Source organism: Pseudomonas paraversuta (assembly GCF_904063065.1).
GTDB classification, from domain to species: Bacteria; Pseudomonadota; Gammaproteobacteria; order Pseudomonadales; family Pseudomonadaceae; genus Aquipseudomonas; species Aquipseudomonas paraversuta.
This window is the reverse complement of record NZ_CAJFCL010000005.1, coordinates 1-112,437: the sequence shown is the minus strand read 5'-3', so window position 1 is coordinate 112,437 and position 112,437 is coordinate 1. Positions and strand designations below refer to the sequence as shown.

At 58.5% G+C, this 112,437-nt stretch carries 113 protein-coding genes, 1 rRNA gene and 1 pseudogene (1 of these 115 only partly in view); 47 read left to right on the top strand and 68 right to left on the bottom strand.

All coding sequences use genetic code 11. The annotated features are described in order from the left end of the window. The 15 genes from JQ845_RS11825 to JQ845_RS11755 form a co-directional block, all read right to left on the bottom strand. A protein-coding gene (locus JQ845_RS11825) for a sigma-54 dependent transcriptional regulator (RefSeq protein ID WP_003441828.1) crosses the window boundary here: on the bottom strand, positions 1 to 122 show its 5' portion. The gene continues 1,354 nt to the left of window position 1, outside the view; only the first 122 of its 1,476 coding nucleotides appear in the window; it begins with the start codon at positions 120 to 122; its stop codon lies off the left edge, out of view. A 176-nt stretch (positions 123 to 298) separates the two neighbouring features. Beyond that, positions 299 to 592, bottom strand: a complete 294-nt coding sequence (locus JQ845_RS11820; RefSeq protein WP_003441825.1) for a hypothetical protein — start codon at positions 590 to 592, stop codon at positions 299 to 301. A 24-nt stretch (positions 593 to 616) separates the two neighbouring features. Further along, positions 617 to 1,006 (bottom strand): flagellar export chaperone FliS, encoded by a 390-nt coding sequence (gene fliS, locus JQ845_RS11815; protein ID WP_010656441.1) that lies wholly within the window; start codon positions 1,004 to 1,006, stop codon positions 617 to 619. Positions 1,007 to 1,102: 96 nt separating this feature from the next. Continuing rightward, positions 1,103 to 2,464 carry a flagellar filament capping protein FliD gene (gene fliD / locus JQ845_RS11810; protein WP_203009023.1) on the bottom strand — a complete coding sequence of 454 codons (1,362 nt, stop codon included), beginning with the start codon at positions 2,462 to 2,464 and terminating at the stop codon, positions 1,103 to 1,105. Between the two features lie 110 nt (positions 2,465 to 2,574). Continuing rightward, positions 2,575 to 2,925 carry a flagellar protein FlaG gene (locus JQ845_RS11805; protein ID WP_203009022.1) on the bottom strand — a complete coding sequence of 117 codons (351 nt, stop codon included), beginning with the start codon at positions 2,923 to 2,925 and terminating at the stop codon, positions 2,575 to 2,577. Positions 2,926 to 2,997: 72 nt separating this feature from the next. Next, complete coding sequence (locus JQ845_RS11800) at positions 2,998 to 5,040, bottom strand: flagellin N-terminal helical domain-containing protein (RefSeq protein WP_203009021.1); 2,043 nt, start codon at positions 5,038 to 5,040, stop codon at positions 2,998 to 3,000. Between the two features lie 287 nt (positions 5,041 to 5,327). Continuing rightward, entirely contained in the window at positions 5,328 to 6,257 is a 930-nt protein-coding gene (locus JQ845_RS11795; protein ID WP_003441810.1) for a ketoacyl-ACP synthase III, read from the bottom strand. 354 nt (positions 6,258 to 6,611) lie between these two features. After that, complete coding sequence (locus JQ845_RS11790) at positions 6,612 to 8,201, bottom strand: flagellar hook-associated protein 3 (RefSeq protein WP_161718822.1); 1,590 nt, start codon at positions 8,199 to 8,201, stop codon at positions 6,612 to 6,614. Positions 8,202 to 8,215: 14 nt separating this feature from the next. Continuing rightward, on the bottom strand, positions 8,216 to 10,264 hold the full coding sequence (flgK, locus tag JQ845_RS11785; protein WP_203009020.1) for a flagellar hook-associated protein FlgK: 2,049 nt from the start codon (positions 10,262 to 10,264) through the stop codon (positions 8,216 to 8,218). 10 nt (positions 10,265 to 10,274) lie between these two features. Further along, the gene (flgJ, locus tag JQ845_RS11780) at positions 10,275 to 11,528 is read right to left on the bottom strand and encodes a flagellar assembly peptidoglycan hydrolase FlgJ (protein WP_003441801.1); all 1,254 of its coding nucleotides are present in this window, start codon (positions 11,526 to 11,528) and stop codon (positions 10,275 to 10,277) included. Positions 11,529 to 11,538: 10 nt separating this feature from the next. Further along, positions 11,539 to 12,651 carry a flagellar basal body P-ring protein FlgI gene (locus JQ845_RS11775; RefSeq protein WP_010656445.1) on the bottom strand — a complete coding sequence of 371 codons (1,113 nt, stop codon included), beginning with the start codon at positions 12,649 to 12,651 and terminating at the stop codon, positions 11,539 to 11,541. An 18-nt stretch (positions 12,652 to 12,669) separates the two neighbouring features. After that, complete coding sequence (gene flgH / locus JQ845_RS11770) at positions 12,670 to 13,365, bottom strand: flagellar basal body L-ring protein FlgH (protein WP_003441795.1); 696 nt, start codon at positions 13,363 to 13,365, stop codon at positions 12,670 to 12,672. Positions 13,366 to 13,381: 16 nt separating this feature from the next. After that, positions 13,382 to 14,167 carry a flagellar basal-body rod protein FlgG gene (gene flgG / locus JQ845_RS11765; protein WP_003441792.1) on the bottom strand — a complete coding sequence of 262 codons (786 nt, stop codon included), beginning with the start codon at positions 14,165 to 14,167 and terminating at the stop codon, positions 13,382 to 13,384. A 52-nt stretch (positions 14,168 to 14,219) separates the two neighbouring features. Next, positions 14,220 to 14,960 (bottom strand): flagellar basal body rod protein FlgF, encoded by a 741-nt coding sequence (locus tag JQ845_RS11760; RefSeq protein ID WP_003441790.1) that lies wholly within the window; start codon positions 14,958 to 14,960, stop codon positions 14,220 to 14,222. A 286-nt stretch (positions 14,961 to 15,246) separates the two neighbouring features. Beyond that, positions 15,247 to 16,803, bottom strand: a complete 1,557-nt coding sequence (locus JQ845_RS11755; protein WP_003441784.1) for a sigma-54-dependent phenylalanine hydroxylase transcriptional regulator PhhR — start codon at positions 16,801 to 16,803, stop codon at positions 15,247 to 15,249. Positions 16,804 to 17,108: 305 nt separating this feature from the next. On the opposite strand from JQ845_RS11755, the gene phhA reads away from it, so the two are divergent. From phhA to JQ845_RS11730, 6 genes are all read left to right on the top strand, one after another. After that, a complete protein-coding gene (gene phhA / locus JQ845_RS11750) occupies positions 17,109 to 17,900 on the top strand; it encodes a phenylalanine 4-monooxygenase (protein WP_127196229.1) in 792 nt (263 codons plus the stop codon). 56 nt (positions 17,901 to 17,956) lie between these two features. Next, entirely contained in the window at positions 17,957 to 18,313 is a 357-nt protein-coding gene (locus tag JQ845_RS11745) for a 4a-hydroxytetrahydrobiopterin dehydratase (protein ID WP_003441779.1), read from the top strand. Next, on the top strand, positions 18,313 to 19,509 hold the full coding sequence (locus JQ845_RS11740) for an amino acid aminotransferase (protein ID WP_203009019.1): 1,197 nt from the start codon (positions 18,313 to 18,315) through the stop codon (positions 19,507 to 19,509). Before JQ845_RS11745 ends, JQ845_RS11740 begins: the two co-directional genes overlap by 1 nt. 171 nt (positions 19,510 to 19,680) lie before the next feature. Beyond that, positions 19,681 to 19,812, top strand: a complete 132-nt coding sequence (locus tag JQ845_RS23140; protein WP_268968809.1) for a hypothetical protein — start codon at positions 19,681 to 19,683, stop codon at positions 19,810 to 19,812. Between the two features lie 84 nt (positions 19,813 to 19,896). Then, positions 19,897 to 20,073: a hypothetical protein gene (locus JQ845_RS11735; protein ID WP_203009018.1), complete on the top strand. Its 177-nt coding sequence runs from the start codon at positions 19,897 to 19,899 to the stop codon at positions 20,071 to 20,073. A 40-nt stretch (positions 20,074 to 20,113) separates the two neighbouring features. Next, positions 20,114 to 21,301, top strand: a complete 1,188-nt coding sequence (locus JQ845_RS11730; RefSeq protein ID WP_003441767.1) for an MFS transporter — start codon at positions 20,114 to 20,116, stop codon at positions 21,299 to 21,301. Positions 21,302 to 21,336: 35 nt separating this feature from the next. Here JQ845_RS11730 and arfB read toward each other — a convergent pair whose 3' ends face one another. The 8 genes from arfB to JQ845_RS11690 all read right to left on the bottom strand — a co-directional run bounded on the left by arfB (position 21,337) and on the right by JQ845_RS11690 (position 28,889). Beyond that, entirely contained in the window at positions 21,337 to 21,750 is a 414-nt protein-coding gene (arfB, locus tag JQ845_RS11725; RefSeq protein ID WP_003441766.1) for an alternative ribosome rescue aminoacyl-tRNA hydrolase ArfB, read from the bottom strand. A gap of 87 nt (positions 21,751 to 21,837) precedes the next feature. Then, positions 21,838 to 23,259, bottom strand: coding sequence for an amino acid permease (locus JQ845_RS11720; protein WP_003441764.1), 1,422 nt, complete (start codon positions 23,257 to 23,259; stop codon positions 21,838 to 21,840). A gap of 659 nt (positions 23,260 to 23,918) precedes the next feature. Further along, positions 23,919 to 25,115: a 23S rRNA pseudouridine(2605) synthase RluB gene (rluB, locus tag JQ845_RS11715; RefSeq protein ID WP_003441763.1), complete on the bottom strand. Its 1,197-nt coding sequence runs from the start codon at positions 25,113 to 25,115 to the stop codon at positions 23,919 to 23,921. Positions 25,116 to 25,259: 144 nt separating this feature from the next. Then, on the bottom strand, positions 25,260 to 25,451 hold the full coding sequence (locus JQ845_RS11710; RefSeq protein ID WP_003441761.1) for a DUF1289 domain-containing protein: 192 nt from the start codon (positions 25,449 to 25,451) through the stop codon (positions 25,260 to 25,262). Between the two features lie 99 nt (positions 25,452 to 25,550). Then, entirely contained in the window at positions 25,551 to 26,543 is a 993-nt protein-coding gene (scpB, locus tag JQ845_RS11705; protein WP_203009017.1) for an SMC-Scp complex subunit ScpB, read from the bottom strand. Between the two features lie 12 nt (positions 26,544 to 26,555). Further along, positions 26,556 to 27,254 (bottom strand): segregation and condensation protein A, encoded by a 699-nt coding sequence (locus tag JQ845_RS11700; protein WP_165439780.1) that lies wholly within the window; start codon positions 27,252 to 27,254, stop codon positions 26,556 to 26,558. Between the two features lie 128 nt (positions 27,255 to 27,382). After that, positions 27,383 to 28,012 carry an L-threonylcarbamoyladenylate synthase gene (locus JQ845_RS11695; RefSeq protein ID WP_003441755.1) on the bottom strand — a complete coding sequence of 210 codons (630 nt, stop codon included), beginning with the start codon at positions 28,010 to 28,012 and terminating at the stop codon, positions 27,383 to 27,385. Positions 28,013 to 28,025: 13 nt separating this feature from the next. Further along, positions 28,026 to 28,889 carry a PHP domain-containing protein gene (locus JQ845_RS11690; RefSeq protein WP_003441754.1) on the bottom strand — a complete coding sequence of 288 codons (864 nt, stop codon included), beginning with the start codon at positions 28,887 to 28,889 and terminating at the stop codon, positions 28,026 to 28,028. Between the two features lie 84 nt (positions 28,890 to 28,973). Between JQ845_RS11690 and JQ845_RS11685 the strand changes: the two genes are divergently transcribed. The 5 genes from JQ845_RS11685 to JQ845_RS11665 all read left to right on the top strand — a co-directional run bounded on the left by JQ845_RS11685 (position 28,974) and on the right by JQ845_RS11665 (position 32,645). Then, positions 28,974 to 29,576: a septation protein A gene (locus tag JQ845_RS11685; protein ID WP_003441752.1), complete on the top strand. Its 603-nt coding sequence runs from the start codon at positions 28,974 to 28,976 to the stop codon at positions 29,574 to 29,576. A 1-nt stretch (position 29,577) separates the two neighbouring features. Continuing rightward, a complete protein-coding gene (locus JQ845_RS11680; protein ID WP_003441750.1) occupies positions 29,578 to 29,877 on the top strand; it encodes a YciI family protein in 300 nt (99 codons plus the stop codon). An 81-nt stretch (positions 29,878 to 29,958) separates the two neighbouring features. Further along, a complete protein-coding gene (locus JQ845_RS11675; RefSeq protein WP_003441747.1) occupies positions 29,959 to 30,636 on the top strand; it encodes a response regulator transcription factor in 678 nt (225 codons plus the stop codon). A gap of 167 nt (positions 30,637 to 30,803) precedes the next feature. Next, complete coding sequence (locus JQ845_RS11670; RefSeq protein ID WP_003441736.1) at positions 30,804 to 31,232, top strand: Spy/CpxP family protein refolding chaperone; 429 nt, start codon at positions 30,804 to 30,806, stop codon at positions 31,230 to 31,232. Positions 31,233 to 31,310: 78 nt separating this feature from the next. After that, entirely contained in the window at positions 31,311 to 32,645 is a 1,335-nt protein-coding gene (locus JQ845_RS11665; RefSeq protein ID WP_203009016.1) for a sensor histidine kinase, read from the top strand. A gap of 112 nt (positions 32,646 to 32,757) precedes the next feature. Here JQ845_RS11665 and JQ845_RS11660 read toward each other — a convergent pair whose 3' ends face one another. Then, a complete protein-coding gene (locus JQ845_RS11660; RefSeq protein WP_010656453.1) occupies positions 32,758 to 33,318 on the bottom strand; it encodes a nitroreductase family protein in 561 nt (186 codons plus the stop codon). Positions 33,319 to 33,436: 118 nt separating this feature from the next. Between JQ845_RS11660 and JQ845_RS11655 the strand changes: the two genes are divergently transcribed. The 3 genes from JQ845_RS11655 to JQ845_RS11645 all read left to right on the top strand — a co-directional run bounded on the left by JQ845_RS11655 (position 33,437) and on the right by JQ845_RS11645 (position 36,707). Beyond that, on the top strand, positions 33,437 to 34,891 hold the full coding sequence (locus JQ845_RS11655; protein WP_003441731.1) for a TrkH family potassium uptake protein: 1,455 nt from the start codon (positions 33,437 to 33,439) through the stop codon (positions 34,889 to 34,891). 83 nt (positions 34,892 to 34,974) lie between these two features. Further along, the gene (locus tag JQ845_RS11650) at positions 34,975 to 35,736 is read left to right on the top strand and encodes a helix-turn-helix transcriptional regulator (RefSeq protein WP_127196224.1); all 762 of its coding nucleotides are present in this window, start codon (positions 34,975 to 34,977) and stop codon (positions 35,734 to 35,736) included. 77 nt (positions 35,737 to 35,813) lie between these two features. Then, on the top strand, positions 35,814 to 36,707 hold the full coding sequence (locus tag JQ845_RS11645) for a DMT family transporter (RefSeq protein ID WP_003441727.1): 894 nt from the start codon (positions 35,814 to 35,816) through the stop codon (positions 36,705 to 36,707). Here the strand turns inward: JQ845_RS11645 and JQ845_RS11640 are convergent. Beyond that, positions 36,701 to 36,988, bottom strand: a complete 288-nt coding sequence (locus JQ845_RS11640; RefSeq protein ID WP_010656454.1) for an Rdx family protein — start codon at positions 36,986 to 36,988, stop codon at positions 36,701 to 36,703. The two genes, JQ845_RS11645 and JQ845_RS11640, sit on opposite strands and share 7 nt — an antisense overlap. A 70-nt stretch (positions 36,989 to 37,058) precedes the next feature. Here JQ845_RS11640 and JQ845_RS11635 point away from each other — a divergent pair, with 70 nt between their 5' ends. Further along, positions 37,059 to 39,242: a patatin-like phospholipase family protein gene (locus JQ845_RS11635; protein WP_203009129.1), complete on the top strand. Its 2,184-nt coding sequence runs from the start codon at positions 37,059 to 37,061 to the stop codon at positions 39,240 to 39,242. Between the two features lie 62 nt (positions 39,243 to 39,304). Here JQ845_RS11635 and JQ845_RS11630 read toward each other — a convergent pair whose 3' ends face one another. Together JQ845_RS11630 and recQ are read right to left on the bottom strand one after the other, a co-directional pair. Next, positions 39,305 to 39,739, bottom strand: a complete 435-nt coding sequence (locus JQ845_RS11630) for a MarR family transcriptional regulator (RefSeq protein WP_003441722.1) — start codon at positions 39,737 to 39,739, stop codon at positions 39,305 to 39,307. Between the two features lie 119 nt (positions 39,740 to 39,858). Beyond that, the gene (recQ, locus tag JQ845_RS11625) at positions 39,859 to 41,988 is read right to left on the bottom strand and encodes a DNA helicase RecQ (RefSeq protein ID WP_003441720.1); all 2,130 of its coding nucleotides are present in this window, start codon (positions 41,986 to 41,988) and stop codon (positions 39,859 to 39,861) included. Between the two features lie 272 nt (positions 41,989 to 42,260). On the opposite strand from recQ, the gene JQ845_RS11620 reads away from it, so the two are divergent. Both JQ845_RS11620 and JQ845_RS11615 read left to right on the top strand, forming a co-directional pair. Then, positions 42,261 to 42,851, top strand: a complete 591-nt coding sequence (locus JQ845_RS11620; protein ID WP_003441718.1) for a UPF0149 family protein — start codon at positions 42,261 to 42,263, stop codon at positions 42,849 to 42,851. A gap of 4 nt (positions 42,852 to 42,855) precedes the next feature. Then, positions 42,856 to 43,254, top strand: a complete 399-nt coding sequence (locus JQ845_RS11615) for a YbaN family protein (RefSeq protein WP_177412973.1) — start codon at positions 42,856 to 42,858, stop codon at positions 43,252 to 43,254. 66 nt (positions 43,255 to 43,320) lie between these two features. Here the strand turns inward: JQ845_RS11615 and JQ845_RS11610 are convergent, their stop codons facing one another. Both JQ845_RS11610 and JQ845_RS11605 read right to left on the bottom strand, forming a co-directional pair. Next, a complete protein-coding gene (locus JQ845_RS11610; protein WP_203009015.1) occupies positions 43,321 to 43,929 on the bottom strand; it encodes a tRNA-uridine aminocarboxypropyltransferase in 609 nt (202 codons plus the stop codon). Between the two features lie 16 nt (positions 43,930 to 43,945). After that, positions 43,946 to 44,839 (bottom strand): LysR family transcriptional regulator, encoded by an 894-nt coding sequence (locus tag JQ845_RS11605; RefSeq protein ID WP_003441713.1) that lies wholly within the window; start codon positions 44,837 to 44,839, stop codon positions 43,946 to 43,948. Positions 44,840 to 45,121: 282 nt separating this feature from the next. Between JQ845_RS11605 and speB the strand changes: the two genes are divergently transcribed. From speB to JQ845_RS11585, 4 genes are read left to right on the top strand one after another with little or no spacing between them, the layout of a single operon-like run. After that, positions 45,122 to 46,072: an agmatinase gene (gene speB / locus JQ845_RS11600; RefSeq protein WP_003441711.1), complete on the top strand. Its 951-nt coding sequence runs from the start codon at positions 45,122 to 45,124 to the stop codon at positions 46,070 to 46,072. A 9-nt stretch (positions 46,073 to 46,081) separates the two neighbouring features. Then, complete coding sequence (locus JQ845_RS11595) at positions 46,082 to 46,507, top strand: YybH family protein (RefSeq protein WP_203009014.1); 426 nt, start codon at positions 46,082 to 46,084, stop codon at positions 46,505 to 46,507. Between the two features lie 21 nt (positions 46,508 to 46,528). After that, a complete protein-coding gene (locus tag JQ845_RS11590; RefSeq protein ID WP_010656458.1) occupies positions 46,529 to 48,040 on the top strand; it encodes a purine-cytosine permease family protein in 1,512 nt (503 codons plus the stop codon). A gap of 35 nt (positions 48,041 to 48,075) precedes the next feature. Beyond that, positions 48,076 to 49,455, top strand: a complete 1,380-nt coding sequence (locus JQ845_RS11585) for a sodium:solute symporter family protein (RefSeq protein ID WP_003441705.1) — start codon at positions 48,076 to 48,078, stop codon at positions 49,453 to 49,455. 122 nt (positions 49,456 to 49,577) lie between these two features. Here the strand turns inward: JQ845_RS11585 and JQ845_RS23135 are convergent, their stop codons facing one another. Then, on the bottom strand, positions 49,578 to 49,703 hold the full coding sequence (locus JQ845_RS23135) for a PA1414 family protein (RefSeq protein WP_003441703.1): 126 nt from the start codon (positions 49,701 to 49,703) through the stop codon (positions 49,578 to 49,580). Positions 49,704 to 49,830: 127 nt separating this feature from the next. Further along, positions 49,831 to 50,733: a putrescine utilization regulator PtrR gene (gene ptrR / locus JQ845_RS11580; protein ID WP_003441701.1), complete on the bottom strand. Its 903-nt coding sequence runs from the start codon at positions 50,731 to 50,733 to the stop codon at positions 49,831 to 49,833. 104 nt (positions 50,734 to 50,837) lie between these two features. Here ptrR and JQ845_RS11575 point away from each other — a divergent pair, with 104 nt between their 5' ends. Continuing rightward, positions 50,838 to 52,019, top strand: a complete 1,182-nt coding sequence (locus JQ845_RS11575) for an MFS transporter (RefSeq protein WP_161718802.1) — start codon at positions 50,838 to 50,840, stop codon at positions 52,017 to 52,019. Here the strand turns inward: JQ845_RS11575 and JQ845_RS11570 are convergent. From JQ845_RS11570 to JQ845_RS11560, 3 genes are all read right to left on the bottom strand, one after another. Next, positions 51,967 to 52,896: a DMT family transporter gene (locus JQ845_RS11570; RefSeq protein ID WP_203009013.1), complete on the bottom strand. Its 930-nt coding sequence runs from the start codon at positions 52,894 to 52,896 to the stop codon at positions 51,967 to 51,969. The genes JQ845_RS11575 and JQ845_RS11570 overlap by 53 nt on opposite strands. Positions 52,897 to 52,965: 69 nt before the next feature. Then, the gene (locus JQ845_RS11565; protein ID WP_003441694.1) at positions 52,966 to 53,370 is read right to left on the bottom strand and encodes a DUF2177 family protein; all 405 of its coding nucleotides are present in this window, start codon (positions 53,368 to 53,370) and stop codon (positions 52,966 to 52,968) included. A gap of 21 nt (positions 53,371 to 53,391) precedes the next feature. Then, the gene (locus JQ845_RS11560) at positions 53,392 to 54,228 is read right to left on the bottom strand and encodes a CvfB family protein (RefSeq protein ID WP_003441692.1); all 837 of its coding nucleotides are present in this window, start codon (positions 54,226 to 54,228) and stop codon (positions 53,392 to 53,394) included. A 356-nt stretch (positions 54,229 to 54,584) separates the two neighbouring features. Here JQ845_RS11560 and JQ845_RS11555 point away from each other — a divergent pair, with 356 nt between their 5' ends. Both JQ845_RS11555 and JQ845_RS11550 read left to right on the top strand, forming a co-directional pair. After that, positions 54,585 to 54,764: a hypothetical protein gene (locus JQ845_RS11555; protein ID WP_003441690.1), complete on the top strand. Its 180-nt coding sequence runs from the start codon at positions 54,585 to 54,587 to the stop codon at positions 54,762 to 54,764. 188 nt (positions 54,765 to 54,952) lie between these two features. Continuing rightward, a complete protein-coding gene (locus tag JQ845_RS11550) occupies positions 54,953 to 55,675 on the top strand; it encodes a TorF family putative porin (protein WP_203009012.1) in 723 nt (240 codons plus the stop codon). A gap of 22 nt (positions 55,676 to 55,697) precedes the next feature. Here the strand turns inward: JQ845_RS11550 and JQ845_RS11545 are convergent, their stop codons facing one another. Both JQ845_RS11545 and JQ845_RS11540 read right to left on the bottom strand, forming a co-directional pair. Beyond that, positions 55,698 to 56,090, bottom strand: a complete 393-nt coding sequence (locus tag JQ845_RS11545) for a transcriptional regulator (RefSeq protein ID WP_161718800.1) — start codon at positions 56,088 to 56,090, stop codon at positions 55,698 to 55,700. A gap of 201 nt (positions 56,091 to 56,291) precedes the next feature. Beyond that, positions 56,292 to 57,638 carry a DEAD/DEAH box helicase gene (locus JQ845_RS11540; protein ID WP_003441684.1) on the bottom strand — a complete coding sequence of 449 codons (1,347 nt, stop codon included), beginning with the start codon at positions 57,636 to 57,638 and terminating at the stop codon, positions 56,292 to 56,294. Positions 57,639 to 57,830: 192 nt separating this feature from the next. On the opposite strand from JQ845_RS11540, the gene JQ845_RS11535 reads away from it, so the two are divergent. The 4 genes from JQ845_RS11535 (at position 57,831) to JQ845_RS11520 (ending at position 61,404) form a co-directional block, all read left to right on the top strand. Continuing rightward, positions 57,831 to 59,099, top strand: a complete 1,269-nt coding sequence (locus JQ845_RS11535; RefSeq protein WP_010656461.1) for a mechanosensitive ion channel family protein — start codon at positions 57,831 to 57,833, stop codon at positions 59,097 to 59,099. Between the two features lie 150 nt (positions 59,100 to 59,249). Beyond that, positions 59,250 to 60,083: a winged helix-turn-helix domain-containing protein gene (locus tag JQ845_RS11530; protein WP_127196222.1), complete on the top strand. Its 834-nt coding sequence runs from the start codon at positions 59,250 to 59,252 to the stop codon at positions 60,081 to 60,083. Next, positions 60,047 to 60,538, top strand: a complete 492-nt coding sequence (locus JQ845_RS11525) for a hypothetical protein (RefSeq protein WP_003441679.1) — start codon at positions 60,047 to 60,049, stop codon at positions 60,536 to 60,538. Before JQ845_RS11530 ends, JQ845_RS11525 begins: the two co-directional genes overlap by 37 nt. 569 nt (positions 60,539 to 61,107) lie before the next feature. Beyond that, positions 61,108 to 61,404, top strand: a complete 297-nt coding sequence (locus tag JQ845_RS11520; protein ID WP_127196221.1) for a hypothetical protein — start codon at positions 61,108 to 61,110, stop codon at positions 61,402 to 61,404. Between the two features lie 14 nt (positions 61,405 to 61,418). Here JQ845_RS11520 and JQ845_RS11515 read toward each other — a convergent pair whose 3' ends face one another. From JQ845_RS11515 to JQ845_RS11505, 3 genes are all read right to left on the bottom strand, one after another. Continuing rightward, positions 61,419 to 61,979: an RBBP9/YdeN family alpha/beta hydrolase gene (locus JQ845_RS11515; RefSeq protein ID WP_203009011.1), complete on the bottom strand. Its 561-nt coding sequence runs from the start codon at positions 61,977 to 61,979 to the stop codon at positions 61,419 to 61,421. Between the two features lie 37 nt (positions 61,980 to 62,016). Continuing rightward, entirely contained in the window at positions 62,017 to 62,877 is an 861-nt protein-coding gene (locus JQ845_RS11510) for a carboxylate/amino acid/amine transporter (protein ID WP_003441675.1), read from the bottom strand. A 251-nt stretch (positions 62,878 to 63,128) separates the two neighbouring features. Further along, positions 63,129 to 63,728 (bottom strand): FMN-dependent NADH-azoreductase, encoded by a 600-nt coding sequence (locus JQ845_RS11505; RefSeq protein WP_010656463.1) that lies wholly within the window; start codon positions 63,726 to 63,728, stop codon positions 63,129 to 63,131. Between the two features lie 178 nt (positions 63,729 to 63,906). Between JQ845_RS11505 and JQ845_RS11500 the strand changes: the two genes are divergently transcribed. The 3 genes from JQ845_RS11500 (at position 63,907) to JQ845_RS11490 (ending at position 67,537) form a co-directional block, all read left to right on the top strand. Beyond that, positions 63,907 to 64,830 carry a LysR family transcriptional regulator gene (locus JQ845_RS11500; protein WP_003441671.1) on the top strand — a complete coding sequence of 308 codons (924 nt, stop codon included), beginning with the start codon at positions 63,907 to 63,909 and terminating at the stop codon, positions 64,828 to 64,830. Between the two features lie 162 nt (positions 64,831 to 64,992). Next, positions 64,993 to 65,562 carry a peptidylprolyl isomerase gene (locus JQ845_RS11495; protein WP_003441669.1) on the top strand — a complete coding sequence of 190 codons (570 nt, stop codon included), beginning with the start codon at positions 64,993 to 64,995 and terminating at the stop codon, positions 65,560 to 65,562. Between the two features lie 142 nt (positions 65,563 to 65,704). Continuing rightward, the gene (locus JQ845_RS11490) at positions 65,705 to 67,537 is read left to right on the top strand and encodes an ABC transporter ATP-binding protein (RefSeq protein ID WP_003441666.1); all 1,833 of its coding nucleotides are present in this window, start codon (positions 65,705 to 65,707) and stop codon (positions 67,535 to 67,537) included. Positions 67,538 to 67,711: 174 nt separating this feature from the next. Here the strand turns inward: JQ845_RS11490 and JQ845_RS11485 are convergent, their stop codons facing one another. Then, on the bottom strand, positions 67,712 to 68,836 hold the full coding sequence (locus JQ845_RS11485; protein ID WP_161718792.1) for a GNAT family N-acetyltransferase: 1,125 nt from the start codon (positions 68,834 to 68,836) through the stop codon (positions 67,712 to 67,714). Positions 68,837 to 69,100: 264 nt separating this feature from the next. Here JQ845_RS11485 and JQ845_RS11480 point away from each other — a divergent pair, with 264 nt between their 5' ends. Then, complete coding sequence (locus JQ845_RS11480; protein ID WP_203009010.1) at positions 69,101 to 70,393, top strand: putative porin; 1,293 nt, start codon at positions 69,101 to 69,103, stop codon at positions 70,391 to 70,393. A 68-nt stretch (positions 70,394 to 70,461) separates the two neighbouring features. On the opposite strand, the gene JQ845_RS11475 is transcribed toward JQ845_RS11480, so the two are convergent. The 4 genes from JQ845_RS11475 to hrpA all read right to left on the bottom strand — a co-directional run bounded on the left by JQ845_RS11475 (position 70,462) and on the right by hrpA (position 76,602). Then, on the bottom strand, positions 70,462 to 70,695 hold the full coding sequence (locus tag JQ845_RS11475; protein WP_010656465.1) for an anti-sigma factor family protein: 234 nt from the start codon (positions 70,693 to 70,695) through the stop codon (positions 70,462 to 70,464). Beyond that, positions 70,689 to 71,297: an RNA polymerase sigma factor gene (locus JQ845_RS11470; protein ID WP_003441656.1), complete on the bottom strand. Its 609-nt coding sequence runs from the start codon at positions 71,295 to 71,297 to the stop codon at positions 70,689 to 70,691. The genes JQ845_RS11475 and JQ845_RS11470 overlap by 7 nt, the downstream gene beginning before the upstream one ends. Before the next feature lie 92 nt (positions 71,298 to 71,389). After that, positions 71,390 to 72,511, bottom strand: a complete 1,122-nt coding sequence (locus tag JQ845_RS11465; RefSeq protein ID WP_003441654.1) for a beta-ketoacyl-ACP synthase III — start codon at positions 72,509 to 72,511, stop codon at positions 71,390 to 71,392. A 176-nt stretch (positions 72,512 to 72,687) separates the two neighbouring features. Then, entirely contained in the window at positions 72,688 to 76,602 is a 3,915-nt protein-coding gene (gene hrpA / locus JQ845_RS11460; protein WP_003441652.1) for an ATP-dependent RNA helicase HrpA, read from the bottom strand. 349 nt (positions 76,603 to 76,951) lie between these two features. On the opposite strand from hrpA, the gene JQ845_RS11455 reads away from it, so the two are divergent. Beyond that, the gene (locus JQ845_RS11455; protein WP_003441650.1) at positions 76,952 to 77,854 is read left to right on the top strand and encodes a DMT family transporter; all 903 of its coding nucleotides are present in this window, start codon (positions 76,952 to 76,954) and stop codon (positions 77,852 to 77,854) included. Positions 77,855 to 77,921: 67 nt separating this feature from the next. Here JQ845_RS11455 and JQ845_RS11450 read toward each other — a convergent pair whose 3' ends face one another. The 3 genes from JQ845_RS11450 to cysK all read right to left on the bottom strand — a co-directional run bounded on the left by JQ845_RS11450 (position 77,922) and on the right by cysK (position 81,298). Beyond that, positions 77,922 to 78,785 (bottom strand): DMT family transporter, encoded by an 864-nt coding sequence (locus JQ845_RS11450; RefSeq protein ID WP_003441648.1) that lies wholly within the window; start codon positions 78,783 to 78,785, stop codon positions 77,922 to 77,924. A gap of 333 nt (positions 78,786 to 79,118) precedes the next feature. Beyond that, positions 79,119 to 80,057 (bottom strand): aspartyl/asparaginyl beta-hydroxylase domain-containing protein, encoded by a 939-nt coding sequence (locus JQ845_RS11445; protein WP_003441646.1) that lies wholly within the window; start codon positions 80,055 to 80,057, stop codon positions 79,119 to 79,121. Positions 80,058 to 80,323: 266 nt separating this feature from the next. Continuing rightward, positions 80,324 to 81,298, bottom strand: coding sequence for a cysteine synthase A (gene cysK / locus JQ845_RS11440; RefSeq protein WP_010656467.1), 975 nt, complete (start codon positions 81,296 to 81,298; stop codon positions 80,324 to 80,326). Between the two features lie 206 nt (positions 81,299 to 81,504). Here cysK and JQ845_RS11435 point away from each other — a divergent pair, with 206 nt between their 5' ends. Beyond that, positions 81,505 to 82,350, top strand: a complete 846-nt coding sequence (locus JQ845_RS11435; protein ID WP_003441642.1) for an AAA family ATPase — start codon at positions 81,505 to 81,507, stop codon at positions 82,348 to 82,350. Between the two features lie 21 nt (positions 82,351 to 82,371). Further along, positions 82,372 to 83,550 carry a vWA domain-containing protein gene (locus JQ845_RS11430; RefSeq protein ID WP_003441640.1) on the top strand — a complete coding sequence of 393 codons (1,179 nt, stop codon included), beginning with the start codon at positions 82,372 to 82,374 and terminating at the stop codon, positions 83,548 to 83,550. Between the two features lie 48 nt (positions 83,551 to 83,598). Here JQ845_RS11430 and JQ845_RS11425 read toward each other — a convergent pair whose 3' ends face one another. The 6 genes from JQ845_RS11425 to JQ845_RS11400 all read right to left on the bottom strand — a co-directional run bounded on the left by JQ845_RS11425 (position 83,599) and on the right by JQ845_RS11400 (position 87,982). After that, entirely contained in the window at positions 83,599 to 84,519 is a 921-nt protein-coding gene (locus tag JQ845_RS11425) for a 5-oxoprolinase subunit C family protein (protein ID WP_203009009.1), read from the bottom strand. Further along, positions 84,516 to 85,220, bottom strand: a complete 705-nt coding sequence (locus JQ845_RS11420) for a 5-oxoprolinase subunit B family protein (protein ID WP_010656468.1) — start codon at positions 85,218 to 85,220, stop codon at positions 84,516 to 84,518. Before JQ845_RS11420 ends, JQ845_RS11425 begins: the two co-directional genes overlap by 4 nt. Beyond that, on the bottom strand, positions 85,217 to 85,969 hold the full coding sequence (locus JQ845_RS11415) for a 5-oxoprolinase subunit PxpA (RefSeq protein WP_003441635.1): 753 nt from the start codon (positions 85,967 to 85,969) through the stop codon (positions 85,217 to 85,219). The genes JQ845_RS11420 and JQ845_RS11415 overlap by 4 nt, the downstream gene beginning before the upstream one ends. A gap of 159 nt (positions 85,970 to 86,128) precedes the next feature. Then, positions 86,129 to 86,662 carry a DUF2937 family protein gene (locus tag JQ845_RS11410; RefSeq protein WP_160628133.1) on the bottom strand — a complete coding sequence of 178 codons (534 nt, stop codon included), beginning with the start codon at positions 86,660 to 86,662 and terminating at the stop codon, positions 86,129 to 86,131. Positions 86,663 to 86,674: 12 nt separating this feature from the next. Next, positions 86,675 to 87,451: a class II glutamine amidotransferase gene (locus JQ845_RS11405; RefSeq protein ID WP_003441631.1), complete on the bottom strand. Its 777-nt coding sequence runs from the start codon at positions 87,449 to 87,451 to the stop codon at positions 86,675 to 86,677. 36 nt (positions 87,452 to 87,487) lie between these two features. Next, the gene (locus JQ845_RS11400; RefSeq protein WP_029612604.1) at positions 87,488 to 87,982 is read right to left on the bottom strand and encodes a hypothetical protein; all 495 of its coding nucleotides are present in this window, start codon (positions 87,980 to 87,982) and stop codon (positions 87,488 to 87,490) included. Positions 87,983 to 88,082: 100 nt separating this feature from the next. Between JQ845_RS11400 and JQ845_RS11395 the strand changes: the two genes are divergently transcribed. Continuing rightward, complete coding sequence (locus tag JQ845_RS11395) at positions 88,083 to 90,128, top strand: S9 family peptidase (protein WP_203009008.1); 2,046 nt, start codon at positions 88,083 to 88,085, stop codon at positions 90,126 to 90,128. 47 nt (positions 90,129 to 90,175) lie between these two features. Here the strand turns inward: JQ845_RS11395 and JQ845_RS11390 are convergent, their stop codons facing one another. After that, on the bottom strand, positions 90,176 to 90,472 hold the full coding sequence (locus JQ845_RS11390; protein ID WP_203009007.1) for a hypothetical protein: 297 nt from the start codon (positions 90,470 to 90,472) through the stop codon (positions 90,176 to 90,178). 82 nt (positions 90,473 to 90,554) lie between these two features. Between JQ845_RS11390 and JQ845_RS11385 the strand changes: the two genes are divergently transcribed. The 3 genes from JQ845_RS11385 to JQ845_RS11375 all read left to right on the top strand — a co-directional run bounded on the left by JQ845_RS11385 (position 90,555) and on the right by JQ845_RS11375 (position 92,304). Continuing rightward, positions 90,555 to 91,241, top strand: coding sequence for a spermidine synthase (locus JQ845_RS11385; protein ID WP_203009006.1), 687 nt, complete (start codon positions 90,555 to 90,557; stop codon positions 91,239 to 91,241). 52 nt (positions 91,242 to 91,293) lie between these two features. After that, positions 91,294 to 91,668, top strand: coding sequence for a YajD family HNH nuclease (locus JQ845_RS11380; RefSeq protein ID WP_003441620.1), 375 nt, complete (start codon positions 91,294 to 91,296; stop codon positions 91,666 to 91,668). 165 nt (positions 91,669 to 91,833) lie between these two features. Next, a complete protein-coding gene (locus JQ845_RS11375; protein WP_003441617.1) occupies positions 91,834 to 92,304 on the top strand; it encodes an RNA methyltransferase in 471 nt (156 codons plus the stop codon). A 1-nt stretch (position 92,305) separates the two neighbouring features. Here the strand turns inward: JQ845_RS11375 and JQ845_RS11370 are convergent, their stop codons facing one another. From JQ845_RS11370 to JQ845_RS11335, 8 genes are all read right to left on the bottom strand, one after another. Continuing rightward, positions 92,306 to 93,355 (bottom strand): AI-2E family transporter, encoded by a 1,050-nt coding sequence (locus tag JQ845_RS11370; RefSeq protein ID WP_003441615.1) that lies wholly within the window; start codon positions 93,353 to 93,355, stop codon positions 92,306 to 92,308. Positions 93,356 to 93,428: 73 nt separating this feature from the next. Further along, positions 93,429 to 94,247 (bottom strand): DUF4892 domain-containing protein, encoded by an 819-nt coding sequence (locus tag JQ845_RS11365; protein WP_003441613.1) that lies wholly within the window; start codon positions 94,245 to 94,247, stop codon positions 93,429 to 93,431. 144 nt (positions 94,248 to 94,391) lie between these two features. After that, a complete protein-coding gene (locus JQ845_RS11360; RefSeq protein ID WP_203009005.1) occupies positions 94,392 to 95,246 on the bottom strand; it encodes an alpha/beta hydrolase in 855 nt (284 codons plus the stop codon). Between the two features lie 66 nt (positions 95,247 to 95,312). Further along, positions 95,313 to 96,116 (bottom strand): alpha/beta fold hydrolase, encoded by an 804-nt coding sequence (locus tag JQ845_RS11355; protein ID WP_127196210.1) that lies wholly within the window; start codon positions 96,114 to 96,116, stop codon positions 95,313 to 95,315. 112 nt (positions 96,117 to 96,228) lie between these two features. Next, positions 96,229 to 96,672 (bottom strand): hotdog fold thioesterase, encoded by a 444-nt coding sequence (locus JQ845_RS11350; protein ID WP_003441605.1) that lies wholly within the window; start codon positions 96,670 to 96,672, stop codon positions 96,229 to 96,231. Positions 96,673 to 96,749: 77 nt separating this feature from the next. Next, positions 96,750 to 97,199, bottom strand: coding sequence for a phosphohistidine phosphatase SixA (gene sixA / locus JQ845_RS11345; RefSeq protein WP_010656471.1), 450 nt, complete (start codon positions 97,197 to 97,199; stop codon positions 96,750 to 96,752). After that, positions 97,196 to 97,528, bottom strand: a complete 333-nt coding sequence (locus JQ845_RS11340; RefSeq protein WP_202210918.1) for a DUF4389 domain-containing protein — start codon at positions 97,526 to 97,528, stop codon at positions 97,196 to 97,198. Before JQ845_RS11340 ends, sixA begins: the two co-directional genes overlap by 4 nt. 18 nt (positions 97,529 to 97,546) lie before the next feature. Beyond that, on the bottom strand, positions 97,547 to 98,572 hold the full coding sequence (locus JQ845_RS11335; RefSeq protein WP_203009004.1) for an NAD(P)H-dependent glycerol-3-phosphate dehydrogenase: 1,026 nt from the start codon (positions 98,570 to 98,572) through the stop codon (positions 97,547 to 97,549). Positions 98,573 to 98,837: 265 nt separating this feature from the next. On the opposite strand from JQ845_RS11335, the gene JQ845_RS11330 reads away from it, so the two are divergent. From JQ845_RS11330 to fabB, 3 genes are all read left to right on the top strand, one after another. Then, a complete protein-coding gene (locus tag JQ845_RS11330) occupies positions 98,838 to 100,736 on the top strand; it encodes a response regulator (protein ID WP_010656472.1) in 1,899 nt (632 codons plus the stop codon). Between the two features lie 358 nt (positions 100,737 to 101,094). Beyond that, positions 101,095 to 101,610: a 3-hydroxyacyl-[acyl-carrier-protein] dehydratase FabA gene (gene fabA, locus JQ845_RS11325; RefSeq protein WP_003441588.1), complete on the top strand. Its 516-nt coding sequence runs from the start codon at positions 101,095 to 101,097 to the stop codon at positions 101,608 to 101,610. An 11-nt stretch (positions 101,611 to 101,621) separates the two neighbouring features. Continuing rightward, positions 101,622 to 102,842 (top strand): beta-ketoacyl-ACP synthase I, encoded by a 1,221-nt coding sequence (fabB, locus tag JQ845_RS11320; RefSeq protein ID WP_003441586.1) that lies wholly within the window; start codon positions 101,622 to 101,624, stop codon positions 102,840 to 102,842. A gap of 116 nt (positions 102,843 to 102,958) precedes the next feature. On the opposite strand, the gene JQ845_RS11315 is transcribed toward fabB, so the two are convergent. Further along, a complete protein-coding gene (locus JQ845_RS11315; protein WP_165439789.1) occupies positions 102,959 to 103,915 on the bottom strand; it encodes an amidohydrolase family protein in 957 nt (318 codons plus the stop codon). Positions 103,916 to 104,100: 185 nt separating this feature from the next. On the opposite strand from JQ845_RS11315, the gene JQ845_RS11310 reads away from it, so the two are divergent. Then, positions 104,101 to 104,517, top strand: a complete 417-nt coding sequence (locus tag JQ845_RS11310; protein WP_003441577.1) for an OsmC family protein — start codon at positions 104,101 to 104,103, stop codon at positions 104,515 to 104,517. Between the two features lie 72 nt (positions 104,518 to 104,589). Beyond that, entirely contained in the window at positions 104,590 to 105,450 is an 861-nt protein-coding gene (locus tag JQ845_RS11305) for a pirin family protein (protein WP_161718780.1), read from the top strand. A gap of 15 nt (positions 105,451 to 105,465) precedes the next feature. Here JQ845_RS11305 and JQ845_RS11300 read toward each other — a convergent pair whose 3' ends face one another. Then, positions 105,466 to 106,785 carry a Na+/H+ antiporter family protein gene (locus tag JQ845_RS11300; RefSeq protein ID WP_003441573.1) on the bottom strand — a complete coding sequence of 440 codons (1,320 nt, stop codon included), beginning with the start codon at positions 106,783 to 106,785 and terminating at the stop codon, positions 105,466 to 105,468. 313 nt (positions 106,786 to 107,098) lie between these two features. On the opposite strand from JQ845_RS11300, the pseudogene JQ845_RS23290 reads away from it, so the two are divergent. Both JQ845_RS23290 and JQ845_RS23285 read left to right on the top strand, forming a co-directional pair. Further along, positions 107,099 to 108,388: pseudogene (locus JQ845_RS23290) on the top strand (methyl-accepting chemotaxis protein); the annotation flags it as partial. A gap of 102 nt (positions 108,389 to 108,490) precedes the next feature. Further along, positions 108,491 to 109,246, top strand: a complete 756-nt coding sequence (locus tag JQ845_RS23285) for a methyl-accepting chemotaxis protein (RefSeq protein ID WP_369826391.1) — start codon at positions 108,491 to 108,493, stop codon at positions 109,244 to 109,246. Between the two features lie 45 nt (positions 109,247 to 109,291). Here JQ845_RS23285 and JQ845_RS11290 read toward each other — a convergent pair whose 3' ends face one another. From JQ845_RS11290 to JQ845_RS11280, 3 genes are read right to left on the bottom strand one after another with little or no spacing between them, the layout of a single operon-like run. Continuing rightward, complete coding sequence (locus JQ845_RS11290; RefSeq protein WP_010656477.1) at positions 109,292 to 110,611, bottom strand: ATP-binding protein; 1,320 nt, start codon at positions 110,609 to 110,611, stop codon at positions 109,292 to 109,294. Beyond that, positions 110,608 to 111,276, bottom strand: a complete 669-nt coding sequence (locus JQ845_RS11285; RefSeq protein ID WP_003441568.1) for a response regulator transcription factor — start codon at positions 111,274 to 111,276, stop codon at positions 110,608 to 110,610. Before JQ845_RS11285 ends, JQ845_RS11290 begins: the two co-directional genes overlap by 4 nt. Then, the gene (locus JQ845_RS11280; protein WP_003441566.1) at positions 111,276 to 111,590 is read right to left on the bottom strand and encodes a PepSY domain-containing protein; all 315 of its coding nucleotides are present in this window, start codon (positions 111,588 to 111,590) and stop codon (positions 111,276 to 111,278) included. Before JQ845_RS11280 ends, JQ845_RS11285 begins: the two co-directional genes overlap by 1 nt. Positions 111,591 to 111,799: 209 nt before the next feature. Between JQ845_RS11280 and queD the strand changes: the two genes are divergently transcribed. Further along, positions 111,800 to 112,156: a 6-carboxytetrahydropterin synthase QueD gene (queD, locus tag JQ845_RS11275; RefSeq protein ID WP_003441563.1), complete on the top strand. Its 357-nt coding sequence runs from the start codon at positions 111,800 to 111,802 to the stop codon at positions 112,154 to 112,156. A 166-nt stretch (positions 112,157 to 112,322) separates the two neighbouring features. On the opposite strand, the gene rrf is transcribed toward queD, so the two are convergent. Continuing rightward, positions 112,323 to 112,437, bottom strand: a 5S ribosomal RNA gene (gene rrf / locus JQ845_RS11270).

Genomic DNA, 112,437 nt, shown 5'->3' with positions numbered 1-112,437 from the left:
TGCTCCCACTCAAGGCTGGAGCTGGCCAAATTTTCTTCACCCAGAAAATTCAGAATCACCGCTAAATCGCGGCGGCGGACGCTATCGTCATCGATCAGCAGAATTTTGGTTTCACGCCACATGCAATAGCAACTTCCCTAGTCAACTCAATGCCCCGAAACGCAGGGCATATTTAGTCGCCCCAACCTGTTGGATATCTAAGACGACTGAAAAAGAATACAGCACTAGTTAAGTCAAAAGACATACATAGTCAAATTTATGGCGCGCATGTGTCAATTAACCACATATTCCTTATGCCTTAACGGAACAGATGGTAAACCTTTGATGCGCTTTTTGCTTGATTGATCTGTGACATTTGCTCGACCAGCAGTTGGCGCTCGTCGGTGGCCGCCTCCAGCAGCATGCGATAGACCACCAGCAACCCTTCCAGATTCTCGCGCAACACCGCCTCATCCACAGGCGCCTCATCCAGCACACTCTCGACACACACCCGGCAGGCTGAATCCAGCTGGCCGATGGCATCCCAGTTGCGTTCAGCCAGGGCATCGATCAGTGCTTCACGGGTTTCTTGAATTCGTTGCAGTTGGCTCATGACGCACTCCTCGGGCCTTCAATTTTATTGTGGTGCAATCTCGTCCCAACCACTTTTGACCGTGATCAGCAAGCGGGCCACTTCGTCGATGATTTCGGGATCGTTCTGCGCATTGGCCTGGGTCAAACGGATGGTCATGTACTCGTACAGGCTGTCCTGGCGCTGGAAGGCGACCTTGTCTTCAGCCTTTGATTCATCCATGCCCTGGCGCAAGCCAGTGATGATGTCGATAGCCTTGGTGATCAACACCACCTTCTGCGGGATATCACCACGGCTCATCGCGCCCTTGGCCTGGGCCATGCGATCCAGACCGCCTTCCATCAGCATTTGAATCAGGCGGTGGGGGCTGGCCTCAGAGATCTGGGCGTGGGAATTGACCTTCTGATACTGACGAAGGGCGCGCATCGGGTTCATGTTGCTACCTCATTACGGTGACAGGCAAAAATGGCCAGGACTTGATCTTTATGTCGACTGTCACGGCTAAAACTTTAGTGATCCGGCTGCGGGAAATCAGCTGGATTTAGGGTTATTCAGCGAGTTCAGAGTGGTCATGATGCTGGAGCTGCTGGCGTTGATTTTCGCGATCAGGGTGTCCATGGCGGTGTACTTGGAGGTCAGGGAAGTTTTCAGGGCTTCCATTCGACGATCCAGATCCGCTTGCTGGGTTGTCAGGTCTGTCAGTTTGGTATTGAGGTCTGTGGCGCGGCTGGCCAACAGGCCCGTAGTGCCGACGTAGCTGCTGGTAGCCTTAGTCATACGGGCCACTAATCCGGTATCGCCGGCGAACACCTTGGCAATCTCGTTAGCACCGTCCTTGGTCGCGACGGCAGCGTTCCACTTGGTGTCATCGAGGTTCAACAGTCCGGTTTTCTCGTCGGTACTGATGCCCATCTGGGACAGGTTACCCACGCTCGATCCGCTGGTGTTTTGCAGCAGTTCGTTGCGAATGCCGCTGACCAATTGACGCATCGATGCATCGCCAGTCAGGGCGCCCGAGGTAGTGGTCGCAGCATCACCTGTCGCCGTTACCTTGGTTTGCGTATTGATACTGGTCATGAGCGCGTTGTAGGCGCTGACAAACGATTGAACCGAAGCTTTCAGCGTGGTGGTGTTGGACGCCACAGTAATGGTGGAGTCCTTGGTGTCCAGTAACTCAAGGCTTACGCCACTGATGGCCGAAGTCACTTTATTGCTCGATGACTCCATGGCAACGCCATCGATGCTGTACTCGGCATTGAGCGGCGGCTTGCCGGCGTCAAAGCCGGTGGACAACTCGGAGTCACCACTGATGGTGATATCGGTGCCCTTGCCGGTGGTTTGCGAACTGATCACCAGACGCGAGCCGTTGGCGTCGCTCAGTACGTTGGCACTGATGCCCTTGGATTGCAGCTGGGAGTTGATTGCGTCACGGGTCTGCTGGATGGTCGCACCCGGCGGAATCGACACGTTGTAGTCGTTATCGGACTGCGAAATGGTCAGGGTAGTGTCCTTGGTACCGGCGTTAACCACCGCCGAGGTCCCGCCCTCAAACACCTTGCTGGTAATTTTTGAAGCCGTGGCCAATTGCGTGACTTTCAGCGCGTATGTACCGCTGGACGCATTGTCATCAATGGTGACCTTGGAAATTTTTTCGTCGGATGAGGTCGCGGCCAGGCCGTTAAAGCTCGAAACCGTGTTGAGCTTGCCAATGGCCGTGCGGTAAGTTTCGAGCGCGACTTTAATCGTGCCCACAGCCGACAGCTGAGTGGTGGTGCTGGTTTGCAGCTTGGTGATCTGACTCTGTTTGGGTGCTTTTTCTGCATCAACCAGGGCTTTAACAATGCCGACCGTATCAAAACCGGATCCGACACCCGTAATGGTTGAACTGGCCATCTGTACTCTCCTTATTCGGTGGCTGCCGCTTGTTAGCTACCGCTGGCTGGCTATCGCTTTATTGACGCACAACGCCAAGAAGGCAGACAGCATCACAATTCATGCCACCTTCAAGCCTCAGCCTGAAAAAGCAGGCTGTTGGGATCAGCCAGATTTTGCGCCAGTTTGAGGGCCACCTCTGAAGGCAGCTGGCGAATGACCTCTCCACTTTCGCTGGCGATGACTTTGACCACCATTACCCCAGTGGTGTCATCAATCGAAAAATCCAGCTTGCGCTGAGTGGACTGCGCGAATTCCTGGATGTCACTAACCGCTTTTTCCAGCTGCGCACGCTCAGGCAGCTTGCTTGATACGGGGGCTGTTACAGCGTCGGTCCGGAACCCGGCAACCGAAGCTGGCATGGGGCTGGATGGGATAGTTGCGGTCGGGTAAAGAGTATTCAGCTTGATGCTCATGTCCATGTCATCACCTCACAACTGAAAAAACGGAAGGGCACGTAAACGCGCCCTTCCGTTGTCAACCGAGCGCTGAAGTTACTGAAGCAGTTTCATGACAGCGGATGGCAGCTGGTTCGCCTGGGACAGGATCGCGGTGGATGCCTGTTGCAGGGTTTGTTGCTTGGTCAGCTCAGCGGCTTCGGAAGCGAAGTCGGTGTCCTGAACGCGACCCAGCGCAGCCGAGGAGTTCTCGGAGATGCTTTGCAGGTTGGACACGGTGCTGGTGAAACGGTTTTGTACTGCACCCAGCGCCGAACGCTGTGTATCGATCTGCGAGATCGCATCGGCCAGAGCCTGGACAGTACGCTGGGAATCAGCGGCAGTCAGGATGCTCAGGTCGGATACCGTGGTTTCTACAGTGGTGGCTTTGGTGGTATCAGTGGCGCCCGTTTTCGGGTTCAGACCCAGGGCATCCAGACCTGTACCGGCACTGCCATCCTTGATAGTGATGTCTTTGTTGGAGAACAACTTCAAAGTGCCATCAGCGTTTTTGCTGGCGGTAACACCGGTGCTGGCGCTGTTGATCGACGAAACGATGGTGTCAGCGCTATCACCTTTCTTGAATTTGACTTCAACGCCATTGAGCTCGATCGAGGTATCAGCGTTCAGTTTGGCCTGGGAAGTACCGGCAGCCAGACCCAACTGCGCCAGCGAGCCACCTGCAGTGTTGGCCAGTTTAATATCCTTGCCGTCTGTGGAAGTAAGCTCCACACGACCTTCAGCATTCAGGGAAGCTGATTTGATACCGTCAACGGCCTTCATCTTGTCCAGAACCTGAGTAACGGTATCAGTCTTGGACCACGAAACAGACGCGCCATTGATGGAGATTTCACCCGCAGTACCCATGGCCGAACCTTCAGCTTTCGGGGTGGTGGTGGTTGCGGCGGTGGTGTTGGCAGAAGTAGCGGTCAGACCGGATTTCGCAGCATCAGCACCACCAACAACGATGGCATCGGTCGAAGTCAGCGACATCTGGCCAGTGATGTTATCAAATTTGGCCGTCACGTTTGCGCCCGCTGCGTTGATAACGCCCTCAAGTGCAGCACCGTCCATGGCATCTGTCACTGCAAGCTTTTTACCGTTGATGGTAATTTCATCTGTAGCCAGCAGGGTTGAAGCCCCGCCGGTTTTCAGAGCAGGAACAGCAGAACCAGTAGTTGCAGCACTAGCTGTTACGTTAGTAGTGGTAGCAGTAAGGCCTGCATTACCAGCATCTGCACCACCGACTGTAATATTGGACGCTGAGGAGAGCGTCATTTCACCGGTCGTGTCATTGAAAGTTGCTGTAACAGTCTTATCTGCGGCAGTAATCGCGGCCGCCAGTGCGGTACCTTTCATGTTGTCCGTGACTGCGACTTTATTACCGTTAATTGTAATTACATCTGCTGCAGACATAGTCGATGCACCACCACCCGACGTTAGTGTCATCTCTGGCGTACCAGTCACCGTAGCTGCATTGACGGTACGTGTAGTGGTAGTAGTGGTAGCAGTTGCCAGCGCGGAACCGGTAGCAGTGGCCGAAAGGTTCTGCATCGCTGCACCACCTACGGTCGCTTCGCTATAAGTACCTTTCAAACCAGTGGCGCTGATATCAGACATGCCGAAGGAGATGGTCTGGTTAGCGTCAGCACCGATCTGGAAAGCCTGGTTGGTGAAAGAACCATCCAGCAGGTTACGACCACCAAAAGTGGTGGTCTGGGCGATACGGGTCAGTTCACCGGTTTTCGCCGTGAATTCTTGTTGCAGGGATGCACGGTCAGCGTCGCTTTTATCACCGTTCGCGGACTGCAGGGCCAGTTCACGCAGACGTTGCAGAATGTTGGTCGATTCTTGCATCGCGCCTTCAGCTGTCTGGGCAATCGACGTGCCGTTGTTGGCGTTGGCGATAGCGACAGTCATGCCTTTGACCTGGGAGGTCAGACGGTTGGCGATCTGCATGCCGGCTGCGTCGTCTTTGGCGCTGTTGATTTTCAGGCCGGAAGACAGACGGGTCATCGAGGTGCTAAGCGCATCGCCGGCTTTGTTCAGGTTCTTCTGAACGGTCTGGGACGTGACGTTAGTGTTTACTGATAAAGCCATGACGAAATCCTCATTGGATGAATACTGCGGCTTCCGGCCCTGGCAACCGCCGGGTGTGGCCTAGAGAACCTTCGTAATAGTTATCGTCGTGAATGCAGGTTGCTTGAGGGGTTTTTTAATTTTTTTTACTGGCAGGGGGCCAGCCCTTGTGTTTCAAGGGGTTACACAGACCCGGAGCTGATCTGTTTGCCTGTGGGAGCTGGCTTGCCAGCTCCTGCAGTGGGGACGCCACAACGCAAAACGCCCATGGCTTCTGGCCATGGGCGTTTTGTGGTTCAAGCCTCAGCTCAAGGGCGATAGATGATCGCCGAGCCCCATGACAGGCCTACGCCGAAGCCGCTCAGGGCCACGCGCTTCCAGTCAGGGGTGTCCATCACGTGCTTTTCCAGCAGCAACGGAATGCTCGAGGACACGGTGTTGCCGGTCTCGACCATGTCCTTGATGAACTTCTCCGGCTCGCCTTCGAAGCGCCGAGCGACCGCATCAACGATCGCCGCGCTGCCCTGGTGGATGCAGAAGGCGTCGATGTCCTGGGAGGTCAGTTGCGACTCGTCCATCAACTCGTGCAAGTGTGCAGGCACTTTAAGCAACGCGAAGTTGAATACCTGGCGGCCATTCATAAAGAACACGCCGTCGCTGACTTTCAAGTGCGGGGCACCCGAACCGTCGGTGCCGAACTTGGCCTTGCCCAGCTGCCAGGGTGCGTCTTCACCCATCCAGGTGGCGGTAGCGGCGTCGCCGAAGAGCATGGTGGTGTTGCGGTCTTCGGGGTCGACGATTTTCGAATACGGGTCGGCGGTGATCAGCAGGCCGTTTTTCAGGCCCGTGGCTTCCATGAAGCCTTTCATCGCGTAGATGCCGTAGACATAGCCCGAGCACCCCAGGGAAATATCAAAGGCGGCCACGTGGGTCGGCAGGCCCAGTTTGTCCTGGACGATGGCAGCGGTGTGGGGCAAACCTTCTGCGTCACCGTTTTGGGTCACGACGATCAGCGCGTCGATGGATTCGCGCTTGAGCTGCGGATTGTTGGCAAACAGTGCGTTGACGGCCTCGACACACAGGTCCGAGGTTTCCTGGTCAGCATCTTTGCGCGGCAGAAACGCCGAGCCAATCTTGCCCAGAATGAAGTCTTCGTCCTTGGAGAACTTCGCGCCCTGGGCATAGTTGTCTACACCGTTTGCAGGCACGTAACTGGCGATGCTTTTAATGCCAATCATTGTGGCTTCCCAATACTAATAGCTGGAGATCACCCGCTCGAACAATCAAGGGGCGCTGACAATAAAAGGGCTTAGTCGCGCAAAAAGCGGCGAATATGGGTGCATGAAAATAGACAAAACAGCCTGGAAAAGGCCCGGCACCCGCCCGTACGTTTCACACGATACAGTGAAGATGCGCGTTATGACTCATAGGTCACTCGATTTGGTGCGGTTTTTTACAAAACGTTTCGGGTAAACCGAGGATCAAGTGGGAGTCGTCTTGCCGGCGATAGCATCACCCTGCCCCTTCAGACAGGCCGGTTTTGCCGGTATCGCTGGCAAGCCAGCTCCCACAGGTATGCTGCAAATTCTGCATTACAGCTGATTGAACAGGCTCAGCTGGGAGATCTTGACGAAGGCCAGTTGCGAGGCTTCAAGCATGGCTTTCTGGAATGCCAGGTCGATCGAAGCACCAGCCATGTCTGTGTTGCCAATGGCGGCAGTGGTGGAATCGTTGGCCAGGCCCATGCTGATGTTTTCGTCGGTCTGGATATCCACCGCCTTCAAGCGCGCACCAATCGAACCCCGGGCACTGTCGACCCCGGCACTGGCGTTTTTCAGATTGCCTATGGCCGAGTTGATGGCGTCTTTCTGGATCTGCTGGGCCGCCGGATCTTTGTCGCTGGGGATCACCAGCGCTTTACGCAGCTGGCTGATGGTGTCCAGCGCACTTTGACTCTGGTGGTTGTTGCTGTTGACCACAAACTGGTCGCCAGCCGCGCGCGCGCCGGTGAAATCGAAGGTAACCCCCATGGCGCTGAGCGTGTCGCCGGTCATGCTGCCGGTGGCAATCGACTTGCTGCTGGCAGTCACTGGCTGGGCGTAGATTTCGTATTCGGTGTCACTGGTGAATTTGATCACCGCACCATTGCCCGGAAAGCTGTCGCTGTAGGCCTTGGCATCCGCCACGCCAGTCCCGGTGATCTGTGCCGTCGAGGTATTGCTCGGGGTACGGGAGGTGTTGAAGGTGTCGGGTTTGGCCTCGAGGGTGAAAGAGTGCCCCGCCACCGCCGCATCCTGATCGGCTGCCGGGATGTCCTTGAGGTTCAGGTTGATGTCGAACGATACGCCGCGCAGGCTGATGCTGTGAGCACCCTCCTTGGTGGAATCGAAGACACCATTGCCTGGCACTTCAGAGGTCACGTCCTTGCCCTGGGCGTCAGTCAGCTTGTACTGGGTGCTGCTGGTGAATTCCAGGGTGTAGGGCTGACCCTCGGCAAAGCCTTTATTGAACACCGGGCTTGAGGTGATCAAACCGGCGGACAGCGAAACCTTGCCATTGTCCGGGATAACCGCACCGGTTGCGTCTACCACCGGCAGTGCAGTGACCTGTGTACGCCCGGTATTGACCGAGTTTTCCATAAAGCTTTTGGCCGTGTCGCTGCCGGCCAGGCTCAGGGTGTCCGAGACCTTGAGATTGAGCTGGGTATCGTCGCCCTGATAGCTGTAAGTGCCATCGTTGTTGCGGGTATAGGGCGGCGTATCGGTCTTGGAGCCCGAGAACATATAGTTGCCCGCGGCATCCTTGCTGTTGAGCAGGCTGAACACCTGGTCTTCGATACTCCCCAGTTCGCTGGCAATCGTCGCGCGATCGGCATCGCTTTTCCCGCTGCCAGCCCCCAGAGCCAGCTCACTGGCCTTTTGCAGGGCGGTGTTGATGCTGTCGAGGATGGTTTCCTGACTGCCCAGCGACGCCTTGATACCGTTCATGTTGGTGGTGTACTGACCCAACATGTCTTTTTGCTGCTGCAATTGCAGCAGGCGCGCGGCACCCACCGGATCATCGCCAGCGGTCTGAATGCGCACGCCGGAGTCGATCTGGCTCTGGGTCTTGATCACCGACGAGAAGTTGTTCTGGTAGGTGGCACTGGTCGACTCAAAAAACTGGGAAGTAGAGATACGCATCGTCGAGGACTCCCTTAAAGACTGTTGATCAGCGTGCTGAAGGTTTCTTGCGCCGCTTTGATGATCTGCGACGATGCGGTGTAGTACTGCTGAAACTTGACCAGGTTGGAGGCCTCTTCATCCAGGTTGACCTGGGACACCGAGCTGCGGGTCTGCGTGGCATACGCCAGCGCGGCGGTGTTGGCCGTGCCGTCGACGGCGGCCTGACTGGCCTGGCCACCGACTTTCGCCACCAACTGGCTGTAGGAAGAACCCATGCTGACGCCGCCGGTGCCGTCCTTGCCGACGCCGACCGTGGCTTTGGTTTGCAGGCCCAGCAACAGGTTGGCGTTGGTGTTGTCCGCCTTGCCGTCCTTGTTGAACTTGATGTCGAAGCTGTCGCCCTTGGCCGGCGACCCGCTGATGGTGGTGTCAAAGCCAATGGTTTTCGGCGTGCCGTCGGCGTTTGTGACCGGCAAGCCCGCAGCGTCCAGCACCGGCAGGTTGATCGTGACCTTGTTGTCCTGGCCCGGCACTAGGGTGCCTTTACCGATTTCCTCGCCTTTTTCGTTCAGCACGCGGTAGCCCTGGGCGCCGTTTGCAGCTTCGTCAAAAGCAATCCGTACCGGCATTGCGCCTTCAATCTGCGACTGCGCCAGGCCGAGGTCCGCACCCGCGTAAATATCCAGCGCCGAGGACAGGATCGGCGTGCTCAAGGCCCCCGTACCGCTGTTGGAGCCGCCCTTGCCTGCCACCAAAGGGCCGGCGAACGCCAATTTACTGGCATCGCTCATCTGTACGCCGATGTTGCTGGCGCCGTTGCGGGTCGGGCTGACCTTGAATTGATCACCTTTGCTCAACGCACCACCGTTAAGGTCCATGGTGAAGCCGTCGATGACCGCAGCCGGCTTTTGATCCAGATTGAAGGCCCCCATGCTGGTGCCGTCCGAGCGTCTGACCGTGTAGTCCTTGTCGCTGGTGAACGTCACCTGATAGTCGTAGGCAGTCAATGCGCCACTGTCGGTGATGCTGACGTTCAGGTTGCCCGAGCCCGGGCTGTTACCGGTCGCGGCAAGGCTGCGCTGGCTGATGGCCTGTGCGCTGTTGATGCTGTTGAACATCGACGAGCCAAACTCGCCATTGGCATCCAGGCCCTGCCCCAACTGCTTGTTGATCGCGTCGGCGACCACAATCGCGGTGCGCCCCAGATCGTTCATGGCCGGTGCCAGCACGTCATCGCGATAGCGCAACAGGCCGCCGATCTTGCCGCCGGAGATGACCGAGGTCACGTCAGAGCTGGACTGCGCGTAGTTGATCTGAATGCTGAACTGGCTTTTATCGACCTTGCCCGGCACCGCCGACAGGGTATTGGAGGTATTGCCCTGCACCAGCGCCTGCCCCGTCCCCAGGGTCACGTCATAGACGTTGTCGTGTTCCTGGACCGTTACTCCGACCAGTTCATTCAGGGTACGCACGGCCTCGTTGCGGGCATCCAGCAAGTTGTTCGGCGTATTGCCGGCGGTGGTGGCCTGGGCGATCTGCTTGTTCAGCGAGGCAATGGTGGCCGTGTGCTGGTTGACCATCGAGGTCAGGGTGTCCAGCTGGCTGTTGATGCCTTCGTTTTGCTGGTTGAGCTGGGTCGAGATCGAGTTGAAGCGGTTGCTCAAGGCTTGTGCATTGGTCAGCAGCAACTGGCGGGCGGACGCGTCGCCGGGGGCGCCGGCCGCCGTTTGCAAGGACGAGAAGAAGCTGTTGAGTACGGCCGAGACACCGGTACTTTTATCTGACAGCAGCTTGTCCACCGAACCTATCTGGTCGAGGTAAGCCTGGGCATCGCCGTTCAATGAAGTGGTGGTTTGCAACTGCGCATCGAGGTAGGAGTTGTACACCCGGCGCACGTCAGCCAGGGTGGTGCCGGTGCCGATAAACACCCCGCCCACTTGCTGCGAGCCGGCACTGCCCTGCACGATCTGCTGGCGCGAGTAGCCCGAGGTGTTGGCGTTGGCAATGTTATTGCCGACCGTGGCCAAAGCCCCCTGGCTGGCGTTCAGCCCCGACATCCCGATGTTGATCAAACTCGCCATGGTTCAAACCTTATAAATGCGTGAAAGAACCCGTCGAGACGTAGCTCTGGTAGGTCTTCATTTGCTTGGCAATCTGCGAAATCTTGCTCGCGTACTCAGGGTCGGTTGCATAACCGGCCTTCTGCAACTCGCGAACAAACTGCTCTGGTTTATCGGCTGCGTTCAGCACTTCTTTATAACGATTGTTGCTTTGCAACAGCGTGACCAAATCGTGGAAGCTGTCCTGATAGGAGTCGTAGGAACGGAAGTCCGCCGTCTCCTTGACCATCTGCCCGCCCTTGAACTCGCTGGTAATTGCCCGAGCCTGCGGCCCCTGCCAACTGCCAGTGGCCTTGATGCCGAACAGGTTGTGACTGCTGCTGCCGTCCTGCTGGCGCATCACCGACTTGCCCCAGCCGGTTTCCAGTGCCGCTTGCGCCACCAGATACAGCGGATCGACACCGATACGGTCGGCGGCCTGCTGCGCCATCGGCAACATGGTGGCCACAAAAGCGTCCGGCGACTCGAATGCCTGTTTGGCCGGAGCCAATGGCGGTTGCGCCACGGCACGCCCGTAAATCTGCATCCGCCCTTGCACACCGCCGGCGCTGAGCATGGGGTGACGGCTGCCTTTGATCACCGCATCCAGCGACGGGCTGGTGCGCCCGGGCACCGTACCGGTATTGAGGGTTGAGCGGGCCGCATCGGCCGAAGGCACGATCCCGGCCAGCAAGCGATCGGTCAGCTTGCTCGGCAAGGCCAGACGACGCTGATTGAGCATCGCCACATCGTTTTTATGGCCGCTTTCCACGGCGCTGGTGGCCACCCGCGAAGCCCACAGCGGACGCTGGCCGCTGGAGCGCACAAACGGGCTGTCGATCGCAGGGGCGACCGGGGCAGGTGTTTTCACCTCAGGGTTCAAGGCAACCGTGGCGGCCTCCCCCGGCACTGCGGACTTGTTCTTCGACATCTGGCGCATCAGCACATCGGCCAGACCGATACCGCCACCCTGACGGGACAAGGTCACCGACAGTTGCTGGTCGTACATCTCCTGATACTGCTTGGCCGCCGGGGTGTTGAGCGGGTTGTCCTTGCCCAGCACTTCGTTCGCCGAGCGCATGGACTTGAGCATCTCGTTGAGGAACAGCGACTCGAATTCCTGCGCCACCTTGCGCATGTTGCTGTCGCTTTCGCGGTCGCCGACCTTCAGCTTGTTCAGACGATTGAGGTCGGTAAAGGCGCCCGAATCGCTGCCACTGACCGCACCGCTCTTACGCATATCCATGATGACGGCCTCAGATCACTATCAGGTCGGCTTGCAGGGCGCCGGCCTGTTTCAACGCTTCGAGAATCGCCATCAAGTCCCCAGGCGCCGCGCCAACCTGATTCACCGCCCGGACAATTTCGTCCAGCGTGGTGCCCGGGCCAAATTTGAACATCGGCTTGGCTTCCTGCTGTGCATTGAGCCGCGAACGCGGCACGACAGCGGTCTGGCCGTTGGACAACGGGCCCGGCTGGCTGACGATCGGGTCTTCGGTGATGGTGACGGTCAGGCTGCCGTGGGTCACGGCCGCAGGCGAAACCTTGACGTTCTGGCCGATCACTATGGTGCCGGTGCGCGAGTTGATGATGACTTTGGCCACTGCCTGCCCCGGGTCGACTTCGAGGTTTTCCAGGATCGACAGGTAGTCGACCCGCTGGCTCGGGTCCAGTGGCGCAGTGACACGCACCGAGCCGCCATCAATCGCCTGGGCGACACCGGGGCCGAGCAAGTCGTTGATCTTGTCGACCACGCGCTTGGCCGTGGTGAAGTCCGAACGATTGAGGTTCAGGGTCAAGCTGTTGCCCTGGTTGAAACCGCTCGGCACCGCACGCTCTACCGAAGCTCCGCCGGGAATGCGCCCGGCCGAAGGCACGTTGACGGTGATTTTCGAACCGTCGCGACCTTCGGCATCAAAACCGCCCACCACCAGGTTGCCCTGGGCGACCGCATAGACATTGCCATCGATACCCTTGAGCGGTGTGAGCAACAGCGTGCCGCCGCGCAGGCTTTTGGAGTTGCCGATGGAGGAAACGGTGATATCGATCACCTGCCCCGGCTTGGCGAACGCCGGTAAATCGGCACTGATGGACACCGCGGCGACGTTTTTCAGCTGCACGTTACCCGAGCCAGGCGGCACCTTGATCCCGAACTGCGAGAGCATATTGTTGAACGTCTGCAGGGTGAACGGGGTTTGTGTGGTCTGGTCGCCCGTACCGTTAAGTCCGACCACCAGGCCATAACCAATCAATTGGTTGGAGCGCACGCCAGAAATGCTGGCGATGTCCTTCAACCGCTCGGCGTGAACGCCCAGGGCGGTCGACATCAGCAGTACGGCTGCCAGCAAGTGCTTGAGATGGGCGGTCATCACTAAATGGACTCTTTATTAGAAAGGAAACAGCGGGCTAAGGAAGAAGCGGTCAAACCAGCCCGGCTGACTGGCATCGGCAAACGAGCCGGTGCCCGAGTAGGTAATGCGCGCATCAGCCACCCGGGTCGAGGACACGGTGTTGTCGGTGCTGATGTCATCGGCGCGGACCAGGCCGGCAATCCGTACCAGTTCGTCACCGGTGTTCAGCGTCATCCACTTCTCGCCACGTACCGCGATGATGCCGTTGGGCAATACATCGGCCACGGTCACGGTGATCGAACCGGTGAGGCTGTTGCCCTGCCCGGCCTTGCTGTCACCCTTGGTCGCGCGGCTGCCGCTGTAGCCGGCATCGAGGCTCAGATCGCCACCGCCCAGCGGGTTGTTGGTGGTCAGGCCGCCGCCAAACAACGAGGTCAGGCCGATGCTGGTATTGCTGTTTTTACCGATCGCCGAGTTGGCGTTTTTGCTCGCCTGAGTTTTCTCGTTCAGGGTGATGGTGATGATGTCACCAATGCGAAACGCCTTGCGGTCGCTGTACAGGTTCTGTTCAAAGCCAGCCTGGTAAATCGAGCCGTTATTGGCCGCTGCCGGCAGCGGTGTACGCGGCAGGACAGGTGCGTAATACGGGTCGTTGGGCCGTGGTGGCGGGCTGACGCAACCCGCCAGAAAGGTGACGCCGGCCAAGGCCAGAACAGAACAAAAAGGTTTCATGACGGCTCCTGCGTACTTACAGATTTTGCGTGACAAACGACAGCATCTGGTCGGCGGTGGAAATCACTTTGGAGTTCATCTCGTAAGCGCGCTGGGTGGTGATCATGTTGACCATTTCTTCCACGGTGCTGACGTTCGAGGTTTCCAGGGTGCTTTGCATCGTGGTGCCAAAACCGTTGAGGCCCGGGGTACCGATCTGCGGTGCGCCGCTGGACGCGGTTTCCAGGAACAGGTTGCCACCCTGGGACTGCAAACCGGCCGGGTTGATGAAGTCGGCGGTCTGCACGTTACCTATCACTTGTGCGGCCGGGTTGCCGGCAATCGTTACTGACACGGTGCCATCCTGCCCGACCGTAAAAGTCTGGGCATCGGCCGGCACCACAATTGCCGGTTCCAGGGCAAAACCGCTGGCGGTGACGATCTGGCCGTTGGAATCCAGGTGAAAGGTACCGTCGCGGCTGTAGGCCGTGGTGCCGTCCGGCTGCATGATCTGGAAAAAGCCGCGGCCATTGATCGCCATGTCCAGCGGCTGGTCGGTGGTTTGCAAGCTGCCGGCCGAGAAGTTCTTTTGTGTGCCGACAATGCGCACCCCGGTGCCGACCTGCAGGCCCGACGGCAGTTCGCTGTCCTGGGTCGACTGGGCGCCGGGCTGGCGTTTGATCTGGTACAGCAAGTCCTGAAACTCGGCACGATCACGCTTGAAACCGGTGGTCGAGACGTTGGCCAGGTTGTTGGAAATGGTGGTCAGGTTGGTGTCTTGTGCAGCCAAACCTGTTTTTGCAACCCACAGTGCCGGAAGCATGGTGCTCTCCTCGCGCGCCGGTCAGGGCGACACGTTTAAGTAATAGGCCGAGTTAGCTCATCGCCAGGACGCGAGTCATGGCCTGGTCGTCTTCTTTGGCGGTGTTCATCATTTTGATATGCAGTTCGAACTGCTTGGACAGCGCCAGCACCGAGGTCATCTCGTCGACGGCATTGACGTTGCTCGCCTCCAGAAACCCCGAGACCACGCGCACGTTGGCGTCGGCCTGGGCCGGCTGGCCGTCGTTGGTGTGGATCATGCCGTCCAGCCCCTTGCTCATGGTTTTCAGGTCCGGCTGAACCAGCTTGATGCGGTCCACTTGCGCCATCACCCGCGGGCCTTCGCCCATGGCGCGGATGGAGATGGTGCCGTCTTCACCGACTTCGATTTTTTGCTCGGGCGGCACGGCAATCGGCCCGCCGTTGCCCATCACCGGCATACCATTGCCAGCACGCAGAATGCCCAGGGCATCCACATTCATGCTCGCGGTACGCACATAGGCTTCACTGCCGTCGGGAGACTGCACGGCCATCCAGCCATCACCGGCCACGGCCACATCCAGATCGCGCCCGGTTTCAATCATGGCCCCGGGGGTGAAGTCAGTGGCCGGGCGCTCGGTCAAGGCAAAGGCACGTGCTGGAAAGCTGTCACCGAACACCGGCATCGAGCGGGCCTGTTCCAGGTCTCGCTGAAAGCCGTTGGTCGAGATGTTCGCCAGATTGTTGGCATGAGCCTTTTGCGCCAGTGCGTTCTGGCTGGCGCCGGTCATTGCCACATAAAGGTACTTGTCCACAGTCTTTCCTCTGTCTGACGGACGCTTGCCGCCCACCGCTGTACTGCAGAGCATCTAGCAATTTGCGCACCAACTTTTTTTTGACGGTGCCAATGGCCGCGCTGCGGGGCCTGAAGACGGGTCGGGGGAGGTGCAAGCACAGGTTGAAGACGTAAAAACGGCGCTATTGTGCCGGTAGCGGCAAGGCATGGCCTGTGCCATCGGACGCGGCAATCAAGAGCTCGCACCTGCAGGGCGAGTGAAATACACACTCACCCTGCGGCAGCCGGCTTGCCGGCGATTGGGCCTAGGCCGGCTTGATAATGTCGTGCTCACGCAGCTTGTTGGCGATGGTGGTGTGGGAAACCCCCAGGCGCTTGCCCAGCAACCTGCTGCTTGGATACTCGGAATACAGCTGCTCCAGCACTGACTTCTCGAAACGTCCGACAATCTGTTCCAGCCCGCCTTCCAGGGAAAACTCCCCCAACGGCTGGCGCACGCCGTAGTCCGGCAGGCGGATATGCTCGGCCTTGACCATGCCGCCATCGCACAACGAAACCGCCTGAAACAGCACGTTTTCCAGCTGCCGGACGTTACCCGGCCAGTGGTAGTGGCTCAACCGCGCCATGGCCGCAGGTGCCAGGCGTGGCAACGGGCAACCGATTTGCCGGCTGGCCTGATCCAGGAAATGCTCGACCAAAGGCTCCAGACCGTCCAGGCAATCACGCAACGGGGGGATATGCAGCGACAACACATTGAGCCGGTGATAAAGGTCCTGGCGGAACTCGCCCCGGGCACACAGCTCGGACAAGTCGACCTGGGTGGCGCACATCACCCGCACATCGAGGTACACCTCTTCATCACTGCCGACACGCCGAAAGCAGCCATCCTGCAAGAAACGCAGTAATTTGACCTGCAGGCGCGGGCTCATTTCCCCTACGCCATCGAGAAACAACGTACCGCCCGAGGTCAGTTCCAGCAGACCGAGCTTGCCTTCCGCCCGCGCGCCCTCGAAGGCCCCGGGGCCGTAACCGAACAATTCGGTTTCGGCCATCGATTCGGGCAGACCGGCACAGTTGAGTGCCATCAGCGGCGACTGTCCCCGCGGGCTGGCCAGGTGACAGGCACGGGCCAGCAGCTCCTTGCCGGTGCCGGTTTCACCTTCTATTAATAGAGGAGCGTCGAGGGGTGCCATGCGCCGGGCCTCGCGGACTACTGCAGCCATGACTTTCGAGCTTTGGAAGATGCTGTCGAAGCCACGCAGCTCCTGTTTGCGCACGTTGTAGATCTGCTCGCCCACCCGGTCCGCGCGATGCAGGGTCAGAACCGCCCCGGCCATGGCCTCGCTTTCATCGTGCTCCAGTTGCAACGGGGCGATGTCGGCCAGAAACACGTCGCCCTTGATCTTGACCCGCAGGCCGTTGATCCGCGACTTGTTGGCGCGTACCAGTTCGGGCAAGTCAAAGTCTTCGGCATAGCGCGACAGGGCAATCCCCGGAACTTCATCCACCCGGACCCCGAGCAACTGCGCGGCGGCACGGTTGGCCGCCACAATGCAGCCCCCCATGTCGATGGACAGCACCGGAAACTCCAGGGCCCCGAGCAAGGCGTTGAGTTCCATGTGCCGGCGCTCGCTGGGCATCAAACCCACCCGCTTGACCCCAAAGACCCCGGCAATGGTTTCAAACTTAGGACGCAGGGCCTGGAACTGCAGATTGATCAAGTTCGGACAGTACAAATAGATCGCGTTGCCCTGATCGCCACCGACCTCCCCGCGCTTGACGTTAATGCCGTAGGCAACCAGCAGGTTAAGAATGTCGCGAAGGATGCCAATCCGGTTTTGGCAGTGGACTTTGATACGCATGGGGCAGGCTCGGGAAAAATAGCGTGGCTGGGGCAATAAACAAGGGTGGGAGCCGATAACCCGGCTGCCACAGGTGCAGAAATTTGAAAATCGGGCATTTCAGCGTCACGATTATTTGACAGTTTAGCCGTCACACACTCAAGAGTGACGGCCCAACCATACAAGCGTAACGAAAACTTTACGAATAAGCCGCATCATCCCAGTAATACTGGCTCAAGGCTAGGGGCATGACGCACTCAATTGGGGTATCACTAAGGCATCGCAACAACCCGAATAATAAAAACGATTTCATTGCGGAGAGCCCCATGAAGCAAACGAAATACGTCGCCCGCGAGCCGGATGCCAACGGCTTTATCGACTACACACCCGAAGAACACGGGGTGTGGAATACCTTGATTACCCGCCAGCTGAAACTGCTGGAAGGCCGCGCCTGCCCCGAATACATGGAAGGCATCGAAAAACTCGGCCTGCCCCACGATCGCATCCCGCAATTAAGCGAAATCAATCAGGTATTGGGCGCCACCACTGGCTGGCAAGTTGCCCGCGTTCCCGCGCTGATTCCGTTCCAGACCTTCTTTGAATTGCTCGCCAACAAGCAATTCCCGGTAGCGACCTTTATTCGCACCCCAGAAGAGCTGGATTACCTGCAAGAACCCGATATTTTCCACGAGATTTTTGGTCACTGCCCGCTGCTGACCAACCCCTGGTTCGCCGAATTCACCCACACCTACGGCAAACTCGGCCTGCAGGCATCCAAGGAGCAGCGCGTGTATCTGGCCCGCCTGTACTGGATGACCATCGAGTTCGGGCTGGTCGACACCCCACAAGGCAAGCGCATTTACGGCGGCGGGATTCTCTCGTCACCCAAAGAAACGGTTTACAGCCTGTCGGCAGAGCCTGAACATCAGGCCTTCGACCCGCTGGAAGCCATGCGCACGCCGTATCGCATCGACATTCTGCAGCCGCTGTATTTTGTCCTGCCGGACTTGAAGCGGCTGTTTGATCTGGCCCACGAGGACATCATGGGCATGGTCGAAAAAGGCATGACCATGGGCCTGCACGCGCCCAAGTTCGCGCCCAAGCCGAAAGCGGCTTGACCGGTTTTTTTGAACATTTTTTCCACAAGAAGAACAACTGACTTCAGGAATACACCATGAACACACTGAACCAAGCCCACTGCGAAGCCTGCCGCGCCGATGCTCCACAGGTCAGCGATGAAGAGTTGCCGATCCTGATCAAACAGATCCCGGACTGGAACATCGAAGTTCGCGACGGCGTCATGCAACTGGAAAAGGTTTTCCTGTTCAAAAATTTCAAATTCGCCCTGGCCTTTACCAATGCCGTCGGCGAAATCTCCGAAGCTGAAGGCCATCACCCGGGCCTGCTCACCGAGTGGGGCAAAGTGACCGTGACCTGGTGGAGCCACTCGATCAAAGGCCTGCACCGCAACGACTTCATCATGGCCGCACGCACCGACGAAGTGGCGAAAACCGCTGAGGGTCGCAAGTAATGCACTTCGCAGCCATTGGACGGGTCCCTGGCGACCCGATTCTCGGGTTGATGGACGCTTACAACCAGGACCCCAACCCGAACAAGTTCGACCTGGGTGTGGGGGTCTATAAAGACGCCAATGGCCTGACGCCGATCTTGCAGTCGGTGAAGAAGGCGGAACAGCGCCTGGTGGATCAGCAGCAGACCAAAACCTATATCGGCGGCCACGGTGACAGCCGTTTTGGCCAATTGATCAGTGAGCTGGTGCTGGGTGCCGACTCCTCCTTGCTGGCAGCCAGCCGTGCCGGTGCAACCCAGACCCCGGGTGGCACCGGTGCCCTGCGCCTGAGCGCAGACTTTATCGCGCAGTGCCTGCCGGGCCGCGGAATCTGGCTGAGCGATCCGACCTGGCCGATTCACGAAACCATCTTCGCCGCCGCGGGCCTGAAAATCAGCCACTACCCCTATGTGGGCAGTGACAACACACTCGATGTTGGCGCCATGCTTGCCGCTCTTGAGCAGGCGCCCAAGGGCGACGTGGTGCTGCTGCACGCCTGCTGCCACAACCCGACCGGTTTTGACCTGTCCCGGGCTGACTGGCTGCAAGTGCTGGAGGTCGTGCGCCGCCGCGAACTGCTGCCACTGATCGACTTTGCCTATCAGGGCTTCGGCGACGGACTGGAAGAGGATGCATGGTCCACCCGCCTGTTCGCCCGGGAGCTGCCGGAAGTGCTGATCACCAGCTCCTGCTCGAAGAACTTCGGCCTCTATCGCGAACGGGTGGGTGCCTTGATCGTATGCGCCAACGACGCCGAAAAGCTGACTGACATCCGCAGCCAGCTGGCTTACCTGGCGCGTAATCTTTGGTCCAACCCGCCGGATCATGGCGCGGCCGTAGTCGCGACCATTCTCGGTGATTCCCAGCTCAAACAAGAGTGGGCCGCGGAAGTTGAGGCCATGCGCAGCCGTATCGCGCAGTTGCGCAGCGGGCTGGTTGAGGCGTTGACACCGTTCGGGCTGGCCGAGCACTTTGCCCATATCAACCAGCAACGCGGGATGTTCTCTTACACCGGCCTGACTGCCGGGCAAGTGCAGTTGCTGCGTGAAAAGCACAGCGTGTACATGGTCGGCTCCGGGCGGGCCAATATGGCCGGGGTCGATGGCACACGCCTGAGCCTGCTGGCCAAGGCCATCGCGCAGGTGTGTACCCGCTAGTCCCACCACAACCTGCAGGAGCAAGCTCGCTCCTGCAGGCTCTGGTTGCGACAACGAAAACATGAAAAGTTCGACATAATCCCCGCCAGACCCAAGAAAAAGACAAATTGTCACACTCCCTCCTGTATCCTTAGCAAGCTACTTAAAACACACCTTGCGAGGAGCGCGACGATGCACGAAATCCCAAACCTCCCCTTCCCAAGCCTGCAAGAAGCTCATCAGCCAATCCCGGAACACACCAGTGGCGAAAACCCCGCACTGGAAGAGGCCCCTGAAAGCCTCATGGCCGACAGCGAAGACTGACGGCTTCATCAGGCGGTGTGAAAAAGCATTGGTTTTTTCACAGCGCCTGACACAATCGCTTCACCCCCCTCCCAGGATTACAGCGTGACCGATACCTTCAGCGAAACCCAAGCCAGCGTTTTGATCGGCACCGCCGAGAAAATCATCGTCCTTTGGGAGCGCCTCACACCAGAGAAGCAAGCCACCTTGCTCAAACGTTTTGGCACCAAGGAAAACGCCCTGGCCGCCCTGATCGCGACACAACTGGTTGCGCCGCTATAATCAATCTGCACCCAACCGCACCCCGCAGGACCCCTACCCCATGCCTGAAACACAGCGTCCAATGGCGATCACGCTACAAGTGGTTTCCATCGTTCTGTTTACCTTTATCGGCTATATGAATATCGGCATTCCGCTGGCTGTATTGCCCGGATACGTACACAACCACCTGGGCTACGGCACAGTCATCGCCGGACTGGTGATCAGCGTGCAATATCTGGCCACGCTGCTGAGCCGTCCTTATGCCAGCCGCATCATCGATAATCGCGGCAGTAAACGCGCCGTCATGTATGGCCTGGCCGGCTGCGGCCTGAGCGGTGTATTGATGCTGGCGTCCACGTGGACGGCGGCCATGCCGGCCCTGAGCCTGACCTGCCTGCTGATCGGCCGGCTGGTGCTGGGCAGTGCTGAAAGCCTGGTCGGCTCAGGGGCCATCGGCTGGGGCATTGGCCGGGTCGGCGCACAAAACACGGCCAAGGTGATTTCCTGGAATGGCATCGCCAGTTATGGCGCCATTGCCATAGGTGCACCGCTGGGCGTGCTGATGGTCAGCCATTGGGGTATGTGGAGCATGGGCGCGAGCATTATTGCCCTGGCCATAGTTGGCCTGCTGCTGGCCTGGCCGAAACGCGCCGCGCCCATTGTCAGCGGCGTGCGCCTGCCGTTCCTGCATGTCCTGGGCCGGGTACTGCCCCACGGCGCAGGCCTGGCGCTGGGTTCGATAGGATTCGGCACCATCGCCACCTTTATCACCCTGTACTACGCCACCAACCAGTGGGACAACGCCGTACTGTGCCTGAGTCTGTTCGGGGCCAGCTTTATCGGCGCCCGACTGCTGTTCGGCAACCTGATCAACCGTATCGGCGGCTTTCGGGTGGCAATTGCCTGCTTGAGCGTCGAAACCCTGGGCCTATTGCTGCTGTGGCTGGCACCCAGCCCCGAGCTGGCACTGGCCGGCGCGGCACTCAGCGGTTTCGGCTTCTCGCTGGTATTCCCGGCACTGGGGGTTGAAGCCGTGAATCTGGTGCCAGCCTCCAGCCGCGGGGCGGCGGTGGGTGCTTACTCACTGTTTATTGACCTGTCACTGGGCATTACCGGGCCACTGGTCGGCGCTGTAGCCGCAGGCTTTGGCTTTGCCTCGATCTTTCTGTTCGCGGCAATGGCGGCGTTTGGCGGGCTGTTACTGAGTGTTTACTTGTACCGTCAGGCCAAGCGCTTAAGGCCTGCGTAAAGGTTGCAGCAGCTCACGAGATAGAAGTGACAGGTTCAGAAATCCACCTTGCCCCGCCCGGCCTTGATGCTGCCACGCTTGGTCTTGGACTCCAGCCGCCGCTTTTTCGAGCCTAAGGTCGGCTTGGTCGGGCGGCGTTTTTTCTCGACCTTGGTGGCGCTGATGATCAATTCTGCCAAGCGCTCCAGGGCATCCGCCCGGTTCTGTTCCTGAGTGCGATATTGCTGTGCCTTGAGGATTAGCACGCCATCGCTGGTAATGCGGCTGTCACGCAGCGCCAGCAGCCGTTCTTTATAAAACGGCGGCAAGGACGAGTTGGCTATGTCGAAGCGCAAGTGCATCGCGCTTGAGACTTTATTGACGTTCTGCCCGCCTGCGCCTTGAGCACGAATGGCTGTCAGCTCGATCTCGTTATCGGGAATATGAACGTTGTTGGAAATCACCAGCATCAAAAATGGGTCCGTCTTCAGGGCTTGCAGGATACCCCACAAACCAAAAACCCGGCGCAATGGCCGGGTTTGGGTTTATCGCTCAGCTTACTTGGCAGCCGGGCTGCAAGCTGCTGCCGATGCCTGCAGCGCGCGCTTGTTCTTGATCAGGTAACACAGCCACATGAAGGCTACCCACACCGGAATCGCATACACCGATACGCGAATGCCGGGGATCAGCAACATGATCACCAGAATGAACGCCACGAATGCCAGGCAGATGTAGTTGCCGTATGGATACCACAGCGCCTTGAACAGCGGCGTTTGCGCGGTATTGTCCATGTGCTGGCGGAACTTGAAGTGCGAGAAGCTGATCATCGCCCAGTTGATCACCAGCGTGGCCACTACCAGCGACATCAGCAGTTCCAGCGCATCGTGGGGCATCAGGTAGTTGAGCAGAACCGCAATTACCGTCACCGCTGCCGAAGCCAGAATCGAGTTGACCGGCACGCCGCGCTTGTCGATTTTTGACAGCACTTTAGGTGCATCACCCTGCTGCGCCATACCCAGCAACATCCGGCTGTTGCAGTAGGTGCCGCTGTTGTACACCGACAATGCAGCGGTCAGGACCACGAAGTTGAGGATGTGTGCAGCGGTGTTGCTGCCCAGCATCGAGAACACCTGCACGAACGGGCTGCTGCTGTAGCTGTCGCCACCGGCATTCAGGGTTTCCAGCAACGAATCCCACGGGGTCAGGGACAACAGAACCACCAGAGCACCGATGTAGAAAATCAGGATGCGGTAGATCACCTGATTGATCGCCTTGGGGATTACGGTACGCGGTTTGTCGGCTTCTGCTGCGGTAAAGCCGAGCATTTCCAGGCCGCCGAAGGAGAACATGATAAAGGCCATGGCCATTACCAGACCGGTGATGCCATGGGGGAAGAACCCGCCGTGCTCCCACAGGTTGTTCACCGATGCCTGGGGGCCACCGCTGCCGCTGACCAGCAAATAGCTGCCCAGGGCGATCATGCCGACAATGGCCACCACCTTGATGATTGCGAACCAGAACTCGGCCTCGCCAAATACTTTGACGTTGGTCAGGTTGATCGCGTTGATCAGGACAAAGAAGGCTGCTGCCGAAGCCCAGGTCGGGATCTCGGGCCACCAGTAGTGCACGTATTTACCGACAGCTGTCAGCTCCGACATGCCCACCAGGATATACAGCACCCAGCAGTTCCAGCCCGACATGAAGCCGGCAAAGCCGCCCCAGTATTTATGGGCAAAGTGGCTGAAAGAGCCGGCTACCGGTTCTTCGACGATCATTTCGCCCAGCTGGCGCATGATCATAAAGGCAATGAAGCCGCAGATCGCATAACCCAGAATCATTGACGGGCCGGCCGATTTCAGTACCCCGGCAGAACCGAGAAACAGGCCGGTACCAATCGCGCCACCAAGGGCAATCAGCTGGATATGACGATTTTTCAGGCCGCGTTTAAGCTCGCCCGAATGCGAGGTTTGTCCACTCATTGAAAGGGTCCCACACAAGGTTTGATGTGATTCAGTGCGTTGTAACTTGAGCACCAGAGGCAGTGATCGAAAGGTCTACAACACAAATCAAACCCCAGCGCAGACGCCAGGAATCCAAGGTTGTTTCACGAGTCATGCGTCACCTGTTTGTTTTTATCTGTGACGGAATCGAACCCGCAACGCTTGTGGCATTGCGGAGTTAACAAGGCGGGTTAGCCTCGAAGTTTTGGCCCATCGGCATATCGTCGATGTGGCGCAAAATGCGCGGGTACGCAATTGGGTCACAGTTAAAACGCGGCGCATTGTACACCCGCACGTAGGCAAGATCCCATCACACCGCTGTTGGCAACACTAAACAAGCCGGGTTTTTACCGAAAATGCGGCGAACGGTGCTTTTTACGGAAAATTTTCGTTACACCAAGCCATTTTCAGAAGTAATTCGCCCATAAGCCATTGATTTCGTAGCATTCACTTTACGACCCGTAACGAAATCTTTCCATCTTAAAACCATTATCTGCAGGAGCATCCTGCCTCGCGATTGCAAAATCAAAAGATTGCGAGACAAGCTCGCTGCTGCTGCATCCGCGGTTTATTGCAGGCATAAAAAAACGCCAACCCCGAAGGATTGGCGTTTTTTGTACCGCGTTACAGGTTAACGCTTATTGCGGCTTGCGACGACCGAAGCCCGGGCGCTGACCCGAACCTGCCGGTGCGCCACGGCGCTTGCCCGACGGTGCATCGTCGACCAGCTTGGGGCCCGAACGGGTTGGCTTGGGCGAACGCTTGTTCACTTCGCTCGGACGCTCTGCAACCGGCGCGCCGCGACCCGCAGGTACACGATCGGTACGACCGGCCGGCTTACGGGCCGGACGGGCTGCTTCATCACGGGCCGGACGCGCCGGGCGCTCGCCTTCGATGTGCGGCTGGCGTGCTGGACGCGGAGCCAGTGGCGCACCTTCGGCCGGACGCAGGGTACGGGCAACGCGATCGGTACGGGCCACAGGGCGCGACGATTTACGCTGCATACGCTCAAGCTTGTCTTTGCTCTTGGCGTTCATCTGCGGCATGGCAACCGGCGTGAGGCCGACTTCAGCACTGAGGATATCAACCTCGAACTGGCTCATTTCGCGCCAGCGACCCATCGGCAGGTCGGAGTTGAGGAACACCGGACCGAAACGCACGCGCTTCAGGCGGCTGACCACCAGACCCTGGGATTCCCACAGACGACGCACTTCACGGTTACGACCTTCCATCACTACGCAGTGGTACCAATGGTTGAAGCCTTCGCCGCCCGGAGCCTGCTTGATGTCGGTGAAACGCGCCGGGCCGTCTTCCAGCACAACGCCGGCCTTGAGGCGCTCGATCATCTCGTCATCCACTTCGCCACGTACACGTACCGCGTATTCACGGTCCATCTCGTAGGAAGGGTGCATCAGGCGGTTAGCCAGCTCACCGTCGGTGGTGAACATCAGCAAGCCGGTGGTGTTGATGTCCAGTCGACCGATGTTGATCCAGCGGCCTTCTTTTGGACGCGGCAGTTTGTCAAACACGGTCGGACGGCCTTCAGGGTCGTCACGGGTGCAGATTTCGCCGTCGGGTTTGTTGTACATGATCACGCGGCGAACCGATTCGGCTGCCTCTTCACGCTTGATCACTTTGCCATCAATGGAAATGGCGTCATGCAGGTCTACGCGCAGACCCAGGGTTGCATCCTTGCCATTGACCTTGATCCGGCCCTGGCTGATCCAACTCTCTACGTCGCGACGCGAACCCACGCCAATACGGGCGAGAACTTTTTGCAGTTTTTCGCCTGCTGGGCCAATTTCCTGGCTGTCTTTAGGGTCTAGATCACTCATCTGGGCACCTCCCGGTGTGTCAACTCAGGCAATAGCTGAGGTGTTGAAAATGGGGTCTCTCAGCTCGAGCGAGCGTTTGAGGGTCGCGAATCATACGCTGATGTGGCGCATAACGCATCAAAGCCTAGTCATGAACTGCAAGACTTACTTCTTTTTCCGCCGACCGGTGGCGTCCAGGGCCAGCAATCGCAAGGCCGACTCGGCCAGCACGATGCGCTTGTCTTCCTTGTCGAGCTTCTTCCAGGCCCGGATTTCACGCTTGGTGCGACCGCAGCCGATACAGATATCGTCGTTGAACTTACAAATATCGATGCAGGGGTCTTTGGTTGAACTCATGCAAAGTCCTCGTGATTGGCCCTGCAAGAGCGAGCTTGCCTCGCGATCTTTTAAAAGCTCGAAAGATCGCGAGGCAAGTTCGCTCCTGCAGCGGGGGCGTCAGTCTTCCTGTTCGCGGCGTTCTTGTTCGATGGCTTCGGCCAAGGCCCGGGCCTCGAGCTCTTCCTCGCTCAGGGTTGACCGCGCTTCCAGTGCCGCCACGGCAGCGCGCAACCGTTCACGCGCCAACTCGGCGGCGCTAAGTCTTGGCTCTGGCTCTGGCTCTGGCTCTGGCTCCGGCTCCGGCTCCGGCTCCGGCTCCGGCTCCGGCTCCGGCTCCGGCTCCGGACTTGATTCAAGCACTTCAACTGCAACCAGGGCTTCTTCGACAGGAGCGCCATCGCGAAGCAGGTCATCAAAGTCGGTTTTAAGACCCTCCTCCATGGTGTCCAGTTCCACCAGCAAGGTACGGAAGCTGGTCTCATCCTTGGGCTCTTCGGGCTCGGCACTTTCATCGGCCAGGGCCTGCAGGTGGGCCGGCACCGGGGCGTCATCGAAGTCGAGGATCGGGTCCGGTTCCAGCTCGCGCAACTCGGCCAGGGGCGGCAAGTCGTCGAGGTTGCGCAGGTTAAAGTGATCGAGAAAGCCTTTGGTGGTGGCGAACATGGCAGGTTTACCCGGCACGTCCCGGTAGCCCACTACACGGATCCATTCACGCTCAAGCAAGGTTTTGACGATATGGCTGTTAACCGCCACGCCACGCACATCTTCGATTTCGCCGCGGGTGATCGGCTGACGATAGGCAATCAGCGCCATGGTTTCGAGCATGGCCCGCGAATAGCGCTGCGGACGCTCTTCCCACAGGCGCCCGACCCAGGGTGAAAACTTCTCGCGTATCTGCAGGCGGTAGCCCGACGCTACTTCCTTGAGTTCAAAAGCCCGTCCGTCGCAGGACTTGCGCAACAATTCCAGGGCTTTTTTGAACACGGGCGGCTCGGGACGCTCACCCTCTTCAAACAGTTCAAACAACCGCTCAAGGCTTTGCGGCTTTCCCGAGGCCAACAAAAAGGCCTCGAGCAAGGGCGCCAGCTCGCGGGGTTCAGTCAAATTCATGGTTTCAGCTCTTTATTCGGCTCTCGCCCGCACATGGATTGCCGCAAAGGGTTCATTCTGTACCAACTCGACCAGCGACTCTTTGACCAGTTCAAGAATGGCCATAAAGGTTACAACCACACCCAGACGGCCCTCTTCGGCGGTGAAGAGTTCGACAAAGGGTACAAAGCCGCCGCCTTTGAGGCGTTCCAGCACATCGCTCATCCGCTCCCGGGTCGACAGGGCTTCGCGGCTGACCTGGTGATTTTCAAACATGTCAGTACGGCGCAAGACTTCGGCCATCGACATCAGCAACTCTTCCAGCGCTACATCGGGCACCAGCTTGCGCGCCCGGGCTTCGGGCGCATCGAGCTTGGGCACAATCACATCGCGCCCTACCCGGCTCAACCCATCCAGCCCCTCAGCCGCCGCCTTGAACCGCTCGTACTGCTGCAAACGACGGATCAATTCGGCCCGGGGATCGCCCTCGTCCTCCTCGATCTCGGCCGAGCGCGGCAGGAGCATGCGCGACTTGATCTCGGCCAGCATGGCAGCCATGACCAGGTATTCGGCAGCCAGCTCCAGGCGCACGGTTTTCATCAGCTCGACATAGCCCATGTACTGACGGGTAATTTCCGCCACCGGGATATCGAGAATGTTGATGTTCTGCTTGCGGATCAGGTACAGCAGCAAGTCGAGAGGGCCTTCAAAGGCGTCGAGAAACACCTCCAGGGCATCCGGCGGAATGTACAGGTCCAGCGGCATTTCGATGACCGCCTGGCCATATACCATGGCAAACGGCAATTCCTGCTGGGCACCGGCCTGGGCATCAACGCCTTCTATGGTTTCGACGTCAGACATCAGGCCTCGACCATAAACGGCGTCGGATCGCCGCAACCCACGCGTACCACTTCAGGTTCGAGGTCGATCAGGCTGATCACGGTCGAGGCTTTATTGCCGCCGAATCCGCCATCGATGATCAGGTCGACCTGTTTCTCCAGGGCATCGCGAATTTCGTACGGATCTTCCATCGGCTCTTTTTCACCCGGCAGGATCAGGGTCACGCTCATTAGCGGCTCCCGCAGCTCCTCAAGCAGCGCCAGGGCAATCGGATGACTGGGCACCCGCACGCCAATAGTCCGGCGCTTGGGGTGCAGCAGCAGCCGCGGAACGTCACGGGTGGCGTTCAGAATAAAGGTGTAGGGCCCCGGTGTATGGGCCTTGAGCAGCCGAAACACACCGGTTTCAACCTTGGCAAACAAACCCAGTTGCGACAAATCGCAGCACATCAGGGTGAAGTTGTGTTTGTCGTCCAGATTACGCAGGCGCTTTATGCGCTCGATGGCGTGCTTGTCGCCCATCTGACAGCCCAGGGCATAGGATGAATCGGTGGGATAAATCACCACCCCGCCCTTTTTGATAATCTCGACGGCCTGTTTGATCAGCCGCGGTTGCGGGTTTTCCGGATGAATCTGGAAAAATTGGCTCACAGAGTTTCCCTGTTCAGACGTTGGCAGCGGGCTGGTCATATTTGAATCGACGCCAAAGTGGCGGCAAATCTTCGGGGATCGGGCGATATTCGCCGATCTCGGACCAACCACCAGGGCCATGAAAATCACTGCCGGCACTGACCAGCAGACCGAACTCACGCGCCAGGATCGCCAGGCTGCCGACCTGCTCGGCCGGCTGATGCCCGTTGACCACTTCAATCGCGTGACCCCCGGCTTGAATATAGTCGCCAATCAGCCGGCGGCGCTTGCTGCGGGTGAAATCGTAATGCGAAGGATGCGCCAGGCTGACCCAGGCCCCGGCGGCGCGCAAGGTGGCGACCGTGTCTTCAAGGGTCGGCCAGTGCAGTTTGACGTCACCCAGCTTGCCGGCCCCCAGCCATTTGCGAAACGCCTCGGCGCGATCCTTGACGAAGCCGGCCTGAACCAGGAAATCGGCAAAGTGCGGGCGGGCCGGAGCATTGCCGCTGTCGCCCAGGGTCTGCTGTATGGCTCGCGCACCTTCAAGCGCTCCGGGCATGCCTTTGAGCTCAAGCTTGCGGCTGATCTCCTGCGCCCGAAGCCAGCGCCCATCGTGGAGCCTGGCTATGGCCTCAACCAGCGCCGGAGCATTGACATCGAAGCCGTAGCCCAGCACATGAATCGTCGCTCCACCCCAGGTGCACGACAATTCAACGCCATTGATCAACGTCATGTTCAACGCCAGCGCCGCTTCGCGGGCTTCGTCGAGGCCTTCAAGTGTATCGTGATCGGTCAGGGCCAGGACTCGCACACCTTTCTCGAACGCACGCGCAACCAGTACCGCCGGCGCCAGGGCGCCATCAGAAGCTGTGCTATGGCAATGCAAGTCAATTTCCACGGGAATTTAATAACCTCTAGCTGACGCTTTCGCTGTCATTGATGTTTGTTATTATGCCGCCACATCCTGCTTCTGGCTGCCACTGTGAAACAATTCATCGACTTCATCCCGCTGTTACTGTTTTTCATCGTCTATAAAATCGAACCTCGCATCGTCGAAATCGCCGGGCACAGCTTGTCTGTGGGCGGTATCTACAGCGCTACGGCAATGCTGATCATCAGTTCACTGGTGGTTTACGGCATTTTGTTCATCAAGCAGCGCAAGCTCGAAAAGAGCCAATGGCTGACCCTGATTGCCTGCCTGGTGTTCGGTAGCCTGACCCTGGCTTTCCACAGCGAAACCTTCCTCAAGTGGAAAGCGCCAGTCGTAAACTGGCTGTTTGCACTGGCATTTGCCGGTAGCCACTTTATCGGCGACAAACTGTTGATCAAACGCATCATGGGCCATGCACTGACCCTCCCCGATGCGGTGTGGACCCGCCTGAACCTGGCCTGGATCGTGTTCTTCCTGTTCTGTGGCGCTGCCAACCTGTTCGTTGCCTTCACCTATCAAAGCATCTGGGTCGACTTCAAGGTGTTCGGCAGCCTGGGCATGACCGTGCTGTTCCTGATAGCCCAGGGTGTTTATCTGTCGCGTCACCTGCATGACACCGAACCTGCACCGACCAACTCAAAAACCGAGGACTGACATGCTCTACGCAATTATTGCTACCGACGTCGCCAACTCGCTCGATGCCCGCCTGGCTGCACGCCCGGCCCACCTTGAACGCCTGAATCAACTCAAGGATGCAGGCCGCATCGTGCTGGCAGGTCCGCACCCGGCCATCGACAACAATGACCCTGGCGCAGCCGGCTTCAGCGGCAGCCTGGTCGTGGCCCAGTTCGACTCCCTGAGCGCTGCCCAGGCCTGGGCCGACGCGGATCCTTACGTCGCAGCCGGCGTATATGCCAATGTGATCGTCAAGCCGTTCAAGCAAGTACTGCCGTAACCCCTACGGCACAGTGTGATTGCAGTATCTTTGCCAGTGACCGACCTGTACCCCGTCGGCACTGGCTAAATCGAGTAAGCCATGAGCGACCTGTTACTGATAGATGATGACCAGGAGCTGTGCGAGCTTCTGAGCAGCTGGTTGAGCCAGGAAGGCTTTCAGGTACGCGCTTGCCACGACGGTCAGAGTGCCCGCAAGGCGTTGAGCGAATCCAGCCCCGATGCCGTGGTGCTGGATGTGATGCTGCCTGACGGCAGCGGTCTGGAACTGCTCAAGCAACTACGCCAGGATCACCCCGAATTGCCGGTGCTGATGCTGTCAGCCCGCGGCGAACCCCTGGACCGTATTCTCGGGCTCGAACTGGGCGCCGATGACTATCTGGCCAAACCCTGCGACCCCCGCGAACTGACCGCCCGTCTGCGGGCTGTATTGCGCCGCAGCCACCCGACCGCGGTATCCAGCCAGATAGAACTGGGAGACCTGTGCTTTAGCCCGATGCGCGGCGTGGCCACTATCGACCAGCACGACATCACCCTGACCGTTTCCGAAAGCCGTCTGCTCGAGGCCTTGCTGCGCCAGCCGGGAGAGCCGCTGGACAAGCAGGAGCTGGCACAGATCGCCCTGGGCCGCAAATTGACCCTGTACGACCGCAGCCTGGACATGCATGTCAGTAACCTGCGCAGAAAGATTGGCCCCCACCCCGATGGCCGCCCGCGCATCGTCGCATTGCGCAGCCGGGGTTACTTCTATAGCGCCTGAAGCACCACGTTTCTCTGTGGGAGCCGGCTCCCACATAAGCCTGTTATGTAAATCCGCAGCAATACCCTCTTTACCCAAGCTTTACCCTCGGCTGACAGCGGTTGACCTTGATCTCCCTACACTGAGCACATCCGGATTCACCGGAACTGTCATGAAGGAGACACACCATGCGTAAGACTCTAATTGCTTTGATGTTTGCTGCTGCCCTGCCAACCGTCGCAATGGCCATGCCTGGTGGCGACGGCCCAATGGGTCCACGACACGGCGGTGAGCACGGTCGCGGCGACGCCCCTTACAGCCAACTGGACCTGAGCCGCGAACAGCGCCAGCAAATCGGCAAATTGATGGGCCAGCAAATGCATGATCGCAAGCAACTGGTCGAAAAATATCTGGAAAAACTGCCGGCTGCCGACCAGCAAGCCTTGAAAGACGAGATCAAGGCCAAGCAGGACAAAACCCAAAGCGAGATCCGGGCCGTGCTCAAGCCTGATCAGCAGAAGACCTTCGACGAGATGCAAAAGAAACGTGCCGAGCGTCAGGCAGAGTGGAAACAGTTCAAAGAGTGGAAAGCACAACAGGCTCCAAAAGCGCAATAATTCGCGCAACCCTCAAGCCCAACGACCCCTGGCCGTTGGGCTTTACGCGTTCTGATCAATTAACTGCGAGGAATTACCGTGCGATCACTGTTTTGGCGCATTCTCGCCAGCTTCTGGCTGGCGATTGCCCTGGTCGCAGGGCTGTCGCTCCTGCTGGGGCACATGCTCAATCAGGACGCCTGGATCCTCAGCCGGCATCCCGGTATCGCCAATCTGGCGCAGCAGTGGACTGAACGCTACGAAACCCAGGGCGCCGATGCCGCGCAAGAATTCCTCGAGAAGCGTAAACGCCGTTATCACATTGACGTACAGGTCCTTAACGAAAGTGGCGACCCTGTGGTACGCGGTACGTTTCCACGTCGGGCTGCCGCATGGGAGGCACGCCAGCATCCCGGTGAAGAACAACTGCCGTGGCGCCGCCTGACCGTCGAGTACACCAGCCCGAAAACCGCTGAAACCTATTTGCTGATTTATCGCATCCCGCACCCGGAACTGGATGCCTGGCATCGCCAAAGCCTGATCTGGCCGCTCAGCGCGCTGGGAATTGCACTGGTGGTGCTGACCCTGTTCAGCTTGCTGGTCACCCTGTCGATCACCCGCCCGCTGAGTCGCCTGCGCGTAGCTGTACATGACCTGGGCCAAACCACCTACCAGCAAAACAGCCTGGCGCGACTGGCTTCACGGCGCGATGAGTTCGGGGTGCTGGCCACCGACTTCAACCGCATGGGCGCACGCCTGCAAAGCCTGATTGGCAGCCAGCGCCAATTGCTGCGTGATGTGTCCCATGAACTGCGCTCGCCACTGGCCCGGCTGCGTATCGCCCTGGCACTGGCAGAACGCGCCGGGCCCGAAGAGCGCGAGAAACTCTGGCCGCGCCTGACCCGCGAGTGCGACCGCCTGGAGTCATTGATCAGCGAAATTCTGGCCCTGGCACGGGTTGATGCCGACCAGGCCAGTGCCGAGCCCATCGAGCTCAACGGTCTGCTCCAGGCGGTACAAAAAGATGCCTCGCTGGCGGCTCCCGAGCAATCGGTACAACTCACTGCAGAACCTGGCTTGAGCCTTAGCGGGTGGCCGACAATGATCGAGCGCGCGGTGGATAATCTGCTGCGCAATGCGCAACGTTTCAGCCCGCCCGGACGCCCGATTGAATTAAAGGCCTGCCGTGAAGGCGAGCGCATCAGCATCAGCGTGCGGGATTACGGGCCCGGAGTGCCCGGGGAATATCTGGCGCAATTGGGCGAGCCGTTCTTCCGTGCGCCCGGCCAGACGGCGGCCGGACATGGCCTGGGTCTGGCCATAGCCCGTCGCGCGGCAGAACGCCATGGCGGCAGACTGGTGCTGAACAATCATCCGGACGGAGGATTTGTTGCCACGCTGGAGTTGCCACTGGAGCCGAACGGCACTCTTTAGACCCGCGAATCAATAAACCCTTGAAGCGTGCTTGCTCGCGATTGCATCACCTTGGTGTCTCAGAAAAACCGAAGTGCCTGCAGCGCGAGACAAGCTCACTCCTGCAAGGAATTCACGCCGACCACTGCTGCACAAACTCAGCCGTATCCACCTTCGGCGCGGCACGCAGTTCATTCTGCGCAGTTCCCAGGTACAGAAACGCAACCACCTGCTCGCCCTCTGTCAGCCCCAGCCCTTTGGCCACTTGCGGTGCATATGACAGCTCACCCGTGCGCCATACCGCACCAATGCCCTGGGCGTAGGCCGCCAGTTCAATGGCGTGAGCCGCGCAACCTGCGGTGATCAACTGCTCGGCCCTGGGCACTTTGAAGTGGTCCTGCAGGCGGGCCACCACCACAACCACCAATGGCGCGCGCAACGGCATGGCCCGGGCTTTGTCCAATGCTGCCGGGGTCACCTCTCCACCCTGGGCCTGTACGGCTCCGGCGAGGATTTCACCCAGCTGATGCCGCGCATCGCCTTCCACCGTCAAAAACCGGTAAGGGCGCAACTGGCCGTGGTCCGGCGCACGCAAAGCAGCCGCAAACAGTACTTCACGTTGCTCAGCCGTTGGCGCCGGATCGAGCAGGCGCGGGGCAGAAACACGGTTGAGCAAAGCGTCGAGAGCCTCCATTGGCCACCTCCTGAAGAAAATGTGCGGCTATTCTAACGGTATCTAGCCAAGGGCTGGCGGTTTACATACCCCGCCCCACAGGTAGAATGGCGCCCCTCTTTCATCCCGAGCTGACTTCATGGCGTTGCCGACCTTACGCATCATCGGTTTCATTATCGGCATCTTCCTGATTACGCTCGCGATCAGCATGGCCGTACCTATGCTGACACTGGTGATTTTTGACCACATGGGCGATCTGCCGTCCTTTCTGTGGGCCAGCCTGATCACCTTTCTGGCCGGATTGGCACTGGTCATTCCCGGACGCCCCGAGCAAGTACACCTGCGCCCCCGAGACATGTATCTGCTGACCGTCTCCAGCTGGGTAGTGGTGTGTGTATTTGCCGCCCTGCCGTTTTTGCTGACACAGCACATCAGCTACACCGACTCGTTTTTCGAAAGCATGTCCGGCATCACCGCTACCGGCTCAACGGTACTCAGCGGTCTGGACACCATGTCGCCCGGCATATTGATGTGGCGCTCGATGCTGCACTGGCTCGGCGGTATCGGCTTTATCGGCATGGCGGTAGCGATTTTGCCGCTGTTGCGAATCGGCGGCATGCGCCTGTTCCAGACCGAGTCGTCAGACCGTTCCGAAAAAGTCATGCCGCGCTCGCATATGGTGGCCCGCCTGATTGTGGCCACTTATGTCGGCATCACCATTCTTGGCAGCCTGGCCTTCTGGTGGGCCGGAATGAGCGTGTTTGATGCGATCAACCATGCCATGTCGGCAATTTCCACCGGCGGCTTTTCAACCTCGGACAAGTCCCTGGCCAAGTGGTCACAGCCTGCGGTGCACTGGGTCGCTATCGTAGTCATGATCATGGGCAGCCTGCCCTTTACCCTGTACGTCGCCACCCTGCGCGGCCATCGCAAGGCGCTGATCAAGGATCAGCAGGTACAAGGCTTGCTCGGCCTGTTGCTGGTCACCTGGCTGGTGCTCAGCGCCTGGCTCTGGTGGACCACCAACATGCCGTGGGGGGACGCCTTTCGCCATGTGGCGCTGAACGTAACTTCAGTGGTGACGACGACAGGCTTTGCACTGGGCGACTACAGCTTGTGGGGCAATTTCTCGCTGATGCTGTTTTTCTACCTCGGTTTTATTGGTGGCTGCTCGGGCTCCACCGCAGGCGGGATCAAGATTTTCCGCTTTCAGGTTGCCTACATTCTGCTCAAGGCCAACCTCAACCAACTGATTCACCCGCGGGCAGTGATCAAGCAGAAGTACAATGGCCACCGCCTCGACGAAGAAATCGTGCGCTCGATCCTGACCTTTTCGTTCTTCTTTGCCATCACCATTTGCGTGATTGCCCTGGCCCTGTCGTTGTTGGGGCTGGACTGGATGACCGCCCTCACCGGCGCTGCCAGCACGGTGTCCGGTGTAGGCCCCGGGCTGGGCGAAACCATCGGGCCTTCCGGCAACTTCGCCAGCCTGCCGGACGCGGCCAAGTGGATCCTGTCACTGGGCATGTTGCTCGGGCGCCTGGAGATCATTACCGTGTTTGTACTGTGCATCCCGGCGTTCTGGCGGCACTAAAAGCTGAATCGGCATACCCTGCAGGAGCGAGCTGTTCTGATAAAGGCTCGCTCCTGCAGACCACTTACAGAGACCAGATCACCATGGGCCAGATCCTGTCACTGCGTAATTACCGCCAAGAGGTGATCGCCCATAGCCATGAGCACCCGCAGGTGGTGATCAGCCTCTCAGGCAAGCTCGATTTCGAGGTGGATGGCCGCGCCAGCAGACTGCATCGGCAACATCTGATGGTGGTTCCGGCAGGCGCCCATCACACCTGTGAAAGCGAACAAGGCAGCCAATGCCTGGTACTCGATGTACCCGGCGAAGAAGACTGGCTAGGCCAATCGCTGGGCCAGCACGCCGACGCCAGCCGCCGGTTGCTCGACAGCGCCGCACAGCTGTCTCTGGACCCCATGCAGCATCAATTGGTCAACTGGCTGGCCAGCAGTGCGGTCAGCGACCCGCTGATCTCCCGTCAGGGGGCAATCCTGTTGCTGGCCAGTTTAAACACGCTCGCCCCTGACTCGCCGCCCCCCAAACGCCTGCCCCTGGCAGCTCTGGATGCCTATATCGACCAAAACGCCGCCTACCCGCTGCAGGTGGCTGATCTGGCACGTATCGCAGGGTTATCCAGCACGCGCCTGCACAGCCGCTTTATCAGTGAATGCGGGCAAACGCCGATGGATTACATTCGCCAACGCCGCCTGCACAGTGCCCTAAGCCTGCTGCGCCGTAGCATGCTGCCCATAGGGGAAGTCGCCTGCCGCGTCGGCTATACCTCGCAAAGCGCCTTTGCTGCCGCCATGCTCCGCGAGTTCGGGGCCTCGCCTTCGGCACTGCGGCGCGAGTCTGGCGACAACTGACGCGAGTCTGGCGACAGACGGGCCTGCCCCCCGCACCTTAGACTGCAGGCCTTGCCCGTATTGATTCAAGGACTGCAATGACTCCGCGTACTGCCCTGGGCGCCCTGCATATTGGCGCATTGATGTTCGGCCTGACCGGCGTGTTCGGCAAACTGGCCGCCGCATCGGCCTCGATTATCGTGTTCGGCCGGGCAGGTTTTGCAGTGCTTGCCCTCGCCTGCTTTGCCGGGCTGGCCAGACACACGGTGTGGTGCAAGCCGACATTGCGCGACGTGCGCGGTCTGCTGCTCAGCGGCTTGCTGCTGGCCGGGCACTGGGTGAGTTTTTTCATCTCGGTAAAGATTGCCGGGGTGGCCATTGCAACCCTGGGCTTTGCCAGCTTTCCGGCGTTTACCGTGATCCTTGAAGGGCTGATTTTTCGCGAACGGATCCGGCTCAACGAAATCATCCTGGTGATACTGGTCAGCGTCGGGCTGATCCTGGTCACCCCGACCTTTGATCTGGCCAGCCAGGCCACCGAAGGCTTGCTCTGGGCGATTGCCTCGGGCCTGCTGTTTTCGTTGCTGTCCCTCAATAACCGGGCCTGCTCGGGACGGCTGCCTGCGGTGCAGGCGGCGATGTGGCAGAACGCCGTGGTTGCCCTGTGCCTGCTACCCTTCGCCGCGCCTGGCCTGGGTCAAGTGCGGCCATTGGACTGGCTGTGGATCGGCCTGTTGGGGGTGTTCTGCACGGGCGTGGCCCATAGTTTGTTTGTCGCCAGCCTGGCGGTGATCAAAGCCCGCACCGCCGCCGTAGTCTTCGCCCTGGAGCCGGTGTACGGCATCACCCTGGCCTGGCTGTTGTTTCACGAGACGCCGACCTTGCCCATGCTGCTGGGCGGGGTGCTGATCATCGTCGCGATTGTCGTGTCGAGCCGCATGGCCAGCGGACCTGCACCGGGCAAGCCCGTATTGGCGACCAACCCTCACTGAACCCGGTCGTTGTGCCCCAGATCACGTTGCGGATCAATTTGGTCGCGCACCCGTTGCTTGAGCACTTTAGCTTCGGGAAAGCCGCCATCCGCCTTGCGCTCCCAGATCTGCACGCCATCGCAGGTAATACGAAACACCCCGCCGGTGCCCGGCTGCAACGCCACCTGCGCCAGGTCATCGGAAAATGTGCTGAGCAACTCCTGGGCCAGCCATGCCGCACGGAGTAACCACTGACACTGCGTGCAATAGGTGATAACAATTTCCGGTTTGCTGACTGCCATGTTTCTCGGGCTCCTGAAGTGAAAGGCGCCGCTATAATAGCCACCTTTGTCGCTTGCCCAGAGATTCATGATGCGCCGCCTGCTGATTTGCCTGCTTTTGTGTTTATCCCCGCTGGTACTGTTTGCCGCCGAAAATCCACACCCCAAGATCGGCCTGGTGCTTTCCGGTGGCGCGGCCCGTGGCCTGGCCCACGTCGGCGTGCTCAAGGCACTTGAAGAACAGGGCATTCACGTCGATGCCATCGCCGGCACCAGCATGGGCGCAGTGATCGGCGGCCTGTATGCCTCGGGCTACAAGATCGACGAACTGGAAAAGCTCGCACTGGGGATCGACTGGCAAGAAGCCCTGTCCGATGCTCCGGCCCGGGCAGACATCCCGTTCAGGCGCAAGCAGGATGACCGCGACTTCCTGGTCAAACAGAAACTCAGCTTTCGCGACGATGGCAGCCTTGGGCTGCCATTGGGAGTGATTCAGGGGCAAAACCTGTCGCTGCTGCTCGAGAGCTTGCTGGCCCACAGCAGCGACATCCGTGATTTCGACAAACTGCCGATCCCCTTCCGGGCTGTGGCTACCGACATCGTCAATGGCGAGAAAGTGGTATTTCGCAAAGGCCACTTGCCTCAGGTGATCCGCGCCAGCATGTCGATTCCGGCGGTGTTTGCCCCCGTAGAAATCAACGGTCAACTGCTGGTCGACGGCGGCATGGTCGACAACATCCCGGTGGACGTAGCCCGCGAAATGGGGGTGGACCTGGTCATTGTGGTGGATATCGGCACGCCGTTGCGCGGGCGCAAACAGCTCAACACCGTGTTCGACATCCTCAACCAGTCCATCACATTGATGACCCGCAGCAACTCCGAGGTGCAGCTTGCGTCCCTGAAGCCGGAAGACATACTGATCCAGCCTGCGCTGGCCAGTTTTGGAGTCACCGATTTTGGTCGTTCGCAAGACATTATCAACGCTGGCTATCGCGCCACCCAGGCCCTTGAAAAACGCCTGGTCAGCCTGCGCCAGCCCGGGGACAAGCAACTCGATGCCGCCCGCTCACCTGAGGAGCGCACCCCGGTAATCACCGCGGTCAAGATCGAGAATGATTCGAAAATAGACGACTCGGTGATCCGCTATTACATTCGCCAGCCGGTGGGTGAACCGCTGGACCTGGGCCGTCTGCATCGGGATATGGGCACGCTGTACGGGCTGGACTATTTCGAACAGGTGCAATACCGCGTGGTGCACAAAGGTCAGGACCGCACCCTGGTGATCAGCGCCCGGGGCAAGCGCAGCGGCACTGACTACCTGCGGCTGGGGCTCAACCTTTCAGACGATATGCGCGGCGACAGTGCGTTCAACATCGGTGCCAGCTATCGGGTCAACGGCATCAACCGGCTGGGTGCCGAGTGGCTGACGCGGGTACAAATCGGCGATCAGCAAGAGTTGTACAGCGAGTTCTATCAGCCACTGGATGCCGGCTCGCGGTATTTTGTTGCGCCCTATATCAACGCCCATTCGCAGAACGTGGAGTCGATCCTCGATAACGATCCAATCGCCGAATACCGCCTGGAACGCTATGGTTTTGGCTTGAATTTTGGTCGTCAGATCGGCAACAGCGGTGAAATCCGCCTTGGCGTTGGCGAGGCCTGGGGCGAAGCCAATGTGCGAATTGGCGAACGCGACTTGCCGAGCACCAGCTTCAATGAAGGCTTTTATGACCTGAAATACTCGTTCGATTCGCTGGATAACGTGTACTTCCCCCATGAGGGTGAGGACATCAGCCTGAGCGTGCGCCAATTTGAGCCGGGAATTGGCTCTGATGAGCGTTATCGCCAGTGGGAGTTTCATCTGGACAAGGCGTTGAGTTACGGGCCGAACACCTGGATTCTGGGCGGGCGCTACGGGCGCACGCTGGACAAGGCCAACGTGGTGACATCGAGCTTCTTGCTGGGTGGTGCACGACAGTTGTCGGGCTTCAGGGAAGATGCGATTTCCGGGCAAAACGTCAGTTTGATGCGCGCGGTTTACTACCGCCGCCTCACTCCACGCTCGTACTTGCCGTTTGATTTCCCGCTGTATGCCGGCGCGTCACTGGAGCGCGGGCGGGCCTGGAACAACGACAATGAATTCGACAGCGGCTACATCAATGCCGCGAGTATTTTCATCGGCTTCGACACACCGCTGGGCCCGCTCAACTTCAGCTATGGCTTTAACGATGATGATCAAACAGCGCTGTACCTGAATCTGGGCCAGACGTTCTAAGGAGTACTAACCCTGCAGGAGCGAACTTGCTCGCGAGCAAGCTTGCTCCTGCAGGGTTGTGATCAGTGTTTTTCGAGGTTATCCAGGATGCGCTGGTGAACACGCATGCAGATGCGCTGCTCTTCTTCGTCTACGCCCACAAACAGTTCCTGGCGCAACGCAGTGGCAATGGCTTCGATCTGGGCGATCAATGGCCGGGCGGTATCGCTCAATACAATTTTCTTGGCGCGCCGGTCTTCGGCCACAGCATGACGCTGCACCAGCCCCTGAGCTTCAAGACTGTCAAGCAAGCGGGCCAGGGTCGGCCCTTCAACCCCGACACTCTGGGCCAGTTCGCGCTGGGTAGGCACATTTTCAAAACGTGCCAGGTGCAACAGCACCAGCCAACGTGCTTGCGACAAACCAAGACCAGCAAGACGACGATCCAGCTCGGCACGCCAGCCACGGGACATTTGGGCCAACTGCATGCCAAAGCGGTGTTGATCGGTTAAAGGCATAAAAAACTCAATGGTTAGACTGAAAAAGAGTGAACCTAATTGTTAGCCAGCTAAGCATGGAGCTTGCACATAGGCAAGACCTATAAGTCAATCAATTCGTTACATATCAATAACCAGCACTACATTTCGAACTCGGCCTGCAGTGCCGCACGCACGCAATACAGCACGCCTTCAGGTACCCGGCCTTTGAACTGCTCGGCAATGCTGGCCACACTTGGCAGCTCGCCCTCACCATCCAGGAACGCGTCCTGCACTTCGCCCATCAGCTCCTCGGGCAAGTCCAAAGCCTGCTCAAGGGACAATTCCTGACGGCCGATTGCTTCAGCCAGCATCGTATAAACGTTCTTTTCAGAACATTGCAGCTGCCCGGAAATCTGCAATGGCGTCATGCCGGCGCGGGCCAGGCTGATCAGCTCGTGACGGATGTCGGCCACCACTTTCGGGGTTTCGGCCTGCCCGCCCAGAACCTCGAGGAAGGCCTCGCCGTAGCGCTCCAGCTTGCGTGCACCTACGCCGCTGACTGCAGCCATCTCGGACAACGAGGTGGGCTGGCTGCGCAACATTTCCAGCAGGGTCGAGTCGGGGAAGATGACGTAAGGCGGCACCCCGTGCTCTTCGGCCAGTTTGCGCCGCAAGGCCCGCAGGGCCTCCCACTGCTCGCGCTCTTCGCCACGCACCAGTTGGCTGGCCGGGCTGGCGGAACTACTCTTGACCGTCGTTTGCGGCTTGAGCTCGCGGCGCAGTTCCAAAGTCACTTCGCCGCGCAACAACGGCCGGCAGCTGTCGCTTAATCGCAAACCGCCGTAGCCTTCGATATCAATATCGGCCAGACCACGGGCCACCAATTGACGGAACAGTGTGCGCCACTCGCCTTCAGCACGGGCTTTGCCCACACCGAATACCGACAAATGCTGATGACCCATGCTGCGGATTTTTTCGTTTTCGCGGCCCAGCAACACATCGATCAAATGACCTGTGCCATAGCGCTGACCCGTGCGATAAATCGCCGACAGCGCCTGGCGCGCAGGCTCGGTGGCATCCCAGGTTTGCACGCCATCCACACAGTTGTCGCAGTGCCCACAGGGTTGCGGCATGTCTTCGTCGAAATAGGCGAGCAAGGTCTGCCGGCGGCAGCGGGTTTCTTCACACAAAGACAGCATGGCATCGAGCTTGTGATGCTCCAGACGCTTGTGCCGCTCATCTCCCTCGGAGTTTTGCAGCATTTGCTTGAGCATCACCACGTCTTGCAGGCCGTAGGCCATCCAGGCGTCGGCGGGCAAGCCATCGCGCCCGGCCCGGCCGGTTTCCTGGTAATACGCCTCAAGGGACTTGGGCAAATCCAGATGCGCGACAAAGCGCACGTTGGATTTGTCGATCCCCATACCGAACGCAATGGTCGCCACCATGATCAGCCCCTCCTCATTGAGAAAGCGCTTCTGGTTGGCTGCACGCGTCTCGCTGGGCAGGCCGGCGTGATACGGCAGTGCCGGGAAACCCTGATCACACAGGAACTGCGCCACTTCATCGACTTTTTTGCGCGACAGGCAATAGACGATGCCCGCATCGCTGCGGCGTTCGGAAAGGAAGGCCAGCAACTGCTTGCGCGGCTGCTCTTTAGGCACGATGCGGTAAAAAATGTTGGGGCGGTCGAAACTCGACAAAAACCGCTCGGCGTTCTGCAAGTGCAGACGGGTAACGATTTCTTCGCGGGTGCGCTTGTCCGCCGTGGCAGTCAGGGCAATCCGCGGCACATTGGGAAACACTTCGGCCAGCTGGCCCAGCTGCAGGTATTCGGGACGGAAGTCGTGGCCCCACTGGGACACGCAATGCGCTTCGTCGATGGCAAACAGGGCGATGTCCAGGCTCTGCAAAAACGCCATCATGCGCGGCTGTACCAGGCGTTCAGGTGCCAGGTAGAGCATTTTTATTTCACCGCGCTTGATCCGGTTCGCCAGGTCACGCTGTTGCTCGGCATTCAGCGTCGAGTTCAAGGCCGCTGCCGCCACCCCGAGCTCTTCAAGGGTTGCCACCTGATCGTCCATCAATGCGATCAATGGCGACACCACCACCGCCAGGCCATCGCGCAGGAGCGCCGGAACCTGGAAACACAAGGATTTGCCACCGCCGGTAGGCATCAGCACCAAAGCGTCGCCACCACTGGCCACGCGCTCAATAATGTCACCCTGACGGCCACGGAAACTGTCGTAGCCGAAGATGTCCTTGAGTACGCGTTGAGCCTGTTCGAGCATAAAAACTCCAGAAATCGCCGAAACACCCCTGCACAAGCGGCATCCGACGCGGCCTCAAGCTGATTCGACAGCTCGGGCGCAGGGCGCGGGATCCGCTGCATTCACTGCAGGGCATCACAAAACGCGGCAGTATACCCGAGCACTCCCCCCCGCAGGGCGCTGTGATTGCACTACCGATCACCGGGAAGTGAGGCCAAATGTGCCCTGCGACTGGCCTGTACGCTCAAGAAAGCCTAGAATTCGTTATTGTTTATTTTCTAGGTAGTCCTTCAATGTCCTTCGCTGAGCAACTAACCCGCCTGCAAGTCTTCCTCGACGCCGACGAGCTGCATGACGAGGCGCTGGACTACGTGGCCACCCACGGTTTTCTGACAGCCCTTTCCATCTGCTCCGAAGCAGTACCTGAGCGCGAATGGATTGACGCCATCTTCTCTGAAGAAGCGCCGCACTACAAAGACGACGCCCAGCGTGCCGAGATCGAAGCCACCCTGATTCAACTCAAGGCCCACATCGCGCGCCAGCTGGCTTCCGACGAAGAATTCGAACTGCCTTGCGATCTGGATCTGGGCGACGAGCCTGATGATTCCGACCTGCGCGGCTGGTGCATCGGCTTTATGGAAGGCGTGTTTACCCGTGAAGCGGCCTGGTTCGAAACCGCCGAAGAAGAAGTCAGCGAAATGCTGCTGCCAATCATGGTGGGTTCCGGCCTGTTCGATGATCAGCCGGAGTTTGCAGACATCGCCCAGGATGCCAACCTGATGGACGACATGATCGTGCAGATTCCCGAAGCGCTGACTGCTTTGTACCTGCTGTGCAATGCACCAGACGAAAAACCGGCGATCCTCAAGCCTCGCCACCACTGATTCAGTGATTCAGCCCCCTGTCGGCAACCGTTCGCGGTTGCTGCGCTACGCACTGTTTGCCATCGGCTGGCTGAGCGTAGCGCTGGGGGTTATCGGTATCTTCCTGCCGGTATTACCCACCACCCCCTTCCTGCTGTTGGCTGCTGCCTGTTTCGCCCGCAGTTCGCCGCGCTTTTATCAATGGCTGGTCGAGCACCCACGGCTCGGGCCATGGATCCGCGACTATCTTGATGGCAACGGCATCCCCCTCAAGGGCAAGGTCTACGCCATTGGCCTGATGTGGCTGAGTATTGGCTTGTCCTGCTATCTGGTGCCTTTACCCTGGGCCCGGGGCTTTATGCTGACCAGTGCCGTGCTGGTGAGCATTTACATCCTGCGCCAGAAAACCCTCGAAAAACCCTGATGCACATCCAACACCTGTAGGAGCGAGCTATTGCCGTTTTGACAGAACAGATCGCGCCTACGGTTTTTATACGGTTTTATCGCCATGGTTACGCTGATAGGTGTCCGCGCCCATCGCCTCGATCTGGCCCTCGATCAGCGCTTCAAACGGGCGTAATAAAGGCGCAAACGAGGTTGGCGTCTCCAGGATCTCCAGCGCCTGCACTATCGCTTCCAGGGTCGACAATGCCCCCGGCCCGGGAGCCTTGCGCAACCGGTAGCGCGATACCGCGCCTTCAGGCAGCGTGACCCTGGGCAGTTGCGCCAGCAACGGGTTCAGATGCAGTAGTTTGCGCGCCTTGCGCCACGTACCGTCCGGAACCACCAGCAGCCATGGCAGGCTTGCATCAGACGGCCTGGCAGTGCCGATCAGTTGCGCATCCTCTCCCGGGAACAACAACCGCGCCTGATATCCCGGAGGATTGAGCAAAGTGGCCAGATCCTCAAAGACCTCCCCTACCCGCAGCTCAGCGTTAAGCAGACCAAGATCCGCCAAGCGCGCCGTATTGAGCGCATGGCCGACCTCGCTCGGATGCTGTAACAGCAACACCCGGGTACGGCTGTCCAGCTGCGGGATCAAGGCGCACAGGCAATGGGTTTGCGGGCGCAAGCAGCGAGGGCATTGGGCTCGGGACATGACAATAAAATCTCGTTCAGGGTTGATTAAGCTGCGCTTTGAGCAGGTCGCGGAATGTTTGAATCAACGGCTCGCGGCTGCGACCACGGCGCACGATCATCGAAAACGGAGCCTGATAACCAAAGGTCGCCGGCAACAACACACGCAAATCCCCCTTCTCCACCCAGGGCTCGGCGTAGTGTTCCGGCAAATAGCCGATATAGGCGCCCGACAACACCAGAATCAGCTGCGCTTCCATGCTGTCGACTGTCGCCGCGCTGTGCTTGAAGCCGTGGCGCGCCAACTCGGCCTGACTCCAGTAACCGCGACCGACCATGCGTTGCTGAGTAATGACCGGCTCAGGAATACGTCGCTCAGCGAACAAAGGATGCCGCGTGCTGCAATACAGCCAGTGCTGCTCGCGATACAACGGCTGATAGACCAGACCGCTCATGCGCGTCGAGAACGCCCCGATGGCCAGATCCAGGCGGTTGTCCTGTACCCCGAGCTGTAATTCATACGGGCTCATCACTGACAGGTGCAGGTGCACCGCCGGGTGCTCCTGGCTGTAGTCGCCAATGGCCTGGGCAAAAGGCAGCGCTTTATCGCTGACCGTGGAGTCGATCACCCCCAGATTCAGGGTGCCGCGCAACTCACCCTTGAGCGCTGCGGCATATTGCTCAAACCCCTCCAGCTCGCCCAGCAGGCGCAATGTTTCCTGATGGAACAACTCGCCCTTGCTGGTGAGGCTGAACCCGCCGCGGCCGCGATGACACAGCACCAGCCCCAGATTGGATTCGAGCTGGCTCATGTAGGTACTGATGGCCGAGGTAGACAGGTTGAGTGCCTGCTGGGCATTGGCAAACCCCTGGTGTCTGACCACGCTGGTAAAGATTCGCAATAGTTTTAGATCAGGTAAAGCGTTGGCCATGAAAAACTCACATGATTAGGCGGAACAAAAATCGCACTCAACCTGCAACAACCGGCTTGCCGGCGACAGCATTACCTCACACCTCTAAAAACCGGTTGTCTGCATCGCCGGCAAGCCGGCTCCCACATCAGTCCCCCATGTTTGACGAAGCAAATTCTACCCCGAGCCCCGGCATTAGTTTAGAAAAACATGAACTAAGTATTTGCCCATAGGGATTCTTCCCACATGCCTCCTTTCGCAGAATCCCTCGCCATACCCATAACAAACAACGAGGCCTCTGCCGTGGACAAAATTCTTCATCAACCATTGGGCGGCAACGACATGCCGCGCTTTGGCGGCATAGCCACCATGTTGCGCCTGCCCCACCTGCAATCGGCCAAAGGCCTGGACGTCGCATTTATCGGCGTCCCCCTGGACATCGGTACCTCGCTGCGCCCCGGCACCCGTTTCGGACCTCGCGAAATCCGTGCCGAATCGGTGATGATCCGCCCTTACAACATGGCCACCGGCGCCGCACCGTTCGACTCGCTATCGGTGGCCGATATCGGTGACGTGGCAATCAACACCTTCAATCTGCTGGATTCGGTGCGCATCATCGAAGAAGCCTACGACGAGATTCTTGAACACGACGTCATCCCGCTGACCATGGGCGGAGATCACACCATCACCCTGCCCATTCTGCGGGCGATTCATAAAAAGCACGGCAAGGTCGGACTGGTCCACATCGATGCCCACGCCGATGTTAACGACCACATGTTCGGCGAGAAAATCGCCCACGGCACCACCTTCCGCCGCGCCGTGGAAGAAGGCCTGCTGGACTGTGACCGTGTGGTGCAGATCGGTCTGCGCGCCCAGGGTTACACCGCAGAAGACTTCAACTGGTGCCGCACCCAGGGCTTTCGTGTAGTACAGGCCGAAGAGTGCTGGCACAAATCCCTGGCACCACTGATGGCCGAAGTCCGCGAAAAAGTCGGCAACGGTCCGGTCTACCTGAGCTTTGACATCGACGGTATCGATCCTGCCTGGGCACCCGGCACCGGCACCCCGGAAATCGGCGGCCTGACCACCATTCAGGCGATGGAGATCATTCGTGGTTGCCAGGGTCTCGACCTGGTGGGCGGAGATCTGGTAGAAGTCTCGCCGCCTTACGATACAACCGGTAATACCTCATTGCTGGGGGCTAACCTGCTCTACGAAATGCTCTGCGTAATGCCCGGCGTCGTGCACCGCTGAGGGTTGACCATGAGCCAACGCGATGAGGTTTTGCGTGCCGCAGCCGACCTGGTTTCGGCTTTTGCGCGCAATGATCGCGAAGCCTATTTCGGCGCGTTCAGCGCCGATGCCAGCTTCGTTTTTTATACCCTGGCCCAACCACTTCTGAGTCGCGATGCCTATCAGGCGTTGTGGGACAGCTGGCGCCTGGAGGAAGGATTCGAGGTGCTTTCATGCATCTCGAGCAATGCCTTTGTCAGCCTGCAAGGTGACGTGGCGGTCTTTGTGCATGACGTGGCCACCGAGCTGCGCATGCAAGGGGAGCAATTTTTTAGCCAGGAACGCGAGACCATTGTCTTCAAGAGGCAAGCATCCCGCACACAAGAACAACAAGGCCTGTGGCTGGCCTGTCACGAACATTTATCCGCTATGCCGGAAGGGCTGCCGCCCCCTTAGCCAATGTGACCGGAGCTGATCATGAATAATAAAAACAAGCAAAATAATGTGCGTCAAATAGAAACCCACGGCGTCGAGCAGATTCCGGACCATGAACGCAGCGCCAGACCCGGCGATTTGTTTCGCCTGATCTTCGGCGGCGCCAACACCTTTGCCACCGCCGTACTGGGCAGTTTTCCCGTACTGTTCGGCTTGTCGTTTCAGGCCGGGGCCTGGGCGATTGTGCTCGGCGTGTTGCTGGGCTCGCTGATTCTGGCCCCCATGGGCTTGTTCGGCCCGCTCAATGGCACCAGCAACGCCGTGTCTTCCGGTGCACATTTCGGTGTGCACGGGCGGATTGTCGGCTCGTTCCTGTCGCTGCTGACCGCCATCGCCTTCTTCTCATTGTCAGTCTGGAGCTCCGGCGATGCGTTGATCGGCGGCGCCAAGCGCATGATCGGGGTTCCGGAAACCGACCTCAGCCTGGGCCTGGCCTACGGCGTGTTCGCGATTCTGGTGCTGACGGTTTGCATCTACGGCTTCCGCTTCATGTTGTGGGTCAACCGCATTGCAGTGTGGGCCGCCAGCCTGTTGTTCCTGCTGGGGATCTTCGCTTTTGCCCCGGCATTCGACAGCCAGTTCGCCGGCAGCGTCGCACTCGGTCAGACCGGGTTCTGGGCGGCCTTTATCGGCGCTGCGCTGGTGGCAATGAGCAATCCGATTTCCTTTGGCGCATTCCTCGGCGACTGGTCGCGCTACATCCCCCGCGCCACCCCCAAACGCCGGATCATGCTGGCGGTGATTGCCGCTCAGATTGCAACCCTGATCCCGTTTCTGTTCGGCCTGGCCACTGCAACCATAGTGGCGAGCAAAGCACCGGACTATATCGCGGCCAACAACTATGTCGGCGGCCTGCTGGCCGTTTCCCCGAGCTGGTTTTTCCTGCCGGTGTGCCTGATTGCGCTGATCGGCGGCATGTCCACCGGGACTACTTCGCTGTATGGCACCGGCCTGGACCTGTCCAGCGTGTTCCCACGCGTGTTGTCACGGGTAAAGGCGACATTGCTGATAGGGGTCATGTCGATCGCCTTCATCTTTATCGGACGTTTCGCGGCAAATCTGGTGCAAAGCGTCTCGACCTTCGCCGTCCTCATCATCACCTGCACCACCCCGTGGATGGTGATCATGATCATTGGCCTGATCAAACGTCGCGGTTTCTATTGCCCGGATGACTTGCAAGTGTTCACCCGTGGCGAAAGCGGCGGCCGCTACTGGTTCACCCGCGGCTGGAACTGGCGCGGTCTGGGTGCCTGGATTCCCAGTGCGCTGGTGGGCTTGTGCTTCGTCAACCTGCCGGGCCAGTTCGTGGGACCGCTGGGCAATCTTGCCGAAGGCATTGATATCAGCCTGCCGGTCACCCTGGGACTTGCGTCGCTGGTGTATCTGGCCCTGCTCAGCCTGTTCCCGGAGCCGGCTTCAGTGTTCGGCCCCCTCGACCCACGCAGCAAGCCCAAGACCGCAGCCGTTAACACCGCATTACCTCAAACCGCCTGACCGCCCCATAAAAAAATAATTGGAGACTCGCCATCATGGCTTTAGATCTACTGGTCGTCCTGATCTACGCAGCAGCAATGCTGGTGCTGGGTTACTACGGCATGCGCAAGGCAAAAACCCACGAAGATTACCTGGTGGCCGGCCGTAACCTGGGCCCGACCCTGTATATGGGCACCATGGCTGCAACCGTACTCGGCGGTGCCTCCACCGTCGGCACCGTGCGCCTGGGCTATGTACACGGCATTTCCGGTTTCTGGCTGTGCGCCGCACTGGGCTGCGGGATCATCGCGCTCAACCTGTTCCTGGCCAAGCCGCTGCTCAAGCTGAAAATCTTCACCGTGACCCAGGTGCTGGAAAAGCGTTACAACCCCATGGCCCGCCAGGCCAGCGCAGTGATCATGCTGGCCTACGCGCTCATGATTGGTGTGACCTCGATTCTGGCCATAGGCACCGTTCTTGAAGTGCTGTTCGACCTGCCGTTCTGGATTTCAGTGCTGCTGGGCGGTGGCGTGGTGGTGGTGTACTCCACCATTGGCGGCATGTGGTCGTTGACCCTGACCGATATCGTGCAATTTGTGATCAAGACCGTCGGCCTGATGTTCGTCCTGCTACCGATCTGCCTGTACCGTGTCGGCGGCTGGGATGAACTGGTGAGCAAATTGCCTGCCTCGAACTTCAGCTTTACCAGCATCGGCTGGGACACGATCATCACTTACTTCATGATTTACTTTTTCGGCATCCTGATCGGCCAGGACATCTGGCAACGGGTTTTTACCGCCAAAACCGCCAAGGTGGCCAAGTATGCCGGTACGTTCGCGGGCTTCTATTGCATCCTTTACGGCCTGACTTGCGCCCTGATCGGCATGGCCGCCCATGTACTGATCCCGGACCTGGACAACGTCAACAACGCTTTCGCGGCCATCGTTAAGGTTTCGCTGCCGGACGGCATTCGCGGACTGGTGATTGCAGCGGCACTGGCGGCCATGATGTCGACCGCCAGCGCGGGCCTGCTGGCCGCCTCGACCGTACTGACCGAGGACCTGCTGCCCAAACTGCGCGGTGGCAAGCAATCGAGCCTCAACATCAATCGTCTGTTCACTCTGTTGACCGGGTTTGCGGTGCTGGCCATCGCCCTGGTGGTAAACGATGTGATCAGCGCCCTGACCCTTGCCTACAACCTGCTGGTTGGCGGCATGCTGGTGCCATTGATCGGGGCAATTTTCTGGAAACGCGCCACCACTGCCGGGGCAATCTCCAGCATGAGCCTGGGTTTTGTCACCGCACTGGTGTTTATGTTCAAGGATGGTCTGGAAGCCAACACGCCGATTTACTACAGTCTGGCTGTAGCCCTGGTCAGCTTTGTGCTGGTAAGCCTGCTGGATAGACGCCCTGCCACATTGGCCAGCGCTATCTGATTGAGGTTTTATTGAAGGGGGTACGCGGGTCGTACCCCTTTTTTCGCAACAGCACCCTGGCCGCCTTGCAGCCAAGGATCAGTACAACGCATGAACGCCTGCGCAAACGCGTAATCGCAGCCTTAGCGACGACGCTGTGGCCGGCGACGCGGATCCTCGACAGGGATCGGTACGGGTTGCAGTGGCGGCTCGATCAGACCCAGCGCAACACCGACGTCATGAAGCCATGTTTGCAGTTTGTCTTTCATATATCCCCCTTGGGGTCACTCTGGCGACTGGAATTCTGTTGTCGCTTCATACAGATAATAGTCCTAACTCCTACAAGATGCTTGCTTAAGACCCATGAACTTTAGGCTAATCGAGCACATTTCTGATTTAAGCCGACGCCTTTAACTTCGTCGAAATAACATCGTTCGGCGGCCTCTGTGCCTGTTGCAGCGCGATCCACGCATTCAGGTTGGCGCCGGTCATGCCTTTTCGCCACATCAACCATGTTGTGGTACTGGCAAAAGGTTGTTTCAAGGGGTGTACGCCGACATTTTCATGCCCCGGCAAGCTAGCCAGCATCGATGCCGGCATCAAGGCCACACCCGAGCCCGCCACTACGCACGCCAACATCCCCTGATAGGATTCGATTTCCATCACTCGCCCCATGGCCGCACGGTCGCTTGCGTACCAGGCCTCAAGCCGGGCCCGATAAGAACAACCCTGGCGAAAGGTAAAGACTTCGCGCCCCTGTACATCCCGGGCTCGGGTAACAGGCGGATGATCCAGATCGCTGATCAACACCAGACTCTCATCGCAAAATTCGATACCGTCCAGCCCGGCCAGCTCAAGCGGGCCGTCCACCAGCGCTGCATCCAGACGCCCGGTCAATAACCCTTCCAGCAATTCGCCACTGGGAGCCGACTGCACGTGCAGGTTCACTGCCGGGTAGGTACGGTGATAATGCGCCAGCATGCGCGGCAAATGAGTTGCCGCCGTGCTGTACATCGTCCCCAGGGTAAATTTGCCGCAGGGCACCCCGCCCTGTACCGCACTCAAGGCTTCATCATGCAGGGCAAACAGGCGCGCAGCGTAATCGAGCAGCACCTTGCCCGCCGGGGACAACTGCAGGCGCTGGCGCTCGCGCATAAACAATTCGACACCCATCTGCTCTTCCAGTTGCTTGAGTCGCGTCGACAGATTGGAGGGCACACGGTGCAGACGCTCAGCCGCACGGGTGATGGAACCTTCTTCGGCCACGGCCTGAAAAATCCGTAATTGACTGAACTCCACGCCATTCTCCAAAACAGAACAAGTAGGTCACTATTATTCATTTTTAAGGAAAGTCAATCTCCTCTAGCCTGACGGTCAATGCCTTCTCTTGAGGAAACAGCTGCATGTCGCCCTTCATTCGCCTGCTCGCCAGCTTTATCGCGCTCATCATGGCCATGGGTATTGGCCGCTTTTCCCTGACCCCACAACTGCCGCACCTGATCAGCGAGGGCCAGATTGACCTGACCGGCGCCGGCCTGATCGCGGCCGCCAACTATCTGGGGTATTTGCTCGGGGCACTGGACGCCATCCGCGCCAAACGTCCGGACCAGGTGCAGGGCCGCCTGCATGCCGGGCTATGGCTGTGCGTAGTGCTGACCCTGATTTCAGTTCTGGCCCAGGGCTTCTGGCCGCATCTGCTGTTGCGCTTCGGCACAGGGATTGCCAGCGCCTGGGTCATGGTGATGATCACATCCCTCAGCCAGCACCTGGCCGTGACCGCCAATCGCCCACGCCTGGGGGCACTGGTCTTTGCTGGCCCCGGGGTGGGTGTCCTGCTCACAGGCTTGCTGGCTCTGGTTGCAAATCTTTGGGGACAAAATTCGGCCACGCTCTGGCTGATTTACGCCGCTGCGGCACTGATCATGGTGCTGGCGATCCTGCCGATACTGCCGCAACCGGCCACCCTGCCGGCTGCAACGCACATCTCGCAGCCAGACACCCGCCAGCCCGGGATTGGCCGCCTGGGAGCGATTTATGGGCTGTATGGCCTGGGCTATATCATCCCGGCGACATTCCTGTCACAGATGGCCAGTGCCCAATTTCACGGGCAATGGCAAGCAGACTTGTTCTGGCCCGCCTTTGGATTGTGCGCAGCCATTGGTGTCGTGCTGATCAGTTTGCGCCGCCCCACACCCGGTACCACGGGCTACTGGTTGATGGGCGGGCTATGGATACAAGCACTGGGGGTGCTGGCGTGCCTGCTGCCGAGCAGTACCGGCCTGGCGCTGGGGGTAATCCTGTGCGGGACGCCGTTTTTAGCCTGCATGCCGCTGGTCATGCAACGCTCCAGGGAGCTCGCCCCGCACGCAACGCAGCGTAATGCAGCCTTGCTGACGGCCTGCTTTGCCGTGGGACAACTAGCCGGGCCATTGCTGGCCGCGCTCAGCAGCCATTTCAGTGGAACCCTGCACCCCGCGCTACTCATCGCTGCCAGCGGACTGATGCTGGCCGCAATGCTGGCCTGGCGCTCGGTCAGTGCCCCAGCAGTACCCGCAGCCTGCGACGCATCCACTGCTCCGCGCTGACAAAGGTGATGCCGAGCAGCACCAGCACTGCGCCCACCACGAAGTTGAAGCTCAAGGGCTCGCCCAGAATCAGCACCCCGAACGTGACTCCGAACAAGGGCGTCATAAACGAGAACACAGCCAGATTGGAGGCCATGTAGCGCTTGAGCAGCCAGAACCACACCAGGTAGCTGAAGAACGACACCACCAGCCCCTGGAACAGAACGCTGGCCACCGCCACGCCGGTAAGGCTGACATGGCTGATCTGTCCGCTGGCGGCGGCAATCACCAGCAGCCCCACAAAGCCGACAATCAGCTGGTAGAACAGGGTCAGCGTGACCGGCGCCTCGGATAACCGGGAGCCACGCACCACTACCGTGGTCGCGCCCCAGGCCATGCCCGCCAAAATACCGTAGGCGTCGCCCAGCAACATGTTGCGATCCATGTCGGCAAATGAAATCCCGCCGGCAAAGGAAAAAGCGATGCCCAGAAACGCGAGGAAAATACCCAGCCACTGCAGCGGCCGCAAACGCTCGCTTGGCAATAACCAGTTAATTCCCAGCGCAGTGAAGATGGGCGCGGTATAGAGAAACACCGACATATGTGCGGCGCTGGTCAGTTGCAGGCCTTCGGCAATAAAGAAGAACTCGAGCCCGAACAGGCTGCCCGCCAATAGTCCGCCGCGCCAGGTGGATGGAACCTGGTCCCACCCGCCCTTCCAGCAGATCAGCAGGCCCACCAGCAGCGCCGCAATGCCGGAACGTGCCGCGGCCTGCATCACGGGCGCGATGTCAGGTGCTGCCGTTTTGATCACGACCTGTTGTACACCCCAGATTAGGCACAGGCCCAACATGACTTGCAGTGCGAAAGCATCCGTTGCTCGCCGCGTAACACTCATAGCACCACCTGAAAAAACCACGCCCGGGAAAGATCAAAAAACTCATTGCTCAGGTTTTACCGACCAGGCTCAGGTCGCCAGCTTGCGGGCCACCCAATAACCCGACAGCGAAGCAAGACAGGTCAGTAACCCGCCCCATGCCATGTCCATCAAGGCCAGTTGCGCAGACCAGCCCTGCAGGGTCGCCCAGTTGCTCATGTCATAGGTGCCATAAGCCACCAGGCCGAAGAAGGCACCGCTCAGCGCGGCCCTGAGCGCACTGCCCCGGCCCAGGGCCGGCAGCACGACAAAGAACACCAGGCCCGCCACGTACAGCAGGTAGAACGCAACAGCAGGCCCCCACTTCGGCTGCGCCAGCATCAGCGGGCCCAAAAGCTCCTTATAGGTAGAGCTCATGAGCACGCCCAGCCAAAGGCCGTCGAGCACCAGAAAAGCCAATAACGCACCGGCATACGCCCATACAACTCTCCTCATGTCGCGGCCCCTTGTGCTGGATCAGATCAGTTCGATGCGGTCCGGGTGAATCGCAATTTTGCCTTCCTTGTACAACGCGCCAATGGCTTTTTTGAAGTTGCCCTTGCTGACGCCAAACAGGTTGCTGATCGCTTCCGGTGCACTCTTGTCGCTGACCGGCAACACACCGTTGTTATCGCGCAACTTGCTGAGGATCTTCGAGTTAAGGCTGCTGGCAGCTTCTTGCCCGACCGGCTGCAGGCTCAGGCTGATCTTGCCGTCAGCCCGAATTTCCTTGATGTAGCCTTTTTCTTGCTTGCCGGCCCGCATGAACTTGAAGATTTCGTTCTTGTGGATCAAGCCCCAGTGCTTGTTGTTGATCACGGCTTTGAAGCCCATGTCCGTGGCTTCGGCCACCAACAGATCAACTTCCTGCCCCACCTGATAGTTCGGCGGGGTTTTGTCCAGGTAGCGGTCCAGACGCGCAGTGGCAGTGATACGGCGCGTGTGCTTGTCGAGGTAGACGTGTACCACGACGTATTCGCCAGCGGTCATCTGGCGTTTTTCTTCGGAATACGGCAACAGCAAATCTTTCGGCAGACCCCAATCGAGGAAAACACCGATGCTGTTAACTTCAACCACTTTAAGACTGGCAAACTCGCCAACCTGAACTTTTGGTTTTTCCGTGGTGGCAATTAACTTGTCAGCACTGTCCAAATAAACAAAGACGTTGAGCCAGTCTTCGTCTTCACTTGGAATATCTTTGGGAATATAACGGTTGGGCAACAGGATTTCGCCGTCCGCCCCGCCGTCCAGATACAAACCAAAGTTGGTGTGTTTAACCACTTGCAAACTGTTGTAGCGACCGATTAAAGCCATGTTCAATACCCTCATTACGTGGGCGGCATTCTACCCGAGTTTAGGTGTGCGAATTGGAGCGCCGCGGCCCGGCAGGCAAAAAATCTGTGACAGGCATGATTTATCAGGGGTTTTTTCCTCTGCGGGGGTGCCACTCGTCAGCCTGTAGGCGGCTGCCCCGCGCGCGCCCTGCGCCCCGCTCAGTTTCTAAAACCCTGATGTAGTGAATTAAAACAGCGAGTTAGGGAACTATTAGAGCTTCAATCAGATTGATCAATACCATCGCTTATTATTTTAGGAAGATATTTAACAAGCAATTGTCAAGCATTTCAGGTACTATCGCTGGCCAAGTTATTTTCTACAGGTCAATAGCCGCCATGCGTGTAAAAGCATCCGCCAGCAAAGCAAAGCCAGCTCCCGCTGTTGAAACCAGTGATTCAATCAATGCGCAAATTGAAGCATTCTTGAAATCCGGCGGCGAGATTCAGCAAATCAACAAAGGCGTCAGCGGCCAGACTTTTGGCCCGTCCAAGCAAATCACGCTCGGCAAAAAGTAATACCCCTCGCGTCATCTGGTCCTCAGGCGCTTTGCCTTCCAAAGCGCTAGGACTATCGAAGCAACCCCCGCTGCAGCCGCCTGATCCAGAACCCCAGCAAAAATAGACGAACGGCAATCAATCGCCGGCATTCATCCGTATCCTCTAAAGCCTCTAGATCAAGCCTTCCAGCCATCAGGGAGTGAACCATGCTGACACAGGCGTTACTGCTGGCCGGCACATTACTGGCCAGCACCATGGCCAATGCACAGGTATTTTCCCGGGAGCTGGGCGACTTTGACCTCAAGCTGGCCACCCAGCCAAGTCGCACCATGGCCCAGGGCCTGGTCAAGCCCACCAGCTCCGGCTCGACCTTCCATGGCGGCCTGGACCTGAGCCATGACAGCGGCTGGTATGCAGGGCAATGGGCACCGACCATGGGCATCAAGCCTGGCAGCAACCTCGAAGTTGATTCCTACCTGGGCTACAAACATCCTTTCGACCAGACCCTGAGCTACGAGCTGGGGATGATTCACTACAGCTACCCCAAACTCAACGAGCTCGACAGCCAGCAGATTTTTGCCAGCCTCACGATTCTGGGCACCCGTTTTGGCGCAGCGTTCAGTAACGATCCGGACCGCAAGGACAGCACCCTGTTTGCCGACCTCGGCGTCAACCAGCCTTTTGGCATCGGCATCAGCTTGAAATACACCACCCACCAACTGGGCACACCGGTATCCATTGCCGATGGCAGCAGTATCCACGCCTTCAATGACTGGTCAGTGAAGTTCTCGCGCCCCTGGATGGGCATCGACCTGAACCTGATCTATAGCGACTCTAGTCTCGATGGCGGCGAATGCTCGGCATACTCCGGGCAAAACAGCCAGTGCGACGGGTTGCTGACGTTCAAGGCCGAACGGACATTTTACTGATACTGGCTGGCACAACGCCGAATCAAGCAATTTGAACCTTGGCTGCCACGCCATCAAAGGTGTCCGGATCCAGCGCATCTTCTTGCTCGTCCAGTACCTGCAGCGGATGGCTGTTGCCCGGGATACTGCTGTCGATCAGGCTTAGCAGGCTGGCGCCTCGCTGGGTCAGGATGAAGTTCTCGCCATTGCCACCCTCATCTTCCGGACGCGTTTCGATAAAGCCGCGCTTTAGCAGCAAGGCTTCATAATCGGCAGCTTGCATCTTCAGATCATCCAGATTGCCAATCGGTTGCCCGGCGGCAGCTTGAGCAGCCGCGAGCTGTTCGGCATAGGCACGCGGCGCAAAATTTTCACCGGCGCTATTTTGCACTTCATGCAGCAGACGTTCGATCAGTGGCCAGTTGTAGGTAGTCATCAGCTTTTCGCTCCGTACGGTTCGATGAAATGAGCCCTCATCTGTAGTGACCGGCGCAGCGGGTGGACGTTCAGCTTTATGGCCGACCGGTGACCGGGCACTGACGAAACAGCATAAAGATGCCATCGCGAGCAAACCTTGCACCTGCCAGCACAAAAAAACCCGGCCTGGGCCGGGTTTTTTTGAGGTTACGCCTGGGCTTTATTCAGCGGCCGGGGCTTCTGGCTTGCGACGCTTGAGCGGTGCCATACCGTCCTTGCTGACCAGCGACAGGGCGTCGGTCTTGGGGCGGTTAGCGATTTTACGCTTGGTCGGGGCCTTGGCTCCGGTCTTCTTCTTGACGCCCTTGGCGTCGGTCTTTTTCTTCTTCACGCCAACGGCTTTGCCCGAGGCCTTGACGTTTTTCGGTCCGCCGTAGGTGCCTTTGACTTCCTTGATGGTGCGGCGTTCGAAGCTTTGCTTCAGGTAACGCTCAACGCTGGACATCAGGTTCCAGTCGCCGTGGCAGATCAGCGAGATCGCCAGACCATCATTGCCCGCACGGCCGGTACGGCCAATACGGTGGACGTATTCGTCGCCGCTACGTGGCATGTCGAAGTTGATCACCATGTCCAGGCCGTCAACGTCCAGACCACGGGCCGCCACATCGGTGGCCACCAGAATCTTGACTCCGCCCTGCTTCAGGCGATCGATCGCCAGCTTGCGATCCTTCTGGTCTTTCTCACCGTGCAAGACGAACGCCTTGTAATCCTGAGCCACCAGGCGACCGTAGATACGGTCAGCCATGGCACGGGTATTGGTGAAGATAATGGCTTTTTGGTAAGTCTCGTTGGCCAGCAGCCAGTTAACGATTTGTTCTTTGTGCTGGTTGTGATCAGCGGTAATGACTTGCTGACGCGTAGTGGCGTTCAGCTGGCTGACCTGGTTGAGCTGCAAATGCTCGGCATTGTTCAGAACCTTGCCAATCATCTCGCGCAGACCGGAACCACCGGTGGTGGCCGAGAACAGCATGGTTTGCTGACGGTTCGGGCACTCATCCACCAGACGCTGAACGTCTTCGGAGAAGCCCATGTCGAGCATGCGGTCGGCTTCGTCGAGCACCAGCACTTCAACTTCTTTCAAGTCGAGGTTGCCGGCATTCAATTGCTCGAGCAGGCGACCCGGAGTACCGATCAGGATGTCCGGCACCTTGCGCAGCATGGCAGCCTGCACCTTGAAGTCTTCACCACCGGTTATCAGACCGGACTTGATGAACGTGAACTGGGAAAAGCGCTCAACTTCTTTCAGCGTTTGCTGTGCCAGCTCGCGGGTCGGCAGCAAAATCAGCGCTTTGATGCTCACGCGGATTTTCGCTGGACCAATCAGGCGATTAAGGATCGGCAGAACGAAAGCAGCGGTTTTGCCACTCCCGGTTTGAGCTGTAACCCGCAGGTCACGCCCTTCGAGCGCGAGCGGGATAGCCGCTGCTTGCACAGGCGTAGGCTCGACAAATTTAAGCTCGGCCACAGCTTTAAGCAGGCGTTCGTGCAGGGCGAAATCGGAAAACACGGGTGCTACCTCGAAGAAATACAAAAAATCAGCGGCATAGATTAACCGTTTCGAGCGCCAAGGCCGAGTTTCTTTGTACAAACGGCATGAAACAAATGATTTTTTAGGGTCTTTAGTCCAACGAGAGCCCTTAAATCGCTCTGAAGTGCTCTAATCCCAGGGATATTTCTTCTTGGGGTAACGCTTTAACTTATGGAAACTCAAACACTCTGGACCCAAATTCAGGATCTTTACGCCAACCTGGACCAACATCCCTGGGTATCGACCATCCTCGGCCTGATCGTGCTGGTAAGTATCGCCCTGCTGGCCGGGCACGTTGCACGCATCATTATTCTGCGCATCACCAAGATCCTTGGCCGCCAGCCTGCCCTGCACTGGATCAGCGACCTGCGCCAGCACAAGGTGTTCCACCGCGTGGCGCAACTGACGCCCTCGCTGATGGTGCAGTTCGGCCGCAACCTGATACCGGAGATGAGCGAAACCGGTCGCCACTTCCTCGGCAACCTGGCGCTGGCCATCACCATCTTTGTGCTGACCCGTGTCATCAGCGCGCTGCTGGATGCCCTGCTCGATATCTATTCGCGTACCAACTACGCCAAGACCCGCCCGATCAAGGGCTACATCCAGCTGACTAAAATGCTGCTGTATGTGTTTTCCGCCATCATCATTGTCGCAACCCTGATCGACCGTTCGCCGATGCTGCTGCTTTCGGGCCTGGGCGCGATGTCTGCGGTCATCTTGCTGGTCTACAAGGACACCCTGTTGTCTTTCGTGGCCAGTGTGCAATTGACCAGCAACGACTTGCTGCGGGTCGGTGACTGGATCGAAATGCCCCAGGTCGGCGCCGATGGCGACGTGATCGACATCACCCTGCACACCGTCAAAGTGCAGAACTTCGACAAGACCATCGTCTCGATTCCAACCTGGCGCCTGATGTCCGAGTCGTTCAAGAACTGGCGCGGCATGCAGCAGTCCGGCGGACGCCGAATCAAGCGAAGTCTGTTTATCGATGCCGGCAATATCGGTTTTCTGACTGACGAACAGGAACAACGTCTGGAGCAGGTACGCCTGCTGAGCGACTACCTGCATCGCAAGCAGGCCGAACTCAAAAGCTGGAACGAAGCACAGGGCAATGTGGCCGCTCTGTCAGCCAACCGTCGACGCATGACCAATATCGGGACCTTCCGCGCCTATGCGCTGGCTTATCTCAAAAGCCATCCCGAAATCCAGCCAAACATGACCTGCATGGTGCGTCAGTTGCAGCCCACGGCCCAGGGCGTACCGCTGGAGGTGTACTGCTTTACCCGCACGACGGTGTGGAGCGACTATGAACAAATCCAGGGCGATATCTTTGACTATCTGCTGTCAGTCATGCCCGAATTCGGCCTGAGCATCTATCAGCAACCGAGCGGCAATGATCTGCGCAACGGGCTGATGCCCGCCCTGACCAAAGACGCCTGATCAACCGGCGCGGCTCCAGGAGTCGCGCTTCCCTGAAAAAGAATGAATAGTGTCTCGGTGATTAACACTGACGTCTTCAAGTGCACAACGCTAAACCGGCATAATCCAGGTGCACGCGGCCAGGCTTAAGTGACACAAGGAACAAAACAGGTGAAACAAACAGACGCTGAATCAGCGCAACGCGGGATGGAGCCTGCTTGCTTGTATGATCCAGAGTTGATGCAACTCACCAGGGACGAAAAAACCGTACAGTTAGGCAGTAACGAAAGCGACTTTTTGCTCGCACTGATAGATGGCATATCAGACAAGGAATTACTTATCAGCCGGGTGTGGGGCGAGCGCGGTCTCGTGGTCTCGGATGGCAGTTATTACAAGACCCTGCATACATTACGGACGCACTTCTCGGCCATCGGATTGCCCCGCCACGCCATAAAAACCCTGCCCAGAAGAGGGGTGCTTCTGCTGTGCTCTGTCACCCTGAGCAGTCAACGCGAACCCCATGACGACAGTGTGCAGATCGAACCCGTTACTGAAAACACCCCCGTTCAACACCCCGCGCAATCAAGCGCACCGACTTTACTGAAGGCGCCCGAGCCCTCAAACGCTCAGACTCTTGTGATCCCGGCACCCGTTCCACAACCCCGTAACTTCTTCAGAATCATTGCGGGCTATGCCGTCGTGCTTGGCGGGCTGTTGATGCCAGTGGTTTATGCCTGGCTAGTGCTCAGCGGCCCTCCGGAACTTGAAGGCTGGAAAGCCATCTGGAGCGAGAACGGCCATACGCTGTATGTCGAGTCCAGCGAGACAATATCCAGAGATGACATTGCAGAACACATGAAACCTTTTGACCCCGGCCTGCTGTTTTCAGGCACCAGTTATTACATCAGAAAGCCATTGTCACAGTTGGTGATCAGTTGCGAAAAGCCTGAAAGTAAAGGAGAGGCCATATGCACCAATTACCAGAACGTTGGCAAAAAACCCTAGTCGGTGCAGGCCTGTTGTCCCTGCTGGTTTTTGGCTGCCTGAGTGCGCGCCATGCCTGGATTATTTACAAGGACATTCCCAGAGCGCCGTGTTACGCCTCTGTTTATTTCAACAATGTGGAATACAGCACTGGCAGATGGTCCGGCGCAGGCGATATCACCATTTCGCCCAAGGAAGATGCCATCTATGTGTACTACAAAATCAAAAGCCCGGATGACATCACCTACATTTACAACCGGAAATTTGAAGTTTCGACTAAAAAACTCGACACCTCGAGATTCCTCTTTGAAACCACCAATGTGGTGACTTTCGATAACGACACGGCTGGCAAGAACACACCCTTCATGTCCAGGGGAATGCATGGGGGCCTGATGACGTTCAATTATTTTTCCGATAACGAGTACTACTACAACATTAACAATTTTCTGACCGGCGTATGCCATGTACCCCGGTAGATGCCATGCAAGTGTCGGCCGCAAAACACCCGGGCCAGGTCTGCGGGTGTTTTGCCAGTCCTTTGAGGTAGAGCGGTTACCCGCCAAGGTGGGAGGAACAAGATAGAGACAAACGCACAACCGGGTACACACCGACGACCACACTATTATTAATTGCAAAAAACCCGGCATTTCCCGCGCTCAAAGCGGCCGCACCAAACCCGTCAAACTTCAGTCGCCCTCGATTGAACCATTGTGTTTTCTGACTGGAAATCGACCCGCATTATGGTTGCGTAAGGTTAATTAATACTGCGCACAAGCCCCCCCCTTCCCCCCTGCGCTACCGTGCTTCCCTTAAGTCAGCCCCATGAGCTTATCGAATGACACGCCCGCACTTACACCGGTTGCTCCGGCACTGCCAGAGCCTGTGCCTGTTTTGCACAGCCACGTGCCAGAGACATTTTCAGCCCGCCGCTACTCGCCCAGCCACAGACCCGGACGCTGATAAATGAACGCCCCCTGCAACACCCCCTACTCATTGCCACAGCCGTCCAATACAGCACCCGCCCCATAACATGGAGATATATTCCGTGGCCCGCCCTATACGCTGGATAAAACCCACCTGCAAAAGAACACGTCACTTACCCGTCTGGAAGCGTTCATTAGCACTGACAGCGGACGGCACTCTATTTATGGCTGCGGCCATGGGAGGTTCGGAAAAAGAAGTCAGCTTTGCATCATTACACGAGAAAGTACCGAGCCTTATTTGTTTTGATCATGTGTATGTGCCTGCTGACTGGCTGCAACAGAGCTTTGGCGCAGCTAACCCCTGGTGCGATTCATTGATTAAAGCCGCACACCCTCATGTCTTGGATCAGGAGGGTTAATGCGGCTTGTAACATCATTGGGATTTAAATTGCGGATCGCCGGTGAGTTTGAATAAGAGCCCGATACCTTGCGGCCATATACCGTAACCGGTATCACCATTGATATGCCCCGCCTTTTGCAACCACACCAGTTCGCTGCCCCAGGCATCGCTGAAGGCACTTGCCCGGGCGCTGGAGACATAGGGGTCGTCCGTGCTGGCAACGGTAATCGAGGGGAAAGGCAGGCGATTAAGCGGCATGGGGGTAAAACCCGAGGTGCCCGGCGGGTAACTGTCGGCTTCGGTATCGCTGGGCGCTACCAGTAACGCGCCGCGCACACGTTCCGCCGCTTGCGGGTGCTGCTGTGCCCAGCGCGCAATCAGCGTACAGGCCAGGCTATGGCCCACCAGGACTACAGGGCGCTGGCTGCCTGCGACTTTCTCTTGCAGGCGCTGCACCCAATCCGTGCAGGCCGGGGTTTCCCAGTCCTGCTGTTTAACCCGGTGCAGCCCGCTGTAACGCTGCTCCCACTGCGATTGCCAATGCTCTGCCCCTGAATTGAACAGGCCCGGCAAGATCAACACCCTGACTGTCATCTCTGGTCTCCATTAGGTGGATGGGTTGCCGAAAACCTTAGACCGTCGCAGCCCTGCGGTCTAGCCGGCTAAGCCAGACGGCAAACAGAATCACCAGCCCCCCCAGCAACAGCCGGCCCAGAGGCTCGTGCTGGTTCCAGATCAGCAGGTTGAGCAATAAACCCACCGGCACATGCAAGTTGTTCATCACCGCCAGGGTGCCACCGGTGACCAGGCAGGCCCCCTTGTTCCACCAGTACATGCCCAGGGCCGTGGAGACCAGCCCCAGGAACACCAGCACGGCCCATTGCAAAGGCGCGTCGGGTAAAAAGTCGGCTTTGCCGAATGCCAGGAAGGCTGGCAATACCACCGCCAAAGCGCCGAGGTAAAAGAAACCGAAACGCCGGTAATGCGGCAACTCGCTCGGATAACGCGCCACCAGACGCCTGTAAAGCACCTGACCGGCGGCATAGGTGAAGTTGGCCAGTTGTAACAACAGGAAGCCTTTAAAGAAGTCCCCGCTGATGCTGTCAAAGCGAATCACGGCCGCCCCCGATACAGCCACCAGTGCCGCTACCAGTGCCCATGGGTTGAAGCGCCGGTTAAGGGCATCTTCGATCAGGGTCACGTGCAACGGCGTGAGGATGGTGAACAACAGGACTTCGGGCACCGTGAGCACGCGAAAGCTCAGGTACAGACAGACGTAGGTAATGCCGAACTGCAAGGCGCCGATCAGCAGCATGCCGCGCATGAAACCGGGTTCCACCTGGCGCCAGCGGGTCAGCGGAATAAACACCAGCCCGGCCAGTACCACGCGCACCAGTACTGCAAAGTAGCTGTCGACGTGTCCAGCCAGATACTCACCGATCAAGCTGAAGGAAAACGCCTGAATCAGCGTCACAATTAACAGATAACCCATGAATGTCTCGCCCGGAATGTCGTGATTGCCTGACAGCAGATACGGCCGCCGGCTTGTTTCGCAGGGCGCGACATTAGCGGTTTTGCGCCGCTGGCGAAATGCCTGTCAAAAAAAACCCGGTCCAGCGTTAAAGCTGACCGGGTGTGAGCACTCAGGAGAGAAGTGCAAAGGGAGGTTCGATGCGCGAACCGCATGCTTGAAGGAGCAATGAAACGATTTAGCCAGCCGCCGATTATCTGTCGATTAACAGCCTATGCGACTTCAGAAACCCGGGCCTTGGCCTGGTTCAAACCTTTTTCCTGAAAATCACCGCCCAGGTTCATCCCTTCGGCATGGATAAAGGTCAGGTCATGAATGCCGATAAATGCCATCACCTGACGCAGGTAGGGTTCCTGATGGTCCGCCGGGCTGCCGGCATAGATCCCGCCACGCGCCGTCAGCACGTAGGCTTTCTTGCCGGTCAGCAGCCCCTGGGGCCCGGTGTCTGTGTATTTGAAAGTGGTGCCGGCCCGCAGAACATGGTCAAGCCAGGCTTTGAGAGTGCTGGGAATCGCAAAGTTGTACATCGGCGCCGCCATCAACAGCACATCAGCCGCCAGCAGCTCATCGGTGAGCTCGTTGGAGCGCTGCAGAGAGGCTTTCTCGGCTGCAGAACGTTGTTCTTCGGGCTTCATCCAGCCACCCAGCAGGTCAGCGTCCAGGTGCGGTACCGGGTTCAACGCCAGGTCGCGAACGGTGATCTGATCATCAGGATGGAGCGATTGCCATTGACTGATGAACTGCCGGGTCAGCTGGCGGGAAAATGAATCCTGCTGACGGGCACTGCTTTCAATGATCAGAACTCGTGACATGCTGGCTAGACTCCATCGGTAAATGCTGTAAGACGATGGAGGGAAGATTAGAGTGCATAGGTTCGATGAAAAAGCGCAAAAATTTGCTACAACCTATCTATAATCCTGTTTATATAGCGAAAACCTGTAGCCGTTGCTGCAGATCGCAATAACACAGACTCCGGCAAAGGAATTCATCGTGAAGGCGCCCCGTGTAACCCTTGATCAATGGCGCACCCTGCAAGCGGTGGTCGACCACGGCGGCTTCGCTCAAGCCGCCGAAGTTCTGCATCGCTCGCAATCATCGGTCAGCTACACCGTAGCCCGCATGCAGGATCAACTCGGCGTGCCGTTGTTACGGATCGACGGGCGCAAGGCAGTACTCACCGAAGCCGGTGGCGTATTGCTGCGCCGTTCTAGGCAACTGGTCAAACAGGCCAGCCAGCTCGAAGACCTGGCCCACCACATGGAGCAAGGCTGGGAAGCCGAAGTGCGGCTAGTGGTCGATGCGGCCTACCCCAATGCACGGCTGGTACGCGCCCTGACCGCGTTCATGCCGCAAAGCCGCGGTTGCCGTGTGCGCTTGCGCGAAGAAGTGCTGTCGGGCGTTGAAGAAGTGTTGCTGGAAGGCGTGGCTGACCTGGCCATCAGCAGCTTCAACATCCCCGGCTATCTGGGCGCCGAGCTCAGTGCCGTGGAGTTTGTTGCCGTAGCTCACCCTGATCACCCGCTGCATCGCCTGCAGCGCGAGCTGCATTTCCAGGACCTCGAAAGCCAGCTGCAGGTGGTGATCCGCGACTCGGGACGCCAGCAACCGCGCGACATGGGCTGGCTGGGAGCGGAACAGCGCTGGACCGTCGGCAGCCTGGCCACGGCTGCAGCCTTTGTGGGCAGCGGCCTGGGATTTGCCTGGTTGCCGCGACACATGATTGAACGCGAGCTCAAGGAAGGCGTGCTCAAACAGTTGCCTCTGGATCAGGGCGGCAGCCGTCACCCGCTGTTCTTCCTGTACTCCAACAAAGACAAACCCCTGGGCCCGGCCACACAAATACTTGTCGAACTATTGCGCACCTTCGATACCGCGCCCCTGGACGCGCCTTTTGCTGCCCCTCTGCAAGGCTGATCAAGCTTGCTCGGGCATGACAACGGTGGGCAGGAACAATGATCGCGAATATCCTGTCCAAGGTCGGCGGCCAGTCTGAACTCACTGGCGCCTTCATCACCCTATTCCATCGCGCGTGAGTTACCTCGCGCAGTTGCTCTCACTGTCCAGGATCCTGAACCCATGCTGAAAAAAATCGCCCTCGCCGCCGGTGCCCTGCTGTTCGCTGCCAACCTGATGGCGGCCACCACCGCACCGACCAAAGCGCCCCATGTTGTGCTGGACACCAGTTTCGGCCAGATCGAAATTGAACTGGACCCGGTCAAGGCTCCGATCAGCAGCAAAAACTTTCTGGAGTACGTCGACAGCGGCTTCTACAACAACACCATTTTCCACCGTGTGATTCCTGGCTTTATGGTGCAAGGCGGCGGCTTTACCGAACAAATGACCCAAAAGCCGACCCGCGACCCGATCAGGAACGAAGCCAGCAACGGCCTGCACAACGTGCGCGGCACCCTGTCGATGGCCCGTACGTCCAACCCGAACTCCGCCACCAGCCAGTTCTTTATCAACGTGGCTGACAACGCGTTTCTGGATCCGGGCCGTGACGCCGGTTATGCGGTATTCGCCAAGGTGGTGAATGGCATGGACGTGGTTGACCAGATCGTCAACTCGCAGACCACCACCAAGCAAGGCATGCAGAATGTCCCGATCGATCCCGTATTGATCAAGTCCGCCAAGCGCGTTGACTGAGGCAATGGTTCACACAAGGACTTTGACCGAACACTGAACCAGCAAGAGCGAGCTTTCGGGGCAATTTCTGGAAGCTCGCTCCTGCAGGAGGGTGCGGGGTCATACCACTAAAGGAGAGCCCGCACTGCGGGCGTCAGTGCCAATGCTTTATCGCTATTTTGAAAAGCTGATCGATATTTTCCGCGAAGCACCCACGCCTGCTCCACCCAGTACCGTCTGGGCGTTTTATTACTACTACCTGCGTCAGGTGTGGCCGATCTTTGCCGCCCTGCTGGTGGTCGGGCTGATTGCCGCCTTGATCGAGGTCTCACTGTTCAGCTACCTGAGCACACTGATTGACCTGACCCAGGGCACACCCAACACCGACTTCTTCAAGATCCACAGCAACGAACTGATCTGGATGGCAGTCGTCGCACTGATCATCCGCCCGATTTTCTTCGGCCTGCATGACCTGCTGGTGCACCAGACCCTGAGCCCGAGCATGACCAGCATGATCCGCTGGCAAAACCACAGCTACGTGCTCAAGCAAAGCCTCAACTTCTTTCAAAACGACTTCGCCGGCCGGATCGCTCAGCGCATCATGCAAACCGGCAACTCGCTGCGTGACTCGGCGGTGCAGGCGGTCGATGCCCTGTGGCATGTATTGATCTATGCCATCAGCTCGCTGGTGCTGTTTGCCGAGGCTGACTGGCGTCTGATGATCCCGCTGCTGACCTGGATCGCCTGCTATATCGGCGCCCTGTACTACTTCGTGCCCCGGGTCAAAGAACGCTCGGTGGTGTCCTCCGATGCCCGCTCCAAACTGATGGGCCGGATCGTTGACGGCTATACCAATATCACCACCCTCAAACTCTTTGCCCATACCAACTTCGAGCAGCAATACGCCCGCGAAGCAATCATCGAGCAGACCGAAAAAACCCAGCTGGCGAGCCGCGTAGTGACCAGCATGGATGTCACCATCACCACCCTCAACGGCCTGTTGATCGTCACCACCAGCGGTCTGGCATTGTGGCTGTGGAGCCAGTCGCTGATCAGCGTGGGGGCCATTGCCCTGGCCACAGGCCTGGTGATTCGCATCGTCAACATGTCCGGCTGGATCATGTGGGTAGTCAACGGCATCTTTGAAAACATCGGTATGGTCCAGGACGGCTTGCAGACCATTGCCCAGCCTGTGGCCGTGACTGATCGCGAACAGGCTCCGCGCCTGAATGTAGAGCGCGGCGAAGTGCGCTTTGAGCACGTGGACTTCCACTACGGCAAACGCAGCGGCATCATCAGCGACCTCAATCTGGTGATCAAACCCGGAGAGAAAATCGGCTTGATCGGTCCTTCCGGCGCGGGCAAGTCAACGCTGGTCAATCTGCTGTTGCGCCTGTACGACTTGCAAGGCGGAAAAATCCTGATCGACGGTCAGAATATCGCCCAAGTGACCCAGGAAAGCCTGCGCGAACAAATCGGCATGATTACCCAGGACACCTCGCTGCTGCATCGTTCGATCCGCGACAATCTGCTGTACGGCAAACCGGATGCCACCGATGAAGAGCTCTGGGAGGCCGTACGCAAGGCCCGCGCCGACGAGTTCATCCCGAACCTGTCAGATGCCCAGGGCCGTAGCGGCTTCGACGCCCACGTGGGCGAGCGCGGGGTCAAGCTCTCGGGGGGCCAGCGCCAGCGCATCGCCATTGCCCGGGTACTGCTCAAGAACGCGCCAATCCTGATCATGGACGAAGCCACCTCGGCGCTGGACTCCGAAGTTGAAGCAGCCATTCAGGAAAGCCTCGAAACCCTGATGCAAGGCAAAACCGTGATTGCCATCGCTCACCGGCTGTCCACCATCGCCCGCATGGACCGCCTGGTGGTCCTGGAAAAAGGCCATATTGCAGAGTCCGGAACCCATGCCGAACTGCTCGCCCACGGCGGTTTGTACGCTCGCCTGTGGCAGCACCAGACAGGCGGTTTTGTCGGTCTGGACTGAGTTTAAAAAAGCAGCTCTGCAACGCCACTGATACACAGCGCCAGCGCCCGTTTTTTAAGGGCTCTGGGGTTTTTCAGGGCGTTTGCCAATCCTTGGCGCCCTGGTGTATTTCAATAATCCCGGGGCGGGTGTGCGGAATGCTGAAGACGGCGATGTTGATCATCCCGGCGAGGATCAGGCCTGCCGGTAAGGCAGAGCCGACCTCGCCTCTTCGGCATACGCCAGCACCCCCACTCGCTCACGCGCCAGAAAATCACTCACTGCCGCTTTCAATCCCTGATGGCGCAAGTAATGCCAGGAGTGAGTGATGACCGGCTCAAAGCCGCGTATCAGCTTGTGCTCACCCTGGGCACCGGCGTCAAAGCGCTGGATACCGCCTGCGATGGCGTAGTCCATGCCCTGATAGAAACAGGTCTCGAAGTGCAGTCGGTCGAACTCGCCCAGGCACCCCCAATAGCGACCATACAGGCTGTCGCCGCCCACCAGGCTGAAGGCCATTGCCACCGGGCTTGAGCCCTGTCTGGCCAGCACCACACGAATGGACTCGGGCATGCGCTCGGCCAACAGGCTGAAAAATTCACGGGTCAGATACGGGGTTTGTCGACGCACTGCGTAGGTGTTGGCGTAGCAGGCATACACGAAATCCCATTGCGCCTCGCTCACCTGCTGACCTTCGAGCCATTCAAACTCGAATCCCTGCCCCGCCACTTGCTCGCGCTCTTTGCGCATTTGCTTGCGTTTGCGCGAGCTCAAACCATCGAGAAAGTCCTGAAAGTCACGGTACCCGCGATTTTGCCAATGAAACTGGCAGCCCAGCCGCTGCAGCCAGCCGGGCTGCTGTGACAAGGCCGTATCGGCCAGCGCATCGGTGAAATTGATATGGGCGCTGGAGAGCCCTTCTATCTCCAGGTAACCGGGCAATGCAGCCAGCAGTTCAAGCCCGTCGGCGCTACTGGCCGCCAGCAATCGCGGGCCGCTGACCGGGCTGAACGGCACCGCCGTCAGCAGCTTGGGGTAGTACTCGATACCCGCCCGCTCGCAGGCATTGGCCCATTCATGATCGAACACGTATTCGCCGTAGGAGTGCCATTTGCGATAACTGGGAAGCGCTGCCAGCAACTGACCATTTTCATAATGCAGCAGGTGCTCGGGCTGCCAGCCGGAATGGGGGCCCAGGCTGGCACTGTCTTCCAGTGCACTCAGAAAAGCATGGCGCAGGAACGGTTGCGCCACTGGCACCAATGCATCCCATTCGTGGGCCGAGATGGCGGACAGGCTGTCCAGGCGGTGTAACGGCATTGGTTGTCCCCGGAGTGCGACGTAGAGCGGCGATGGTAGCACCTGATGCCCGGTGGGAGCTGTTGGCTGGCGAAACCGCTGTCACAGATTCGATATCACTTTGCCACTTTTCTGTCATGTCCAGCCGCGATACTGGCGCCGCTTCTTAGAACGCAGGGTTATGAGCGGTTTGTTTGCAACAGGCTCAAGCCTCATTAACGCGAGCCCATCAAGGGCCGATTTTTCCTGAGATGGCCAGGGCCATCTCAACACTGGGAGTTTCATATGCGTCTTGTATCTACACGGGTTGCGGCGGGACTGTGTGGCGGACTGGTACTGGCCATGAGCGTCCCGGCCAGTGCCGGAGTCGATGCCAAACTGCTCGAAATGCTTAAAGCCAACGGCTCCATTTCACCGGCCCAATATGCCGAGCTGCAAACCGAACTCACCAGCGAAAAACAGGCCCAACAAGAAGCAGCCGCCAATCAGGTGAAAAAATCGGACCTCAGCGCCTTTGAACAAAAAGTGGCCTGGGCGGCCAAGACCGAATTCAAGGGCGACGTCAGGGTTCGCCAGGAAACGGTCAAGATCGATGGTGAGTCCGATGGTAAAAACAAGGATCGCCAACGAATTCGTGCTCGTCTGGGCGCCTACACCGAAATCAACCCGCAAGTGAATACCGGCATCCGTATCGCCACCGGCGGAGGCGACGATGCCCGCTCCACCAACCAGGATCTGGACAACTACTTCGACAAGAAACAACTGTGGCTCGATCAGGCCTACATCGATTATCACCCGACAGCCGTCAAGGACCTGCACCTGATTGGCGGCAAAATGCCCCAGCCGTGGGTCAGCATGGGCGACGTGATCTGGGATAGCGATATCAACCCGGAAGGTCTGGCCGCCACTTACAAGCACAACCTGGGTAACAGCGGCGTCGAGATGTTCGGTAGCGCCGGCTACTACACCCTCAAAGACAACGTCGACGGCGAAGGCGTGCAGTTTCGCAACGACTTGAGCCTGTATGCCGGTCAACTGGGCGCCCGTTTCGCACCCACCGACAGCCTGAAAGTGACCTTGGGCGGCAGTGTTTACAGTTACAACAATGACAAGGACAGCACCTGCCCTACTACCGGCACCAAGACCACGCCATGTGCGCTGGCAGTCAACGGCAACAGCACTGACGAGTTCCGCCTGTACGAAGGCTTCGGCCAGGTCGATATCGCCAACCTGCCAGTGCCGCTGTCGCTGTACGGTCAATACGTACATAACGCAGCCACCGACAGCGATCAGGACAATGCCTGGCTGGTGGGTTTCAAAAGCAAGCTGAACGCCTTCAGCCTGGACTACAACTACCGCGATATTCAGCGTAACGCGGTGGTGGGGGCATTCACTGACTCTGACTTTGCCAACGGCACTACCGGTTCACGGGGGCACAAGATCAAACTGGGCTACGAGATCGACAAGAACTTTGGTCTGGGCGTGACGTACTTCCTGACCAAGGCTGACTACGCAACCTCCACGCAGAAGGATGCCAATGCCAACACGCTGCAACTGGACGTAGAAGCCAAGTTCTAAGAGCAATCTGTTGAGCGCAGGTCGCGTCGATCCCCTCTTATCCGTCGACGATGCCTGCGCCCAACGCTTTATTGCCCGCCTGACTGCTCGCGCATCATCCGCTTGACCGTCATCTCAAGATCGACCGGTGGTGGTTCCGGCAATGTTTTAAGCGCGGCTCCCATCAACCGCATTTGCCGGGTAAAACGCCTGCAATTGGGGCAAAACAGCACATGGTGGCGCATCTGCAGGCGCTGACGAAATGTCAGCTGACCATCCAGGTAGTCGCTCGATCGGGCAACATATTGTTTGCAGGTCAACATTCCCCGGTTTCCTCGAAATGCTCCACGGTGGCGAAGACTTTAAGTCGGGCACGATGCACCAGCACCCTGGCATTGGAGAGCGATATCTGCAAAAGATTACAAATCTCCTCCAGCTCAAGCCCCTGACGATCGCGCAGTACCAGCACACTGCTTTGCAACTGCGGCAGACTGAGCAGCGTTTGCTCCAGGCATTCGCGCAACTCATGCTCTGTGAGCAGGGCTTCGGGGGTGTCCTGATGCCAGGCCAGGGGCGCCAGCAGCCAGTGCCCGTCCGAAGAGAACCGATCGTCGTCGATCGTACCGTGGGGCGAAGGTAAATCGTCGAGCAGCACTTCCCGACGATTTTGCTTGTAGCGGTTTTTGGCAGCGTTGGCGGTGATGGTTAGCAGCCAGGTTTTAAGGCTTGAACGGGATTCAAAACTGACAAGATTGCGTACCACCGCCAGCCAGGCATCCTGAACCGCTTCGTCGGCATGACGATTGCCCACAATGGCATAAGCCACGGCACGCATGGCCCCCTGATAGGTGCTGACCAGCTCCCGAAAGGCCTGCTGTTCACCGGCCAGCAGACGTTTGAGCAACTCAGTGTCGTCAGCAGCCATTGATACCTCGTCAGTTGTGAATCTGCAGGAGCCAGCTTGCTCGCGAGCGCTTTAAAAGCTCGCGAGCAACCTCGCTCCTGCGGGATCCGGGATCAGCGTTTACGCAGAATTATGCTGCCAATCGAATAGCCCGCACCGAACGAACTGAGCACCGCCAGCGAACCGCCTGGCAGATCGTCCTGATACTTGTGAAAGGCGATTACCGAGCCTGCCGAACTGGTATTGGCGTAGGTGTCGAGAATCACCGGTGCTTCTTCGACCGAGGCTTCGCGACCCAGCAGACGTTTGACGATCAGGTGGTTCATGCTCAGGTTGGCCTGGTGCAGCCAGAAGCGTTTCACATCGGCCACGTCGAGCTGGTTCTCTTGCAGATGCTGGGCAATCAGCTCGGCCACCATCGGGCACACATCGCGGAATACCTTGCGGCCTTCCTGGACGAACAGCTTGTCGGGGCTGTCTGGCGATTCGTCAGAAGCACGATTGAGGAAACCGAAGTTGTTGCGGATGTTGTTGGAGAAGGTGGTCAGCAGTTTGCTGCCGACGATATCGAACTGGTGCCGGGAAGTGGCCAGATCGGCACGCTCGACCAACACCGCAGTCGCCGCATCACCAAAGATGAAGTGACTGTCGCGGTCACGGAAGTTCAGATGGCCGGTGCACACTTCGGGGCTGATCAACAGCACCGCGCGGGCCTGCCCCAGCTGGACGCTGTTGCTGGCGGTCTGAATGCCGAAGGTCGCCGAAGAACAGGCCACGTTCATGTCAAAGCCAAAACCTTGAATGCCCAGCGCCTGTTGCACTTCAATGGCAATGGCCGGGTACGGGCGCTGCAGGTTGGAGCAGGCAACGATGACCCCGTCGATGTCGGCAGCGGTTTTGCCCGCTCGCTCAAGCGCCTGCTTCGCGGCGCCAACGGCCATTTCACAGAGCACCGACATTTCATCGTTGGAGCGTACAGGCAACCGTGGACGCATGCGCTGCGGGTCAAGGATGCCGTCCTTGTCCATCACAAAACGGCTTTTGATGCCTGAGGCCTTTTCGATAAAGGCGGCACTGGACTCGGCCAGAGGCTCGATTTCTCCGGCCTCGATGGCGGCGCTGTTATCCGCATTGAACTGCTGCACATAGGCATTGAAAGACTGCACCAGCTCTTCGTTGGAGATGCTGTTGGCCGGGGTGTACAGGCCGGTGCCGCTAATGACGACGTTATGCACGGTCGTTCCTCTTATTCTGTTCAAACAGAAGATATTGAATTCATTTCAGGCAGTGATAGCAGCGAAGTTTGCCATAAACGCCAACATTTGGCGTTACTTCACGATCGTCCATCTGTGCAGGAGCGAGCTTTCAAGCCGCCAGACAGCTCGCGAGCACGCTCGCTCCTGCAGGGTATTCAGGCGTCCACCTGGCTCCATTGTTTGCTCAGGCGTTTGTCCGAAATCGGCACTTTGGTCCCCAACTGCTGGCCGAACAGCGACACGCGATATTCCTCCAGCCACCAGCGATACAGCTCCAGCTGCGGGTCGCGCTTGCCTTCCTGGGCATGCTTGGTGGCCCGGGCCTGGTACTGCGCCCACAAACCGCTCAGCTCGCCACTCCAGACCCGGTCTTTCTGGACCTGGCCGGGGAGTTTCTCCAGGCGCATTTCAATGGCCTTGAGGTAGCGCGGCAGTTCCTTGAGCCAGACTGCCGGGGTTTCCCGGACAAAACCCGGATACACCAGATTGCCGAGCTGCTGCTTGATGTCATTCAGGGCAACCGCTTGAGCCAGATCGATCTTGCCCTTGAAGCGCTTTTGCAGCCCGTGCCACAGCTTGAGAATATCCAGCGTCAGCCTGGCCAGCTTTTCGGCATGCTCGGTCCAGGCCCCGCGCTTGCGCTCGGCAAGTGCAGCCAGGCCCGCACCATCGCGCGGCAGCACGGCTTCGCCTTCAAGGATGCAGCTGTCGAGGCTGGCCAGCAGAATGTCTTCCACCAGACTCTCGACCCTGCCCAGCTCGCGGTACAACAGGCCCAGTTCGGTCAGCCCCGGCAGCTTGGCGCGCAAGAATTTGGCAGGCTCGGCCAGTTGCTGCATCAACAACCGCTGGAGCGCCCGACGATGCTGATACTCAGCCTCGGCCGGGGTCGAGAAACGTCCTTCCTTGACGCTGTTGCCCTCTTCTACCAATGCCGGATAAACCGTCATCGACAACCCGGCAATCTTCTGCTGGGTTTTTTCAGCCACCGGGGCAAACACCTTGGCCTCTACCGGCTGCTGGTTTTTCGCTGTTTGCGGCACCGCCAACGCGGCCTGACTGGCCTGGGCAAAGCGTGCTGTCAGCTCGGCCAGATCGCGGCCTTCGCCGAGAAACTTGCCCTCGCCATCAACAATTTCGAGATTCATTTTCAGGTGGTTTTCCACCTGCTGCGCAGCTTCGGCCCAGGCTTCGTCACTCACCCGCGCCCCGGTCATGCGCAACAGCTCGCGACCCAGTGCCTGGGGCAACGACCCTTCGCCGTAGGCCATACGCTGCAAGGCGGCCTTGACGAAGTCCGGCACCGGCACAAAGTTTTTCCGTAGTGCCTTGGGCAGGCAGCGCACCAGAGCAATGCACTTGGCCTCGATCATGCCCGGCACCAGCCATTCCAGACGCTCGGGCGGCAACACCGAAAGCAACGGCGCAGGTACTTTGAGCGTCACCCCGTCCCGGGGATGGTTGGGCTCGAAGTGATAACTCAGCTCCAGGGTCAAATCCCCCAGATGCAGGGTGTCCGGGAAATGCTGGGCGGTGATTTCAGTGGCTTCACGGGCCAGCACGTCTTCTTCACGCATGATCAACAGCTGCGGATCTTTCTGGCTGTTGATGCGATACCAGCTGTCGAAGGTGGCAGTCTGATGAATTTCAGCAGGCAGTCGCGCGTCGTAGAACCCGTACAGGGTTTCTTCGTCGGCCAGAATATCGCGGCGCCGGGCCTTGGCCTCCAGCTCGTCAAGTTGCTCCAGCAGTTGGGCATTGGCCGTCAGGCACTTGGCCCGCGACTGGATTTCGCCCCGCACCAGACCTTCGCGGATAAACAGCTCGCGGGACATCACAGGGTCAATCGGCCCGTAATGCACGGCACGCCGACCGACCACGATCAGGCCGAACAAGGTGATCTGCTCAAAGGCCACCACTTGTCCGCGCTTCTTCTCCCAGTGCGGCTCAAAGTAGTTCTTTTTGATCAGGTGCCCGGCCAGCGGCTCGATCCAGTCCGGCTCGATCTTGGCCACCATTCGCGCATAGAGCTTGGTGGTCTCCACCAGTTCGGCGGTCATCAGCCATTGCGGGCGTTTTTTACCCAGGCCGGAAGAAGGATGAATCCAGAACCGGCGCTGACGTGCGCCGAGGTAATCCCCCTCTTCAGTCTTTTGCCCGATCTGGCTGAGCAAGCCGGACAACACCGCCTTGTGCAGCTTGGGGTAGTCGGCCGGTTCTTTATTGACCGTCAACTGCATGTCGCGGCAGATCAGACTCAATTGGCGGTGTGAATCGCGCCATTCGCGCAGCCGCAGGTAATTGAGGAAGTTCTTGCGACACCAGCTGCGCAACGGACTGGCGGTCAAGGCCTGGCGCTGCTCTTCAAAGCCGCGCCAGACATTGATCAGCCCGGCGAAATCGGAGTCCACGTCTTTCCATTGGGCGTGGGCCTGATCCGCCGCTTGCTGGCGCTCGGGCGGACGCTCACGGGGGTCCTGTACCGACATCGCACTGGCAACAATCAACACTTCCTGCAAACTGCCGAGCCTGGCTGCTTCCAGCAGCATGCGACCCATGCGCGGGTCCACCGGCAAGCGCGCCAGTTGACGCCCCAGCGGTGTGAGCTGGTTCTCGCGGTTCACTGCCGACAGTTCTTGCAACAGGTTGAAACCGTCAGTGATGGCCTTGCCATCCGGCGGTTCGATAAACGGGAACGCAGTAATCTCGCCCAGACGCAGATGCAACATCTGCAAGATGACGGCGGCAAGGTTGGTGCGCAGAATTTCCGGATCAGTAAATTCCGGGCGCCCGTTGAAGTCTTCTTCGGCGTACAAACGCACACAGATACCCGGTTCAACCCGACCGCAACGGCCTTTACGCTGATTGGCGCTGGCCTGGGAAATCGCTTCGATGGGCAGGCGCTGAACCTTGGCCCGATAGCTATAGCGGCTGATACGGGCGGTGCCGCTGTCGATCACATAGCGAATGCCCGGCACCGTCAGCGAGGTTTCAGCCACGTTGGTTGCCAGCACCACGCGGCGCCCCGGGTGCGACTGGAAAATGCGCTGCTGCTCGGCAGGTGACAATCGCGCATACAGAGGCAGAATTTCGGTGTGCTTGAGTTGCGCCTTGCGCAGCATCTCGGCGGCGTCGCGAATTTCCCGCTCACCGGGCAAGAACACCAGCACATCGCCGGGGCTTTTGCGTTCACTGCGCTCAAAGGCGGCAATTTCATCAAGGGTGGCAATGATCGCCTGGTCGACGCTCAAATCTTCCTCGACACTGTTGCCCTCTTCATCCTGCTCCGAGGTCAGCGGTCGATACCAGGTCTCGACCGGGAAGGTACGGCCCGATACCTCGACAATCGGCGCATCGTTGAAGTGCTTGGAGAAGCGCTCCAGATCGATGGTGGCCGAAGTGATGATAACTTTCAGGTCTGGACGACGCGGCAGCAGGATTTTCAGGTAGCCCAGCAAAAAATCGATGTTCAGGCTACGTTCGTGGGCTTCGTCGACGATGATCGTGTCGTAGCGTTCCAGATAACGGTCGTGCTGGGTTTCGGCCAGCAGGATACCGTCAGTCATCAGTTTGACCAGGGTGTTGGAATCGCTTTGATCCTCAAACCGCACCTGGTACCCCACCAGCGCGCCCAACGGCGTGGCCAGTTCTTCGGCCACCCGGCTGGCTACGCTGCGCGCCGCAATTCGACGGGGCTGGGTATGGCCGATCAAACCGTGTTGACCGCGACCGATTTCCAGACAGATTTTCGGCAACTGGGTGGTTTTACCCGAGCCGGTTTCACCGGCCAGAATCAGCACCTGATGCTTGAGCAACGCGGCCTTGATCTCATCGCGCTTGGCGGCGATCGGCAGGTTTTCGTCATAACGAATCAGCGGCACACTGGCCGCCCGCGCTTTCACCTGCGCGCACGACGCCTGCACCCGCTCGGCCCACGCGGCCAATTTGGCCACGTCGTCAGGCTTTTTGCGCAGCTCATGCAATTGCCGACGCAGTTTATGGCGGTCGGCAATCATGGCTTGATCAAGGTTTTTCAACAGTTGGTCGATAGCAGGCGATTCGTCAGTCATCAGGCGCGCAAAAGTCTTCGTAAATGCAGGGGGCGGATTGTCGCAGATTTGGCCCCACCCCGTGAACGGGATCTACAGCTGGATATGGCATCCATGCCAAAGGCGCCGTTACTCGGAGGCGGGCAGCTGCCGGCCGGTGGCCTGAGGTTTTCCCGCCACCGCCACCGCCAGTTCCAGAACAGCCAGGGCCACCAGCCCCCAGATAAACCAGGTCTTGCCGGCAGTCACCAGTAGCCAGCCCCCCCGGCCTCGAGCGTTGTCCGTGCACAGGGATATTGCGCCCGGGCAGCCATTGCCTTGCGCGCTGTATCCCCTAAACTGCCCGGCTCAAACCTTGTAAGGAATCACCGTGAGACTTGTCGATATTGCACGGATGCTGTCACTGGCAGGCATTTGGGGCGCCAGCTTTCTGTTTATGCGGATTATTGCGCCGGTGATCGGGACCATTCCTACCGCGTTTTTTCGAGTATCCATAGCCGCTACCGGTCTGGTGGTGATTCTGGCGCTGATGCGCGTGAGCTGGAATTTCGGCGGAAAGCTCAAGGTGATTTTGATCCTGGGGGTAATCAACTCGGGCATTCCGGCCACGTTGTATTCGGTGGCGGCCCAGGTATTGCCTGCTGGTTATTCATCAATATTCAACGCGACCACACCGCTGATGGGCGTGCTGATTGGCGGGTTGTTCTTTAGCGAAAAACTCACTGCGACCAAAATGGCCGGTGTGTTTTTAGGCTTGTTCGGTGTCGGCATCCTGACGCGTGCCGGGCCAGTGGCATTTGATATGGATCTGCTGATGGGCGCCCTCGCCTGTCTGCTGGCCACCACCTGTTATGGCTTTGCCGGTTTCCTGGCGCGCCGCTGGCTGGATCAGCAAGGCGGGCTAGACCCCCGTCTTTCGGCACTGGGCAGCATGCTCGGGGCCACGCTGTTTCTGTTGCCACTGTTTGCCCTGAGCGCCATCAACCAGCCGCCGGCCAGTTGGGGCGGAGCAAGCGTGTGGCTTTCCCTTTTGGGCCTTGGACTGGTCTGTACGGCGTTTGCCTACATTCTGTACTTCCGCCTACTGACCAGCATTGGTCCGGTCAAATCCATGACCGTGACCTTTATGATTCCGCCATTTGGCGTGCTGTGGGGCGCGTTGTTTCTGGATGAGCCGCTGTCAATGGCACATATCTACGGCGGGTTGCTGATCGCTGTAGCGGTATGGCTGGTGCTCAAGCCTGCTGCAGTGGCAAAAGCTGTAAACCCGTGAGACCACGGATCTGCAGGAGCGAGCTGTATCGCGGGACAAGTACAGCTCGCTCCTGCAGGTCAGGGTGTCAGGCCGTTTTACGGAACACGAACACCAGCCCGATGATGATCAGCGCCATGCCCAGCAAGCTCAAAGCCGCCAGTTTGTTGCCGAAAATCAGATAGTCCATCACCGCGGTCACCGCCGGCACCAGATAAAACAGGCTGGTGACGTTGACCAGATTGCCTTTGGCGATCATCCGGTACAGCAGCAAGGTCGCCAGTACTGAAACCACCAGCCCCATCCACAACACCGGCACCACAAACCCGGCACTGTGTTCGAAGTGAAATGGCTGAAACGGTACAAACACCGCACATACCAGCAACCCTGCAAGGTATTGCAGCGGCAGCGTACCCAGCGGGTTTTGGGTGATGCGCTTTTGCATCAAGGTGCCCGCCGTCATGCTGGCCAGTGCCAGCAAGGCATACAGCATGCCGGTCCAGGACAAACCTGCCAGACCGATGCCCTGGTAGACCACCAGGATCAAACCGCCCAGCCCCAGCAGCAACCCCAGAGACCGACTGAAGGAATGCCGCCGCTCCATGATCACGGCGGTCAGGATCGGTTGCACCCCCATCACGGTGGCCATCACCCCCGGGGTTACTTTCAGATCCAGCGCCAGCAGGTAAAAAATCTGATAGGCGCCCAACAGCACTACACCGGTGGCCAGGGCATAGCTGATCCCCTTGACGCCACGGGGCAGTTGAAACTTCATCAACGGGATTATCAGCACCAGCGCCAGCAAGGCGATGGCAAAACGGATCAACAAAAAGGCAAAGGGCGATGCATGGGCCAGCCCCCACTTGGAGAAGATGGCACCACTGCTCCACAGCAGAACGAACAGGCTCGTGGAAACAGCCGCCAGCGCGGACTCTTTAGAAATCGAAAACATGGGTAACACCTGTCATCAGGCAAAAAAGCCAACTCAGCCAAAGCTGAAGTTCAGAGGTTTTTCAGGCGGGTACGGGCAGCTGAAAGATCAGTTCAGCCCGCGACAACAACACCTGGTGGCGACGCCACAGTGCGGCTGACAGGAGGGGGATAGTGACTAATCTGCGCAGGCTGCTGGTTTGCGCACGGCACCACGCCAGCAGAGACTGCTGAAACGACAACGCTGTGGGAGAGGCAAACCGGCATGGGCTGATCTTTTTTGGAGAGAAGATGCGGAGCGCTTGGGCTCATCGAGCGCTGACTATAACCAGCGCCCGATACAAATTGCAATGCTTTAACCGAACAACCAGCGCCATAACAACAGCAGCACGATCACGGCCAATATTGGACGGGCCACGCGGTAAAGTTTGGGGTTACGGCGCTTCCATTGTTTGACCACACCACTGAAACGGTCGCTGAACGTCTTGCTCCAGGCATAGGCCTTGTTGATGCCGCCTACGCGCTCGTCATCGGTGTTCTGTGGAGCGGTGGCTTTGCCCAGCTGAGCACTGACCCAGCGGTTGATGCGCGTCATCAGGGGGCTGGTGAGCGGCCGTTCGATGTCACAAAAGAGGATGACGCGGGTGATGTCGGTTTCATTCTTGACCCAGTGCACGTAGGTCTCGTCGAACATCACGTCCTCGCCGTCGCGCCAGGAATACTCTTCGCCATCAACGAAAATCCGGCAAGCATCCGAGTTGGGTGTCGACAGGCCCAGGTGATAACGCAACGAACCTGCGAACGGGTCACGGTGCGGGTTGAGGTGGCTGCCCCCCGGCAACAGCGCAAACATCGCGCCTTTAACGTTGGGGATGCTGTTCACCAGCTCGACGGTCTTGGGGCACAGCAGTTCGGCTGATGGCAGCGCTTTGTCGTACCACTTGAGGTAAAAACGCTTCCAGCCTTTTTTGAAGAACGATCCAAAACCGGCATCGTTGTTCTTTTCGGCGGCGCGGATATAGCCCTCATCGAACAGGTGCATGGCTTCTTCGCGAATCACTTGCCAGTTGTCTTTAAGAACATCCAGCTCGGGAAACTTGCTGCGGTCCAGGTAGGGCCGGGACGGGACGCCGGAGAACAGATACATCAAGGCGTTATAGGGCGCAAAGAACGCGGAGTGGTTGACGAACTGGCGCAACACCGGCAGGCGCGCCTTGCCGCGCAAATGCACGTAAAGGATGCTGCCGACAAACAGCAGTATCAACCCTGCCTTGATGGCGAAGGATAAGGTCATGCAACAACTCCTCGAAAATAGGCAACCTGCCCCGGTCTGTCATGCAACGTGGCAGCCGGCCATGATAAACACTCCCGGCCCCGGGCAAAACCCGCCTGATCCAACATTCAGCGTTAAGGAAGACGTAATAACGAGTCAATAGTGCATAAGTCGCAGCTCTGAGCGCTTGATTTGGGTCAGTTGCATCCGCCTGGCGGGGGCCGGCTTGCCTGCGACAGCACCACGATGCCTGAATCGCTGGCAAGCCTGCACCCTGGGAAACGGGCTTACTGCTGTAATTCCTGCTCGCTGAACATATCGCTGAACAGGTAGCTCGACAGGTAGCGCTCACCCGAGTCGGGGAGGATCACAACGATAGTCTTGCCCTGCATTTCCGGGGTTTCAGCCAAACGTACTGCCACAGCCATTGCCGCGCCGCATGAGATCCCGCACAAGATGCCTTCTTCGTGCATCAGACGCAGGGCCATGGCCTTGGATTCGTCATCACTGACCAGTTCGACTTTATCGAGAATCGACAAATCGAGGTTTTTCGGTACAAAACCGGCACCGATGCCCTGGATCTTGTGGGGCGAGGGTTTGATCTCTTCACCGGCCAGCGCCTGGGTGATGACCGGCGAGGTGATGGGTTCTACCGCAACCGACAGAATCGGCTTGCCCTGGGTGTGTTTGATATAGCGGGAAATGCCGGTGATGGTGCCACCGGTTCCCACTCCAGCCACCAGCACGTCAATGCCGCCGTCAGTATCGTTCCAGATTTCCGGTCCGGTGGTTTTCTCATGGATTGCCGGGTTGGCCGGGTTTTCGAACTGCTGGGGCATGAAGTACTGCTCAGGATCGCTGTTACAGATCTGCGCAGCCTTGTCGATGGCCCCTTTCATACCCTTGGTCGGCTCGGTCAGTACCAGTTCGGCGCCCAGCGCCTTGAGCACCTTGCGCCGCTCGATACTCATGGAGGACGGCATGGTCAGCATCAATTTGTAACCGCGGGCAGCCGCGACAAAGGCCAGACCGATGCCGGTATTGCCCGACGTCGGTTCAATGATGGTCATGCCGGGTTTGAGCACACCACGGCTTTCGGCGTCCCAGATCATATTGGCGCCGATCCGGCACTTCACCGAATAGCCCGGGTTACGGCCCTCGATCTTGGCCAGAATGGTCACGCCACGGGGCGCAATACTGTTGATTTGTACCAGAGGCGTGTTACCGATGGAGTGCGCGTTATCTACAAAAATGCGGCTCATGGCGGGGTCCTTATTCACCTTTTGGGAAGGCCTCAAGGGTAGGCCTCGTGTTCCCGGGCGTCCAGTCATGGCGTGACGCGCCATTCAGAGACTGAATGGCGCGTCTGCGTTCACCTCGGACGGGCGTCGCGTTATAGTCGGACATACTTTTTTGTTCTCCCGCCCTGCCCCTTGCAGGGCCCGGGTCCTGGTTTGAGGAATTGCAGATGAAGTTTGAAGGCACCCGCGCCTACGTGGCCACCGATGACCTGAAACTGGCGGTCAACGCGGCCATCACCCTGGAGCGCCCGCTGCTGGTCAAAGGTGAACCCGGCACCGGCAAGACCATGCTCGCCGAGCAACTGGCCGAATCCTTCGGTTGCAAGCTGATCACCTGGCACATCAAGTCCACCACCAAGGCCCATCAGGGCCTGTACGAGTACGACGCGGTCAGCCGTCTGCGTGATTCGCAGCTGGGGGTCGATAAAGTCCACGATGTGCGCAATTACCTGAAAAAGGGCAAGTTGTGGGAAGCCTTCGAAGCTGAAGAGCGGGTCATTTTGCTGATCGACGAAATCGACAAGGCCGACATCGAGTTCCCGAACGACCTGCTGCAAGAACTCGACAAGATGGAGTTCTACGTTTACGAGACCGACGAAACCATCAAGGCCAAAGTGCGCCCGATCATCATCATTACCTCCAACAACGAAAAAGAACTGCCGGATGCCTTCCTGCGCCGTTGCTTCTTCCACTACATCAGCTTCCCGGACCGCAGCACCCTGCAAAAGATCGTCGACGTACACTTCCCCGACATCAAGAAAGAACTGGTCAGTGAAGCGCTGGACGTGTTTTTCGACGTACGCAAAGTGCCCGGCCTGAAGAAAAAGCCTTCGACCTCCGAGCTGGTGGACTGGCTGAAACTGCTGATGGCCGACAATATTGGCGAGGCCGTGCTGCGCGAGCGCGATCCGACCAAAGCCATCCCGCCACTGGCCGGCGCTCTGGTGAAGAACGAACAGGACGTGCAATTGCTGGAGCGTCTGGCGTTCATGAGCCGTCGCGCTAATCGCTGATTTTTCCAGAAGGCGATAAGCATGCTGCTTAATCTGTTCAATGAAATGCGGGCGGCCAAGGTGCCGGTTTCTGTGCGCGAGTTGCTGGACTTGATCAACGCGCTGAAGCACCACGTGACCTTCGCCGACATGGACGAATTTTATTATTTGGCGCGCACCATCCTGGTCAAGGACGAGCGTCATTTCGACAAGTTCGATCGCGCATTCGGCGCCTACTTCAATGGCCTGCAGAACCTCAACGAGCACCTTGAGGCCCTGATTCCCGAAGACTGGTTGCGCAAGGAATTCGAGCGCTCGCTGAGCGACGAAGACCGGGCGCAGTTGCAATCGCTGGGGGGCCTGGACAAGCTGATTGAAGCGTTCAAACAGCGTCTTGAAGAGCAAAAGGAACGCCATGCCGGTGGCAACAAATGGATCGGCACCGGTGGCACCAGCCCGTTCGGCTCTGGGGGCTATCACCCTGAAGGCATCCGGGTGGGCGACGCCGGCGCGCGCCAGGGCAAGGCCGCCAAGGTCTGGGAGCAGCGCGAGTACAAGAACCTCGACGATCAGGTCGAACTGGGCACGCGCAATATCAAGGTGGCTCTGCGGCGCCTGCGCAAGTTTGCCCGCCAGGGTGCGGCAGAAGAGCTGGATATCGATGGCACCATCGACCACACCGCCCGCGATGCCGGCCTGCTGAACATTCAGATGCGCCCTGAACGGCGCAACAACATCAAACTGCTGTTGCTGTTTGATATTGGCGGCTCGATGGATTCACACGTGAAGATCTGCGAGGAGTTGTTCTCGGCCTGTAAAACCGAGTTCAAGCATCTGGAGTACTTCTACTTCCATAACTTCATTTATGAGTCGGTATGGAAGAACAACCAGCGTCGTCAGGTCGAACGTATTTCCACCCAGGATCTGCTGAACAAATACGGCGCCGACTACAAGGTGATCTTTATTGGCGACGCGGCCATGGGCCCCTATGAAATCACCCACGCGGGGGGCAGTGTCGAACACTGGAATGAAGAGCCAGGTTACAAGTGGATGCAACGCTTCATGGAGAAATACAAAAAGCTGATCTGGATTAATCCTTACCCGAAAGACACGTGGAACTACACCGCTTCGACCGGGATCGTACGCGACCTTATCGAAGACCGGATGTACCCCTTGACGCCGGACGGTCTGGAACAAGGGATGCGGTTTCTGGCCAAGTAATGATGCCCCCTGCAGGAGCGAACACCCTCGCTCCTGCAGGCTGGGTTGTTATTCGGCAAACCGCTGCATGAACGCCACCTGCTGGCGCTGCGCCGCATCCTGGGTGGTCGGACGCATGTACACCACTTCCCCCGGCAAACACTGGGCCAGACGTGCCAGCGCCAGCGGGGTCAAGGCGCCGAGACGCGGGTAGCCGCCAATGGTCTGACGGTCATTGAGCAATACAATCGGCTGGCCATCCGGCGGGACCTGAATCGCCCCCTGCGGGATACCTTCGGAAATCATCGGCGCGCCCTGATAGACCAGTGCCGGCCCCAGCAGGCGGATGCCCATGCGGTCGGCGCGACTGTCGAGGGTCCATGGATTATTGAAGGCGTCAAAGGTGCTTTGACCACTGAAAGCACCTATTTGGGCACCCAGCACCACATCCAGCAACGGCTTGGGACTGAACTCGGGCAGGTACCGGGACGGCAGTTCACGCAACGGCTGCGCAGCCCCGCCATAACTCAGCTCATCGCCTGCCGCCAGCGCCCGGCCAAAGCCATCGGGGCCGCCGAGCTGCTCACGAACCACAGTGGAGCAACTGCCCAGCACTTGAGGGGCGCCAAAACCTGCCGGTGCGGCCAGATAGGTGCGGGCACCGCTCATCGGCTGAGTGAAGGTCAGGGTCTGGCCTTTTCTCAGAGAGAAACTGCGCCAGGGCTTCAAGGCTTGTCCGTCTACCGTTGCTGCCAGATCTGCGCCGGCCAGAGCCAGCGTGCAATCGTCCCGGGCGATAACAGATAAGCCGCCGAGGGTGATTTCGATGACCGCCGCGTCTGGCGAGTTGCCCAGCAGCCAGTTGGCCCAGGCCATGGACATCCAGTCCGCAGCCCCGCCCTGGGTCACGCCCAGGTGCCGTACGCCGAAACGACCGGCGTCCTGCAGCAGGCAAAACGGATTACTGGCCTGAATCAGTAAACGGCTCATGCCAAGACCTCCTGGGGCGTGTCATCACCGCCTAGACGGATAAACTCAGCACGGCTGACAGGGGCGAATTGCACCCTGTCGCCTGGCTGCATGAGGCTGTAACCCTCGCGCTCGCGATCAAACAATGCGCTCGGGGTACGGCCGATAAGGTTCCAGCCGCCGGGCGACTGCGCGGGATAGGCCGCGGTCTGGCGCTCGGCAATCCCGACGCTGCCGGTGGCGACACGTTTGCGCGGGGTGGCCAGACGCGGTGCGGCCAGGGCTTCTTCGACCAGCCCCATAAAGGCAAAACCCGGGGCAAAGCCCAGGGCGAAGACCTGATATTGATGCTCACTGTGACGACGGATGACTTCGCTCACCGACCAGCCGGTGCGCTTGGCCAGCAAGGCGAGTTCCGGCCCCACACTCAGGTCGTACCACACTGGCAGTACGTGACACTGGCCAAGGTTTTGGGTTTCCGGGCGCAGGTCAGTCAAGGCCTGGGCGATTCGCTCCCGGGCCTGGGCCGGCGTCAGTGCCAGGCCGTCGTAGTGCACCATCAAGGTGGTGTAGGACGGCACCAGATCGGTCAGATACTCGGCGAAGCAAATGCGCAGGCGCTCGCTGGCAGCCAGCATCCACGGCATGTTGGTTTCTGCAATTTCATCGAACAGACGCAGCATCAGGCAGTCGATGGCCACCACTTCAATGCGCGGCTTCATCCCTGCGCCTGCTGGCTCAGGGCCTGGCGAATCCGTTGCACGGCGGCGACCGAGCCGGCGTTGTCGCCATGCACGCACAGCGTGTTGGCGTGCAGGTGCAAGGCACTGCCGTCATTGGCCACCAGAGGCTGGCCAGCCGCAATGGTCAGGGCCTGTTGCACGATAATCTCGGCGTCGTGATGCACCGCCCCCGGCAGTTGCCGCGAAACCAGGCGCCCGGCGCTGTCGTAAGCGCGGTCGGCAAAGGCCTCGAACCACAGAGTCACGCCGAACTCATCACCAATGGCTTGCGCCGCGCTGTTGTCGCGGGTGGCCATCAGCATCAGCGGCAAGCCCGGGTCGTAAGCGGCCACGGCCTGCACCACCGCCCGCAACTGTGCGGGGCTGGCCATCATGTCGTTGTACATGGCGCCGTGGGGTTTGACGTAGCTGACTCGCGTGCCCTGGGCGCGGCAGATGCCGTCCAGAGCGCCGATCTGATAGTGCAGCAGGTCTTGCAGCTCTTGCGCCGAGTAGGCCATGGAGCGTCGACCAAAGCCGGCGAGGTCTTGATACGCGGGGTGGGCGCCGATTTTCACATCATGGGCCAACGCCAGACCTACGGTTTTGCGCATGATGCCCGGGTCGCCTGCGTGAAAACCGCAGGCAATGTTGGCGCAATCAATAAACGGCATGACCTCGGCATCCAGGCCCATGGTCCAGCTGCCAAAACTCTCACCAATATCGCAATTCAATAACAGGCGGCTCACGGCGATGCTCCTGTGGTCTTTTTATAGTTTAGGTGCAGGCATTTTTGGACAGCAGCACGCCGTTCGTCCAACTAATAAAAGCCGGACTCAGGGATAAGAAAAAGTTGATTGCTTAAATTTCTGCCGGGCCAACCGCTGTTCTGCAGGCGCAGGTCAGGATTAGCTGTTGCGTGCTCGGCGGGCAATTCGCTCGCGCTGGCGTTTACCGCCCAGAACGACCCAGTCCACCAGGCGCAGGAAGCCTTCGATGATGAAGGAAAACAACAGGGCTCCGGCCATCGCCCAGCCAATGGCGGTCGGGGACAGCAGCACCTGATAGCTGTAGGTGTCGATGGTTTCCTGACGAATTGCCGGATCGGCCGCGTAGGCCACTTGCAGTGCACGCATGTACCACGGCCCCTGCATGGCCTGGAACTGATCGTCGAGCAGACGCTGGCGGCTGAGCAATGTGCCCAGGCTGTTGGCATCGCTGCGAAATACCGGGTCGTCACTGGCCCGGTAATGCGCAACCAGCGCTTGCAGATCGCCTTTGAAAAACTGGTTGGCGGTGTTCTGGAAACCCGCCAGCCCGGTTTGCGCTTCGATCAGGTGAGCTTCGACGCGGTTGGCGTAATCATTGATAAACCCCGGCACTTGCACGCCGATCAACAGGCCCAACGTAAACAACACCAACCGCAGATAGCTCAGAAACATGCAGGCGCATCCTTATTCGGTTGTGCCCTGGCTGACGCATTCACCGCGTCGCCACAAGCTCCATTGACCCGGTTCGTAACGCGTCCAGGTTTCGTTTTCTGTCAGCGGTTCGGTGGCAATCACGGTGACTACATCGTTCGGGGTTGTTTCTGACTGAAAATCCACAATCACGTCGACATCTTTCAAACGTGCCGGGCCAAAGGGCGCACGACGCGTGATCTGTGCCAGCTTGGTCGAGCAGTAGCAGAACAGCCAGTCACCGTCGCTGAGCAGGCAGTTGAACACCCCTTTGCTGCGAAATTCGGCGCAAGCGGCGACCAGCACCGGCAGGATAGTTTCGACGTCGACCGGTTCGGGGAAGGCCTGGCGAACCCGGTTCAGCACATCGCAGAACGCGGCTTCACTGTCGGTATCACCGATCGGACGGTAAAAGCTGGTACTCGGGGAGAAGTCGGCCAGCTGGCCGTTGTGCGCGAAGCACCAGTTACGGCCCCAGAGTTCACGGACAAACGGGTGGGTATTGGACAGGCAGACTTTGCCGACGTTGGCCTGACGGATATGGCCAATGACCACTTCGCTTTTGATCGGGTAGCGCTGCACCAGCAACGCGACCTCGGAGTCGCAGCTGGCAGCCGGGTCCTGAAACAGACGCAGGCCACGGCCTTCATAGAAGGCAATGCCCCAGCCATCGCGATGCGGGCCGGTACGCCCGCCACGCTGCATCAGGCCGGTAAAGCTGAACACAATATCGGTCGGGACGTTGGCGCTCATGCCCAATAATTCACACACGCTCGCACTCTCGCATTCAAGCTCAACGGAAAAGGATTACAACCGCGGCTCAACCCGCGACGGGCCCGCAGCACGGGGTGCTGCCGGGCGGACAAAACGGTCATCGCCAGCAGGGCCGAAAGGCTGGTCGTCTTCAGGGTCGCTGTGGTGCGCCTGCTGGTTGGCGGCGGCTTGCGCCTGACGCGCCTTGCGGGCACGCTCAATGGGCCAGCGAATCAGCACAAAAACCGCATACAGGCACAGTGCAAAGATGGCGTACATCAACAGGTCCGACACCGCGCGCCAGGCGTTATTGCCCACCTTGAACGCAAGGTCCAGGGCAGTGATGGCCACTGCAGGAGCAAATTTTTCTTTTACCGGGTCGATAATGGTCGGGCTCAACAGCAACACCGCCATTAACACGCGTAAAGGCTCACGCAACCAGCGCCACATAAAGCGGGTCAGGCGCCACCATACGAGCAGGCAGCCCAAAGCGGCAAAGGCATAAAGGCCCCAGGCGATCAGATAGTCGTTCTCGGTCATGGTATCCATGGTCGGCAGGCAATGAGGCGCTATGATAACGGCTTTTAGGCAATGCGGCTGCACCGCCGTCAGCGTCACTTCTTTTCATGCAGGTTTCAGAGAACGCTCAATGACCGAATCAGCCTACGCAAACAGCGCCCCTGTCGCACATAAGGTCCAGGGCTCAGACCCCTATTCGTGGTTACAAAATCGCGACAGCGAAGAAGTTTTAGACTACCTGAAAGCCGAAAACGCCTATCAGGAAGCGCAGCTGGCCGACCAGGCGCAACTGCGTGAGGCACTGTTTCAAGAGATCAAGGGCCGGATTCGCGAGACTGATCTGTCACTCCCCTCCCCCTGGGGTCCGTATCTGTATTACACACGCACCATCGCCGGCGACGAGTACGCCCGCCACTACCGCTGCCCGCGCCCGGCTGACGGCAGCCAGCAGGTTGACGAAAACGCCGAACAGTTACTGCTGGACCCGAACGCCCTCGCCGATGGCGGCTTTATTTCCCTGGGCGCCTTCAGCATCACCCCCGATCAACAGCGTCTGGCCTACAGCCTGGATACCAGCGGCGAAGAAACCTACCGCCTGTTCGTCAAGGAGCTGAGCAGCGGCGCAGTCAGCGAGCTGCCGTTCACCGACTGCGATGGCAGCATGACCTGGGCCAACGACAGCCAGACCCTGTTTTTCGCAGAACTGGACGAGACCCATCGTCCGCACAAACTGTGGCGCCATACCTTGGGCGAAACCGCTGCACATGAAGTGTTTCATGAGCCGGACGGGCGTTTTTTCCTGCATTGCTATCGTTCGAGCTCCGAGCGCCAGCTGATCCTGCTGCTTAACAGCAAAACCACCAGCGAAAGCTGGGTGCTGGATGCCGATCACCCGCAACGGGCTTTCAACTGCCTGGCACCCCGGGTCGAAGGCCACGACTACAGCGTTGACCATGGGCTGTACCAAGGGCAATGGGCCTGGTTTGTGCGTACCAACCAGGACGGGATCAACTTTGCCCTGTATTACGCGTTTGGCGATGTACCAACGCGCAACGAATGGCAATTGCTGATCGCCCATGACGACAGTGTGATGCTGGAAGGCTTGAGCCTGAACGCCCATGCCTTGTGCCTGAGCCTGCGCGAAGGCGGTCTGCCGATCATCGAAGTCCGTCCCGATGGCTTGCCGGCCTATCGCGTGCAATTACCGGACGCGGCCTACAGCCTGTATGTGCAAGACAGCCTGGAATTTGACAGTCAGCATATGCGCCTGCGCTATGAGTCACTGAATCGCCCGGCACAAGTGCGCCAGCTCACCCTGGCCACCGGCGAGCAAAGCGTTCTCAAGGAAACCCCGGTTCTGGGACCGTTCAATGCCGATGACTATGTAAGCCAGCGCTTGTGGGCCACGGCACCGGACGGTACGCAAGTGCCGATCAGCCTGGTGGTCAAACGTAGTGCGCTGGGCAAACCTGTGCCGCTTTATCTATATGGCTATGGCGCCTATGGCGAAAGTCTCGACCCATGGTTTTCCCATGCCCGCCTGAGCTTGCTCGAGCGCGGGGTCGCTTTTGCCATTGCCCACGTGCGCGGCGGCGGGGAACTGGGCGAAGCCTGGTATCGCGCCGGCAAACAGGAATACAAGCACAACACCTTCAGTGACTTTATCGCCTGTGCCGAACACCTGATCGACAAAGGCCTGACCCGCTCGGACCAGTTGGTGATCAGCGGCGGCAGCGCTGGCGGCCTGCTGATTGGCGCAGTGCTCAACCAGCGACCGGAACTGTTCAAGGCAGCCATAGCCGAAGTCCCGTTTGTCGATGTTCTCAACACCATGCTCGACCCTGAACTGCCGTTGACTGTCACTGAGTACGACGAATGGGGAAACCCGCAGGACCCCGAGGTGTATGCCCGTATCAAGGCCTATGCGCCCTATGAAAACGTCGCACCGCAGGCCTACCCGGCGATGCTGGTGATTGCCGGCTACAACGACAGCCGTGTGCAGTACTGGGAAGCGGCCAAATGGGTGGCCAAGCTGCGCGCCACCAGGACCGACGACAATCTGCTGCTGCTCAAGACCGAGCTGGATGCCGGCCATGGCGGCATGAGCGGGCGCTATCAAGGCCTGCGCGACGTGGCACTGGAGTACGCGTTTGTGTTCAAGGTGCTGGGGATTTAACAGACACAGTGAGCGCTGGTTTGCCAGTGCTCACAGGCAATGTTTGATCAGTCGGCCAGGGCTTTGGATTTCGGGTCTTTAGGCTCCAGCCCCGGCAGCGGCTGGTCTTTGGGCGGCGGCTGCGGCAGCTCGATCGGAGGCAGTGCAATCAGGCTGCCACTCCCGCTGACAGGCTTGGGCACGGCACGTGGCGTGATTTGCGGATAGGGCGTTGGCGTAGCGGTACCCGGTGAACCCGGTGCAGGCGTCACTGGCGCACTCGGAACGATGGTCGGTTCAACTGCATGGGCCGCACTTATCGAGAGCGCGCTCCACACAATGACCGTTAGAATAGTGCGTTTCATCAATCACTCCGTTGCCAGACCGGCTTGTCTGCCTTCAGGCTACTCGTAACCAGTTGTTTTTGTCCCCTTCTATGAGACTTCCATGAAACGTTTTGTTCTGCTCGACACCACCCCGATCCCTGAAAACGGCGGTGCCTTGTGCCTGTTCGAGTACGGCGAAGACTTCGTGATCAAAATTCAGGGCGGTGACGGCGGCCAGTTGATGAACACCCGCATGCACGGCTCCGAAGATGCACTGGCCGAAATCCCTTGCCGTAAAGTCGCCGGGCGCCCGCAATCGCGGGTGTTGATCGGTGGCCTGGGCATGGGTTTCACCCTGGCCTCGGCCCTCAAGCATTTGGGCAAGACCGCCGAAGTGGTGGTGGCCGAGCTGGTGCCTGGCGTCGTGGAATGGAACTGCGGCCCCCTGGGCGAGAAATCGGGCAACCCGCTGCAGGACCCGCGCACCGTTATCCGCATGGAAGACGTGGCCAAGGTGCTGCAAGCCGAGCCCAACGGCTTTGATGCGATCATGCTCGACGTCGACAACGGCCCCGAAGGCCTGACCCAAAAAGCCAACAGCTGGCTGTACTCGGCGGGTGGCTTGAGTGCCTGCGCCAAGGCCCTGCGGCCAAAAGGCGTGCTGGCGGTATGGTCAGCCAGTGCTGACAAACAGTTCTCGGACAAGCTGCGCAAAGCCGGCTTCAAAGCCGAAGAAGTCCAGGTATTCGCCCATGGCAACAAGGGCACCCGGCACACGATCTGGATTGCTGAAAAAATCAAAGGCTGATCAACAGCTAAACTTCACGACATAACCGTCATTCGTCCTAAAAGGTGAACCCATGAGTTCGGCCAACCCACCGTCCCACACTGCCAAGCTGGATCGCATCCTGGCCGATGCCCAGCGTGACCGCGAAATGGGCTATCGCGACAAAGCCCTGAAAATGTATCCCCACGTGTGTGGCCGCTGCGCCCGTGAGTTTGCCGGCAAGCGCCTGAGCGAACTGACTGTCCACCACCGCGATCACAACCACGACAACAACCCGCAAGACGGTTCCAACTGGGAGCTGTTGTGCCTGTACTGCCACGACAACGAACACTCGCGTTACACCGATCAACAGTACTTTTCGGAAAGCTCCACCAGCAGCCCGAAAATCGCCAAGGCGACCCACAACCCGTTTGCCGCGCTGGCCGGGCTGATGAAAAAAGACGAGTAGTGCCTGTGCGGGAGCTGGCTTGCCAGCGATGGCTGCGCCCCGGGATGACAGTCAAAACCGAGGGCTTGCAGCACTGGCAAGCCGGCTCCCGCAACAGACCACGTGCCCCCCGATCCACAGACAATGCCGGTATACTCGCGTCTTTTTTCTGAAGGGCAACGGCACGTGGCAAACAAACGGTACAGCTGCATTGGTTTGTATAACCCCAAATCACCGGAAAACGTCGGCTCGGTGATGCGTGCGGCTGGTTGCTACAACGTGGCGTCGGTGTTCTACACCGGAAAACGCTATGAACGCGCCCGCGACTTCGTCACCGACACCAAGAAAATCCATCAGGACATCCCCCTGATCGGTATCGACGACCTGAAAAAGATCATCCCGCTGGGCTGCATTCCCGTCGCTGTCGAAATGGTAGAGGGCGCCCGCTCCTTGCCGGAGTACACCCACCCGGACCGGGCGATCTATATTTTCGGCCCGGAAGACGGGTCGCTGGGTAAAGACGTGCTGGAGTGGTGCGAAGACGTTATTTACATCCCGACCACTGGCTGCATGAACCTTGCAGCCACGGTCAATGTGGTGCTTTACGACCGTTTGGCCAAGGGCAATAACACCCGCTCCGGGCCAAAGTTCGGCTAAGTCAGACCTTGCCCTTGTTCTGCTGGCTGGCACTCCAGTCCAGCAGCAGGCTGTAGGCGATAGCCAGCAAGGTAGGACCGATAAACAGACCGATAAAGCCGAATGCTATCAACCCGCCAAACACCCCGAGCAGGACGATCACCAGCGGCAGGTTGCCGCCCCGGCTGATCAGGTACGGCTTGAGTACGTTATCGACACCACTGATAACCAGCGTGCCCCAGATCCCGAGGAAAATCGCCATCCCGTAGTCACCCTTCCAGGCCAGCCAGGCGGTGGCCGGGATCCAGATCAGCGGTGGCCCCATGGGAATCAGACTGAGCAGAAAGGTTGCCAGGCCCAGCACCAGCGCACCCGGAACCCCGGCGATCAAAAAGCCTATGAGCGCCAGCAGCGCCTGAGCGGCCGCGGTGCCAATCACACCGTTGACTACACGCTGGACCGTGCCCGCCACCAATTCCTGGTAGTAGTCGGCACGGTCGCCGATCAGTCGTTCCAGCAAACGATGCACGAAGCTTGCCAGGCGCGGGCCGTCACGATAGAAAAAGAACACGAACACAATGCTCAATGTCAGTTCCAGGATGCCGCCGCCAATCTGCGCGCTGCGGGCCAATAGCCAGTTACCCACCTGCCCCAGATACGGTTTTACCGCCATGAGCATGGCTGCGCCCTGCTCATCGATGGTGTTCCAGAGCCCCACCAGGCGTTCGCCGACCAGCGGAATGCCGGCGAGCCAGGTCGGGGCCTCCGGCAAGCCTTCGAGCTGAACATCCTTGATCAAGGTGGTAGCGTCGCGCACATGGTCTGCCAGGTTGAACCCCAGCCATACCAGCGGCACTGCCACCAGCAGCATCCAGCCCAGGGTCAGGATGCCCGCAGCCAGCGACTCACGGCCCTTGAGCGCCCGTGTCAGCAGGCGCATCAGGGGCCAGCTGGCAAACGCCAGCACCGCGCCCCAGAACAAGGCCGACCAGAAAGGAGCCATCACCCACAGACTGGCACCGAACAACACCAGAAGCAGAATCTGCACCAGCAGGCGATCGTTATTGAGCATGTGTGTTCCGCAGAGAATTGAGATGAAAAGAGGGACGGCGATTACCTGGAGTGTAACCGCCGCTTACAAATTGTTAACGCAGTAATTCCACATGCAGCCCCTGGGTCTGGCTGTCGCCAAGCTCAATGCGCGCCGCCCGCACCCCGCTCTTGATCAGGGCATCACGCCAGGCCGCGGCCTGGTTTCCGGTCAAACTGACCCGGGAGGTAGTATCGAGATTCAATGCCCGGGATATCAACGTAAGCCACGGTGCATCGGGCTCACCGGTGAGGGTGGGCAAATCCAGCCTGCCGGTGCTTTTGAGCTGGCGCTGCAAGGTGGCCGAAGTGGGCAACAACTCGCCCAGATCGGCACTCGATTCAAGCTGCTCGACATGCAGGTAGGCTTTGCGCGACCCGCGATTGATGCTGTACAGCGCCACAAGCTGGTTCTGATCCGGAGCCGCACGGCGCAGCAACAGATAGGACTGTTGCTCGTCGGAGCCTACCAGCTTGGAGTTGCCAAATACTTCATTGGCCCAAAGGCTGCTTTCACCACAATCGCGCGCCTGACACCAGAACAGCAACTCGGCGCCCTTGGCCTGCAAGGCTTCACGGGCAGCAGTGAAGGCTTCATTGGCCGAGTGTTCAGCGGGCAGCTCATAGGTGATGGCGGTCGTCTGCCCGCGGGCATTGACCTGGCCTTCAAATCGGAGACGGCCACTGATTTTGCGGATCGAACCCAGCGGATAGATGCGCTCGATATCAGGTTGCACGGTGTAATCGACAATTTGCGCATCTGCCAGCCTTGGCACATCTTGCAAATCATGACTGCCGGGCACATCGGCAGCCCACAGTAGCGGGCTCAGGCAGCTCAGGCCCACGGCCAGGAACAAACGATTGGGTAGCTTCATCGGCGTACTTCGCACAGACGCAGGGTGTGGTTCAGCATCCTCACGATAGAGACCGGATGGCCTTTCGGGGTCGCAGCGGTGTAGAGATCTATCATGGTTGTCTCCCTTTCATCCCGCCAAGCCTCGGCAGTTGACCGCCGCAAGTCAAGGAACGGAGAAGAACCGATTGAAACAGTCTGCAACAAGGACTGCCCCCGACTCGTCATTCAGGTGCAAATGATGGCCACCGGGTAACCGTTCCAGGTTGAAAGGTAGTTGATCCAGCAGCCCGGCATGACTGGCCAGCATGCCCTGTTCTGCCACCACCAGGGTCCCAGGACAATTCACCCGCCGGATGAAGGACATGGCTTGTTCATCGGTCAGACGCAATGGCGACGGCAAGGTCAGGCGACTGTCACTACGCCAGCTATAACCACCGGGGACGGGCATCAGACCGCGCTGAGCGAGTAGTTCTGCCGCCTCGCGGCTAACCGCCACCATGCCCTTCATCCGCGCCTCAATGGCTCGTTCGAGCGTCGGATGCACCGACTTGCGCTTGTGCTGCAGATCAAGCTGCGCTTGCAGGGCCTGGCCCATGCGCTCAGCCGTATCCTCTACCGGGCCGTTGCGCAACATGATCCCGTCAATCAAGGCCAGGTGCGTGACGCGCTCAGGAAACGAACCCGCAATCACCACCGAAACTATCGCCCCCAACGAGTGCCCCAACAGGGCGAACCGTTCCCAACCCAGCTGCTCGGCCACGCACAGCACATCAAAGGCGTAATCGGCCAAGCTATAGCCCGCCCCGCGCGGGCGGTGATCTGAATGACCATGGCCGGCAAAGTCCAGTGCCGCGATGCGCAAGCCCGGCAGTTTTGGCGCCAGCCGGGCGAAGCTGTTGGCGTTGTCCAGCCAGCCGTGCAGGGCAATTACCGGCAGACCGTCCGGCGGGCCAGACATGTGCGCAGCCAGTTCAATATGCGGCAGGCTCAGACGTACTTCTTCAACCACAGGACTCATGGGACATGCTCTTCAAAGACTTGAGGTTAAGGGCGATGCGACGCCGTTGCGGCCATGACCCGGACACTACGAAACTGCAACAGCCCCGGGCTCCCAGCGGGCAAAAATCTGTTTGAGCAATACAGCGGTGTCTTGCGGCTGCTCCAGCGGGAACATGTGCCCGCCCGGTACGCTCAGTGACTCACCGTTGGGCATGCGCGCTACGGCCTTGGCATGATGGCTCATGACTACCCGGCTGTCGCGCCCACGCACGACCGTCAGCGGCACTTGCAACTGGAAGGCGCGCCCGGGGCTGGTGTGGGGGACGCCCCGGTAAATATTAATCTCGGTCGCCGGGTCGAAGCTCAGGCGCAAGCGATCGTCGACGGCCTGCAAACCGTGCTCCAGGTACGCTTCGAAGCAGTCAGGATCAAAACTGCGAAACAGCGACTTGCCCGCAAAGTAGGCACGGGCGGTCTCGCGATCGGCGAACTCTTCACGCCGCCCCAAAGTACGTCCAGCCGGAGTCAGGCGATCAATCAAGCCAAAACGCTTGGCGGCGCGAATCACCCACCGGTCGGTAAGCGTCAGCACCGGCGAATCAAGCATGACCACGCCTTTGTATAAATGCGGACAACGGATTGCCGCATGCAGGTGCAACATCCCGCCCAAAGAGTGGCCAACGCCCAGTACCGGTCCGGCTTGCTGCTGCAGGTGGAAGATCAGCTCATCGACCAGGTTGTGCCAGTTGTCATCCACCGGAAAACGCGGGTCATGCCCGTGCTGTGGCAGGCATGCCACGTTGAAGTCCGGGGTCAGAGCATCGAACAACTTGCCATAGGTAGCAGAAGGGAAGCCGTTGGCATGGGCGAAAAAAATCTGCCTAGACATACAAGGCGTCCATAAGTAGAGAGTCCAGCTTATTGTCTGCAGGAAAAATACTCATATCAATGACCGTATGCGCCATGAGTGACGCCACTACGGCCATTATCTGAGCATTTGATCAGCGCACGGGCGGCGCTTCACCCAAGGGCACTACCGCGATGGTCAGGCGGGAGATGCAGCTGAACTTGCCGCTGTCGTCCGTCAGGCGGATATCCCACACATGGGTGGTACGGCCCATATGAACCGGGCGAGCCACCGCAGTCACACGCCCGCTGCGTACACCACGCAAGTGGTTGGCGTTGACCTCAAGACCGACGCAATAAAACTTTGAGGTGTCGACACACAAGAAACTGGCCATTGACCCCACCGTCTCGGCCAGCACTACCGAGGCGCCACCATGCAACAAGCCGAAAGGTTGATGGGTACGGTGATCCACCGCCATGCTGGCCGTGATCGACTCATCGTCGAAGGCGTCGAACGTAATGTCCAGCACGTCGCAAATAGTGTTTTTGCGCAGAGAGTTGAGCTTTGCAAGGTCCGGCGTGGTGGTCCACGAGATCATGGTTCATTCCTTGGGTCAGAGAGCATGGCTGGCCGGCTTGCCACAGCGCAGCCCCATGCAGGTTTTTTGTTTTGTACTCAGGGATGCCACAGGTTGCACAACGTCATGCTGCCCGCCAACGGCCACTCACCCTCAAGTTCCGCCAGGCTGGCCGTGTGCATTGGCTGCGGCTGGCGCATATGGCCATGCATTAACAGGCTGATCAGGTCACCCACAAAAGGCTGATGGGTAACCAGCAGCACATTGCCGCTATCGGGAAGCTGGCTCAGGGCCTGCCGTGGATCACTATCGGGAGTCAGCCACGGCACGCTGATGAGTTGCGGGGCGAAACCCAGGGCATTGCGTACCAGCTCAGCGGTTTGCTGAGCCCGAACGTACGGGCTTGCCAAAATGCTGTCCAGTGGCTGATCAAGCAACCGGGCAGCACTGTGCAAAACCTGTTCACGCCCTTTTACGGTCAGCTCGCGCTCGGCATCACGTCTTGCGTGGGGCTGGGCCTCACCATGGCGCAAGATCCAGATTTTCATGGCTTGGTCTCTGCGCCGCCAGTGGGCGCCACGTACGGAACCTCGCCTTCTGGCGCACGCGGGGCGGGCCAATCGGCAAACGGCCAGGGCTTTTGCTCGGTGTGAAAGCTGCCGAAGCGCCCGATTTGTGCGAGGTAAAGGCTCAGGCTATCGCCAAAGTTCATCAGCCCGGCGTTAGGTGCACCGTAAACCAGACGGTAAATCAGTTGCACCAGCACCAGCGCGCCAAGCACCAGTTGCGCGACCTGCCAGACCAGAAGAAAGACCAGCATCCAGAACACGCGCAACACAATGGACTCGTACTTGGGTGCATTTTTTGTATCGTTCATATGCTGCTCCTGTCGGGCTCAGTTGAAACCACTGGTGGAGATAAAGTCGACATCGGTTTTAGGCTCGGCGCGCATCAGCAGCTCAATTACCTGATTGAGGGTGCGGCCCTCAAACAGGATTGCATGCAAGCCTGCGACCAATGGCATATAAACATTCAACTCCTGCGCCTTGACCTTGAGCACCTTGAGCGTATTCACGCCTTCTGCCACTTCGCCCAGGCGGGTAACGGCCTCTTCCAGACTCAAACCCTGGCCCAGGGCAAACCCGACCTGATAGTTGCGGCTTTTGGGCGATGAGCAAGTGACGATCAAATCACCTACCCCGGCCAGTCCGAGAAAAGTCATGGGGTTGGCGCCCTGACTGACTGCAAAACGGGTCATTTCTGCCAGGGCACGGGTAATCAGCATGCTCTTGGTGTTTTCACCCATTTCCAGTGCCACGGCCATGCCGGCAATGATTGCGTACACGTTTTTCAACGCCCCGCCCAACTCCACGCCGAACCGGTCAGCACTGGCATAGACCCGAAATGTGCGGCCGTGCAAAGCCGCTTGTGCCCGAGCGCAGAGCTCTTCGTCGGCACTGGCGACCACTGTGGCCGTCAATGCATGTTCGGCAACTTCACGGGCCAGATTGGGGCCGGACAGCACGCCGATTCTGGCTTGCGGAGCGATTTCCTCAAGAATCTCGCTCATCAGCTTGAAACTGTGAGCTTCAATGCCTTTGGTCAGGCTGACCAGCATTTTGCCGCTCAGGCGTTCGGCATGCTCTGCCAACACATTGCGCAAGGCGCTGGAGGGCAATGCCACAAAGCACAGTTCACAGGCTTCAAGCGTTGCCTGCAGGTCGGTGACCGGCTCAACCAGGGGGTGAATCTTGATGCCTTTAAGGTAGCGAGGGTTCTCGCGATTCAGGCGAATCGCCTCGGCTTGCTCCGGATCCCGCATCCACTGGCGCACTGGATGACCGTTTTCTGCCAGCAAGTTGGCCACGGCGGTGCCAAAACTCCCGCCTCCCAAGACCGCAATAGCGTGCTGTTCAGTCATATGCAATCCCGTCATCTATATAGCAGTGGCAATACCGGCATTATACGGAGCACATCCCTCAAGGCGAGACCTTGAACGATTGATTGCATGGAAAAGAGTCGGCGGCGACTGGAAAAGCGAAACAGCTCAGTTACCATGCCGCCTTGCGGTTCACACTCCAAGGCAACATTGCAGCGCACAAGAATGGCGACCTCAAGTCAGGGATGGCAGTACACATGGGCTATACCTCCAGTACCAAGGGCAAGACTGATGGAGCACCGCCCCCATGAGCGTTCGCAGTCGCTGGAACATACATACCCGCACGCAAATGATGAGCCTGGGCCCAGCGTTGCTCCTGACGTTGCTGTTAATCAGTCTTTTTACTTTTATTCGTATCCAGGACTTGCGCCAGGAGCTGAATCACACCGGCCAGTTGATTGCCAACCAGCTGGCGCCCGCCTCGGAGTACGGGATTTTATCCGGCAATACCGAGATGCTGAACAGCCAGGCAAAGGCCTCGCTGAACACGCCACATGTGCAATTTGTACAAGTGCAGGACCCTGCCAACAACATGCTGTTTCATGCCGAGCAACCGGCTTCCGGTGCGGACCGGGAATCACATGCCGAGATATTCCAGGCACCGGTTCGCATGCAGGGAAACGGCTCCGGTGATTACCTGGTCACCCGCGACCTCCAGGCAACGCTGCCGAGGGAAGGCTATCCGGGCCGGGTACTGGTCGGCATTTCCAATGAGGCATTCGACAAGCGCCAGCAAGAAATCCTGCTCAAGGCATTGATCCTGGCGCTGTTTGCACTGGGTTTTACCTACCTGCTGGCCCGTCGCCTTGCAACCAACCTGTCCAGACCCATCATCGATATGAGCAATGCCGTCAAAGCCATTCAGCAAGGCGATTACAAAATGCATTTGCCTGTGGTCGACGACAGCGAACTGGGCAGTCTGGCCCGGCATATCAATAACCTTGCCGATGGCCTTGAAAAAGCCAGTCGCGAGCAGGAAGCAACCATCGCGCAACTGATTCAGACACGTGAAGAGGCTGAACGGGCCAACCGCGCAAAAACAGATTTCCTGGCGATGATGAGCCACGAGCTACGCACCCCGATGAATGGCGTACTGGGGATGCTGCAATTACTGGAAACCACTGAGATGACGCCCGAGCAGATCGAGTATGCGGCTCTGGCCTCGGAGTCTACCGAGCACTTGCTCAAGGTGATCAACGACATCCTCGACTTCTCGAGAATTGAGCGCTCGATTCTTGACCTCGAACGCATCCCCTTCAATCTGGCCGAACTGGTCAGCAACTGCGCCCAGGCTTTTCAGCACAATGCCGGACAGCGCGGGTTGCTGTTGCAGCTGTCGATCCCTGATGGCTTGCAGGACTTGCACGTACTCGGCGATCCGACCCGCATCCGGCAGATTCTGGTCAACTTGATTGGCAACGCCTTGAAGTTTACCGAGTATGGGCAAGTCAGCATCGAGCCGCTCTGGCAGCCCCTGGACCATGAACTTATCTGGTTCACCTGCACCGTACGCGACAGCGGTATCGGGATCAGCAGCGACAAGCTGGACTCGATGTTTAATGCCTTCCAGCAAGCCGACAGCTCGATTTCACGTCGTTATGGCGGCACCGGACTGGGGTTGCCCATTGCCCGCACGTTGGCTGAACGCATGGGCGGCACGCTGCATGCCAAGAGCGAAGAATCCCTCGGCTCGGTATTTACCCTGGAGATCCCGCTGGAACTGCACCATCCCGTTCCCCAGCAGCACCAACCGGAGTTGGCGACTGAACCGATGCGCACCAAGGGCCGTAAAATCCTGCTGGTGGAAGATAACCGGGTCAATCAGACGGTCATTGAGGCCGTGTTGAGGAACCTGGGGTATGAGGTGAGCGTAGTCAGTGACGGTGCACAGGCGATTCACCATGCCAACACCGAGAACTACGCGGCCATTTTGATGGACTGCCGGCTACCGATCATTGACGGCTATGAAGCTACCCGGCAAATCCGCCAGTTATCAGGCTGCACCACGGTGCCCATCATTGCCCTGACAGCCAACGCCCTGCAGGGGGACAGGGAAAATTGTCTGCAAGCGGGAATGAACGATTACCTCGCCAAACCATTCAAACGCACTGACCTGGAGCAAATTCTGCAGCGCTGGGTGCAGTAACCTGTAATCAGGGGCTGTTCCGGTTTCCCGGGGACGGCGCTGCCCGCAGCCCCTGCGCAGTGACCAAAGCACTCTGGCCGCGGCAACATCCCGGCCCGACGAAACCTGAACAGGGCTTGTAGAACCACCTGCGACTGGCGTTAAAGGCAAAAGTGCGGCAGTCTTAGACACCCGAATGGGCCCCTGAACCGGCCTGATTTAAATTTTCAGTGCACAAGTGTACATTCTTGCCCTTTGCGCTGTGACTTTCACTACAACGCAATAGTCTATGTGTAGGCTGGCGAACTGGAACGCGAACGTTCCGGTTGGTCGGGAAGATTTGCCCCACCCTGCCGCATGGGATTATTGAGGAGCTCGCATGACCAAACAAAACGCCTTTACTCGGGAAGATTTGCTGCGCTGTAGCCGCGGCGAGCTATTCGGCCCAGGTAACGCGCAACTGCCCGCCCCGAACATGCTGATGGTGGATCGCATCACCCATATCAGCGAAGAGGGTGGCAAGTACGGCAAAGGTGAATTGGTCGCCGAGCTGGATATCACCCCTGACCTGTGGTTCTTTGCCTGTCACTTCGAAGGTGATCCGGTGATGCCGGGCTGCCTGGGCCTCGACGCCATGTGGCAGCTGGTTGGCTTTTTCCTGGGCTGGCAAGGCTTGCCGGGCCGCGGCCGTGCCCTGGGTTCGGGCGAAGTGAAGTTCTTCGGTCAGGTATTGCCGACCGCCAAGAAGATCACTTACAACATTCAGATCAAACGTGTCCTTCGCGGCAAGCTGAACCTGGCAATTGCCGATGGTTCCGTCAGCGTCGACGGTCGCGAGATTTACACCGCCGAAGGCCTTCGGGTCGGCGTTTTTACTTCCACTGAAAACTTCTAAGGGTTATCCGCATGCGCCGCGTCGTTATCACTGGTCTGGGCATCGTTTCGTGCTTGGGCAATGACAAAGAGACCGTCTCCGCTAACCTGCGTGCAAGTCGCCCTGGCATCCGATTCAACCCGGAATATGCCGAAATGGGTCTGCGTAGCCAGGTTTCCGGCTCCATCGACCTGCCTCTTGAAGAGCTGATCGATCGCAAGATCTATCGCTTCGTCGGCCACGCGGCGGCTTACGCCTACCTGGCCATGAAAGACGCCATCACCGATTCCGGCCTGACCGAGGAGCAAGTCTCCAACCCGCGTACCGGCCTGATCGCCGGCTCCGGCGGCGCGTCGACCTTGAACCAGATGGAAGCGCTGGACATCCTGCGCGAAAAAGGCGTCAAGCGCGTAGGTCCTTACCGCGTTACGCGGACCATGGGCAGCACCGTTTCCGCCTGCCTGGCGACCCCGTTCAAGATCAAGGGCGTGAACTACTCGATCTCCTCTGCCTGCGCCACCAGTGCCCACTGCATCGGTACCGCAGTAGAGCAGATCCAGCTGGGCAAGCAGGACATCGTATTTGCTGGCGGCGGTGAAGAAGAACATTGGAGCCAGTCGTTCCTGTTCGACGCCATGGGCGCCTTGTCCACTCAATACAACGACACGCCAGAGAAAGCATCTCGCGCCTACGACAAGAACCGTGACGGTTTTGTCATTGCAGGCGGCGGCGGCATGGTTGTGGTTGAAGAGCTGGAACACGCCCTGGCCCGTGGCGCCAAGATCTACGCCGAAATCGTCGGCTACGGCGCGACCTCCGACGGCTATGACATGGTTGCCCCAAGCGGCGAAGGCGCCATCCGCTGCATGCAGATGGCAATGGCTACCGTTGACGGCCCAATCGACTACCTCAACACCCATGGCACCTCTACTCCGGTAGGCGACGCCAAGGAAATGGAAGGTGTTCGTGCGGTGTTCGGCGACAAGGCTCCAGCCATCAGCTCCACCAAAAGCCTGTCGGGTCACTCCCTGGGCGCCGCAGGCGTTCACGAAGCGATCTACTGCCTGCTGATGATGGAAGGCAACTTCATTGCCGGCTCTGCCAACATCGAAGAGCTGGACCCGGTTGTCGCCGACATGCCGATCCTGACCAAGACCCGCGAAGACGTCACGCTGAACAACGTGATGAGCAACAGCTTCGGCTTCGGTGGCACTAACGCCACTCTGGTTCTGAAGCGCTGGACTGGCAAATAAGCCTTCCGCTCGCGAAATGAAAAATGCCCCGACCGGTTCGGGGCATTTTTTTGTCCGGAATAATCTGGCGAAAGTTGCTCCGGCGACACTGACTTACAAGCAAACGCCAGCAGTCCCTAGCGCTTTTTCGGCAACACCGACAGGAAATTATCCCTGGCCACCTTGCGCGCAACGCTTTCAGGCAAGGCATCCAGAAACGGATCAAAACTGCGTAACTCTTGCCCCACTTTGTCGAAACGCCCCACCACATCGGATCCCAGCATAAAACGCTCCGGGAAGCGTTCTACAAGCGCGACCCACTCAGGCCTGGCCTTGCCCTGCTCATCCAGCAGATACGGCGTGAGCATGCTCCAGGACAGGTCCACGTAGAGATTGCGATGCTGGGCCAGAAGTCGTGTCAGTTCGGGTAACAGAAAGGGCATCCGGGTCTGGTGCCTATGGATTTCGACGCTGCTGCCTGCATGGGCCCAGATAAACCGGGTATCCGGGAACTGCGCCAGCGGCTCTTCAATTTCGGCCAGATACAGCGGGTTCCTTTCCCGTTTCGAAGTGATGTTGGAGTGCAACAGAACTGGCAGATCCTGCTCCCCTGCCAATTTGTAGACCTTGGACATGGCCTCGTTATTGGCCCGCGGTGTGTCCCCGGAGATGAGCGCCGTCAGGTCGTCATGGCGGGTGAAAACCTCGCCAATGCCTTGCCACAACCCGGGGTTGAGGTCGAGCATGCGCTGAATGTGCTCGGCAGAATTTTTGTCATTGGGATTAAAACCGGACAGGAACGGATGAAAGTGCTCACGCTGTGCTGCTGTCAGCTTGTTGACGGCTGCAGCCACCCACACATCGGTCGCGCTATACCAATAGGCATCAGCGTCATCGCCAGCGTAGTAACGCGGGCGCTTGGGTTCGTCTTCATGCCATTTTTTGGCCACGGGGATTCCGGAAATCATCACGTGGTCGATTCGATTGCTGGCCATTTCCTGAAGCAATGCGTCCATTCCGGCGGTTTCCTGGAAGAAATCGACGTAATGTAAATGTGCATCGCTGTAGGCATAGTCGCGGGCCTGCACCCACATGCTGGTCGTCGCAAGGGCCCAGGCCACAACGTAGTGTCTTATTCGCAACCTGAATCTCCTCTCTGTTGACTCCAATAGACCCGCCCGCCTGTTCAAGGGTTCAGCCTGTGATCAAAGTGAACGCATACCGCCCGGCATGTTCTATAAAGATCAGGACCTTTATCACTGCCAATCTGAGGTTTGCCATGACTGTTACCGTTAATACCGAGTCCCACGAAGGCTTTCGTCACAGCATTAAAATCGACGATCACGAAGTGTTCACCGATTTGCCCAAAGCAATGGGCGGCGAAAGTTCAGCGCCCTCGCCCCATGATTATTTCGATGCCGCCCTCGGTGCCTGCAAGGCGCTGACGCTCAAGCTCTATGCGCAAAAGAAAGATATTCCGCTGACTGGCGTCACGGTCGAGATCAAACACGACGCCAGCGAAGAGCAGCTCGGCAAATACGCACTGCACGTCAAACTGACGCTCAAGGGCGTACTCACCGACGCCCAGCGCCAGGAGCTGCACCGGGTGGCCGACAAGTGCCCGATCCACAAGCTGATGACCACTGCAGACGTCACCATCGAGACTCACTTGTCTGAAGGTGCTTTCAGCCAGTAACGTCTCGGGAGTACGGGGGCACATGACAGCGTTGGGTTATGCTCAACGCTTCTCCATTGCCGGGACCGCACCATGCATGAACTGACCGTGATTCGCCCCCGCGCCGAGGATGTCGAAGGGCAACCCATCCTGCGCCCCCTGCCGTCAGCGAAATGTCGCAGTGTCGGCCCTTTCGTGTTCTTCGATCACATGCTGCGTACCGACTATCCGCCCGGCCACGGGATGGATATCAGGCAGCATCCGCACATTGGTCTGTCTACCCTGACCTATCTGTTCGAAGGACAGTTGCAGCACAAGGACAGCCTGGGCTCTGACCAGCAGGTAGGCCCCGGTGAAGTCAGCTGGATGACCGCCGGCGCAGCCATTGCCCACATCGAACGCACGCCTGCCCCGCTGCTCGCCCGGGGATCAACCCTGCATGGCCTGCAAGTGTGGCTGGCATCCCCCAAAACCCGGGAGCAAGGTCCGGGGCACTACAGCCATCACCTGGCGGACAGCTTGCCAGTCAGCGATAGCCTCGGGGTAAGGATTCGCATGCTGGCAGGCACCGGGTTCTGTCTGGCCTCACCGGTGCCCGTGCTGTCACCGACCCTGTATGCCGAAATACATATGCAAACAGCCACCACGCTGCTTATCCCGGCAGAACACCAGGAGCGCGCGCTGTATGTGCTGGAAGGGCAAGCGCAGCTACAAGGCCAGGCCATTGAGCCACGCAGCCTGGTGCTGTTGCCCGCCGCAGAGGAACTGACCTTGTGCGCCGACAGCGACTGCCACGCGGTGTTGATAGGTGGCGCGCCGCTGGATGGCCCCCGGCGCATGAACTGGAATTTTGTTGCCAGTGATCCAGTGCTTATCGAGCAGGCCCGAGCGCGCTGGGCTGCCGGAGACTGGCCGACCGTTGCCGGAGAAAGCGGTCGTATCGAACTGCCCTGAACAGCCGCCGTGCCCTTACAACACCATTGCTGCAACCCAGCCAAACGCCAGCAATGGCAGGTTGTAATGCAGGAAGGTGGGCACCACGGTATCCCAGATATGGTGATGCTGGCCGTCCACGTTCAAACCGGAAGTCGGACCCAGGGTTGAGTCCGAAGCCGGCGAACCGGCATCACCCAGGGCTCCGGCGGTACCGACGATGCAAACGATGGCCATCGGACTGAAACCCAGCTGCACACACAACGGCACAAAAATCGCCGCCAGAATCGGTACTGTCGAAAACGACGAGCCAATGCCCATGGTCACCAGCAACCCGACCAGCAACATCAGCAATGCCCCGACACCCTTACTGTGGTTGATCATGCCTGCAGACGCCTCAACCAGGGATTTCACTTCGCCGGTGGCTTTCATCACCTCGGCAAAACCCGATGCGGCAATCAGGATGAAGCCAATCATGGCCATCATTTTCATGCCTTCGGTGAACAGGTCATCGGTCTCACGCCAGCGCACAATCCCCGACGCCGAGAAAATCAGAAAGCCTGCCAGTGCTCCGATGATCATGGAGCCCAGCCACAGCTGAATGATAAACGCGGCAGCGATGGCAACTCCGGCCACCAGCAGGGTTCGCGGGTTGTAGCTGATAGCCACTTGCTCGACCTGCTCAATCTTGGCCAAATCATATTCACGCTTTTTGCGGTAACTGATGAATACAGCCACCAATAACCCGAACAACATGCCTAGCGCCGGGATCGCCATTGCGTGGGTGACATTGACCTGGCTGACATCCACCCCGCTCTTGCTGACGTTGGCGAGCAAAATCTGGTTGAGAAAGATGTTGCCGAAGCCCACCGGTAAAAATATGTATGGCGTAATCAAGCCAAAGGTCATGACACAGGCGATCAGGCGCCGGTCAATTTTCAACTTGGTGAGCACGTACAACAGGGGCGGAACCAGCAAGGGAATGAAGGCGATATGAATCGGCAGGATGTTCTGCGAAGAGATTGCGACCACCAGCAACAAACCGATCAGTAGCCACTTGAGGCGATTGCCGCCGACAGCCTGTTGTCTATTGACCATGATCAGGGCCTTGTCGGCCAGTGCATGGGCCAGGCCGGACTTGGCGATCGCCACCGCGAAGGCACCCAGCATTGCATAGGACAAGGCGACCTGCGCGCCGCCACCCAAGCCGCTGTTGAACGCATCGAGCGTTGCTTCGATGCCCAGCCCGCCCACAAGGCCGCCGACGACGGCACCCGTGATCAGGGCGATCACCACATGCACACGGGACAGACTGAGCACCAACATGATGCCGACCGCGGCAATTACTGCATTCATCATTACAACCTCTTAGCGCGCACTACGATAAAACACCGTAAAGCGGAAAATTTCGGGCAAAAGGCTGCTGTTCCAGTCGCCGGTCTGAAAGGGAGTGCTTATTTGGGGGCGCACACTTTGCAGCAGCATTGACGCCTTGTCAAAGCACACGCCAAAGGCCTGCGGGGATCATCGCCTGAACGGGGATACCCTTAATTCTGACAGGGTTTAATCTTTTTAAAATTTGAAAACGTAACCTCTAAATACAGATTTCCCCATAAAGAAAACTATCGGCTGGCCGCTAACAGACAAAGCCTCTATTCAGGATGTCTCCATGTCGCTCAGACAGCTTTCCATCCAATGGAAAATCACCCTCCTCGCCGGACTCTGCCTGCTGGGTATCGTCGCTCTTCTGGTGGGACTTTCCCTCTACCGCATGGATTACACGGCCGATCTGGTGGAGGCCTCAAGCACGCAGATGCTCAATGAGTCCGCACAGGCCCGTATTGAGGCCCAGGGCGAAGCCCAGGCGTTGGCCATCAGTCGCCAATTTATGGACGCCTATCAATACGGCAACGGGTTTGCACGACAAGTCCTGTTTTTACGTGAGCAATCGGAAAAGCGCTTTCTGGATGCTTTCGATCTGCGTGAAGATCTGACCCGACAGGTGAAAGCGGCCCTGCAGGCCAATCCCGACTTGCTTGGTTTGTCCCTGGTGTTTGAAGCCAATGCGCTGGACGGCAAGGACCAGCTGTTCGACCATCAATCAGAGCTGGGCAGCAACGACAAGGGCCGTTTTGCCCTTTACTGGTCGCAACCGACGCCGGGCAAGCTGACGTCGATGGCACTGCCTGAAACCGACATGACCGATACCAGTACCGGGCCCAGCGGCCAGGCGAATAATTCATGGTTTACCTGCCCGCGTACGACGCTCCAGCCGTGCATTATCGAACCTTACTTTTACGCGATCGATGGGCAAAACGTTTTATTGACCAGCATCGTTTTTCCGCTGATGGTCAAGGGCAAGGTCATCGCCTCGCTCTCGGTTGATATCAACCTCAACAGCCTGCAAACCATGAGCCAGCTTGCCAGCCAGAAGCTTTACGACGGGCAGACCAGCGTCAGCATTGTCAGCTCGGCAGGCATATTGGCCGGTTTTAGCAGCGACGCGAGCAAGCTTGGCCAACGTCTGGATCAGATTGACGCTGACGATGGTGCCCGGTTGAGTCAACTGATGGCCAGCGGCGGTCAGCCCCAGAGCATTCATGGTCACCAGCGGTTGAAAATCCTGACCCCGTTCCTGCCGATCCCGGGCAGCAAGCCGTGGGGGGTGTTACTCGATGTGCCGGAAAAGGTACTGGTCGGGCCGGCCCAGGCGCTGCAAGCAGAACTGGACGAGCGCAATAAGGCAGGCACCCTGATTGAGCTGTGCCTAGGCTCTCTGGCAGCAATCATCGGCCTGCTGCTGGTATGGCTGATGGCCCGCAGTGTGACGCGACCGATTCTGGGGGTAGCGCGCATGCTTGAGGACATTGCCAGCGGCGAAGGCGATCTGACCCGACGCCTGGCCTACGACAAGCAGGATGAACTGGGCCAGCTGGCAGGCTGGTTCAACCGCTTCCTCGACAAGCTGCAGCCGATCATCGCCGAGGTGAAACACTCGGTTCAGGATGCCCGCAATACGGCCGATCAATCGGCGGCCATTGCCACCCAGACCAGTGCCGGCATGGAACAGCAGTACCGCCAGGTCGATCAGGCTGCCACTGCCTCCCATGAAATGAGCGCTACGGCGCAAGATGTCGCACGCAGTGCCGCGCAGGCTGCTCAGGCAGCGCGCGATGCCGACCAGGCGACACGCCAGGGGCTGACCATCATTGACCGTACAACGTCCAGCATCGACCACCTGGCTGCCGACATGAGCGTAGCCATGACCCAGGTCGAAGGGTTGGCGGCCAATAGCGAAAAAATCGGTTCTGTACTGGAAGTGATTCGCGCGATTGCCGAGCAGACTAATTTACTCGCCCTCAATGCTGCGATCGAGGCGGCCCGAGCAGGCGAAGCCGGGCGCGGTTTTGCCGTGGTGGCTGACGAAGTGCGCAATTTGGCGCGACGAACCCAGGAGTCGGTGGAAGAAACCCGACAGGTGATTGAACAACTGCAAATCGGCACCAAGGATGTAGTGACGTCCATGGGCAACAGCCATCGCCAGGCCCAGGGCAGTGTCGAGCAGGTCGGTCAGGCAGTAACGGCATTGCAGCAAATCGGTGATGCCGTGAGCGTGATTACCGACATGAACTTGCAGATTGCCAGTGCCGCCGAAGAGCAGAGTGCAGTGGCTGAAGAGATCAACAGCAATGTGGCCACTATCCGCGATGTCACGGAATCATTGTCCGGACAGGCCAATGAGTCGGCACGGGTCAGCCAGTCGCTGAACTCACTGGCCAACCAGCAGCAAAAGTTGATGGATCAGTTCCGCGTCTGACCTGAAGTGGCATGATTGACGGCGACCCCGGGGCCGCCGTCATTTTCAGCTCCTGCGGGCGGGTAGCCTGATCATCACCGACAAGCCGCCCAGCGCCCCCGTTTCAAGCTGCATTTCCCCACCCCAGACATCCACGATATCTCGCACAATGCCCAGGCCCAATCCATGGCCACTGGTTTGCTCGTCCAGCCGTGTTCCACGGCTGATGACCTGGTCGCGCTCTGTCTCGGGTATGCCCGGCCCATCGTCCTGGACTTCAATCTCATACCCGCCCGCGGTCTGGCGGATGTTCAGTTCTACTTGCGAATCCGCCCATTTGCAGGCGTTGTCCAATAGATTGCCGAGCAATTCGAGCATGTCTTCACGGTCCCAAGGCATGTGCAGTCCTGGACTGGTGTTTAGCCTTAACTCCAAATGCCCGCCGTGAATCATGCCAAGGGTCGCCATCAACCCCGGCATTTCGGCGTCGACATCGAATTGAGCGCCCGGCAAGGCATCGCCTGCCAGACGGGCACGATTAAGTTCGCGACTCATACGTTGCTGCATCTGTTCTAACTGATCGCGCAGGGTTTTCTGTATCTGGGGATAAGCATCCAGCCGGCTGTCCTTGGCCAGGCTGATTAATACTGCCAACGGAGTTTTTAACGCGTGTCCCAGGTTGCCCAAGGCATTACGTGAACGCTTCAGATTGTCTTCAGTGTGGGCCAACAGGTGGTTTATCTGAGTGACTAAAGGCTCAAGCTCAAGGGGCACCTGGGCGTCGAGTTTCGAACGTTGTCCGGCCTGTAACTGTGCGATCTGCTTGCGGGCCGTTTCAAGGGGACGCAAAGCCCGATTAACCGTGAGCCGTTGCAACAGCAAAATAACGATCAGGGCGAACACGCCAATGGCCAACCCTATGCGCTGAACCTGCATGAAGCTTTCGCGTATGGGTGTGTAGTCCTGGGCCACACTGATGGAAACCGCGTGGCCAAAACGCTGATAGTCACTGCGCAAGACCAGCAACATCTGCCCTTCGGGCCCCTCTTGCAACTTGCTGTCCAGGCCCGGATGACTGGGTCGCGGCAATTGAGCATCCCAGAGTGAGCGCGAGCGCCAATGGATGTCACCAAACTGGATGCTGAAGTAATGCCCGGAGAAAGGTCGATGGTAAGCCGGGGATAATCTGCGCTCATCCAGCTGCAAACCCTGGGGGCCCCGGCTCAAGGCAAGCAACAGGTTCTCGCTCTCGTTCTGTAGCCCCGACTCCAGATAGCGCTGAAGACCATTTTCAAATAGCCAGAGACTGACCTGACCGACCACCAGACCGGCAATCAACAGGACACTGATCAGACCCAGGCTCAAACGCCGCTGAATGGACTTCACTGGATGCCGGTACCAAAGATGTAGCCCTGCCCGCGACGAGTTTCGATGACTGTACGGCCCAGTTTTCGACGCAGATGGTTCACATGAACCTCCAGCACATTGGAGTCGCGCTCGGTCTCGCCATCATAGAGGTGCTCAGCCAGGTGGCTTTTGGACAGAATCTGTTGAGGATGCAGCATGAAGTAACGCAAAAGACGAAACTCGGCGGCGGTGAGCTGTATTTCAGCCCCCTCATTGATGACACATTGGCGCGACTCATCGAGTTGCAGTCCCGCAGATTTCAATAGCGGTTGATTCGACTGGCCATGGGATCGCCGTAATAACGCCTGCACCCGCAGTTGCAGCTCTTCTGGATGAAAAGGCTTGGTTACATAATCATCGGCACCGGCCTTCAGGCCATCAATGCGCTCCGACCAGGAACTGCGGGCGGTCAAAATCAGTACCGGTGTTGTCAGCCCTGTGGCACGCCATTGTTTAAGCACATCCAGACCTGGTAGCCCAGGTAGACCCAGATCGAGAATGATCAGGTCATATGGCTCGCTCTGCCCCTGATGCAAAGCATCACGACCGTCGGCCAGCCAGTCGACCGCATAACCCTGGCGAGTCAAGGAGGCCATCAGTTCATCGGCCAAAGGAACGTGATCTTCAACCAGCAACAAACGCATTAATCATCGACCTTATCTTTGAGCAATTGGCCATTACTGGCATTGAGCTTGATCTCTCGCACGACGCCACTCGGCGTTAACAATTCGACCTCATAAATATAAATGCCGTCATCCTCTTCCAGCTCTACCTCCAGCAGCTTTGCCCCTGGATGGCGCTGGAGAGCGCTTTGCAGGAGCTGCTCCAGAGGCAGTATTTCACCTTGCTCACGTAAACGTAATGCTTCGTCCTGCCCCAAGTCCCGCGCCAGGGTCAAAGAACAAAACGCACCAAGCATCAACGCTACAACCGTGCCCACTCGCACATGTACTCTCATCGCTAGCCTCAACGGCCTCTCCGGTGTATGTGTGTTTTCCCGCTACAAATGCGTAAACCATAGCGTTGCAGGCTTAACTGAAGCTGAATTGCTCACTCCGCTGGATAGGTGGCAGAGCGCTATACTCGCTCATGTCGAGTTAACTGTTAAACTGGCGACCTGCATTCATCGCCCAGGCGATAGCCACCTTTTCAAGAGCTATAAACACTGTGGAAATTTTCAAAGAGTTTACCTTCGAATCTGCGCACCGCCTGCCTTTCGTTCCGCAAGGGCATAAATGCGGTCGTTTACATGGCCACTCGTTCAAGGTTGCAATTCACTTGAGCGGTGACATTGACCCCGCAACAGGCTGGATTCGCGATTTCTCGGAAATCAAGGCTATTTTCAAACCGCTTTATGAGCAACTTGATCATAACTATTTGAATGATATTCCCGGTCTGGAAAACCCGACCAGTGAAGTATTAGCCAAATGGATCTGGCAACAGCTGAAACCTTTGCTTCCTGAACTGTCAGCGATTCGAATCCATGAAACCTGCACCAGTGGCTGTATTTATTACGGTGACTAAAAAGTTCGCATAAAAAAACCACCTTTATTGGTGGTTTTTTTATATTTGAAATTTGGCGGACTGCACTGACCCGGGCAAAATCCCTGTAGCACTGTCGAAACAGGCTTTTCTCGGCACAAAAACAAACCCCCTGTCTGCGTGAGCAGACAGGGGGTTTGGAATTTAATCTTGACGATGACCTACTCTCACATGGGGAAACCCCACACTACCATCGGCGATGCATCGTTTCACTTCTGAGTTCGGGATGGGATCAGGTGGTTCCAATGCTCTATGGTCGTCAA

Excerpts from the sequence above, each read along its gene's own strand:
- JQ845_RS11820 (WP_003441825.1), bottom strand. The coding sequence starts at position 592 with ATGAGCCAACTGCAACGAATTCAAGAAACCCGTGAAGCACTGATCGAT.
- fliS (WP_010656441.1), bottom strand. The coding sequence starts at position 1,006 with ATGAACCCGATGCGCGCCCTTCGTCAGTATCAGAAGGTCAATTCCCAC.
- fliD (WP_203009023.1), bottom strand. The coding sequence starts at position 2,464 with ATGGCCAGTTCAACCATTACGGGTGTCGGATCCGGTTTTGATACGGTC.
- JQ845_RS11805 (WP_203009022.1), bottom strand. The coding sequence starts at position 2,925 with ATGGACATGAGCATCAAGCTGAATACTCTTTACCCGACCGCAACTATC.
- JQ845_RS11800 (WP_203009021.1), bottom strand. The coding sequence starts at position 5,040 with ATGGCTTTATCAGTAAACACTAACGTCACGTCCCAGACCGTTCAGAAG.
- JQ845_RS11795 (WP_003441810.1), bottom strand. The coding sequence starts at position 6,257 with ATGATTGGCATTAAAAGCATCGCCAGTTACGTGCCTGCAAACGGTGTA.
- JQ845_RS11790 (WP_161718822.1), bottom strand. The coding sequence starts at position 8,201 with ATGCGTATCTCTACTTCCCAGTTTTTTGAGTCGACCAGTGCCACCTAC.
- flgK (WP_203009020.1), bottom strand. The coding sequence starts at position 10,264 with ATGGCGAGTTTGATCAACATCGGGATGTCGGGGCTGAACGCCAGCCAG.
- flgJ (WP_003441801.1), bottom strand. The coding sequence starts at position 11,528 with ATGGATATGCGTAAGAGCGGTGCGGTCAGTGGCAGCGATTCGGGCGCC.
- JQ845_RS11775 (WP_010656445.1), bottom strand. The coding sequence starts at position 12,651 with ATGACCGCCCATCTCAAGCACTTGCTGGCAGCCGTACTGCTGATGTCG.
- flgH (WP_003441795.1), bottom strand. The coding sequence starts at position 13,365 with ATGAAACCTTTTTGTTCTGTTCTGGCCTTGGCCGGCGTCACCTTTCTG.
- flgG (WP_003441792.1), bottom strand. The coding sequence starts at position 14,167 with ATGCTTCCGGCACTGTGGGTTGCAAAAACAGGTTTGGCTGCACAAGAC.
- JQ845_RS11755 (WP_003441784.1), bottom strand. The coding sequence starts at position 16,803 with ATGCGTATCAAAGTCCACTGCCAAAACCGGATTGGCATCCTTCGCGAC.
- phhA (WP_127196229.1), top strand. The coding sequence starts at position 17,109 with ATGAAGCAAACGAAATACGTCGCCCGCGAGCCGGATGCCAACGGCTTT.
- JQ845_RS11745 (WP_003441779.1), top strand. The coding sequence starts at position 17,957 with ATGAACACACTGAACCAAGCCCACTGCGAAGCCTGCCGCGCCGATGCT.
- JQ845_RS11740 (WP_203009019.1), top strand. The coding sequence starts at position 18,313 with ATGCACTTCGCAGCCATTGGACGGGTCCCTGGCGACCCGATTCTCGGG.
- JQ845_RS23140 (WP_268968809.1), top strand. The coding sequence starts at position 19,681 with ATGCACGAAATCCCAAACCTCCCCTTCCCAAGCCTGCAAGAAGCTCAT.
- JQ845_RS11730 (WP_003441767.1), top strand. The coding sequence starts at position 20,114 with ATGCCTGAAACACAGCGTCCAATGGCGATCACGCTACAAGTGGTTTCC.
- arfB (WP_003441766.1), bottom strand. The coding sequence starts at position 21,750 with ATGCTGGTGATTTCCAACAACGTTCATATTCCCGATAACGAGATCGAG.
- JQ845_RS11720 (WP_003441764.1), bottom strand. The coding sequence starts at position 23,259 with ATGAGTGGACAAACCTCGCATTCGGGCGAGCTTAAACGCGGCCTGAAA.
- rluB (WP_003441763.1), bottom strand. The coding sequence starts at position 25,115 with ATGAGTGATCTAGACCCTAAAGACAGCCAGGAAATTGGCCCAGCAGGC.
- JQ845_RS11710 (WP_003441761.1), bottom strand. The coding sequence starts at position 25,451 with ATGAGTTCAACCAAAGACCCCTGCATCGATATTTGTAAGTTCAACGAC.
- scpB (WP_203009017.1), bottom strand. The coding sequence starts at position 26,543 with ATGAATTTGACTGAACCCCGCGAGCTGGCGCCCTTGCTCGAGGCCTTT.
- JQ845_RS11680 (WP_003441750.1), top strand. The coding sequence starts at position 29,578 with ATGCTCTACGCAATTATTGCTACCGACGTCGCCAACTCGCTCGATGCC.
- JQ845_RS11675 (WP_003441747.1), top strand. The coding sequence starts at position 29,959 with ATGAGCGACCTGTTACTGATAGATGATGACCAGGAGCTGTGCGAGCTT.
- JQ845_RS11670 (WP_003441736.1), top strand. The coding sequence starts at position 30,804 with ATGCGTAAGACTCTAATTGCTTTGATGTTTGCTGCTGCCCTGCCAACC.
- JQ845_RS11660 (WP_010656453.1), bottom strand. The coding sequence starts at position 33,318 with ATGGAGGCTCTCGACGCTTTGCTCAACCGTGTTTCTGCCCCGCGCCTG.
- JQ845_RS11655 (WP_003441731.1), top strand. The coding sequence starts at position 33,437 with ATGGCGTTGCCGACCTTACGCATCATCGGTTTCATTATCGGCATCTTC.
- JQ845_RS11650 (WP_127196224.1), top strand. The coding sequence starts at position 34,975 with ATGGGCCAGATCCTGTCACTGCGTAATTACCGCCAAGAGGTGATCGCC.
- JQ845_RS11645 (WP_003441727.1), top strand. The coding sequence starts at position 35,814 with ATGACTCCGCGTACTGCCCTGGGCGCCCTGCATATTGGCGCATTGATG.
- JQ845_RS11640 (WP_010656454.1), bottom strand. The coding sequence starts at position 36,988 with ATGGCAGTCAGCAAACCGGAAATTGTTATCACCTATTGCACGCAGTGT.
- JQ845_RS11635 (WP_203009129.1), top strand. The coding sequence starts at position 37,059 with ATGCGCCGCCTGCTGATTTGCCTGCTTTTGTGTTTATCCCCGCTGGTA.
- JQ845_RS11630 (WP_003441722.1), bottom strand. The coding sequence starts at position 39,739 with ATGCCTTTAACCGATCAACACCGCTTTGGCATGCAGTTGGCCCAAATG.
- recQ (WP_003441720.1), bottom strand. The coding sequence starts at position 41,988 with ATGCTCGAACAGGCTCAACGCGTACTCAAGGACATCTTCGGCTACGAC.
- JQ845_RS11620 (WP_003441718.1), top strand. The coding sequence starts at position 42,261 with ATGTCCTTCGCTGAGCAACTAACCCGCCTGCAAGTCTTCCTCGACGCC.
- JQ845_RS11610 (WP_203009015.1), bottom strand. The coding sequence starts at position 43,929 with ATGTCCCGAGCCCAATGCCCTCGCTGCTTGCGCCCGCAAACCCATTGC.
- JQ845_RS11605 (WP_003441713.1), bottom strand. The coding sequence starts at position 44,839 with ATGGCCAACGCTTTACCTGATCTAAAACTATTGCGAATCTTTACCAGC.
- JQ845_RS11595 (WP_203009014.1), top strand. The coding sequence starts at position 46,082 with ATGAGCCAACGCGATGAGGTTTTGCGTGCCGCAGCCGACCTGGTTTCG.
- JQ845_RS11590 (WP_010656458.1), top strand. The coding sequence starts at position 46,529 with ATGAATAATAAAAACAAGCAAAATAATGTGCGTCAAATAGAAACCCAC.
- JQ845_RS11585 (WP_003441705.1), top strand. The coding sequence starts at position 48,076 with ATGGCTTTAGATCTACTGGTCGTCCTGATCTACGCAGCAGCAATGCTG.
- JQ845_RS23135 (WP_003441703.1), bottom strand. The coding sequence starts at position 49,703 with ATGAAAGACAAACTGCAAACATGGCTTCATGACGTCGGTGTTGCGCTG.
- JQ845_RS11575 (WP_161718802.1), top strand. The coding sequence starts at position 50,838 with ATGTCGCCCTTCATTCGCCTGCTCGCCAGCTTTATCGCGCTCATCATG.
- JQ845_RS11570 (WP_203009013.1), bottom strand. The coding sequence starts at position 52,896 with ATGAGTGTTACGCGGCGAGCAACGGATGCTTTCGCACTGCAAGTCATG.
- JQ845_RS11565 (WP_003441694.1), bottom strand. The coding sequence starts at position 53,370 with ATGAGGAGAGTTGTATGGGCGTATGCCGGTGCGTTATTGGCTTTTCTG.
- JQ845_RS11560 (WP_003441692.1), bottom strand. The coding sequence starts at position 54,228 with ATGGCTTTAATCGGTCGCTACAACAGTTTGCAAGTGGTTAAACACACC.
- JQ845_RS11555 (WP_003441690.1), top strand. The coding sequence starts at position 54,585 with ATGCGTGTAAAAGCATCCGCCAGCAAAGCAAAGCCAGCTCCCGCTGTT.
- JQ845_RS11550 (WP_203009012.1), top strand. The coding sequence starts at position 54,953 with ATGCTGACACAGGCGTTACTGCTGGCCGGCACATTACTGGCCAGCACC.
- JQ845_RS11545 (WP_161718800.1), bottom strand. The coding sequence starts at position 56,090 with ATGACTACCTACAACTGGCCACTGATCGAACGTCTGCTGCATGAAGTG.
- JQ845_RS11535 (WP_010656461.1), top strand. The coding sequence starts at position 57,831 with ATGGAAACTCAAACACTCTGGACCCAAATTCAGGATCTTTACGCCAAC.
- JQ845_RS11525 (WP_003441679.1), top strand. The coding sequence starts at position 60,047 with ATGCACCAATTACCAGAACGTTGGCAAAAAACCCTAGTCGGTGCAGGC.
- JQ845_RS11515 (WP_203009011.1), bottom strand. The coding sequence starts at position 61,979 with ATGACAGTCAGGGTGTTGATCTTGCCGGGCCTGTTCAATTCAGGGGCA.
- JQ845_RS11510 (WP_003441675.1), bottom strand. The coding sequence starts at position 62,877 with ATGGGTTATCTGTTAATTGTGACGCTGATTCAGGCGTTTTCCTTCAGC.
- JQ845_RS11505 (WP_010656463.1), bottom strand. The coding sequence starts at position 63,728 with ATGTCACGAGTTCTGATCATTGAAAGCAGTGCCCGTCAGCAGGATTCA.
- JQ845_RS11495 (WP_003441669.1), top strand. The coding sequence starts at position 64,993 with ATGCTGAAAAAAATCGCCCTCGCCGCCGGTGCCCTGCTGTTCGCTGCC.
- JQ845_RS11490 (WP_003441666.1), top strand. The coding sequence starts at position 65,705 with ATGCTTTATCGCTATTTTGAAAAGCTGATCGATATTTTCCGCGAAGCA.
- JQ845_RS11485 (WP_161718792.1), bottom strand. The coding sequence starts at position 68,836 with ATGCCGTTACACCGCCTGGACAGCCTGTCCGCCATCTCGGCCCACGAA.
- JQ845_RS11480 (WP_203009010.1), top strand. The coding sequence starts at position 69,101 with ATGCGTCTTGTATCTACACGGGTTGCGGCGGGACTGTGTGGCGGACTG.
- JQ845_RS11475 (WP_010656465.1), bottom strand. The coding sequence starts at position 70,695 with ATGTTGACCTGCAAACAATATGTTGCCCGATCGAGCGACTACCTGGAT.
- JQ845_RS11470 (WP_003441656.1), bottom strand. The coding sequence starts at position 71,297 with ATGGCTGCTGACGACACTGAGTTGCTCAAACGTCTGCTGGCCGGTGAA.
- hrpA (WP_003441652.1), bottom strand. The coding sequence starts at position 76,602 with ATGACTGACGAATCGCCTGCTATCGACCAACTGTTGAAAAACCTTGAT.
- JQ845_RS11450 (WP_003441648.1), bottom strand. The coding sequence starts at position 78,785 with ATGTTTTCGATTTCTAAAGAGTCCGCGCTGGCGGCTGTTTCCACGAGC.
- JQ845_RS11445 (WP_003441646.1), bottom strand. The coding sequence starts at position 80,057 with ATGACCTTATCCTTCGCCATCAAGGCAGGGTTGATACTGCTGTTTGTC.
- cysK (WP_010656467.1), bottom strand. The coding sequence starts at position 81,298 with ATGAGCCGCATTTTTGTAGATAACGCGCACTCCATCGGTAACACGCCT.
- JQ845_RS11435 (WP_003441642.1), top strand. The coding sequence starts at position 81,505 with ATGAAGTTTGAAGGCACCCGCGCCTACGTGGCCACCGATGACCTGAAA.
- JQ845_RS11430 (WP_003441640.1), top strand. The coding sequence starts at position 82,372 with ATGCTGCTTAATCTGTTCAATGAAATGCGGGCGGCCAAGGTGCCGGTT.
- JQ845_RS11425 (WP_203009009.1), bottom strand. The coding sequence starts at position 84,519 with ATGAGCCGTTTACTGATTCAGGCCAGTAATCCGTTTTGCCTGCTGCAG.
- JQ845_RS11420 (WP_010656468.1), bottom strand. The coding sequence starts at position 85,220 with ATGAAGCCGCGCATTGAAGTGGTGGCCATCGACTGCCTGATGCTGCGT.
- JQ845_RS11410 (WP_160628133.1), bottom strand. The coding sequence starts at position 86,662 with ATGTTTCTGAGCTATCTGCGGTTGGTGTTGTTTACGTTGGGCCTGTTG.
- JQ845_RS11400 (WP_029612604.1), bottom strand. The coding sequence starts at position 87,982 with ATGGATACCATGACCGAGAACGACTATCTGATCGCCTGGGGCCTTTAT.
- JQ845_RS11395 (WP_203009008.1), top strand. The coding sequence starts at position 88,083 with ATGACCGAATCAGCCTACGCAAACAGCGCCCCTGTCGCACATAAGGTC.
- JQ845_RS11390 (WP_203009007.1), bottom strand. The coding sequence starts at position 90,472 with ATGAAACGCACTATTCTAACGGTCATTGTGTGGAGCGCGCTCTCGATA.
- JQ845_RS11385 (WP_203009006.1), top strand. The coding sequence starts at position 90,555 with ATGAAACGTTTTGTTCTGCTCGACACCACCCCGATCCCTGAAAACGGC.
- JQ845_RS11380 (WP_003441620.1), top strand. The coding sequence starts at position 91,294 with ATGAGTTCGGCCAACCCACCGTCCCACACTGCCAAGCTGGATCGCATC.
- JQ845_RS11370 (WP_003441615.1), bottom strand. The coding sequence starts at position 93,355 with ATGCTCAATAACGATCGCCTGCTGGTGCAGATTCTGCTTCTGGTGTTG.
- JQ845_RS11365 (WP_003441613.1), bottom strand. The coding sequence starts at position 94,247 with ATGAAGCTACCCAATCGTTTGTTCCTGGCCGTGGGCCTGAGCTGCCTG.
- JQ845_RS11360 (WP_203009005.1), bottom strand. The coding sequence starts at position 95,246 with ATGAGTCCTGTGGTTGAAGAAGTACGTCTGAGCCTGCCGCATATTGAA.
- JQ845_RS11355 (WP_127196210.1), bottom strand. The coding sequence starts at position 96,116 with ATGTCTAGGCAGATTTTTTTCGCCCATGCCAACGGCTTCCCTTCTGCT.
- JQ845_RS11350 (WP_003441605.1), bottom strand. The coding sequence starts at position 96,672 with ATGATCTCGTGGACCACCACGCCGGACCTTGCAAAGCTCAACTCTCTG.
- sixA (WP_010656471.1), bottom strand. The coding sequence starts at position 97,199 with ATGAAAATCTGGATCTTGCGCCATGGTGAGGCCCAGCCCCACGCAAGA.
- JQ845_RS11340 (WP_202210918.1), bottom strand. The coding sequence starts at position 97,528 with ATGAACGATACAAAAAATGCACCCAAGTACGAGTCCATTGTGTTGCGC.
- JQ845_RS11335 (WP_203009004.1), bottom strand. The coding sequence starts at position 98,572 with ATGACTGAACAGCACGCTATTGCGGTCTTGGGAGGCGGGAGTTTTGGC.
- JQ845_RS11330 (WP_010656472.1), top strand. The coding sequence starts at position 98,838 with ATGAGCGTTCGCAGTCGCTGGAACATACATACCCGCACGCAAATGATG.
- fabA (WP_003441588.1), top strand. The coding sequence starts at position 101,095 with ATGACCAAACAAAACGCCTTTACTCGGGAAGATTTGCTGCGCTGTAGC.
- fabB (WP_003441586.1), top strand. The coding sequence starts at position 101,622 with ATGCGCCGCGTCGTTATCACTGGTCTGGGCATCGTTTCGTGCTTGGGC.
- JQ845_RS11315 (WP_165439789.1), bottom strand. The coding sequence starts at position 103,915 with ATGTGGGTGCAGGCCCGCGACTATGCCTACAGCGATGCACATTTACAT.
- JQ845_RS11310 (WP_003441577.1), top strand. The coding sequence starts at position 104,101 with ATGACTGTTACCGTTAATACCGAGTCCCACGAAGGCTTTCGTCACAGC.
- JQ845_RS11305 (WP_161718780.1), top strand. The coding sequence starts at position 104,590 with ATGCATGAACTGACCGTGATTCGCCCCCGCGCCGAGGATGTCGAAGGG.
- JQ845_RS11300 (WP_003441573.1), bottom strand. The coding sequence starts at position 106,785 with ATGAATGCAGTAATTGCCGCGGTCGGCATCATGTTGGTGCTCAGTCTG.
- JQ845_RS23285 (WP_369826391.1), top strand. The coding sequence starts at position 108,491 with ATGGAACAGCAGTACCGCCAGGTCGATCAGGCTGCCACTGCCTCCCAT.
- JQ845_RS11285 (WP_003441568.1), bottom strand. The coding sequence starts at position 111,276 with ATGCGTTTGTTGCTGGTTGAAGATCACGTTCCTTTGGCCGATGAACTG.
- JQ845_RS11280 (WP_003441566.1), bottom strand. The coding sequence starts at position 111,590 with ATGAGAGTACATGTGCGAGTGGGCACGGTTGTAGCGTTGATGCTTGGT.